The organism is Sphingobacterium cavernae (assembly GCF_008520265.1).
Lineage (GTDB): Bacteria > Bacteroidota > Bacteroidia > Sphingobacteriales > Sphingobacteriaceae > Sphingobacterium > Sphingobacterium cavernae.
Genome location: NZ_VIQM01000087.1, coordinates 57,672 through 148,284, shown reverse-complemented (window position 1 = coordinate 148,284; position 90,613 = coordinate 57,672). Strand labels below are relative to the sequence as shown.

The window sequence follows — 90,613 nt, the reverse complement described above, 5'->3', positions numbered from 1 at the left end:
TAAGAAGAAATGGACGATGCCACTGGCCAATTGGGGAACAACAGCACAGAAATTAGCAATTTGGTTTCCGGGAAGAATGGTGTTAGATTTGCAATAAGAAAAATGGTTGAATTACCGCCCCGCGGGGAGGTAATTCAACCATTGACACAGTTTATTTTACACTCCCTTTTAAGGTTTTAAAAAAAAAGAAGATAAGGAATAGCTATGCTATTCCTTATCTTCTTTTTTATCATCCTCTTGTTTCAGATTCTCATAAGGGTTGACTTCACTTTCGTTGATTTCTTTGTAGGTCACTTTCGTTTCAGGCACTTGTCCTTCATTTGTTTCCACATTTACATCAACTTCAATTTTCTTTTTGTTTTTAGGTAAACGAACTATTCCCCATTTCATCAAGAGTTCTTGTGTCGAGTTGCGTTTCAAATGTTCTTTTTCGGGTTCTCCGATTAAGAATCCAAAAGCTTCCATTGAAGGAATCGCGTCAAAAATAACTTTTAAGGTCGCAATAAAAGGTAAAGCCAATATCAAACCGGCTAAACCGAACAACATACCACCGATTAAAATGCCGACGATAGCCATCAAAGGATTTATACTGACTTTGCTACCTACAATATTTGGTGTAATGATATTTCCTTCTAAAAATTGTACAACTTGAAACCAAGCTATTACACCTACAGCATACCACGCATTGTCTTTAACAGCTAAAGCAAATAAGGCAGGCAAGATCGAGCCAATAGCAATACCAATATAAGGTAGCAACATTAAAAGAGATGCTAAAGAACCAAAGAACCAAGCGTACTCTATTCCCATCAGCATCAAACCGCCTGTATTTAGGATAGCTACTATACCCATTACAGTGATTAATCCTACTAAATAGCTTTGAACTACTTCGTAAATTTTATTTAATACCTCATTGACTTTGCGTTGAGGCGTAGAAGCGAAAGCCTTGAAGAAAAACTCACGGAAAAAGTCGCGGTAATACAACATGAAAAAACAGTATAATGGAACCAATATCGCATTGGCCAATGTATTTCCTAATGAACCGAATGTGGAGGTAATCATACCACCAGCATTTTCTAATGATTTATTGCCCTGTTCGCGGAGTTTATCCATTACTTGATTACGTTCTACACCAAACTTTTCCTGCAACCAAGTTTGACCCTGATCCAATACAGACAATACTTTCCCTGTAATAGAAGAAGCATCCTTACCAATAATGATACTTTGGTGAACAATAAACCAAATAATACCAGAAATAATGGCAATAGCTACTAAAACAGCGAGTAGGGCAGCAAAAGCTTTACCCAATCTCAATTTCTCAAACAGTCGGGCTAATGGAAAAAGTGAAATAGAAATTAAAGTAGCGAAAAGCAAAGGAATCAATAAACTTTGCGAAACATACATTAATCCAAGGATTAATACCAATGCAAAAAGGCTCGAAGCCAAATTGATGGAATACGGTTTTTTAGATGGTTGTACATCCATATTTATTTGGTTAATAGTGCTGTGTGTTTTTAGTTTTTTCCCAATAATAAATATACAATAAAGCTAAGAATACTACAATCGCATTTCCATAAAGAATTTGCGGTATTCGAATTATTATATCATGATAAATGTAGCCTGCAAATAATGCGCCAAACCCAATTCCTATTTCTAATGCGATATACATTGTAGCCATTGCTCGACCACGGTGATTGGGGTCAGAAAGGTCAATGGTCCAAGCATTAAGGGCAGGAGATAAGATTCCACTACCTATTCCAAATACAGCAGCCCCCAATATTAAGTAATTGGTGCTTTCCCCAAAACCTAAAATAACTAAAGAAATCGTCATAATAATCACGCCAATGCGCATCACAATCGTCCGTCCGTGTTGATCGGCAGCTTTGCGAGATAGCAATCGTATTGCCACGGAGGCAATCGTATATACAGTGAAGAATAGACCTTTGTTTGCGATTCCCAAGTTTTCACTCCAATCGGGAATCAGAGTCAAAATAACACCAGAGGAGCTATAACACAGCAACATCACAATCGCAGCAGGTAACACTTTGATTTCGAAAATATCCTTTTTGGTAATGGCCAACATCGATACATGAAATTTGCTTTTGGTTTTTAACGTTTCTTTCATGTTGAAGACAATAATAATCGAAAGAAAAGCAAATGCCGACGAACTGTGAAACATAGCATCTAAACCATAAGCTTGTGCGACATAACCACCCAAAGCTGGACCAATGGCACTCCCCAAACTATAACATAGTCCGTGCATACCCAAAGCTTCACCCCAACGATTGGACGGTATGATATCGGCAATATAAGCCGATGTAGCTGTAGGCTTGAATCCTGTCGAAAAGCCGTGAATTAAGCGTAGCAGAAAAAAACCCGATAAACTGCTCAATATTGGATACAAAAATCCGCAAATGACACAGACTATAGAGCCTATAGCCATCACAGGAACACGTCCCCATTTGTCCGTTAATTTGCCACTAAATGGACGAGAAATTCCCGCCGTAAGTGTAAATAATGCAATGATTAAGCCTTTATGTTCTGCGCCACCAAGAGAAGTTAAATAATTGGGTAGCTCAGGTATAATCATGTTAAAACTTGCGGAGAACAATAATGTGCTCAAGCAAAGTAGAAAAAATGAAGTGGTGTAAATCGATCCGTTTTGCTCGGAATCCATAGTTTTGTGTGTTTCTTATTTGAGTTGTTGTCTGCTGATTTCAGAACAAAATATTGTGGTCGCTACTGCTACATTTAATGATTCCGCCTCTCCAATACGTGGAATCGTAACCGCCGTATCTATCTTCGAAATTAAATTTGGACTGATGCCATTTCCTTCATTTCCCATGATAATCAATCCTTCTTCACCAAATTCAGTTTTATAAATGGATTGTCCATTGAGCAAAGCTCCAAAAGTCGGTAAAGTATTTTCTTCAATAAATTTTTCTAAATCCAAATAATACATTTGCACGCGTGATAGGGATCCCATTGTTGCTTGTACAACTTTAGGGTTGTAGGCATCAACAGTTCCGATGGAACAAATAATATGTTTAATTCCAAACCATTCCGCCGTGCGAATGATCGTACCCAAATTCCCTGGATCTTGTACATCATCCAAGACCAAGCTGTGTTTGCCTTTCAGTTCGGCTTTGTCCAATTCATTGTTTTGTGGTAATTCAACTAAAGCCAGTGCGCCCTGAGGATTTTTGAGACTAGAAATCTTTTGAAATTCAGCTTCGCTAACATCCTCCAATTTTATATTATGCGGGATTTTCTCCAACTTTGTCTGCGCTTGTGGGGTAGCATATATTTTTTGTACCTTGTAGGTTGAATAGACAAACTCTAATACAGATTTAATTCCCTCAACTACAAAAACTTGATGTTGTAAACGGAATTTCTTGTTTTGTAACGAAGTAATTAAACTTATTTGAGCTTTTGATAACATTGATTGAATGAATAAAAAGAGTAGACTATTTATTATTGCAAGTATAACATTTTTACTTTTATTTTTTGAATCTTGCCGCTCTGCCAAATACTTGGAGGAGGATCAAGCTCTAGTTACAAAAGTTGATTTAGAAGGTTTTCCTACACATTTAAAAGAATCCGCTTACCAATATATATCGAATGAAATTCGTCCAAACTCGGCGTTGAATTTGACGATTTATAATATTTTTAATACCAAATCTGGTAAATACAAAACCGAGAATATCCGTTCCGTTGGCGAAGCTCCACGCGTTTTAGATTCTTCTTTAGTTGAACTTTCTGCTATCCAGATCCAACGTTTCTTGCAAACTAGAGGATATTTCCGAGCAAAGGTTACGCCTGATATTTCTGTAAATAACAAAAAATCAAAGATTAATTTTCTAGCGACTCCCGATTCATTGTTCCGTATAGGTACGATTACAACAAATTTTGATGCTGATTATGTATCACAAGTGTACCAAAATAGCGTAAAAAATAAGTCTAATTTGCAATCTGGTAAACCTTACAATGTCAATGATTTTGGTGAATTGCGTGAATCTTTGTACGATGCCATGCGCAACGAAGGATATTACGACTATTTGAGACAATATATGCGTATTGCGGTAGACACGAATCGTAATGCCGAAACCGCAGATATTGAGATTCAAGTTTCTGTGCCAAACTCTACAATCCTAAAGCCTTATCGGATTAATGATGTATCTGTGCGAATAAATAATTACGATGGTAATAATTCCAATGCAGGGGTAATTGCTGACACGACTTCAGGGATAGAATTTTTGGATTACAGTTCGCGGTATAAATTAAAACCACTTTCTCGGTATATGTATCTGCGCGAAGGCGAGCGTTACAGTTTAGAGAATGAAAATTTATCGTATGATAGATTGTACGAGATGAATGGATTCCGAAGTGTCAAGATTAAATACGAAAAGGAGGGAGATAGTCTGTTGAATGTGAATTATGAATTGACACCACGCTCGTTGATGTCTAATCAGGTCGAAGGCGAATATACATTCAGTTCGGGAATGAGTGGATTTAATGTGGGAAATACTTTTTCGCACAGAAATATTTTTGGCGGTTCTGAATTGCTGGAATTGAAATTGAAATATGGTGTACTCTTTGACCCTAGGTTGTCTGGGAAATTGTCCGAAAAGATATTCAACAATGATTTTCAAGCGGGCGTAAGTTTGGTTATACCACGTATGCTTTTACCTTTTGGCTGGGGGAATACGGGTAGATTTGGTTTACCGCGGACGACACTTTCCTCGAATATTCAGTTTTTTGATCAGGATCGTACGTATACCAATAGTTATTTCATCAATACATTGAATTATTCCTGGTGGCAGACGCCAAATTTGCAACACAGCTATACGCCTATTGTTGTAGAATACCGTGACGGTCAGTTTGATGCCGCTTTTCGTGCAGAATTGGAGCAAGAGGGCTATCAATTGTATATTGCTTCTAATGATAGACAATATTTTGGGCTTGGAGCACAATATGCATCGACATATAACTCAAAAAAATTACAAACACTCGATAACTTTCAATTTTTTCGTGGGTCAATAGATTTGAGTGGTACTACGTTGGGACTTCTGAGTAATGTCTTTAATTTTCAACGCAGCGCAGATGGATCAAAAACGCTTTTTGGCGTGACATATCTTCAATACATCAAAGGTGAAATAGATTACCGATTGTACAAACACTTGGGTGGCAATCAGCAGTTTATTTTTAGATTTAATGGCGGAGCTATTGTGCCTTATGGCAATAATTCGCGTTTATTGATTTTCGAGAAAAGCTTTTATGCTGGCGGTATGAACGGAATACGTGCGTGGCAAGCGCGTACATTGGGGCCTGGAAATTACAATCGAAGCACTATTCGCGAAGATTTGCGTGTTAATTTGCGTAATTTGGATCAGTTGGGTGAAATGAAACTCGAAGCCAACTTAGAATACAGGTTCCGTATCTTAAATCGGTTTTTTGGGGCGAAGCTAAATGGCGCAACATTTTTGGACATGGGGAATGTATGGTTACTTCGTGAGAATGAGTTGAATGAAGGTGGTGTGTTTAAGTTTGATAAATTTTTGTCGCAAGTAGCGGTAGGTACGGGATTTGGTTTGCGATTTGATATGGATTATTTCACTATACGTCTGGATGCAGGTTTGAAAATTAAAGACCCTCAATTTACAGGCAAAAATCAATGGGTAATCCAGCATTTATTCAATTCCAAAGAGTTCAAAGCAGATTATTATGAAAGCCATAGACCGGATCGTTATGGCTTATTTCAATACAATTTTGGGGTTGGGTTGCCTTTCTAAATCAAGTTTTTCAAAACCTGAAATGCACTTTCTAGGACTTGTGAAATAGATAAGCCTTTGCTGTATGAGAAATATGCATAAATGATTCCTAAAATAACAAAAGTCATTAGCAGTCGTTTCGCTGCATAGGCAATAAAAAGAATTACTGCAGGAATAATCAATAAAAGTAAACCATTTATTTTTACGGGCGTTATTTTGTTGTCTTTCTTGTACAAGAAATATAGTTTTCCTGATGTTTTATCTTGATTTTTGTGTTTGAAATAAACAAATGTCGAGCTTTCGATAGGATGCGATGGGACAGCAACACCATCGTGAAAAGCGAGTGACTGCTCGAAACCATTTATTGTAAATTTAAACGTCCCATTGATATAATCTAGAGCAGAATCAGCAGAATCAACGGCGATGATGGCTACTTTACCATTTGCGGTAAGATTTTCTTTGATAACAAAATTGTCGATGCGTTGAAATGTTGACTGCGAATACACAATCGCAGAGGATAAAATCAGGAATAGGGTTAAAAAATAATTTCTCATATCAATAATTCAAAGCAATATTACTAAATTATTCAAGTAAATGTGTCAATATAGGATGTTTTTAATGGTCAAAATATTTTTGAAATGTAGATATACTTTGTACATTTGCATTAGTTAAAACAGAGCATATTATTATGGAAAATACTACAGCACAAAGACAACCGAAAACAACTGATAACAATGCTAATCAAACGCATTACTATGTAACGTTGACTATTGCTATTATTCTTGGTTTATTTGGTGTGTTTGTACGATTCGTGCCAGATGAAGTGAACGCGTTGAATCAATACACATTTTTATTTTCTCTGATAGCTAATATTGCAATTGTGATTGCATCTTTCATCGCATTCAAAGTTGTATTTAAGATCTTAGGTTTCGGCGTAAAATAAAATAGATAATTATTCGAAATATCTTTTCAAGATACTATATGTGAGAGCAGCGAATTATCTTCGCTGCTTTTATTTTTACAGAAATATTATTTTTATTGATTTTATTAGTCCTAAATTTAAGATTAACATTTTGTTTACAATAACTTCACAATACAGGTGTATTTTGTTAACGTAAACACATTTCTTAACTTAATTAAAATAAACTCTTGAGATTCGCAGCTATAGACATAGGTTCCAATGCAGTTCGTTTACTAATTGCAGATATCTTACGAAAAGATAACAAAATATCTTATACAAAAAATACACTATTACGCGTTCCATTGCGATTAGGTGATGATGCATTCGTCGACAAAAAGATTTCGCCAGCCAAATTTGAGGATATGGTGAAGACTATGCGTGCATTTAAGGATTTACTCGATGTCTATAAAGTAACCGATTATATTGCTTGCGCGACTTCGGCTATGCGTGATTCAGAAAATGGTGCTCAAGTGGTAGCTGCATGTAAAGAAGTCGGTATTGATATTAAAATAATTGATGGCGGATTAGAAGCAAAAATTATTTACAATGCTTATTTGAGTGGCATCATGGATAAGGATAAGGTTTACCTTTACATTGATGTAGGTGGTGGTAGTACTGAGATTTCATTATTCGCTAATGGTGAATTGAAAGGATCTCGCTCTTTTAATTTGGGTACAATACGTATTTTGGATAATCAAGATACCCCAGAGACATGGCAAGATATGCGTGTATGGGTCAAAGAAATTACAAAAGGATACAAAGATATCTATGGTATAGGTACAGGCGGAAACATCAATAAACTTTCTCGAATAGCAAATAAAGGTGAAGATAAGCCTTTTAGTTATGCGAAATTGAAAGCTATTTATGATCATTTGAACTCGTATTCTTTAAAAGATCGTATTCACGATTTGGGATTGCGCTCTGACCGTGCTGATGTTATCATACCAGCAGCAGAAATATTTTTGACAATAATGAAGTCAGGTCATTTAAAAAATATTGTAGCTCCCCGTGTCGGTTTAGTGGATGGCATCATTCAACAATTAGTACAAAAAAATTATGCTAAAATATTATCGGCATAGGGCTTGCAAGTATTAAAAAAAGCTATATTTTTGTGCTTACGAACACCTAGGTGGCGAAATTGGTAGACGCACCATCTTGAGGGGGTGGCGCTCGCAAGGGCTTGGCAGTTCGAATCTGCTCCTAGGTACAAAGAACAGAAAGAGGAAAGTCAAAATTTCCTCTTTCTGTTTTTTTACAACTTATTAGCTCGAACGGTAATTTCCGCAATATCCAAAACTTGTATTTCCTGTTCTTTTTCTTTAACCTTGACGCCGTCACGTAGCATCGTCATACAGAATGGACAGGCTGCAGCCACAATAGATGCTTTGCTTTCGATTACATCCTCAATACGTTCTACATTGATATCTTTGTTTCCTGGCTCCGGCTCTTTAAACATTTGTGCACCTCCCGCACCACAGCATAGTCCATTAATTTTGCAACGTTTTAATTCAACTAAATCAGCATCTAACGTTTCTAATACTTTACGGGGAGCCTCGTAAACTTCATTAGCCCGTCCCAGATAACATGGATCGTGGTAAGTTATCTTTTTACCTTTGAATTCATTTCCATCGCTTGGTTTCAATTTCCCATCGTCGATTAACGACTGAATCAATTGCGTATGATGTATTACTTCGTAGTGTCCACCCAGTGAAGGGTATTCATTCTTTAAGGTGTTAAAGCAATGCGGACAAGCTGTAACAATTTTTTTTATTTCATATCCATCAAGAACCTGAATATTCATCATGGCTTGCATTTGGAAGACAAACTCATTCCCAGCGCGTTTGGCAGGATCACCCGAACAACTTTCTTCTGTTCCTAATATTGCATATTTTATGCCTACATGATGCAGGATTTTACATATGTCGCGTGTGATACGCTGCGCGCGTTCGTCAAATGAACCTGCACAGCCCACCCAAAATAATAAATCTGGAGTTTCACCTTCTGCTAACAGCTCGGCTACAGTAGGGATATGTATATTATTTTCCATTTTTCAGCTATTTTAATTTTGAGTCCAATTTGCACGATCCGCTTGTGCGTATTTCCACGGTGCGCCATTGTTTTCGAGATTCCCCAACATATTGTTTATACTTGATGGCGCATGGGATTCTTCCATGATTGCGTATTGACGTAGACCCATGATGATTTCCAAAGGATTAATATTGACCGGACATTGTTCTACGCAAGCATTACAGGTCGTACACGCCCAAATCTCTTCTCTGTTGATATACGTATCAAGTAATGATTTTCCATCTTCTACGAATGATTTATTTTGATCTATATTTTTTCCTACTTCTTCAGATCGATCACGTGTGTCCATCATGATTTTACGAGGTGATAATAATTTACCAGTCATATTTGCAGGACAGGCTGCAGTACATCGTCCACATTCTGTACAAGTGTATGCGTCCAACAGATTCTTCCAAGTTAAGTCTTGTACATCTTTCACTCCGAAACGACTAACTTCTCCAGAAGGCGGGGGTAGGGAAGGATCCAGCATCGCTTTTACTTCAGCCGTTACAGATTCCATATTATTGAATTTACCTTTTAAATCTAAATTCGAAAAGTAAGTATTTGGAAAAGCCAAAATGATATGTAAATGTTTTGATAGTGGCAGATAATTTAAAAATGCTAAGACACCTACGATATGAAACCACCAGCTGAATCTTTCGACAAATATCAAGCTAGAAACATTTTCAGGCAAGAGTCCAACTAAATATTGGCTGATAGGAAAGGAGCCAGCCGCTGTATAATTTTCAGGTTTTAGAAGTTGTAATTTCTGATCTGCCGCATTCATAAAAAGAAAAGCAGTCATCAAAAGTATTTCCGCTATTAAGATGTAGTTCGCATCAGTTTTTGGCCAATTGTTTAATTCTGCTTGATTTAGACGTTTTACTTTTAATACATTTCTTCGGATAAAAAATATGACGCATGAAAGCAATACGGCGAAAGCAAGTATTTCAAAGGAAGCAATTAGGAAATCATAAAATCCACCCAAGAAGGATAAGACGCGGTGCGACCCAAATAGTCCATCAATTACGATTTCTATCATCTCAATATTGATGATACAAAAACCTATGTAAACGAATAAGTGCAATATCGCGGGAATAGGTTTTTTGAACATTTTTTTTTGTCCAAAAGCTACCAATAACATTGTCTTTATTCGTTCCGATGGATTATCAACTCTATTGACTGATTTCCCCAGTCTAATATTTCGATATATCTTACATGCATTTCTATAAAAAAGTAAGAGGGCGGCGATAAATACGATAGCAAATAATAGTTGGCTTATCATAATGTTTATACAGGTTTATAAACAAATATAATAATCTAATTTATATTATGCATGCATAATATAACATTTCGAAGAATTATTAAATGACCATAAAAAAAGGATGACTTAATTCAAGTCATCCTTACTGTTTATTTCAGATTAAATAAATCCTATTTAATACCTAATTTTGTTTTTACATCAGCTGATACATCATCGCCGCCTGCGTAATATACAGCTGCACCAGAACCAATATCAAAGATATAAGCATATCCTTTTTCTTTAGCAACTGCAGTAATTGCATTCATTACTTTTGTTTGAATAGGAGCCATTAATTCTTGCTGTTTTTTACCAACTTCTTCTTGCGCTACTTTTTGTACTTCTTGAATACGAGTTTGCATTTGCTGATATTCTTGACCAATAGTTTGCAATTTTGTTTGAGTTTCCGCTTTATTTGCTTCACTTTGATTCAACATCAAATCATTCGCTTCCTTTTCTTTTGCTTGTAGCAAAGTAACCATATCTTGGATTTCTTTCTGCTTAGCATCACTCAAAACTTTTAATTGATCTGTAGCTGTTTTAAAATCTGCTGTTTGTTGAAATATTTCGTCAGCATTGATATGTCCAATTTTTTGTTGTGCATTTGCAACAGAAGTAGCTGCAAATAAACCCACTAATAATACCGCTCCTTTTAATAAATTTTTCATTCTTTCCATTTTAATCTCAATACTTACAAAAGTAATTTTTCTATACTATTTTTTTATGTTAATAAATCAGTTTTATTTTATTTTTGATTTGCCTGTAGCAATGATGGATTAGGTTTGTAGCCTAATTTTGTGATTACATCATTACTTTTATCTAATGCTGGATTAGAATACAAGAATGTCAATTCACTTCCTTTGTCTACGATAAAATCAAATCCTTGAGCTTTTGCAAAATCTTCTATGGCCTTGGAAATACGAGTTTGAATAGGTTGGAATAATCGCGTTCTTTCTTTTTCCAAATCACCGCCATAGCTGAATTTTTGACGTTGCAAATCTTTGACTTGTTTTTCTTTGTTAACAATCTCATCTTCTCTTCGCTTGCGCATATCTTCACTCAATAGAGAGTGATCATTTTGATAAGCTTTATACAGTTTTTCAATCTCTGTATATTGATTATCGATTTGATCTTGCCACTGTTTTGCTAGATCATCAATTTGTTTTTGTGCTGAAGTGTATTCAGGTACATGTCTTAGGATATATTCAGAGTCTACATAAGCGAAACGTTGCGCAAAAGTAGCGCTGATGCTTACTGTTAGAAATGCTAAAATTGCGAAAATCTTTTTCATATACTAGAAATTATTGTTTTTTATAGGACAGCAATTATACTAAAAAGTTTAATTTATTAAAAACCTCCCATATTTTGAATAATACTGAATGTAAAGTTTTGTCTCCACGCATCAGTACGCATGCCAGGAATAGGATCGAATGCATGTCCATAGTCAATACCAAGCATACCAAAGATAGGTAAGAAGATACGTGCACCTACACCCGCAGAACGACGCATTTTAAATGGATTTACCTCAGAGAATTTATTCCACGTGTTACCTGCTTCTGCAAAAGCTAATGCAAATACGGTTGCTTGATCATTTAACAAGATTGGGTGACGCAATTCTAATTGATACTTCGCATAAATTGGACTACCTGAGTTAATTGCAATATTTTGGTAACCATTACCCGTAGAAGCAGGGATGATTGTACCATTCGCATAACCTCTCATTGCTATGATCTCAGAACCTTGTAAGAAGTCAAAGCCTTGCATACCGTCACCACCTAATTTGAAACGCTCGAATGTTGATGTTTTAGTTCTATCTGTATAATTTCCTAAATATCCGAATTGTGCTTGCGATTTCAAGATTAACTTACCAGCAATTTTCGTGTACCATTGCGAATCAAATTTCCATTTGTGGTATTCTGTCCATTTGTAACGAATTGGATCAGGATCTGTATCGTAATTAATGCTATTCCATGACGAATATGGCGGAGTCAAGGATACTGAAAACTTAATATTTGAACCTGAGGTAGGGTAGATCGGTGCATCTATTGAGTTACGGCTAATTTCTTGCGTAAAATTAATATTGAATGCAGTACCATCCGAAAACAAGAAATAGTTACCATAGTTCTGTAATTTATAACGTTGGAACGATAATGAACTATTAATTTGGAAGTAGTTGTCAGGCCATTGTAGACGCTTACCTAATGAAGCCGTCACACCTGACATCCAAATACGCTGCAAATCTCTATCAGCTACCATCTGCTCTCCTGTGTAATAATTAAAACCACCGTAAGATGAGTTGGATGTGTAGGCACTCAACCCAAAGTAAATTGGTTTTTTACCACCTAACCATGGTTCTGAAAATGAGAAACTATATGATTGGTAACGTTTTCCTGAAGTTTGGCCTCTAATACTTAACTTTTGTCCGTCACCACGAGGAAGTGGTTTCCAAGCTTCTTTTTTGAAGAAATTACTTGTTGAGAAGTTATTAAATGTTAAACCTAATGTACCTATAATCTGTCCAGCACCATAACCACCGGATAACTCCACCTGATCAGAAGGTTTTTCTACTACGTTGAAAACCACATCTGTCGTACCTTCATCGTGATTCATTGTAGAAGAAGGAATATCTGGTGTAATTTTTTGCTCGTCAAACATACCCAATTGCGAAATCTCACGAATACTACGCATGATTAGCTCTCTCGAATATTTCTGTCCTGGCTTGGTGTAAATTGAACGTAATACTACACGGTCATTTGTTACATCATTACCTTTTACGATTACATTATTAATCGTGTATTGTTTGCCTTCAGAAATTTGAATTTCTAGGTCAATTGTATCGTTGTAGATTCTTTTTATTATAGGATTTACATTAAATGTCAGGTAGCCATCATTCTGATATATTGCACTAATATCATCGCTATTACGGGTTGGACCCATCAATTTACTTGTCAATTTCTCTTCAGAATAAACGTTTCCTTTTTCAATTCCTAAAATTATATTCAATACAGAATCCGTGAATTTAGTATTTCCAGACCAATCGATATTTCCAACAAAATATTTAGGTCCTTCATAGATTTCAATATCTATTGCCACTTCATTATTGTCAAATCTGTACACAGAGTCACGAAGAATCTGTGCATCACGAAACCCCTTATCTTGAAGTTTGGCAACTAATTTCTCTTTCGCTTCTGTATATTTATCATCTTTGAATTTACCAGGGCCGAATATTCTAAACCATTTACGTGGTTTTACACCTTTTAAATATTTTGTAAGCTCCTTATTTGTAAAAGTTTCATTTCCTGAGAAGTGTACACTATTAACTTTGATTTTTTTGTTTCTATCTACATCTACAACTACAATTTCGTTGTTAGTCTGGGATGAATCTTTAACAGTTTGGATGTTTATATCTGGATATAAAAATGATTTTTCGCGTAAGAACTTCGCTATAGTATTTCTTGTAGATTGAAGCAAATTGTCGTTTACAATACGCCCTGCGTTTGCATTTAATCTCTTATTGATTTCATCAGTTTGTGATTTACTCAAGCCGCTAATGTCTATGCGTGTCAGACGTGGTCTTTCTTGTACACGAATTTCTAAGAAAATATTTTCTCCCTCAATCCGTGTAGCCCACAATTGTACATCTTCAAAAAGATTTTGAGCCATCAAATCTTTGATTACATTCGATGTAGCCTCGCTAGGAACTTCAATGTATTGACCAATAGATAATTTTGATATTGTAATTAATACATCCGTATCTAGATACTGCGCTCCCTTGACAGTCACTCCAGCAATGACATAATCTTTTGGTTGTAAATAACTAAACTCATCAGGATCCGAAAGATTAATCGGATTTTGTACTTGAGCAAAAGTATTGGACCAAGTGAATATTATAAATGTTAATGTCAGAATGTATAGTTGCTTCATTTAATTCTAATTATGGATGCTAAAGTACATCAATCTGTTGTTAATTTTTGTTAAAAGATAAATTATCGAAAACCCACTTTAAATTACTGTTAAAGTTGTTCGCTGGTCTTTCCAAACCTTCTTTCTCTGTTTTGAAAATCCAAAATTGCACCAAATAAATCTTCTCTTGTGAAATCGGGCCATAGTTTTGGGGAGAACCAAAGTTCTGTATAGGCTAATTGCCAAAGTAAAAAATTACTGATTCGTTGTTCGCCACTTGTGCGAATCATCAAATCCGGATCAGGCGTTCCATCTGTTTGTAAATTTGAACTAAATAAATCATCATTTATATCCTCAACATTAATATCACCAGCAACGACTTTCTTAGCTATTTTCTTAGTAGCTTCGATTATTTCGTTTCTTGAACCATAACTCAAAGCTAGTGTGAGGACACAAGTGGTATTGTTTTTAGTTAGTTCAATAGTATTGGTTAAAGTATTTTGGCAATTGTTAGGCAGACTGTCTAATGAACCGATAGCTTTGACACGTACGCCATTAGTTTGAAATGTAGGCAATTCTTTATTAAGAGAATTAATTAATAATTCCATTAACGCTTGTACTTCTAATTTGGGGCGGTTCCAGTTTTCGGACGAAAAAGCATAGAGTGTAAGATGTTTGACTCCCACTTCAATAGCTCCTTCCAAAACTTCTCGTACAGCAGTTACCCCGTTTTTGTGTCCAAATACTCTCAACTTACCCAATCCTTTTGCCCATCTACCATTACCATCCATGATGATAGCAATATGTTGAGGTAATCTTGACCTATCTATCTTATTCTTCAAGCTCATTCTCTTATCTTTTTATCCAGCTGTAGCAATTAGGGTCAAATATAGTATATGTCAACGTTATGCCTGCTGTCATATATCCATCTTTATTTTTACCGTCACCTCTTGCTAAACCTGCATTACCAGTTAAATTACTTGATGGATCAGCTAAATATATCCAATCATTAGTATCAAACGGGCGTTTTTCATTTTGTGGACCAACCATAATATTCGGAAATGCAATGTCTTGCGGTACAGATGTCGCATAGTACTTGCTTACATTATCCAAATTATCGGTAAATGCAAGTCTATAGCTTATTTCTCCTCCTATAGACCACATGCTATTCAATTTGTATTTAATTCCTAAGCTTAATGGAATAGCAAGATTCCAATTCGTATATAATTGTGAATTGGTTGTTTCATCGTATTCTAATTTCAAAGGTCTTAATTTAACCTTATGCTCATCATAATATATATACGGATCGTGTTTCAATATTGCAATACCTGTAGAAATATAAGGTGTAAACTTCGATTTATTTTTGCTTCTAAAATATGTCCAAAAATTGAAGTTTAGTGCTAATGCTAATTCTGTAATTTGATTTCTGAATTTTAAGTTACGTATTTGTTGTTGACTGTTTTGAAAATCTTGATCACTACCAGATATTAACAGGTGATTTCCACTTAATTTTATCCCCCATGTAGGATCCAAATTATAATTTATAAAAAGCCCTCCTCCAAAATTTTTAATATAAAAATTATTTGAAGTATTAAGGTCTCCCAAATATCCCGTCGCAGCACCATTGATTCCGATTTCATATCGTTGGGCATGCAATTTTAATGAAAAAAAAGACACAAGGGTTAATATGGCTAATTTTAAAAACAAAGTCTTTTAATTTGGTTGTAAAGATAAAATTTTTGGAATAATTGTTATTATATAATGTGTAAAACTCGTCTAATAGTTTCGCACATCAATACCCCAAAGTAATTTTTCACGCAATGTGCCAAAGTAACTGTCATTCTGCAGTCTGATAAGATTTATTTCAAAAGGTGCCTTACGAATCGTTATTTCTATGTCTGTGGATAATGTTTCACTCTTAGAGTCACAACTTAAAATATATTTATCTGTACGGCTTTCAATTTTTAGTTTGAGTGTCATATCTGCTGAAACGACAATCGGACGTACATTCAAATTGTGGGGTGAAATAGGAGTAATCACGAAATTGCCACTTCCGGGCATTATTATCGGGCCACCACAACTCAACGAATAGGCTGTAGAACCTGTTGGTGTCGCTATAATCAATCCATCTGCCCAATAGGAATTCAATAACTCATCATTGATCATCGCATTCACCGTAATCATGGCAGAGGAATCGTATCGGAAAACCGTAATGTCATTTAGTGCGAAGCTATCTTCGCCAAATAATTTCTTTTGGTCACTTTCAACACTCAAAAGTGTTCTCTTTTGGATGGTAAATTGATTATTTAAGATTTTGCTAAGTGCCGATTCGATATTTTCTTTGGGAATATTCGCTAAAAAGCCAAGTCGTCCCAAATTGATCCCTGCAATAGGAATGCCTGAATCGCGAATAACGGAAACTGCTGCTAACATGGTACCATCACCACCAAGGCTTAATAAGAAATCAATATCTTTTGGCAAGTCATGATGTGCTTCAAAAGTTTGCAGGTTTTTAGGACATTTACTTGTGTTCAGTAAGAAATCATAGAATTCTCCGTAAATAACAACCTCTATTTTTTCACTCTCCAAGTAATTGAACAGTGTCTCAATGAATGGCGTAATAGATGTATTAAATACTCTTCCAAATATGGCAATCTTTTGATGTTGCATTCTAGCAAGTTTGATATTCCCTACAAAGGTGCGAAGAATTGCTTATAAATCTAAATAATTCATCAAAAGGTCGTAGCGATCTTGTATATCCGATTGTGCACCACCATCTCTGAAAGTCGCTTTGACTACATAATCGTTGCGCCATAAGGATGCTACTACGGAAGAAATATTTGTTTTATTGACTTTAATAGTCATTTCTAGTTTGGAGCTATCAGGTATCTGATGCACAGTAGTACTTAGAATTGATGTGTTTTCAGCTTCAATAATTCGTGCAACATGAGATAACGCATTGTCTCGAATTCCCAATTCTAAAACGATAATAGCACCTTCATCATTGCCTAATGTAGCATTTAGTGCTACCAACAAACATTGTTTGGTCAACACACCTTGGTACTCGTGATTTTTGTTTAGTATTGGAATGAAGCAATAGTCGAAAGCGACCATACTTTGTAAGGCGTCATAAATGTGTTGATAATCGAATAAATAAACCGAATTGAAAAGTATTTTAATAGATTCCAGCGATGCGAGGGGATTAATTTGGTCCAATAACACATCTTCGGTAATGATCCCATAAAATAAATTGTCCTCTACGACGGCTAATTGTTTGAGGTGATTATCCGTCATTTTATTGAGTGCAAAGTCAATGCTGTCGGATAGTAAAACCTCGTGGTAATCAGTAGATATGTATTGTCCTATAAACATGACTATGCTTTATTAAGTTAGACTTTAATTATTGCAAATCGTTTACTAAATATTCAAAAAAAAAGGATGAAAAGCAAAATTAACGGAATAAATATTGTAAATTATATCCATATTAAAGCATTATTTTTTATTTTTACGCGTCAAGATTTGCAGGAAAAAACCGTGACAAATCGTATCATATGGCTGAAGACAAGAAGAAGTTTATACAGGTAAGAGAGGTAATACGGAAAAAAAGTCCTGGATTAGCGAAGTGGATTCCAAGTCCTTTAGTCAGTTACTTGGAGCGTACTATACATGAAGATGATATCAATGATATTATGTATAGATTTCGCGATTTAAAAGGCTTAGATTTTGTTGATGCGCTGATTAACGATTTGGGTGTAGAAGTCGTGTTGGAAGGGGCAGAAAATATACCTCAAGACGATAGTGTTATTTTTGCATCAAATCATCCTTTGGGAGGTCTAGATGGAATCGCCTTTATGCAGGCTATTGGACGTGTCCGAAGAGATGTGAAATTTTTGGTGAACGATATTCTGATGAATGTAGTTAACTTAGAACCTTTATTTGTAGGGGTCAATAAGATTGGGGGACAAAATAAAAGTGCTGTATCTGCTATAGAAGAAGCTTATGCTGCAGACCACGCTTTATTGGTTTTTCCGGCAGGACTTGTTTCGCGCAAAATAAATGGCCAAATTGTAGATTTGGAATGGAAAAAAAGTTTTATTTCAAAGTCCAAAAAATATAAAAAAGATATAATTCCGGTGTATATAGAAGGAAGAAATTCCAATTTCTTTTACAACCTTTCTAATTGGCGAAATCGATTAGGTATAAAATTTAATTTAGAGATGTTGTATTTGGTTGATGAGTTTTTTGGTCAACGTAATCAGCGGGTCACTATTCGTGTAGGGGAACGTATTCCTTATACGACATTTGATAATTCTAGAAATGAGAAACAGTGGGCTGCAGAAGTAAAGCAGCAGGTATACGAGTTGAAGACGCAGAAATAATTATATGGAAGAAATTATAGCTCCAGTTGAGAGAGATTTGATTAAGGCAGAGTTGACGAGAGAAGCTTTTTTACGTTATACCAATAATGGTAATAATGAAGTATATCTCGTTAATTACCATACAGCGCCTAATATTATGCGTGAAATAGGTCGTTTGCGAGAGGTTACTTTTAGAGCTGCTGGTGGTGGTACGGGGCAACCGTTGGATATAGATGAGAACGACACGTGTACACACAACTATGATCAATTGATCGCTTGGAATCCTGATGATGAAGAAATAATAGCTGGGTATAGGACAATTCGTTGTGATCAATCGGTGGATGAGGAAGGGAATATTCATTTATCTACGTCTCATTATTTTGAGTTTTCGGACGAGTTTAATAAAGATTATTTGCCCTATACGATAGAATTAGGCCGTTCGTGGGTACAACCGCGCTACCAACCTTCTATTGATAACCGTAAAGGTTTGTTTTCATTGGATAATCTTTGGGATGGTCTTGGTGCATTAGTCGTTATCAATCCTGATATAAAATACTTATTTGGAAAAGTAACCATGTATCCACAATTCAACGAAGAAGCACGTGACTTGCTGATGTACTTCATGGAAACTTATTTCCCCGACCGTAAAAATTTAGTAAAGCCATACGAAGAATTGAATATAGGTTATAAAACAGATATTTCTAAATACATTGGTGTGTTTGATGGTCTAAATTACAAAGACGGGTATAAAGTGCTAAACAAACATATCCGTGAATTGGGAGAAAATATTCCGCCTTTGATTAATACGTATATGAATCTTTCGCCGACAATGTTGACTTTTGGAACAGCATTGAACGATGAATTTGGTGAAGTCGAAGAAACAGGGATTTTGATTACTTTGGATGATATTTACCTTCCGAAAAAAGAACGCCACATCAGTACATTTGAACGTGATAGGTTCTTCGTAGAAAAGTAAGATTTAAACTTAAATATATAAATAGCAACAGCCTTTTATCGATGAGATAAAAGGCTGCTTATTTATTATTTTAAAGCTCAACTTTTTTAAAAAGGAGAATCATCAGGCATATCATTCATGCGGGAAGGCATGGTGATGCCACCGCCACCCATGAAATCATCAAATGATGCAGAAGGGGACATGGCAGATCCGCCAAACGGAGAGTCATTACTACTGAATGAATCACCACCACCCATACCACCAAAGTCTTCCTCTAAATCGACGAATTTTACATATTTACCAACGAATTTTAGAGGAACGATGCCTGTTTCACCGTTACGGTGTTTTGCGATAATTACCTCACCAACACCAGCGGTAGAGCGACCTTCTTCATCTTCTGTCAAACCATAATATTCTGGTCGGTATAAGAATAACACCATATCGGCATCCTGCTCAATAGATCCAGATTCACGTAAGTCGGACAGCATTGGACGTTTACTGTTACCTGGACGTGATTCTACAGCACGGCTCAATTGTGATAAGGCTAATACCGGAACATTCAATTCTTTAGCTACAGATTTCAACGCACGTGAAATACTACCAATTTCTTGCTCACGGTTACCACCGCCTTTACCTTCAGATTTACCATGCATTAATTGCAAGTAATCGACGATAACCATTTGTATATCATGTTGCGCTTTGAGGCGACGACATTTTGCACGAAATTCAAAAACGTTTAGTGCAGGGGTATCATCAATAATTAACGGTGCTTCCGTCAACCGGCCAATTCGCGAATGTAATTGTTGCCATTCGTGATCCGCCAAGTTTCCTTTCTTTAATTTTTCTTGTTCAATTTCAGTTTCACCAGCTATTAGACGATTTACCAATTGAACAGAAGACATCTCTAATGAGAAAACAACAACAGGTCGCTGGTGATCAACAGCAGCATTACGAGCTACAGAAAGTACGAATGCTGTTTTACCCATCGCAGGACGAGCAGCGATAATAACCAAATCAGAAGGTTGCCATCCCGAAGTCATTCTATCTAGCGCCGTCAATCCTGACGGAATACCTGTTAGTCCATCTGTACGGTCGCGCAATAATTCAAGATTATTGATAGCCTCACGCATAATATCATCCATTTTGCGTGAATCTCTTCTTAGGTTATTTTGTGCAATGTCAAACAGACTTTTTTCAGCGTGGTCTAATAAATCGAAGATGTCCGAAGTCTCATCATACGAAGAATTAATAATTTCTGTAGAAACTTTGATTAACTCACGTTGAATATATTTTTGTGAAATAATACGTGCGTGGTATTCAATATTAGCTGCAGAAACAACTCTATCTGTTAGCTGCGTAATATAATACGCTCCGCCTACCATTTCGAGTGAACCTAATTTACGAAGTTCTGCTGTAACAGTTAAGATGTCAATCGGAGAAGTCTTTTGAAATAAGGAGAAAATAGCTTCAAATATTTTTTGATGCGCTTCTTTGTAAAAAGAATCTGGCTTCAAAATATCGATAACTTCACTCAATGCATTTTTCTCCAACATCAATGCGCCTAGTACTGCTTCTTCCAAATCCACAGCTTGTGGAGGTAGCTTACCAAGACCACTAATCATATTATTTAGACTCGTGCGTTTTTTGTTAAAATTTGCCTTGTTAAAGTTTGTATTTTGACCCGAATATTCTTGTTCCATTATCCCTTAATTTTTTATGTTTTTCAATACTTTTACCCATGTTATTGGACATGTAAAACATCGTTATAACAAAAGTACTAAAAATTGTAAAGCTGAAATTTTATAGTTCTTCACATCTCCATGTTAAGTAAATTTTAGCAATGCTTTAGGCGCTATTAAATAACGAGTTATTATTAACATATATTGTGGATATTGTGTTGATAACAACTGAACACATCTAGTGTTCAAATACTTAATGTTGTGTGGAAAATTCTTCTGCATGTTAATAAGTCAAAAATGGTTGTTGTGTGAATTGCTTGATGATGAACTATGAAGTTAAGTTTTCATAATCAATACTTTAAGAAAAGTTCCTGTCGCGAAGAGTAATTTTTCTTTTTTATACTACATAAAATATATACTATCTTTGCTGTATGTCAAATGAAGCTTCAACACTAAAACCATATAAGTCAAAGGACGGCGGTAAAAAAGAACAAGTCGCAGATATGTTTAACAATATTTCGAAGAAATACGATCTTTTGAATCGTCTGATGACAATGCGTATTGACGTGATATGGCGAAAGAAGGCAATCAAACTTTTACAAGAAATTCATCCGCAACATATATTGGATGTTGCGACGGGTACTGGTGATTTTGCTATTGAATCTATCAAAATCTTAAAACCCAAAAAAATTATTGGTGTCGATATTTCGCAAGGAATGTTAGAAGTTGCTAAAGAGAAAATTGTAAAAAAAGGATTGCAAAATGTATTTGAAGTTCAGTTGGGTGATTCAGAAAGCCTTCAGTTTGAAGATAATTCTTTTGATGCGGTGACTGTAGCATTTGGGGTTCGTAATTTTGAAGATTTGGAAAAGGGATTGTCTGAAATTCACCGCGTATTAAAGCCAGGTGGGAAAGCGATTATTTTAGAATTATCTAACCCTACAGCATTTCCTATTAAGCAGTTTTATAATTTTTACTTTCATAAAATTGTACCTGCATATGGTCGATTGATTTCTAAAGATTCAAGTGCGTATTCTTATTTGCCTGAATCTGTAGCTAAATTTCCTGATGGTGGACGTTTTGCTAAAATAACAGATAAAGTTGGTTTTAGTTCCACGAACGTTCTGCCTCAAACTTTTGGTTTCTGTACAATCTACGAAGCATCAAAATGATCAAATATGGGTACACCATAATTTTATCATTACTGTTATCGATCCATGCATTGATGGCACAAAATCTTATTTCATTTCCATTTAGTGGGTACGATGAAGACGCAACTATTCAAATTGGGTTTCAATACAATTATATAAATCAGAATTATCAATTGAAGTTAAAGGATAATTGGAAACAGTTATTTGAAAACTTAGATTCTGATTCGGAGAGCTTAACATATTTAGGAGAATTAAAATCAATTCAAAGTAGAAGCTCGGCTGGATTTTCAATAGGCTTACCGATGGATTTTCGTTGGAGTGAGAAGCTCTCTATCAATTTTAATCCCTCCTTCAATATTTTAAATTCTAATCAAATTGTCTTTTCTCCAATTGATACAGACAGAAACCCTATTGTACGCAAGTCAAAGCATGTGTTACAAGATCTTCGAGGCGATAATTTCAACTCCTTTGAATTTCCTGTAGCGCTTAAATTTCGTTCAGAAGAAAAAGCGTTTTTTGATTCTGATGCAAAATATAGAGCTTATGTTTTGGGAGGCGTCAGATTGACTCGATGGGTAGGACTTATAAAGCAATATAATGATTTAAGATTGGAGTCTAAAAATAATAGGCAAGTACCTGAAGGAATTATTTTACGTCCAGAATATATGTCATGGGAGGCTGGAGTTGGGTTTGATATCTTTTTATCTTTCTTTAAAGTTTCTCCCGAGATTAGATTTAGTCAAAGCATAAATAATATATTGAGTAATAATCATCTTTTATCTGCTGAAAACAAATTTATGGCGCCAATAGATCGCGGTCTTGTTCGCAATATCTATTTTAGCCTCATATTTCAATAAAAAATGAGAACAGTTTTAATTACTGGCGCAAGTTCAGGTATCGGTGCTTCCTGTGCGCATGTATTAGCGAAAGAGGGAAATTATAGATTGATTCTTTGTGCACGCCGTGAAGATAGGTTGGTACAATTAAAAAACGAGTTACAAGAATCTATTTCAGGTTTGGAAGTGTATACTTTTGTGTTGGATGTACGAAACAGAGAAGATGTCCTAAATTCTATACATAATCTTCCTGCCGAATGGAAAAATATTGATATATTAATCAATAATGCGGGATTAAGTCAAGGATTGGATGCTTTGCAAGATGGAGATTTGGACGATTGGGATCGCATGATCGATACAAATGTAAAGGGACTTCTTTACGTCACAAAAGCAGTTACTCCTTTTTTGAAACTTAGTAACAGTGCACATATTGTAAATATTGGTTCAATTGCTGGTAAGGAAGTCTATCCGAATGGAAATGTGTATTGTGCTACGAAGCATGCGGTGGATGCGTTGAATAAAGCGATGCGTATTGATTTGTTACCTTTCGGAATAAAAGTTACGGCAATTAACCCTGGTATGGTTGAGACTGAATTTTCGGAAGTTAGATTTCATGGGGATAAAGAACGGGCAAAAAATGTGTATACTGGCTTAACACCATTGCGTGGAGAGGATATAGCAGAAACAATTGCTTTTGTTTTATCTCGTCCAGCACATGTGAATATAAACGATTTGCTTATCATGCCTACAGCGCAAGCAAATGGAACTATTGTAAACAGAAAATAATTGTATTATGTCATTAGAACAAAAAATAAATCAGGATATCAAAGCAGCGATGATCGCTAAAGATGCCGTGCGTTTGAGAGGATTGCGTGCTGTGAAGGCGGCTATTTTATTAGCAAAAACTGAAAAAGCAGGTGTTGAAGAATTGACAGAAGATGCTGAAATCAAAGTTTTGCAGAAATTAGTAAAACAACGCAAGGAGTCTGGAGAGATTTACAAAACTCAAGGTCGTGAGGATTTGTTTCAAACAGAGTTTGAAGAGCAACAAGTGATTGAAGAATATCTTCCGAAACAATTATCTCGTGAAGAAATTGAAGCGGTTATTAAAAATATTATCACTGAAACTGGCGCTGCCGGCATGAAAGACATGGGTAAAGTAATGGGTGTTGCAAATGCACAATTGGCTGGTAAAGCTGACGGCAAAACTATTTCTGAAATCGTAAAATCTAGTTTAGCTTAATTTCAAATGAGTGTTACTTGGGTAGTTCGTCCTTTTTCAGAATTGTCAAGTTTGGAGTTGTATAAGATATTACAACTTCGTATTAATGTATTCATGTTGGAACAAGAATGTTTGTACCCGGAATGTGATAACAAAGATTTGAAAGGAAAGCATTTGATGGGAATTTTGGATGGAGAAGTCGTAGCTTATGCACGCTTACTTCCGCCTAATGTATCCTACGCAGATGCGTCGATTGGTCGTGTAGTAGTGAATCCAGCTGCACGTCATTTGAAATTGGGGACAGAGCTTATGTTGCAAGCCATTTCAGCCATACGAAAAGATTTTCCAACAGAAGCCATCCGCATTAGCGCGCAAGCACATTTACAGGGGTTTTATGAAAACGTAGGTTTTGTACGTGTGAGCGAAGAGCCTTATCTCGAAGATAATATTCCTCATGTAGAAATGGTGTTAACATAGAAAATGAAGGCTTTACAATTTGTAAAGCCTTTATATTTTATCCCTCCAGTTCCATTATCTCTTCTGCTAATGCTTCCCAGTTTTGTTGTAACTGATCAAATTCAGCTTTGGCAGAATTGTAATTTCTTGTTGCTTCTTGTAATTTGACTGCATCTGAATAAACTTCTTCGGAAGACAAATGTGCTTCTAATTTTTTGACCTCTTCATCTTTGATCGCAATTTGCTCTTCCAGTTGGGCTAGTTCTTTATTCTTCTTTAGTAATATTCTTTTGGTGTCGTCAGAAGGTGCTTGTTTTTGTTTTTTAGGCTCTTCTTTGACTATTTTTTTCTCTTCTTTAACTTCCGGTTTTATGACACGTTTAGCATTCCATTCTTCATACTCTTGGTATGTTCCAGGATATTCTTTGATTTCTTTATTTTCGATAAACCAAATTTTGTTAGCTACATTGTCTAAGAAATAACGGTCGTGAGAAACAACAATAAAAGTACCCTCATATTGTTGTAGCGCCTGAATCAAAATGTTTACGGAAGCCATATCCAAGTGGTTAGTAGGCTCATCGAGTACCAAGAAATTTGCGTCTGCTGTTAAAGCTTTCGCTAAAGCAACACGTGATTTTTCACCTCCTGATAGCACTTTAATCTTTTTGAAAGCATCATCTCCTGTAAATAGGAAGCAACCCAAAATCGAACGTAATTCTGTTTCGGTATGTTTTGGGGCAAAGGCTTGCATTTCGGCAATGATAGAGTTTTCTAAATGCAAAGCCTCCAATTGATGCTGTGCAAAGAAAGTTTGGGAAACATTGTGTCCTTTGATAGCCGTGCCTTCGAAGTTTTTGTCATTATCAGCAACAATTCGTAATAAGGTAGATTTACCCTTACCGTTGGCGCCGATTAAAGCAATTTTATCGCCTTTTTCGATGAGTGCATTGGTATTGCGCAAGATCTCCAAATTTGGGTAAGACTTGGAAATATTTTCTAAAGTGACCACATGGCGACCCGAAGGTTTAGAAAATTTAAAGCTGAAATTTACTTCCGGATTATCGTCATCCACATCGTCTACACGATCCATGCGCTCCAAAGCTTTGATGCGCGATTGCGCCATTTTTGCTTTCGATGCTTTTGCACGGAACCGCTCAATTAATCGTTCTTCTTGCTTAATTTTAGCTTGCTGATTTTTGAATTGCCCTGCTTGTATTTCATTACGCATCGCTTTTTCTTCCAAATAGAAGCTGTAATTACCAGCATACAAAGTCAATTTTCCTTTGCGAGACTCTACTGTTTTTTTGATAATTCTATCCAAGAAATACCTATCGTGTGATACAATTACAATTGCACCTTCAAAAGCTTGTAAGTAATTTTCCAACCATTTGATAGAAGGTAAATCCATGTGGTTTGTCGGCTCATCCAATAATAAAATATCAGGTGCTTGCAAAAGAATTCGCGCCAACATCACACGCATACGCCATCCTCCAGAGAAAGTAGCCAATGGTCTTCTTTGTTCATCTTCCGAAAAACCAAGACCTGCTAATATCTCATGCGCACGAAATTCAATATTGTAACCATCTAATGCTTCAAACTCTGATTGTTTATCACTAAGCTTGTTCAGAATATCATCCGAATAGTCTGTTTCTAATTTCTTAAGTAGATTTTCTATCTCTGTGTGCAGTTGATTTTGGCGCTCAAAAGCCTCCATAGCCACATGTAAAATGCTTTTTTCCGAATGGTAAGACAATAAATCTTGGTTTAGGTAACCAATTTTTAAATCTTTAGCCATTGAAATGGTACCTGAGGTAGGTTTGTATTGTCCGACGATGAGACGTAGTAATGTGGATTTCCCTGTGCCATTAGCACCGATTAATCCTACTTTATCTCCTGGTTTGATGTGCCAGCTTGCTTCGTCGTACAAGGCTCTTGAGCCTATTTCAAATGTTAAATTATTTATTGATATCATTTCGAATGCAAAAGTAGTGATTATTTCTGCTTCTTTTCTACCTTTGTAGCTAAGCAAAAGGAATATATCCTTCGTTTTTTGATTAAAGATTCATATTTGATAATGTACAAACTAATAAAGCCAATTTTCTTTTCGATGGCGCCCGAAAAAGCGCATCATACGGTTACGAATGGATTGAAAACTTTCACTAAAATCTGGGGTTCTAAATCTATTTTGAAATCTTTGTATTCGGTCGAAGATCCGCGATTAGAAAGAGAAGTTTTTGGTTTAAAGTTCAAAAATCCTGTAGGTTTGGCTGCTGGTTTTGACAAAAATGCAGAGTATATCGAAGATATGTCGAATTTTGGTTTTGGTTTTATCGAAATTGGAACAGTCACACCAAAGCCTCAGCCGGGAAATGATAAGCCCCGTATGTTTCGTTTGGTAAATGACGAAGCATTGATTAATCGTATGGGATTCAATAATCAAGGCGCAGATGTTGCTGCAGGACGATTATCTCATCTAAAAAATACGCAAGGTGTCATCATTGGTGGAAATATTGGTAAAAATAAAGTGACGCCAAACGAAGAAGCTGTTAACGATTATATCTATTGTTTCCATGCATTGTATGATTACGTTGATTACTTTGTCGTGAATGTGAGTTCGCCAAATACACCAGGTTTACGTGATTTACAAGAAAAAGGTCCATTGATGCATATCTTGAATACCTTACAAGATTTGAATGCACAGAAGCCTACTGCAAAACCAATATTATTAAAAATTGCACCTGATTTGACTGATTCGCAATTGGATGATATTGTTGATATCGTAACTGAAACTAAAATTGCTGGTTTAATAGCGACAAATACAACAATTTCGAGAGAAGGTTTGCAGTCTGATCCTAATTTGGTGAAGGAAATGGGCGGAGTAAGTGGTAAGCCATTAACAAAACGCTCGACAGAAGTAATTAAATACATTCACCAAAAATCAAATGGAGCTTTTCCAATAATTGGGGTAGGCGGTATTCATACAGCAGAAGATGCGATAGAGAAATTGAATGCTGGTGCTGCTTTAGTACAAGTCTATACAGGTTTTGTTTATGAAGGCCCAGCTTTGATTAGTAATATCTGTAAGGGTATTTTGAAAAATAAATAGACGTTTTAGCAATAAATTGTTAAAATATGTTAATATAAAACTGACATAATTAAGATTGGCATAAGTATTGATTAGTGTTTAGTAATTCATAATTTAGGTTAATAATTGGTTAGTTATAAAATCCTTCAATCTCCCCGGTTGAAGGATTTTTTAGTATTATTTAACAATAAAACCTTGTATTTCGGTATTATAATTGTTAATTTATGAAAGATTAAAATAAAAGAATATGGCAATACAAAGAATTCTTCCTGTTACCATTTTGCTTGGCGGCTTGTTATTAACAGGTTGTGTGAGCAATAAAAAATACACTGCATTAGATGCACAATACAGAGATCTCGGTCAATTGTATCAAAAGACACAATTGGAATTGACTGAAAGTCGTGCAAAAGTAAAAAGCTTAGAGGATCAATTAGAATACGAGCGTAAGAATAACGCGGCCTTGAAAGAAGCTTATGCAAAGTTACAAGGAACTTTAGATCAAAGTATCGCACAAAATTCTCAGGGAAATGTGAATATTTCCAAGCTAGTGGATGAGATTAATGCTTCAAACAAGTACATTCAACACTTGGTAAACACGAAAAATAAGTCGGATTCATTGAATATGGTGTTGACCAACAATTTGACACGTTCGCTTAGTCGTGAGGAGTTGAAGGATGTGGATGTTCAGGTATTGAAAGGTGTTGTTTATATATCCTTGTCGGATAATATGTTGTACAAATCTGGAAGTTATGAAGTGTCTGAGCAAGCTGGAGAAACTTTAAGCAAGATTGCAAAAATCATTCAAGACTATAAAGATTATGATGTACTAATTGAAGGTAACACAGATTCAGATCCGATCTCGAAACCAAATATTCGTAACAATTGGGATCTGTCCACTCTTCGTGCCTCATCAGTTGTACAAGCATTACAAAATAATTATGGGGTAGATCCTAAGCGCTTGACAGCAGGTGGTCGTGGTGAGTATAATCCTATTGCGGATAACAGCACACCAGCGGGTAAAGCTAGAAATAGACGTACGCAAATCATAATTACACCGAAATTAGATCAATTTATGGAGTTAATCGATAAAGCTCCTGATACAGAACAAGAACCAAGTATCTAAAATTTACGTTAAATAATATAAAATTAAGTCCTTGATGCTTGATCAAGGACTTTTTATATTAAATTGGCATGATTGTTCGTAACCATGTGTATGTCAAAAATCATCAAAAATCATTCATTACTTTTACTGTTTTCAACAGTATTTTTGGCCAGTTGTAGCTCTATCTATATGCCTAATGTTCCATCGACACCAATGTTCAAAAATTCTGGTGAAGTCTATGTAGGAGGACATTTTAATTCCAAAGGAAATATTTCTGGAAATTTGGGAGTAGCGATAAGTGATAATATAGCTATCATTGCTAATGGATCAACTGTCAACACTGGTGCTAATAATAATAATTACTTTCGTCAGTGGTTAACAGAAGGAGGAATCGGTTATTTCACGACTAAGGGAAAGGATAAAAGGCAAGTATTTGAAATGTACGCTGGCTATGGTGTTGGAAATACAAAAGATTTCAAGCAAAGAGCGTCGATCTATGGTTATGAATTGGTGGAATCGCGCGAAATGAATTTTGATAAAATATTTTTACAGGTAAACTACTCATCTACACGTAAAAAGAAGATAAATATCTTTGGAGACAAAAAAGAATTAAACTATGGTACTGCAATTCGTCTAAGTAGAATAGGGATGAAGGATTTTTTATTGAATGATGTTATAGCTCCTAAGGAGGAAAATTATTTTATTGAACCACTTTTTTTTACGCGTATGCAATTGGTTAATGGCTTGCAAGTGCAGTATACTAATGGTTTTAATATTGGATTGAATAGCAACGAATATTTAAAAGCCGGAAACTCAGTTTTTACGTTGGGGTTAGTTTATACATTTGGAAAATAATAATTTGAATATGAAAAAGATAGGTTTTTTAGTAATTGCTGTCACCGTTTTTTTATTAAGTGGATGTGCGGTGAATCAGAAAGCACAGATTGCAGCATTAGGAAAGTTTAATTATGATGTTACTTCTGTTCAGAATATGCGCATAGCGGGAAGAGATGTGAATTCTTACCAAACAGATGGCGGTGTGTCACTAAGTAGTCTACCTGGGATAGCTATGGCTTTATTGACCAAAGATTTGCCTTTAGAGGCTACGGTAAATTTGCAAATGACAAATCCTACAACCACTGTAACCAAAATCAATGAATTTAAATATCTGATTGAAATGGGAGGGAAACCCTTGTTTGAAGGTTCAGTAAACGAAAATATTAATCTCGCGCAAGGACAAAGCACGGTAATACCACTTAGTTTTAGAGCGAATTTGTTTAGTGCTGCAAAAGAACAGGGAATTGAAAAGGTTTTGAGCGATATTTTTACGCGCAAAAGTGATGCATTTCTTGCTTTAAAGATTAAGCCTTCGGTAAAAATTGGCGGTAAAAATTTCTTTTATCCGGGTTATATTACAGTTGACAAAGATTTTGGGAAATCAGTCTCAAAGGCGCTAAACAAGGTAGTTAAATAGATTCAAAGGATGCATTGCATCCTTTTTTGTTAATAACAAATTATTAACAATGAACAATTATTAATCAGAACAATTTTTATAATTATTTAGATATTTTAATCTAGTTTTATTTTACGTATTTAAGGCTTACTTTTGGTCAATGTTAGCATCTCAGTATAAATATTGAGATTATATTATCCTTAATTACTCGATGTCAAATTTTATCGTTATTTTTTTATGTTTACTGTTTGGATATCTTTTTAGATATTTAAAGCTTGTAAAAAAGGGTGGACATCTAGCTATTAATACATGGGTTATATATGTTGGACTCCCGTCCATCGCTCTCAAATATATTCCACAGATTGAATGGAATATGGATTACATATATACCGCTTTACTACCATTTCTTGCTTTCGGAACATCCTATGTTTTTTTTAAGGCACTTAATATTTGGTTTAAATTTTCTAATCGAACGTTGTACACATTAATAATTGTAGCTGGTTTATCAAATACTTCATTTATTGGTTTTCCACTAGTAAGTACGTATTATGGAGAGGAATTTTTGAAAGTTGCAATAGTAAGTGATCAAGTGACATTTTTTACTTTGTCGCTATTTGGTGTATTATTAGCAGCTGGTTCGAGAGATATATTTGAGGATGATAAAGAAAAGTATCTGTATATATTAAAGAGACTTTTGACCTTTCCACCATTTATAGCGTGCATTATAGCGTTGATTTTCCATGACTACTTGAAATATGAAGCGCTAAATAATTTGTTCTCTTCTTTTGCGGCGACGGTTAGTCCCATGGCATTATTCTCTATAGGACTTCAATTAAATTTCAAGCGTATATCTCATGAATTGAATGGGCTTTATGCAGGTTTACTTGTTAAATTGTTTATTATACCATTCGTTGCTCTTTTATTAATCTACCTATTGGGGCTAAATGGTGACTTTTTCCGTGTTTCTGTTTTTGAGATGACTATGCCGTGTTTAGTAGCCTCCAGTATAGTAGTTGAAAAATTTGGCTTAAATGTTAAATTTGCTAATACGCTTATAGGAATTAGTATTCTGATTGGCATATTATTATCCTTTGTATGGTATAGTGTAATTAATACACTGTTGTAATCTAATTGTTACTTACATTATTAGTTTATTAATTAGTATTTCACTTATCTTAGAATTTGATAACTGATATAACATTTAAATAAAAAATTAATAATTGATGCACAAAGTCATTTGTTCATTTCTACTTTTAGGAAGTATATATGCTGCCGAAGCGCAAAATAAAAAGTCAGAAGCGAAAAATCTAATCAAAAGCCCTCACACAAAGTATGTTCAGGAGATAGAAGGGACAACATTGTCATTCTCAATGGAAGCTATTCCGGCAGGAGTTTTTTCTATGGGGGATAATAATTCGTTCAAGGCTGATGAAAAGCCTGCACATGAGGTAGAAATTGATGCCTTTTGGATGGGAACATATGAGGTCACATGGGATTTATTTCAGTCATTCTTGTATAAAGACTACGAGCAATCGAAACAGAACACAGGAACAGTTCCATCAGAAGTAGATGCTGTAACAAGACCCACTAAGCCTTATTTAGATATGACTTTTGGGTTTGGAAAGGAAGGATTTCCAGCTTTGGCTATGACGCATTACAATGCTATTCAATTTTGTAAATGGTTATACGTGCGTACTGGCGTTTTCTATAGGTTACCAACAGAAGCAGAATGGGAATATGCCTGTCGTGCGGGGTCGAAAGATAACTATTTCTTTGGTAATGATGTCTCTAAATTGAAAGATTACGCATGGTATGAAGATAACAGTGACCAAAAAACCAATGTTGTAGGGCAAAAGAAACCTAATCCGTTTGGATTGTATGATATAATAGGTAATGTAGCTGAATGGACTTATGACCAATATCATGCTGATTTCTATAAACAGTTTGCTGGCAAAAAAACAAAAAATCCCGTAGCTATACCAACTGAATTGTATCCACATTCGGTGCGCGGAGGATCATTTGCTAGCTCTGCAAATGAATTGCGTTCAGCAGCGAGAGGAGCTTCAGATCCGATATGGAAACAATTAGATCCACAAATGCCTAAATCTAACTGGTGGTTTCCAGAGGCTCCATTTATTGGACTAAGATTAGTTCGTCCACTAAATGCACCTTCTAAAGATGAGATATTAGCTTACTATGATCAAGCTCCAATAGAGGACTTTTAAAAAATAAGAATATACACTACATAACCAATCATAGACATTATGGAAAATATTAAAAGAAGAGATTTTATAAAAAATTCTGCTCTAGTAACTGGGGGAGTTGCTATGACTGCATCAAATATATCCTCTGTATTTGCTGCTGGAAATGATGAAATTAAAGTAGCATTAATAGGCTGTGGAGGAAGAGGTACAGGAGCTGCTGCTGACGCGTTGAATTCTGGTCAGAATGTGAAATTAGTTGCTTTAGCTGATGCTTTTAAGGATAATTTAGATTCAGCTTACAACAATTTGTCGAAACGCTATTCTGCAAAGATGGACATCCCTGAATCACGTAAGTACGTGGGATTTGATGCATACAAACATGCAATAAAAGATGCGGATGTCGTATTACTTGTTGCGCCTCCAGGATTCAGACCTCAGCATTTTGAAGAAGCTGTAAAACAAGGAAAGCATGTTTTCATGGAAAAATCTGTTGCTGTGGATGCGCCAGGTGTAAGAAGAATTTTAGCGGCTTCAAAAATTGCTGAACAGAAAAAATTAAATGTTGTCGTTGGTTTACAACGTCGTTTCCAACATAATTACCGCGAAGGTATCAAACGTGTTTTAGATGGTGCAATTGGTGATGTTGTATCAGGTCAGGTATATTGGAATAGTGGTGGTGTGTGGGTGAGACCACGTAAACCTGGACAGACTGAAATGGACTATCAAATGCGTAACTGGTATTACTTTAACTGGTTATGTGGTGATCATATCGTAGAGCAACACGTACATAATATTGATGTTGCGAATTGGATTAAAGGCAAGTATCCAGTGTCAATTCAAGGGGTTGGATCTCGTGCACATCGTACAGGAAAAGAGTATGGAGAGATTTATGATAATTTCTCTATTGAGATGACTTACGATGATGGTTCTGTTGTCTTCAGTCAATGTTGTCACTTTGAAGGATCACATAATCGTGTAGACGAAACATTCCAAGGAACTAAAGGAAGAATCTATTTATCAGCTGGTGGTAGAGCTATTCTATGGGATTCAAAAGGTAACGAGATTTATCGTCATGATCCTAAAGGAAATCCAAATCCTTATCAGCAAGAGCACGTTGAACTATTTGCTGCTGTAGCTAAAGGAGAATACAAGTTTAATAATGCAGAATATGGTGCATATAGTTCATTAGCTGGTATTATTGGACGTATTGCGTGTTATACAGGAAAAGTAATCAAATGGGATGATGCATTAAAATCTGAAATTGACTTAATGCCAGAAACATTAGCTTGGGATGCAAAACCAAAAATTTTGCCTGATGCCAATGGTATATACCCAGTAGCAGTACCTGGTATAAACACGAATTTATTCATATAAATACTTGAAACTTTTTATTCTTATATCTTATATTCTGATAGGATATGTTGCTTATGCGGCATATCCTATTTCATATTCATTATATACCATTTCGGGGCAGGCACAAGGAACTACGTATTCTATTAAATATTATGCTGCAGATAAGGTCGTTTCAAAAGATGAAGTAGATAGTATTTTTAATGTTATTGATGAATCAATGTCTTTGTATAAAAATAATTCATTAATCAATCAATTTAACTCCTCATCTAATAAACGCGTGAAACTTGATTCGCATATGTATAATGTCGTAAAAGCTAGTTTCGATTATCACAAGAAAACTAAAGGCTATTTTGATATAACGGTATTTCCCTTGATGAAATTGTGGGGATTCGGACCAGAAGGATTTCGGAATAATCCTACACAAAATCAAGTGGATAGTGTTCGTCAATTTGTTGGTCTTAATAAGCTCAGATTAAAAGGTAAATACTTAGAGAAAAGAAATAAAAATACAGCCATTGATTTGAATGGAATAGCGCAAGGATATACGGTGGATGTGCTATCTGATTTTCTTAATAATAAAGGTGTTCAATCATCTATGGTCGAAGTGGGGGGCGAAATTTATTGTTTCGGTGTGAAGCCAAATGGCGAAACATACAAGATTGAGATACAGCGACCAAATAATGATTCTGCTGCATCTTACAAGGTTTCAATAAAAGATAAGGCTATCACCACTTCTGGAAGTTACGAGAAATATCGCATTGTAAATGGCAAAAGATTATCGCACCATATCGATCCACATACAGGAAGTCCATTAACTAATAATATACTTTCAGTTACCGTTATCGCTAATACTGCTATGCAGGCAGACGCTTTGGATAATTATTTAATGTATTTGAAACCTGAAGACGCAATCTCGTATATCGAGAGAGTTCCTCAGGCTGAGGCATATATAATATATTCTGAAAATTATACATTAAAAGAATTGCAAAGCTCAGGATTTAATAATTATATTTATAACCAATAATCAACCATTATAAACGACATGAAGAGAAACGATTTTATCAAAAATTCCGGCTTGCTATTAACAGGGGCTTTCTTGTCAAGTAATAAAACATCAGATTTTATAAAACCTAATAAAGAAATGATTAAATCAACCACTTTTAAATTAGATTATGCACCACATCAAGGAATGTTTTCTGCTTCAGCAGGTAAAAGTTTTTTAGATGAAATCAAATACATGCACGATTTAGGTTTCCGCAGTATTGAGGACAACGGTATGCCTGGACGTTCTATTGAGGAACAAACTAAGATCGGCGAGCTGTTAGCTAAATTGGGAATGCGCATGGGTGTATTTGTTGTGCCTAAAGGAGGTAACGGACAAAATACTTTAGCGGCGAACAAACAAGAACATATTGATATCTTCCTTAAAGGTTGTCGTGACTCTGTAGAAGTTGCCAAACGCGTAAATGCAAAATGGGTTACTGTTGTTCCTGGTGATTATCAACGCAATTTGCCTATTGGTGTACAAACCGCAAACGTTATAGAAGCATTAAAAAGAGGTTCAGAAATTTTAGAACCACATGGCATTACTATGGTTTTAGAGCCATTGAGTGATACACCTAATTTATTTTTACGCTATACGGATCAGACGTACGAAATTTGTAAAGCTGTAAATAGTCCTTCCTGTAAAATATTATACGATGCGTACCATCAACAAAAAAATGAAGGAAACTTGATCAATCTGATGGATATGTGTTGGTCTGAGATTGCTTATATACAAGTAGGTGATAACCCAGGAAGAAGAGAGCCATATACAGGTGAAATCAATTATAAAAATGTATTCAAGTGGTTACACAATAAGGGATATAAAGGAATCGTGGGAATGGAACATGGAATGTCTAAATCTGGTAAAGAGGGCGAAGATATTTTAGTAGCAGCCTATAGAGAGGCAGATAACTTTTAATTTGATTAATCATATATAAACATGAATTCAGTTATAAAAACTAAATTATCATTTATGATGTTCCTTGAATTTTTTATTTGGGGAGCATGGTTTGTTACATTGGGAACGTTCTTGAAACAAAATTTGAAAGCCAGTGATTTTGAAATGGCGAATGTATTTTCTACGCAATGTTTAGGTGCTATTATAGCTCCCTTTATTGTTGGGATGATCGCGGACAGATTTTTTAATGCAGAACGTGTATTAGGTATTCTTCATTTGGTAGGTGCCTTTTTATTGTATCAAATGTACCAGTCAACGGAGTACGGTTCTTTCTATCCGTATGTATTGAGTTATATGATATTATATATGCCAACGTTAGCATTGGCTAGTTCTATATCATTTAGACAACTACAAAATCCGGAAAAAGAATTCTCTGCAATTCGTATATGGGGAACTATAGGTTGGATCGTAGCTGGTTTGTCTATTAGTTATTTATTCAAATGGGATGCAGCGGCAGGTGAAGGCGCATTGAAAAACACATTTTTGATGGCTGCAATAGCTTCAGCTGTTTTGGGTTTGTTCTCATTTATTTTGCCAAGTACGCCGCCAATCAAAGCTGCAGAAGGCGAAAAACCATCATTCTCATCAATTGTCGGACTTGATGCCATCAAACTATTGAAAGATAGAAATTTCTTTATTTTCTTTATTTCATCTGTATTGATTTGTATTCCTTTAGCTTTCTATTATCAAAATGCCAATCTGTTTTTAGCAGAAATAGGATTAGAAAATCCAACAGGAAAAATGACCATCGGTCAGATCTCAGAAGTGTTATTCTTATTATTACTTCCTGTTTTCTTCTCCAAATTTGGTTTCAAAAAAACAATTTTAGTGGGGATGTTAGCTTGGGCAGTTCGCTATTTATTATTTGCTTATGGTGATGCTGGCGAGCTTACTTTTATGTTGATATTAGGAATTGCATTACACGGTATCTGTTATGATTTCTTCTTTGTATCTGGACAAATTTATACAGACAGCAAGGCTGGGGAAAAATATAAATCGGCAGCGCAAGGTTTAATTACTTTAGCGACATATGGTATAGGACAGTTGATCGGATTTTGGGTAGCAAGTTTCATTGGTGACAAATACAAAGAGTTAAAAGGTGTTGACTTACCTGGATTCTGGGAAAAAACTTGGTTTGTTCCAGCTGTCATAGCTCTTGTAGTTATGGTAATATTTATGATTTTCTTCAAAGACGAGAAAGTCAAAACAATCGAAAAGTAAATTTTATTACAATATAAACTTAATTAAAATGGTAGAGAATAATATTTATGATGCAATTGTCATCGGATCTGGAATCAGTGGGGGATGGGCTGCGAAGGAGCTGACTGAGAAAGGTCTTAAAACAATTATGTTGGAAAGAGGTAGAAATATAGAACATATTAAGGATTATACTTCTCCGACAAAATCACCATGGGAATTTCCACATGCAGGTGGAAGAACTCAACAAATGATTCAAGATTATCCAGTATTGAAACGTGATTATCCATTGAATGAAAAAAATCTTGGGTACTGGGTAAATGAAAAAGAAAGCCCTTATACAGAAATCAAAAGATTTGACTGGTATCGTGGGTATCATGTAGGTGGTAGATCATTGATGTGGGGACGTCAATCTTACCGTCTTAGCGATTTGGATTTTGAAGCAAACGCTAAAGATGGTCACGGGGTTGATTGGCCTATTCGCTATAAAGATATTGCGCCTTGGTATAGTTATGTAGAGAAGTTTGCAGGTATTTCTGGTAATAGAGATGGTCTAGGAGATATCTTGCCAGATGGAGAATTCATGCCTCCTATGCCGATGAACGTAGTAGAGAAAGATTATGCAGAGCGATTGAAGAAATCACAGTATGGTGGTAAACGCCACTTTATCATGGGGAGAACAGCTAATATCACTGTTCCGCATAATGGTCGTGTCAATTGTCAATATCAAAACAGATGTTGGGAAGGTTGTAATTTTGGAGCTTATTTTAGTACACAATCGGCTACTTTGCCAGCGGCTGTAAAGACTGGTAACCTTACTGTAAGACCTTTTTCTATTGTGACTCGTATTATTTATGATAAAGACACAAAGCGAGCAAAAGGAGTAGAAATCATTGATGCGGAAACAAACCAAACGTATGAATTCCATGCAAAAGTTGTATTTGTATGTGCTTCTGCGTTAAATTCTTCGTGGGTATTGATGAATTCTGCTACTGATTTATGGGAAGGTGGATTAGGAAGTAGTAGTGGTGAATTGGGACATAATTTAATGGATCATCACTTGGGAGTTGGTGCATCTGGTCGTGTTGAAGGGTATTTAGACAAAACAATTTTCGGACGTCGTGCAAATGGTATATATGTTCCTCGATTCGTGAATGTTGATTTTGATGACAAAAAACGTGACTACGTACGTGGATTCGGTTATCAAGGCGGAGCTGGTCGTGGAAGAGCATGGCGATCAGAAGAAGAAAAGTATGTTGGCGGTAACTTCAAAGATGCGATATGTGAACCAGGAGATTGGTCGCTTGGATTTGGTGGATTCGGCGAAATTTTACCTTACCATGAAAACCATATTAAGTTAGATAAAGATAAAAAGGATAAATGGGGCTTACCTGTTCTAGCATTTGACGCTGAAATCAGAGAAAATGAGTTAAAAATGCGTAACGATATGCAAAACGAGATGAAAGAAATGCTCGAAAGCATAGGTGTGAAGGATGTGAGTAGCTGGAATAACGTATACGGTCTTGGCCAGGGTATTCACGAAATGGGTACAGCGCGCATGGGTCGTGATCCAAAAACTTCAGTTCTTAACGGAAATAATCAAGTTTGGGACGCATTAAATGTATTCGTCACTGATGGGGCAGCGATGACTTCTGGAGGATGTGTGAATCCTTCATTAACTTACATGGCATTGACAGCAAGAGCTGTTGATTTCGCAGTAAGCGAACTTAAAAAAGGCAATCTTTAATCTTTATCTATCTCAAAATGGAAAACAATAGCAGAAGAAACTTTATAAAAACTGCAGCAGTAGCAGCTGCAGGCATTACAATTGTTCCAAGACATGTATTAGGTGGTACGGGATACCGAGCACCGAGTGATATGTTGCAAGTTGCATCAATTGGTGTAGGTGGTATGGGTGGATCGGACGTTAATAATATTTTTGGAAGTGGTAAAGCAAATATTGCTTTCTTGTGTGATGTTGATAAAGCACGCGCTAAAGGCTCTGTAGAAAAGTTTCCTAAAGCCAAGTTTTATACAGACTTTAGAGAAATGCTTGATAAAGAGCATAAAAACATAGATGGCGTCTCTGTATCTACACCAGATCACAATCACGCTATACAAGCTTTGGCAGCTATGCAATTGGGTAAGCACGTATACGTGCAAAAACCATTGGCACACGATGTTTGGGAAGCTCGTGCATTGACTCATGCTGCAAAGAAGTATAAAGTCGTGACGCAAATGGGTAACCAAGGAGCGTCGGGTGATGGGGTACGTCAAATGCGTGAATGGGTAGATGCAGGATTGATTGGCGATTTGGTAGAAATCTATGCATGGACAGATCGTCCGGTATGGCCTCAAGGTATTCAATGGCCTAGTCAGAAAGCTAAAGTTCCTTCCACATTAGATTGGGACAAATGGTTAGGTACTGCGCCATATACTGAATATTTTGACAAATTAGTGCCTTTCAACTGGCGTGGCTGGTGGCCTTATGGCACTGGTGCTTTAGGAGATATGGGTTGTCATAATTTGGAAGCTCCATTCAGTATCTATGGCTTACAGTATGTAAAAGATGTACAGGCTAGTGTTGGATCTATCTATGTAGATGAATTTAAGCGTGGATATTTTCCTGAATCTTGTCCTCCGTCTAGTTCCGTAACAATGACTTTTCCGAAAACTTCTAAAACTAAAGGAGATGTAAAAGTGCATTGGATGGATGGCGGTATCCAACCACCAAGACCAGAAGAGTTAGGACCAGACGAAATATTTGGAGATGGCGGCAATGGAATTTTGTTGATTGGTAAAAAAGGTAAGATTTTGGCAGATACATATGCTGGTAATCCACGCCTTTTGCCAACGAACAAAACTTACAAAACCGTAAAAGAAAAATATGCGCGTGTACCAAAGGGTGCGAATGGTCATTGGGCACAATGGGTGGAAGGTTGTATTGCTGGATATGGTAATATGGAAATGTCATCACCATTTGAGATAGCAGGACCATTGACTGAAGCCTTGCTAATGGCAAATTTGGCTATACGTGGTGTAGATTTAAAAGTAGGAGATAAATACCCTGGAAGAAGTAAAAAATTGGTTTGGGATAATGACAATATGCGTGTTACAAACTTTGATGAGGTAAATCAGTTTGTAAAACGGACATACCGCCCAGGCTGGGAAGTTAACTATACATTTTAATACATAAAAAGATGAATAGAAGAGAAGCATTACAACGCGTAGCTATGATCCTTGGTGGATCTATCGTAGGTGCTAATTTATTTTTAGAAGGTTGTACACAACCAGCTTCAAAGTCCGTAGAAGGACTGTTCGATGCAAAAATGATTGACAGAATAGGTGATTTGGCTGATGCTATTTTGCCACCGACTTCAACACCAGGAGCTAAGGAAGCTGGTGTTGGTAATTTTATACCTGTTTTCGTTAGAGATTGTTACACAGAAAAGCAACAAAAGGCTATTGTTGATGGACTGGCAACGTTAGATAAAACAAGTAAAGATTTAAAAGGTAAAGATTTTGCAAGCCTAACATTGGATGAGAAAACTGAAGTGGCAGAAAAACTTTATAAAGAATCTGAAGAGTACAACGGTCAGCGTTGGGAGAGAATCAAGGATGAAGTCGAGAAAAATAAGACTAAACAAAACGAACTTGTTAAACCAGATGTGGATTATGAACCAGAACATTGGTTTCATTTATTCAGACAAATGACTTTAACAGGATATTTCAATTCTGAACTTGGATTAACAAAAGCTTTGCGCTATGTGAAAATACCGGGTAAATATGATGGTAATTATCCATACAAAAAAGGAGATAAAGCATTTGCTTAAACTCCAAAAAAGGTGAGAACATAAAAGTCTCACCTTTTTTAGTTATTTGAATTAGATCTACTATTTGACGCCGAATTATAATAGTCAATTTCTTATGTTTGTATACATAAACATAACTTATCAAAAATACAATGTCATCTATACTCATCAAAAATGCACAAGTCGTAAATGAAGGAACTACTCAAGTTTTGGATGTTTTTATAAAAAATGGACGAATAGAAAAGTTAGCTCCTCAGATTGATTTAAAAGCAGATCAAGAAATAAATGCCGAAGGGTTACATCTTCTTCCGGGTTTAATTGATGATCAAGTGCATTTTAGAGAGCCAGGACTTACGTACAAAGCCAATATCTTCACTGAAAGTCGTGCTGCGGTAGCTGGTGGGACAACTTCTTTTATGGAGATGCCGAATACAGTTCCCAATACACTGACGCAAAAATTACTTCAAGATAAATACGATATCGGTCAAGATTCTTCGTTAGCTAATTACTCTTTTTTCATGGGGGCAGCGAATGATAATATTGACGAAGTTTTGAAAACTAATCCACGTGATGTTTGTGGTGTTAAAGTTTTCATGGGATCATCAACGGGAAATATGTTAGTAGATAATGAAACAGCCTTAGAAAATATTTTCAGAAATTCTCCCACTTTGATCGCTACACACTGTGAAGACGAGGCTACTATTAAAGCAAATCTTGCCGCATACAAAGAAAGATATGGTGATAACATAACCATTGATATGCACCCTTTGATTCGTTCGGAGGAAGCTTGTTATTTGTCATCATCAAAAGCTGTAGAATTAGCGAAAAAGAACAATACACGTTTACATATTCTGCATATTTCGACGGGCAAGGAAACAGCATTATTTGATAATACGATTTCATTGGAGAAAAAGCGCATTACGGCTGAAGCTTGTGTGCATCATCTTTGGTTTTCGGATGAAGATTACAAAACAAAAGGTAATTATATCAAATGGAATCCAGCTGTAAAAACTGCTTCCGACAGAGATCAAATTTTGAAAGCTGTTTTGGATGGACATATTGATGTAATTGCTACAGATCACGCGCCGCATACTATCGAAGAGAAAGAACAAGGTTATCTACAAGCTCCGTCTGGAGGTCCATTGGTACAACATGCATTGTTAGCATTATTGGATATAGTTAGCCAAGGCAAATTAACTTTAGAGCAATTGGTTCAAAAAACAGCACACAATACAGCAATTTGTTTCCAAATAGAACAACGTGGATTTATCCGTGAAGGCTATTGGGCAGATTTAGTATTAGTGAATTTAAATAAACAGTACGAGGTTACACGTCAAAATATTCTTTCAAAATGCGGTTGGTCGCCATTTGAAAATCATACATTTACATCCACCATTGAACATACCATTGTGTCAGGAAATCTAGCTTATTCGAATGGACAAATAATTGAAGTAGGCTCAGGACATAGACTGTTATTTAACCGATAAAATGAATAAAAGAACGTTTTTAAAATCGATTGGACTGGGTTTGGGGGCCTTAGCCATTTCTGATCAAACGGTAAAAGCTGTTTCAGAGGCGACAGGTACTGTCAAATCATTATTAAAAGCGAAGGTTTTGAAAGAAGGCGATACGATAGGAATTATCACGCCCGCAGGAGCATTATCCGAAGAAGAAACCATCACGATGACCAAAGAAGTGCTAGCACATTTTGGTTTTAAAGTAAAAGAAGGAAAGTATATTCGTTCGCGCTACGGTAATTTGGCAGGCACGGATGATGAACGTTTAAGCGATTTGCATAAAATGTTCGCCGATAAAGAGGTTGATGGCATATTGTGTATTCGCGGTGGAAATGGAGCATCACGACTTTTGCCTCGCATTGACTATGAATTGCTTCGAAAAAATCCTAAAGTTTTACTAGGCTATAGCGATATTACGGCTTTGATATTGGCATTTTATGCTAAAGTGGGCTTAGTGTCGTTTCATGGTGTCGTAGGGAGCAGTACATGGAGCAATTATGTAGCTAAATTGTTTAAAGAACAATTTATGGAAAATAAATTAGCCAACTATTCCAATCCTACAAAATCTGAGAGCCAAATTATCCAGTACAAAGATCGTATTCAAACTATTAACCCAGGCATTGCCGAAGGAATAATAATAGGAGGGAATTTGACGTTATTAACGGGTTTGTGTGGAACGCCTTATTTGCCTGATTTTAAAGATGCCATTCTTTTCTTAGAAGAAATAGATGAAAAATCAGACCGTATGGATCGCATGTTTTGTCAATTGATGAATGCCGGTATTTTATCACAAATTAAGGGGTTTGTATTCGGTAAATGTACGAATTGTGGGCCTTCAGGTGGATATGGATCGTTGACGATTGAACAAATGTTGAATGATTATATAAAGTCATTAGGGATTCCTGCGTACAGTGGTGCAATGATTGGTCATATTTCTGATCAATTTCTGATGCCTGTGGGGGTGCGTGCGCGCATGGATGCTTCAAAAGGAACGATTCAATACTTAGAAAAATCGCTATTATGAAAAGATTTGTTTTTCTCCTCTTAGTTTTTGCTGGATTTGTGTCGTGTGATGGCGCAAAATCATCTTCCAATACCACAATTAATGCTATGAAAATCGATACTTCAACTTATAATACCATATATTCAACCTATAAAGAATCAGCTTTAAAACATAGACGTTTTAAACATTCAGATATCGACTCCTTAATTCACTTACACAAAGGAAAATCAGTACTTGCTGTTGAAGAAATAGGTAAATCATTCGAAGGTAGAGCCATTTATGAATTGTCTTTTGGGGCAGGAGAAAAGAAGGTGATGTTGTGGTCGCAAATGCATGGTGATGAGCCTACAGCGACGATGGCTCTTTTTGATTTGTTTAATTTTCTAGAAGGTTCTGATGACGGTCAGGATGAAATAAGAACGTTGTTAAAAGATAAATTGAACATTCATTTCATCCCCATGTTGAATCCCGATGGTGCGGAACGTTATCAACGCCGTACAGCTCAAGGGATAGATATGAATCGTGATGCACGTGCTGGACATACGGTGGAAGGTGCATTATTACGTGCAAGAGCACAAGCTATAAAACCACAATATGGCTTCAATTTGCACGACCAAAATATTTATTACAATGTGCCTGGAACTAAAAATCCAGTTTCCATATCGCTACTCGCTCCAGCATTTAACGAGCCTCGTGAAATTAATCCTGTTCGTGAAAATGCGATGAAAATTGCGGCTGGTATGAATGATATTCTTCAAAAGTATATTCCCGATGCTGTAGCAAAATACGATGATACCTACACACCAAGAGGTTTTGGTGATAATTTCCAATCTTGGGATGCAAGTACCGTGTTAATTGAATCGGGAGGTATGAAAGGTGATCCAGAGAAACAACAAATTCGTAAATTAAACTTTATCATCATATTGAATGCCTTGGTTCAGATTGCAGAAGGCAGTTATGCACAATTCGATAAACAGCAATATGAGGATATTCCGTTTAATGCTTCGCAATTGCATGATGTGGTTATTCGTAATATTGTGATTGGTCCAGATTCGGCATCATTTAAAACGGATTTGGCTATTCGACGCAATGAAACAACAATAGGAAGAGACTTTTTTGTACGTGGCAAAATCGAAGATATCGGTGATTTGAAAGAATCGTATGGCTACGATGAGATAGATGCGGATGGGCTTTATTTTATTCCTGCAAAGGTTGCGGTTAAGACTGTGACGGATGTTGCACAATTAACAGTACAAGAATCTTTTGACTTACTTAAAAATGGTTTTATGGCTGTACAAGTAAAAGAGGTAGGTGCTACAAAAGAAAAAGCTTTACACAATCTACCAGTTCACCTATATACCCAAACAAACTTTTATTTACCTGTGACGGCAGATTTTGGAGGTATGGCAAATTTCTTTATTGGTGATAAAAGCGGTAATTTGAAATACGCTGTGATGAATGGGTATTTGATTGACTTGACAAAAGGTTTGGATCAATCGACAGTATTAAAAAATCGAGTAAATTAACTCAAGACCGCATGGAAATTAATCTAGAAAAGCTTAGATATCCAATTGGAAAATTTGTGTGTCCTACAGAAATAACGACTTCAGATATTAAGAATTGGATTAAAATCATAGAAGAGTTTCCATCAAAACTAAAAAATCAAGTTGAAAAGTTAAGTAACACAGATTTACAGAGGTCATATAGACCTAACGGATGGACTATAGCTCAGGTTGTAAACCATTGTGCTGACTCGCATATGAATAGTTTTATTCGGTTCAAATTAGCTCTGACAGAAGATTCTCCTATAATAAAACCGTATTTTGAAGATCGCTGGGCCGAACTGCCCGATTCTAATAATTATCTTACCGAAGATGCATTAAAAATATTAGAAGGTCTGCACACAAAATGGGTATTCTTACTTCGAAGTTTATCAGAGGAAGAATGGGATAAGGAATTTATTCATCCCGAAAGTGGTAAAACGATAAGCTTAAAAACCAATCTCGGTATCTACGCTTGGCATTGTGAACATCATTTAGCGCATATTGTTATTGCAAAGAAAAATTAAGAAATATAAGGAGACTGTGTTAAACACGTACTTGTTATGATTCTAATTTCTTAATACATTCTTCCCTAATTTTCCAAAGCTGCTCAAAGCTCAAGGAAATACCTTCTCTCTTAAGCCAATCTTTCAAATATTGTTGATGGTAGATAATTTTTCCAAATCCTTACTAATTGAAGATAAATTATTTTTAATTTACTTCACCTCAAAATTAAAGTATTTATCCTTAAAAGGTTCGTCATTATAAGTATAGTGCCACCATTCTTTGCTATACGCTCTAAAACCATATTTTTCCATGATTTTCTTTAGTTTTATTCTGTTTTGCTTTTGTGTGTTGGAAAGTTTGGTATAATCATGACCTGATTCTTCACCAAAAAAATCAAAAGCTACACCCATATCCAGTTCTTTTTTTGTTTTCAGATCAATGATAGTCAAGTCAATAGTGCTTCCACGGCTATGACCAGATTTGGAAGCGATAAATCCTTTTTTGAAAAGATCGCGTTTGTCTACACGTGGGTAGAACTCTTGGCGCATCAAGGTGTCTTTAATATCTTTTGCCCAACGTTTGAAATGGTTGACAGCAATTTGCGGTCGGTATGCGTCAAAGACGTTCAATCCCAATCCTTCCTTATTTAGTTCCTTCTCTATTTTTTGAATAGCCAATGTAGCGCGTTCTGTAAGAATGATTTTATTGCTTTTATAACCATCAATTGGTCTACCCACGAAATTGTGATTTGTGAAATATTTCATATCCACCGCGATATGTGGAATAAAATCAGTGAGATACACAAATCCCTTGGGAAGATTGTTTTTTTGTTGTGCGTAGCTAGCAATGCTTAAAAGCAAAAAAATAAGGATGAAAAGCTTTCTCATAGTTGTAAGGTTAAGGTCATAAAGGTAATGAAATGTACTAATAATTGTAGTAAACTTGTGTGAGATTGAATCAAAATACCTAACTTTACACTCTATTTCTAACGGAAAAAACGTATTATATTTTGGATTATTTAGCAGGATTAAACCCCTCTCAACGTGCTGCTGTAGAACAAACCGAAGGACCGGTTATGATTGTAGCTGGAGCGGGTTCAGGAAAGACACGTGTAATCACATATAGAGTTGCTCACCTCATACATAAAAGAGTAGATCCATTTAATATTCTTGTCCTAACGTTTACGAATAAGGCAGCTAAAGAAATGCGTGAGCGTATCATGAAAGTTATAGGTTCAGAAGCTAAAAATATTTGGATGGGAACATTTCACTCAATTTTTGCTCGTATTCTACGTGTAGAGGCAGAGTTGATTGGCTATCCGAAGAATTTTACAATTTACGATACAGACGATACAAAAAGTTTGTTAAGAGCCATTCTGAAAGAGATGAATCTTGACGACAAATTGTATAATGTCAACCATGTATATGGTCGTATCTCATCGGCGAAAAATAATTTGATTTCTCCGCAGGAGTATAACAAAAATGAAGCTTTGATGGCTGAAGACCGTGAAAATGGTCGTCCGCAGATGGGACAAATTTACCTCACCTATGCACAACGTTGTTACCGTGCGGGAGCAATGGACTTTGATGATTTGTTGTTTAAGACCAATGTCTTGTTAAATAAACATCCAGAAACTTTACACAAGTATCAACACCAATTCAAATATTTGATGGTGGATGAGTATCAGGATACCAACTTTTCGCAATACCTGATTGTCAAAAGATTGGCAGCGGTGAGTGAAAATATATGTGTAGTAGGGGATGATGCGCAGAGTATTTATGCTTTCCGTGGTGCGAATATCCAAAATATCTTGAATTTCCAGAAGGATTATCCGGATGTGCAAGTATTCAAGCTTGAACAAAATTACCGTTCTACACAGACAATTGTAAATGCTGCAAATAGCATTATCGCTAACAATAAAAATCAGCTCGAGAAAAATGTATTTTCAGATAATGAAGTAGGCGATAAAATCAAGGTTGCAAGAGCTTTTTCGGATAATGAAGAAGGGAAGATCGTAGCGGAAGCAATTATCCAAGAGAAAACATTGAAATCTTTGCCTTACAAAGGTTTCGCGATATTGTACCGCACCAATGCACAGTCGCGTGCAATGGAGGAAGCTTTGCGCAAGTTAAATATTCCGTATAAATTGTATGGTGGAACATCTTTTTACCAACGTAAGGAAATTAAGGATTTAATTTCGTACTTTCGATTGACTTACAATCCAAATGACGAAGAAGCACTGAAGCGTGTGATCAATTATCCACGTCGTGGAATTGGTGATACGACAGTAGAAAAGATCATTGTAGCAGCAGACAAAAATCAATATCGATTGTGGGATGTGGTAGCTAATGCACAGATGTTTTTGGATGGGCGTAGTGCAACTTCAGTAGGTAATTTTGCGACGATGATCCAAAGTTTCCAAGCTGTAGGAAATAATTCAAACGCTTTTGATACGGCAATGCATATCGCGCAGCATTCTGGAATATTGAAGGATTTGTACGAAGATAAGTCTGTAGAAGGACTAGCGCGTTATGAGAATATCCAAGAGTTGTTGAATGGTATCAAAGAATTTTCGGAGCGTGAGGATTTAGAGCAAAAAACACTGGATATTTTCTTGCAGGATGTGGCATTATTGACCAATGACGATAATGACAAAGATCCAAATGCAGATACAGTATCGTTGATGACGATTCACGCATCCAAAGGGTTAGAATTTCCAGTCGTATTTATTGTAGGTTTAGAAGAAAATTTATTTCCTTCACAATTATCCTTAAATTCGCGCAGTGAACTGGAAGAGGAGCGTCGATTATTTTATGTAGCTGTTACACGAGCAGAGAAAAAATTGCATATTTCGTATGCTACTTCTCGATACCGTTGGGGTACGTTGAATAATTGTGAACCAAGTCGTTTTATCGATGAACTAAATCCAAGTTATTTGGATTTGGATTTTAATCCACGTAATTCAGGCCCATCAGAAGGTGCTTTTAAATCAGAGCGCATAGCTTGGCAAACAAAAGAAAAGGATACTTTTGCGAAACCAAAGCCGAAAGTGGTAAAGACAACTTCAATTTTGCCAAAGGCACATGTGCCGACAGCAGGATTTGCACCATCGGATACCAGCAACTTGCAAGTAGGCATGGAAGTCGAGCACGAACGTTTCGGATTTGGAAAAGTTGTGAACTTGGAGGGAAATAAGCCAGACATAAAAGCAACTATTTTCTTCAAAGAGTTGGGACAGAAACAATTGTTGCTTAAATTTGCAAAACTTAGAATAGTTCAGTAAGAACTTTTATATTTACTAGAATAAAATAATAACGTATTATACGTTTAATTTCACAATATGAATTTTGATTATAACAGTACTCGTCCCAAGTTAATATTGGCCGAATATGGTAGAAATGTGCAAAATATGGTTGACTATATTTGCACTGTACCAGATATAGATGAGCGCAATAGATTAGCTCAGGTGGTAATAGATATGATGGGGGTGCTGAATCCACATTTGCGAGATGTCTCAGATTTCAAACACAAGCTTTGGGATCACTTATATATAATTTCTGATTTCAAGATTGATGTAGAATCGCCATATCCAGTGCCTACACGTGAGGATATTAAGCATAAGCCAGAGCGATTAGCTTATCCGCAACATAAAATTCGTTTCAAACATTATGGTCATATCGTAGAAGAAATGATTCAAAAAGCCGTTTCTGTTACAAACGAGGATACACGCGCGAAACTAACTTTAGGTGTTGCCAATTTTATGAAAATGGCGTATACGACATGGAATAAAGATTCTGTGAATGATTTACAAATTATTCAGGATTTGAAAGAATTGTCCAAAGGTGAATTGACATTACCTGAAGATACGGTATTGACTAAATTGGACTTCCGTTCTCCGCCTCCAGGCAACCGTGTGAAAACACAACAAACTTCTTCGAATAATAACAACAATAATCAGCGTAGTGCGCAGTCTCACAACAACAATAATAAGAGACCGAGCAACAACAATAATTACAGAAGTAATAACAACAATAATAACGATAAGAGAAAATCTTATAGCAACAATAATAACAACAGCAATAATGCTGGCGGTGGCTATAAAAAGAATTATTCTAACAGTAACAATAACTACAAGAAATAATTTTTCTGAGATTGATTTGTATTTTAATAAGTAACTAATACAGCAATTAGTTACTTATTTTATTTAAAGAAATATCCTTAATAGTATATATGAACGCATTTGAAATACATGGTGGTAAGCCTTTAAAAGGAGAGATTGTTCCTCAAGGTGCAAAAAACGAAGCTTTACAAATTTTGTCAGCAGTATTGTTGACAGAAGAAAAAATTACAATTAGTAACATCCCAGATATTAAAGATGTCAATAAATTAATCGATTTATTGGGTTCTTTGGGCGTGGTTGTGAATAAATTAAATAAGGATACTTACGAGTTCGAAGCGAAAGACATCAATATAGATTATTTTACATCAGAAGAATTCAAACAAAAGGGTGGAGGTTTACGTGGATCTATTATGATCGTAGGACCGTTATTGGCACGTTTTGGTAAAGCGGCTATTCCAAAACCAGGAGGTGACAAAATTGGTCGTCGTCGTTTGGATACACACTTTTTAGGTTTCGAAAAATTAGGTGCTAAATTCGTTTACGATACAGAAAATGAATTCTTTAACGTAGATGCTTCGCAGCTACAAGGGACATATATTCTATTGGATGAGGCATCTGTGACGGGTACAGCAAATATCGTCATGGCTGCAGTATTAGCAAAAGGCACCACAACTATTTATAATGCGGCTTGCGAACCATATTTACAGCAACTGTGTAAGATGTTAAATCGCATGGGCGCAAATATCTCTGGTATTGGTTCTAATTTATTGACAATTGAAGGAGTAGAGCGTCTTGGTGGTACAGAACATAGAATGTTACCAGATATGATTGAGATTGGTTCATTCATTGGATTGGCTGCCATGACAGGTTCTGAAATTACCATCAAAGATGTTTGTTTTAAAGAGTTAGGTATTATCCCTACCGTATTCCAACGATTAGGAATCAAGATGGAATTGCGTGGCGACGATATTTTTATTCCTGCTCAAGAATCATACGAAATTGATACATTCATCGATGGATCAATCTTAACGATTTCCGATTCACCTTGGCCAGGTTTTACACCAGATTTGTTGAGTATCGTATTGGTTACAGCTATTCAAGCCAAAGGTAACGTATTGATACACCAAAAGATGTTTGAAAGTAGATTGTTCTTCGTGGACAAATTAATAGATATGGGTGCGCAGATTATCTTATGTGATCCACATCGCGCTACAGTGATTGGTAACAATAAACAAACTAAATTACGTGGTATTCAGATGTCCTCTCCAGATATACGTGCAGGTGTATCTTTATTAATCGCGGCATTATCTGCAAACGGAAAATCTACTATTTTCAATATTGAGCAGATCGAGCGTGGTTACCAAAATATAGAAGAAAGATTAAAGGCTTTGGGTGCGGATATCAAGCGTGTAGAAGCGCAACCAATGGGTCATTAAAGGAATTGTCTTTTGAATGTTAATTAAATACAAATAACTTTCGCAATGCATGGAGAATTGTATTTTTGTACATTAACTATTTAAAATTTCTTTTAACAAACATGAAAAAATTAGTTTTATTTGCAGCTGTAGCTTCATTGGTATTGGCTTCATGTGCTGGTAATCCAGAAGGTAAAAAAGCAGAAACAACAGATTCAGCAGCTGTAGCGGATTCAGTAGTAGGTACTGCATATACAGTGGATGCTGCTCAATCTCAAGTATTTTGGACAGGTACAAAAGTAAGTGGTAAACACGAAGGTACTGTTACAATCAAATCGGGTTCTGTTTCAGTAGACAATGGTGCGATCACTGGTGGTAGCTTTGTATTAGACATGAATACAATCAACAGTACTGACTTAGAAGGCGAATACAAAGATAAATTAGATGGTCACTTAAAAGCTGATGATTTCTTCGCAGTAGCTACTTTCCCAGAAGCTTCTTTTGAAATCACTGAAGTGAAAGCTGGTGCGACTGCTACAGATGCAGTTATCTCAGGAAACTTAACTATCAAAGGTATTTCTAAAAATATTACTTTCGACGCTAAAGTTGACGAAGTATCTGATACAACTGTAAAAACATCTGCAGACTTCAATATTTTACGTGAAGATTGGGGTGTAACTTATGAAGGTAAAAAAGATGATTTAATTTCTAAAGAAATCAACTTCAAAGTAACTATCGTTGCTACTAAATAAGTAAAACTACTTAAACAAGTATAATCTAAGCGGTCTTTATGCTAATAAGGACCGCTCATTTTTGTCAAATAGTGCAGCACGATGCTCTTGTCCCCAATGCACAAGCATAGCGATGATTTGCTGTATTTTAGTACCGTAAGTGGTGATATCGTATCTGACCGTGACAGGTTTGGTATGTAATTCTTCTCTGGTAATGATTTTATTTATCTCTAATATCTTTAATTCAGTAGACAAGACTTTGGCAGACAGTCCGGATATATCATTTTGAATTTTACTAAAAGTGTTTACTTCATTTTGTCGTGAGATGAGATAATGAATGATTAGCAAAGTCCATTTGCCACCAATAATCTCCAAAGTATCTTGAAGAGCCAGTATGTCTGCGGTGCAGCCAGGAGGATCAGAGTGTGGTTTCGTTAGCATAGTAGTAATTGTACAAAATCACTTTGAATGCTATGCCCTGTAATAGCAAAATGTGGTCGGGGTAGGACCACATTTGCTTAACTAATACTTATGATATAAATTGAGAATAGTATTTGCGTAATTTTTGCCAAGTTGTCTATAACCAGCAGCACTGAAATGTAATCCATCAGGGACGCCTTCGCAATCTTTTGAAGTTACTACATGTGCATTAGGAATCGTCTGCGGTAAAGTTTGAATAATAGCATTCATACTTGCGCATTTTCCGCCTTGCTCGGCAGAAAGCATTTCGCCAGCAAGTATAGGCGTGTTTTCAGCTTTAAGATTCAGGTCGTTTAGCAAATTGGTATACACTCTATTCACTTTGTTTGGCCAATCTTTGTCGCCTGTATTTGACTCACCTTGATGCAGCAGGATGCCTTTAATTACACCAGACTTTTGTGCTATTTTTGCCATTTGCACCAATCGTGCATACGGATTATTATCATACGCCGCTAACATACCTTTCATCCAATTTGGAGCTTTTTCAACATACGTTGCTGTGCTATCCTTGTCAAATAGTTGGATATGGCAACCACCTACAGAAACATTGATAATACCAATCCGTATATTTTTGTCAGTGTTTTCAGCTAATGTTTTAGCGAAATAATCAGCTGGTGTCAAACCCGTATGACAGCGTGTAAGTGGTGCCTGAGCTGTATACCATTCACCCTTTTTTCGGTTGAGATCTGGACAATCTACACTTTGCAGTAACATAACCCTTTTGTTTGTAATTGTATCTTGAGGCTCAAATTTACCATGCCCTTCCATATTGGATTGCCCAAAACATAGGTAAATATGGAAATCTTTGTCTTGACCAAAAGTAATACTACAATTTAGTACCAAAACAGCCAGAAAGCATATGTTCCTTATATTCATTAGGATAAGATTTTATAGTTTAAAATTTAAAAAAAAGGGAGGAGATTTAACTTACCTCCCTTTCCATGACTGGATAGGTCATTATATTTATCACAATTTATTTCTACTTCTGTTTTTCCAGAGCTTCTGAAATAGCTTTGTAAGCTGGTTTTCTCACGAATCCTTCCGTCCAGACACCAATAGGTTCGCCTCTTCTCCAGAATGAATACTCATTGTCAGGACTATCTAAAGGACTCCAAACTGTAATACCATATTGTTGTGCTTTAGGAATAATTTCGAAATACTTCTCAAATACGAACTTATACATGTCTGCTTGTCTTGCATACATTTCTGCCGTTGCTTGAGGTGTTTTAATGCCACTACCCATACCAATATCTAGCTCTGACACTTTAATTAATTTGCCAGTAGCAGCCAAAAGTTGGAACATATTTACAATGTTATCTTTATTGGTATTGATGTCAATGTGCATTTGCGTTCCAATTCCATCAACTTTTGCACCTTTGCTCTCCACATATTCGACATAGGTAATCAGACCTTTACACTTATCGCCACCGCCTTCTAAACCGTAATCGTTTATAAAGAGAATATCATTTGGATTACCATGCTTGCGCGCAAATTCTATTGCTTTCACTGCATAATCTTTACCCATATAATCTTGCCAATAGAATTCATCGACCGCCATTTCGGCTTTGCCAATTCCTGTTTTTAGCGCATATTGATCTGGCCAATCCGACATCGGTTCATTAACGACATCCCAAGCTTTTACATAATCTTTAGTGGCTGTCATCATGCCTTCGATAAATTCTTCAAGAGCATTGGTTATGATTTCTTTTTTCTCTTCAGGTGTTTTTTCAATAACATTACCACCTAAACCGCCAAAGCCTTCACCATCAGCGGAAAGGGCACGTGATGAATTGTTACCCCATCCAATCCATCCATCAATTCCTGCTTCAAAATCAGAGTTTCCAATAAGATTAGTATTGCTTCCCGCTTTTACCAATTTGACGTTGTCAATAAACACTGTACCATCGTATTGTCCAAAATTCAAAATAAAGCGGTTGCGATTATCTGTAGTGGTAAGCTTTAATTCGTATTCCTTGTATTCTGTAGTCAATGCAATAGATCCAAAAGAATTACCCGAATAGTTTGCTGTTTTTTGTAAATCTGCACCAATCGAACCTGCTTTAGTTCCTTTGGCAGCCAATGTCAAGATATACTCAGTATTATTTTCTGTTTCAGCTATATCATAAGCGGATTGAGCCTCCCAAGTGTTTACTGCTGATGGATTAGTCATTTTTAAAGCAAATCCTCTTTCAATTGGTGCACTACCTCCGCCACCATCTTCATTATATTTTTCGATTTTAAAATTGTCAAAATAAAATGTTGTAGCTGTTTTACCCAAATTAAAAGCTATTGTAGTACAATTTTCTGTTTGATCGGAAATGATAACTTCTTTCTCGAATTTTACCCATTCATTGGTCGTTTTGAATGTACCAAAGAAATCATAATGTTTATAAGCGTATGGAACAGTATGTGCTTGAGAACCAAATTCTGCTGGAGCATCGGATTTGGCGTACATCGTGAATTTGTATTTCTCACCCACTTTAGTGGCTGCAGGAAATTTTATAAACAATTGTACATCCCAATCGTTCGTTCTGACTTCAGCATTTACTAGTTTTAAAGCACGACCTTCACCATCCACACCCTGCCCATCAGCAGTGAATGAAACAACCGCATTTGTATTAAACTCATAATTGCTATTGTCCGCTGTTTCAAAATTATTAGATGTAATTGCATCCCAAGTTGGACCTCCCGTTCCTGGAACTTTAATTGGCGCTATCAATTTGTTTAAATAGGTTGCATTTTGTCCAGAGTGCCAAGTCAAAGTATGACCAAATAAAGCCATATTATTTTCTTTGGCTAATGCTACTAATTGCTCGACACGAGCCAAATCCATTGATCCATCTTCTTTCACAATGGAGGCGTGCTTCATCTCATAGCCCATTACAATCTCATTGAAGTTGCGATTTACTAATCTGTACATCACCCCTTTATTGAGGTAATCACTAATATTTAACGCTGCTCCAAGTTTGAAATTCGGATGTATATTTTGATCTATATAAGATAATAAAGGCTCATAAGAATTAATATCTTCTTGGGCGATCACACTTTCAGGTTTTTCTGCAAAATAATCGAGAAACTCGGGTTTTGCACAAGAGGAGAGTAAGAGACCCACCATTAATCCATAACCTATTTTTTTATGTAAACGTTTCATAATTCTAATTGATTAATAATGTTAGAATATAGTTTTAAGGTTTTAGTGCAACATTGAATGTTTCCATCTTTACACCTCTATCACGCATCACTAATGTATCTTTAGTAGATACACTCATTTGTGCCATATCGATTTGGTACTCTAGATATAAACCATCTCTATCGGTGTTACCCCAACTGTTTTTCTCTCCTTTTTTGACAAAAGCTCCTCGACCTGATGCTGTGACACCATTTGTTGCCGAGCTGATTGTGCAATTGTTGTTATTATCAAATGCTAACAACAATTCGATGTTGATATTTGTACCATCTGTATCTTTGAAAGTCAACGGCAACTTTGCATTTTGACGAGATGCTGTCACGATGTTCTTGACTTCATCTTTCTCTACAGTTGCATTTCTTCTGTTTAAAGTTTGGTTTAATGAAGTGTTTCCATTTTTACCAACGATAACGTCTTGTCCTCTTCTAAGGTAGTTTCCATGCCACATATTAATATACTTGACAGCATAAAATGTATAGTCTTTTGGCAAAACATCCCAATCATCAGCCACAGCTCTACGTTGAAGGCTTCCAACTTTAGGAGTACCTGACAAAATCGAATCTGCATTAATGACGTTAGTTATTCTTAAGGGCAATACATAAGTTGTATTAATGGATTTAGGATCAGCGAAAAACGCATCCGTAAATTGTACTTCAACACCTCCTGAAGGTTTTCCTTGTGGAATAATCATCTGATTAGAAGCTAAAGTATAATAGTTAGCCGGTAAAGGCAGTACATTACCTCCTTCAGGACTATATATCATATTTTGCGTCAACGCATTATCTACTACGAAATCTACTTTGACGTCTTCTTTTGTACTATAAACACCACCTGTAGTTGCCATTACATTAATTTTACCTTGATTGTCAAGTGATGTATCAAAGACATCTTCACCGAATGTAATTGTACGTATTGGATATTGGTAAGCAAAGTACACTGTTTGGTATTCGTAATCAGGAAATTCCCAATCTTGATTTTTGCAAGAACTGAATGCCATCAGTAGCAAAGGGAAAAATATATGTATTCTTTTCATAAAATCTAATTTGTATGTTACCATCCGTTATTTTGTTGCAGATTACTGAACTTTAATATTTCGTTGTATGGAATTGGTCCGTATTGCATATAAGGTTCAAATACTCTATTTTCTACAGTAATAATATCGTATGTGTTATTTGAAATACTCATACCACGTGCAGGGATTGTTAAATTTTCATTCCATCTGCGCAAATCCCAAAATCTAAAACCTTCAAAGCATAGCTCCAATCTTCGCTCATTACGAATTAATTGACGCATCTGATCTTTGTTATTTTTAACTTGTTCTAAATAAGGATCACCATTATTAGTGCCGACTCCTGCGCGAATACGAATAGCTTTGATAATATCATAAGCAGAGAACGTAAAAGTGCCAGTTCCAGTTGGTCCCCAAGCTTCATTTGCGGCCTCTGCATAAGCTAAATAAATTTCAGTCATGCGCAATCTTGGTGTCACATGGTATTGACCTGACACGTTTGAAGGATTAAGATTGACATCCTGGCGCAAAAGTTTACGCATGTAATATCCAGTACGAGTAGAGGTCTCTACTTTATTCAGACCATCATTTGTAGGACTATTTAATGTAGTATTAATCGCTGTATTATTTACCCCCGCAATACCACCATTTATTAGAATGTAATTTGTTAGTCTAGGATCACGGTTTTCGTAGGGATTATTTGCGTTATACCCACTAGCACCCTCGCTAATTGGATAACCATTAGCCATAGGAAAAGCATCTACTAAATTTTGTGTTGGATTGACACGCCCACGACCAAATAGAGTAGGAGGGAAATGGTCTGCTTCTAATGATGAAGAAGGATCACCTCTATCCACACGCCAAAGAATTTCTGGAATATTTCTACCAGATTCCATCTTATTTACATTTGCAGATGTGTAAAATAAAGCTCCTTGAGGATCCACACCAGAAATGCCACCTTTTTGCTGTATAACATTTCCAGCATGATTTGCTGCTTGTTCCCATTTAGCTGTATTACCATCATTAAAAGCAGGACTAGCTGCTAAAAGAGCTGCTTTAGCGCGAATAGCTTGGCTAATTCTTTTGGTCATACGAAGTCTGAATTTTTCGCCAAAAACATGGTTATAGTCAGTTAAGTTTACACCTAAGGACTGGTATTTAGCGGGTATTTGGCTTGCATTTGAAATATCTTCGAAGTCTAATGGTAAAAGTTCGTCTGCTTTGTCTAAATCTTCATAAATCTGTTGCATACATTCATCAAATGTTGCTCTAGGTTTATTGAAGTCAGATTCTATTGTTTCATAATCCAAAACGATTGGTACGCCCAATACTTCGCCACTGCTTGTTTTTCCTCCGTGTGTCTGCAATAAGTGATATAAGAATAATGCGCGCAGACCTAATGCTTCACCTCTCATTCTATCATTGAACATTGTATTGATAGATTCAGATGACGACCAACTTACGTTATCTTGGATGGATAAGAAGTTATTAATGTATTGAATCGCAGATCTACTATTACGCCATTGTTCAAGTGGATTGTTCATCGCTGTCCATTGACCAGTTGCAATCTTGAGGTAATTACTTGCTCTATCATTGGTAACAGCATCATCCGTTGCCACATCATTGAATGACCAACTGTTGGTAGGAACTCTGTTGTAACCGTTAAGTAATATTCCTTGTGCGTATAAAGGTCTATCGTATGCTGTTTCAATCTCTAAAAAATTTTCGATTGTTGGTGTAAACATATCTTCACATGACGTGAATGCTATAGTCGATGTAACACCTAATATGAATAGTAATTTTTTCATGTCTTATCTATTAGTCTGTCTTAGAATAAAGCTTTAACGCCAAAGTTGAAAAATCTAGTCTGTGGTGCTGAACCAACCGATAACTGCATGGTCTCTCGTTCTTTAGCAAACGTCATAAGGTTAAAGCCGTTTACATATGTACCTAATTCTCTAAGAATTCCATTTCCTAATATAGATTTAGGAAAATCATATGATAGTTGAATCTTACTCAAATCAAATCGATTTGTACTGTACATCCAGAAGTCAGAACCTCTAAAGTTATTATCACTATTCGTTGTTGTTAACCTTGGGTATGAGGCTGTTGCGCTTGTTTCTGGCGTCCAGCGATTACGTACCATTTCAGAGTATTTGTCTTCACCATCTACCCAGAAATAAGAATTATTACGTAACGCATTTGCGCCATAGCGACCCGTTGCTACTGCAAATAGGGTTAAGTTCTTCCATTTCGCTGTAATATTGAATCCCAATGAGAAAGGAGCACCAGCCCATCCACCTTTTCCAAGATAAATTTCATCGCGATTATCAATTATTCCGTCTCCATTTTGATCAATATATTTTATGTCACCAGGCTTGACCTCACCAAAAGATGATGAAGGAGAATTATCTATATCAGATTGATCACCATAAAATCCATTGTGTTGAAGTCCCCAAATAGCATCCAATGGTTTGCCTGTACGATTTTGATAAGCAAATTCATACAATTCGTCTCTCTTGCCAGCTTGTGTGCTGTAGTACATTCCATTAACTCCTAATGACAAACTACTTATATCATTAAATTTCTTATTGATATTCAACCCAAAATCAATACCTCTGCGTTCGTCTATATTGTAATTAACATATGGTAAATCAGAGTACACTGGCCAATAAGACATAAAGTACATTGGATAAATAGTGCTTGCTTGTACTAATAAACCATTCATTTGATTATAAAAGTATGTCGCATTGTAGCTGATTAAATTGTTAAACATACTAGCTTCAAATCCCAAACTAAATTCTCTTCGTTGCGGATAGCGCATGTTTTTATTGTCTCCGCGAATCCTGTCGAATGAGTGTACCAGCTGACCATCAGCCCAACTGTACCATGCACCTTCTTGATAGGTGTAATAGCCTTGGTACATATAATATTGTTCGATGTCCAAGTCTGTATTCACAATACCAGCGGCAGCTTTTAGTCTAAGGTCATTAAAAACACCACCTTTCATAAATTCTTCTTCACTTAATCGCCACGCTAAGGAGAGTGTAGGAGAAAAGGCTTTACGTTTTCCTTCTGGTAGCTTCGCTGAATGCGGTAATGCTGCACTAAAATCTGCATAATACTTGTTAGCAAAATTATAACCTAGGTGCAAGCCTAAATTTGCATTACTTTGCTTATGATATTCTGCAGATCGTGTTATTTGGAATGCATTTGCAAGTAGTATAGCGGAAACATGGTGATTCTCATTGTATGTACGGAAATAATTCAGCCTAGCATTCATGCCGATTGTTTGACGATAAATACTACCTCCAATATTCTGAACACCGTTTCTACGATCTTCGCCATATTTTGTCAAACTACTGATTAGATCTTCTCCATTATAATTGTTCCATGCGGCTTGGTAGACGGCATAGGAATTATTGTAGGATTGATTGTATTGATTTTGATAATCAATAGCTAAAGCTGTTTGAAAAGTTAAACCTTCTGCAATACTTTTCAAATCAAAATCTAATCCCGTATTAAATTGGAATTGCCTATTCATGTGACGACTGCTACCACCAGAATAAATAGTAGCAAAAGCATTGGATTGATCCAGTTGACTTCCTCCCAATAAATATTGTCCATTTACTAAGAAATTAGTCGTGTTAACATACGTCCATGAGTTTTCATCTGCTTCCTCTAGCATGCTGATAGGGATAAGAGGAGAGAAACGATGCGGTCTACCTGTTGACGCTGCGGACCAATAATCTGTATTTACACCTTTTTGTGTATAGAAACTTGCTGAAGCATCTACATTAAGTGACATGATGCTATTAAGTTTTGCATCAATGTTACCACGCATATTGAATCTATTAGATGTATTTCCAACTGCTTCACCAAAATTTAAAAGTGATCCGGCTGACCAAAATCCAAAATTGGTGTAATACTTCGTTTTTTCGCCACCACCAGAAACTTCGGCTGTAGCATCGTATCTGTTGTAACTATTTTTGATATAATCAGACGAGTAGTAATCTACATTTGGATAACGGTATGGATTTAAACCAGCAGAATGATGATATATGGTCTCATCCGAATAGAGATTAGGTAGTCCGTCATTTCTACGTGCTTCATTATACAACGTCATATATTCCGCAGAACCTAGATATTTAGGGTAGCTGATCGGCGTATTGATTCCTGCATTGCTGCGTATATTAATCATTTGCCCATCCTCTTGTCCGCGTTTAGTCGTAATGTAAATAACTCCTTTTGAGGCTCTACTACCATATAAGGCTACCGCATTAATTCCTTTCATTACAGAAATTTCTTCGATCTCTGTAGGCATTACATTATTAGCGTCTCTTGGAAAACCATCTACCAATAATAGATATCCCCCAGTTCCCCAAATATTACCATTGTATCCTGGAATAAAGGCATCCAAATTGTCTAAGCTGTAAGTGGTATAATTTTTATTTAATAGGTTATTAATATTGATGGCGCTTACTTCGCCCATTACATCTTTTTTCTTTACTTTACGAAAAGCTACTTGAACCAATTCGGTACTATCTGTATACAAACTATCTTGCAGGGCAATAGAAAAAGATATATTATTTGGGTGTGCGAATAGGTATATTCCTGGAGAAGCTAAGATTCCCATGGATGCAATACTTAAGCACACCGCTTTCTTTATGTTTTTATACTTCATTGTCTTCATAATTTAATGAATGGATCATTCTCCGGATTACCAGCCTGGATTTTGATAAAACTCAGGATATAAATTCACATCCGATACTTTAAGTGGTAACCAATAATGTTTGGAAGAAAAATTTCTTTCCAGTATCACATTCTCTCGAATATTTACAATACGGTTATTTGTTGGATCTTCTGGGTCAAATGATGCTCTGTCGAATTCTACCGACGTCTTTAAGGTATATGGTCTTTCGATTAATAATAGCCATCTTCTCAAATCATTAAAACGGTGTCCTTCATATGCTAATTCCACAGCGCGTTCGCGTCTTAACTCATCCAAGAATGTAGTTACCGAACTCTGAAACTTTTGATGCACAGGTGCTACACCAGCGCGCTCACGAATAACATTTACAGCATCCAACGCTGTTTTACTAAAGTTTGATGATTTACCACTAATACTATTGTTTCCCATCAATGCAGCCTCTGCATACATAAGGTATACATCAGCTAGACGTAAATAAGGTACGTAAATATTCATAGCATAAGGGTAATCGAAATGCCTGTCGTAGTTATTGGCAGTCAACGTCGTAAACTTTCGTAAAGAATAACCTGTCCGAGACCCGTTTTGAATACTTCTATATGATCCTCCTGTGTATAATTGAGCGAAGCGTCTAAGATTAGGATCCATATCTGTTTCCGTAATATTTCCAGTGACCACTTTCACGCCGTCAAATAGTATATCTGTATAGAATCTAGGATCTCTATTTTTCCAAGGATAATTAGGATCATATCCAGATTCTGGATCAGCTTTAGTAATGTCCTTTATTGGTAAGCCATTAGCCATTCCATAATTAGCATGTACATAGTTTGCTGTAGGATTGAATTTTATTGCGTCACCTTCAGAAATTAAACCAGGAAGGTATTGTTTACTGGTATTATAGTGGGTGTCGTTACCATTATTATAAGGTCCTCTAAAAATAGACTCCGTACTTCCCGGTAATGCCCAGTTTTGATTTATAGTACGAAATACGGTATGGATGTTTGCGAAATCGACCAATTGATACTTTGTCTGACCGCCTTCAACCAATCCCAATAATTCGCCAAATGCTTCTGCTGCTTTTTTGCAATATTCGGCATGATAATTTCTATCACCTGTTACAGTTTGGTTCATCAGTGGACTACCTGCCCATAGGTAATTCTTACCTAGGTAGGCAAGCGCCATTATTTTATTGATTCGAAGCTCATTCTTACCTAATGTTCTTCTTCCTGTCACGGTATTGTCCCAATCGAGCGGCAAAAGATTTGCTGCTTCACGAAAATCTGCAGCTGCAAGGTCTGCACATTCATGATAGCTAAGCCTAGGTAATGTCAATTTCTCATCACTTGGCAATACATAATTGATATATGGCATGCCACCAAAGTATTCCATTAGACGGTGATGAAACCAGCCTCTGAAAAATAATAATTGACCTTTTATTAAGTTTCGTTCTTCTGCCGTAGCATCAGTCATTTTATCAAAATTTTCCAGAGCAATACTAATTTTACGTAGGCCAAACCAGGCTGCATTCCATACGTCTTGAGTACCTCTATTACCCCAAGTGGTAGTAAAGTCAGCTTGTTCCATAAAGCCAGCACCCCAACCATCATGTATAGCTTGCCATCCCCAAAAATTGCCATTATCAATTTTATGAATGAAGTGATAGTCACCAGCTGTAGTTGTAATTTCATCTTCCCCCCAGTTCCACGAATTTGTCCAATAATTGTTTGTGAAATTCACAATACAGTGGTATAATTCTTCGGTATAACCTTGAAAATTGACGAAGTTTTTGAATGCATCATCAGGAGAGACAATGGATTCCTCTTCTTTATCTAAATATTTCTCACAAGAAGTTAAGGATGTAACACCTAAGACTCCACAAGAAATAAGAACTTTTATATATTTAGAATATTTCATAATAAATCCAATTAGAATGTAATGTTAGCACCTAAATTAAAACGCTTTACAGTAGGGTAAGCTCCTTGCGACGCCCAACCTGTACCCGCGTAATTAGATTCCCTGTCATCTGGCATTTTAGACCATAACAATAGGTTGTGCCCATTTAAAAAGATACGTATATGCTGTAACCCCATTCTGCGTATGAAGTTATGCTCAGTGGTCAGGTTATAAGATATTTCTGCTGTTTTTAGTCGAACATAGGATCCATCGTACATAAATCTGTCGGCATTATTGTAACTACTCGCTAAAGCTAGCCATCTAGGCATAGGCACATCAGCGTCAATATTGTCTTTCGACCAATATGTACCTTCATGATAAGCCAAATTGCGTTGGCGTCCAAAACTATCAAAAACCACTTGTCTTGTTACGTTATTAACACCATACCATTGTGTCATCAGACTGAAATTTTTATAATCAAATCCTAATGTCAGGTTATAGGTATTCTGAGGGACAGAAGGGTAGGCATATGGAATATTATCTCTTGAATCGATAATTCCATCTCCATTAAAATCCACTATATGATAACTTCCTGGTAACTTATTATGATCATTATTATCATGCGCTGTAGATGAATATAGTTCGTCCCAAGTATTATAGCGACCGGCATTTACATGTGTATAAGTCTGACTAATTTGCTTGTTTTCTAGCTTTTGATAATCGGGCAGGAGGGCAGGACTATCACCTTCAATGACTTTATCCTTAGCATGTGTAAAATTCATGTCCCCCCAAATTCTCCAATCTTGATTCAGAGATTTATTTGCCTTGATCTCTATTTCATACCCTTGATTTTCTACAATACCCAAATTGGCAACAGGAGCTGCAACCCCTAAATAATCAGGAATAGCACGGCTATTACCAGGGATTAAAACATCTGTTCTTTTGTCTTTGAATATGTTAACTTGTCCAGTTATTAAATTATTAAATAATCCAAAATCAGCTCCAAAGTTTGTTTTTCTAACTTTCTCCCAGCGAACGTTTGGATTTCCAAGAACATTTTCTTTGAACCACATGTAACTACTTGTCTCTGGATTCACACCTACTACCCCCATTTTAGCATTTCCACCCATAGCCCATTGCGTAAGATATAACCATCTTCCTGCGACATTGTCATCCCCAATATCACCTACTGAAGCCCTAAGCTTCAACATATTCAATACCGAATTCCCTTTGAGGAAATTTTCCTCTGAAACTAACCAACCTAAACCTCCAGAATTGAAAAATCCAAATCTATAATCAGGCGCAAATTTTTCTGAACCCGTATATGCACCATTATATTCGATCATATACTTGTTTTTGAAATTATAAGTGGCACGAAATACCCAATCTTCACGGAAATAGGGTTGTTGACTTCCAGTAGCATATTGGTTACGGTTAAATAAGCCCATTGCTGTAAGATTGTGGTTTTCAGCAATCGTTGTTCTGTAATCCAACTGTAATTGATAGAAAAGTCTACGATAGGTAGATCCGTTGTTTACGTTTCCTTCTTGTTGAGTCCAGTCAATTCCCTCTACGAAATCAAATCCACTGTTATTTTGATTAAATCTGTATCTGGCTAAGCCAGTTTCAGGATCAATCCATTTTTCTTGAGGGTCATTAAATACATCGTTAATACCTCTTCCTGTTTCTACAAATGTATTATCTAGCGAGAAAGTTCCTCTTGCTGTAAGACCGTTCACAAACATGTCTAATTTTTGCTCAAGCGTAAAATCAGATGTTATTCTATTAGTCGTTATGAATTGGTATCCTGCCAAAGCTAATGACCTTGCCGAATTGATACCAGCTTGCGAGTCATTTGGGTAATAACCCCATGAGCCATCCGAATATCGTGGATAGATTACATCAGGGGCTAGAGTATATGCAGCAATCCAAAAATCATATTCATTCACACCAATCCGCGGACTTTTACGCGTACCTGTAGAACCTGCAAGATTAGTAGAGAATTTAGTGGTAGGTGTCAATTGAAAATCCAAATTAGATCTTACGTTAAGTCTGTTGAAATTATACCCCGATTCGTAACCGCGGCTATTGTCTCGATGACGAAACATATCTCCCTCGAATAAATAATCCGCACTCGCAAAATATTTCACTTTTGAGGTTCCACCGGCTATATTAACATTACTGTTTTGGGATAGTGCATATCCTTTGAATAGCTCATCTGCCCAATCAACATTCACATAACGCTCTCTTTCATCTTGATTTGCTGGATAGCGATATTTGTCGATAATATTTTGAGACTGATAGTATGACCAGCTTTCTGGAGAAAGTGCCAATTCATTTTCGATAGCCAGATTACGAAGCATCATAGCTTCATAGGAATCCATTTTTCCAGGCAATTGGGATACTGTTTTCACAATATTGTTTACAGTTCCGCGCACTGATGCTCTTCCTTCACGACCTCTTTTGGTTGTAATTAGGATTACACCATTTGCACCACGTACACCGTAGATAGCAGTCGCAGAAGCATCTTTCAGAACTGATACGGTTTCAATGGATCCGATGTCAACACTACTCATAGGACGTTCAACACCGTCAACCATTATCAATGGTTCGGTATTATTCCATGTACTACGGCCACGGATTACAATACGTGGATCTTCTTCACCAGGCATACCCGTACTTGCTGTAGTTACAACACCCGGTACATTTCCAGTTAATGCAGCGCCGACGCTTGATACACCTCCCGCACGTTCTAAAACTTTTCCGGCGGTTTGTGCTACAGCTCCGACAACAGTTTCCTTTTTCTGCGTACCGTATCCTACAACAATTGTTTCTTCAATTTCAATTTCAGTAGAATTTAGAATAATCTCTATCTGAGTTTGGTTTTGCACATTCACTTCAACTGTTTCATGCCCTACTTTTCTAACAACTAGTGTATTATTGTTTTGAGGCACTTGAATAGAGAATTTACCTTCTAGGTCAGTGGATACCTGGGTGCTTGTGCCTTTTACAGTTACAGAAGCCCCACTTACAGGTTCACTGTTTTGGTCTTGGACTATCCCTTGCACTCTTTTTGTCGTCTGTGCCATACTCGTTGTTGGTAGACTAAGAGTTAGGAATAGGAAAAATGCAAAGGATAAAATAATTCCCCAAAGATTCTTCCAATGCCTAATGAGTGTGATGGTAGATTTTAGCATCATAGCATTTCTTAAGTTTAAAATTAATTGGTTATAATTCTTAGGTAGCTTATTTATAAAACTTATGCTTTATAAATAAAATGTATACTAGTATTAATACTTGATTTTTGCTTAATAGGATGTGTGTGTGTTTTCATAAATGATGTTTTACAATGGTTATATATTACATAGCTGAGAAAGCATGATATACCTGTACTCAGTTGCAATAAAATTCAAATGTTAATTTTGGTATTATGTGTTTATAATTGTAGTATCAAAGCTACATGATGTTGCATTTTATAAGTAGCAAGAATGTCAAAATGAATGATAAGAATGTCTAAATTGCTTATTCTTTATTTTAAACGATCTATTTTAAAATCCAGCTTTATTGTAAAGGAAGGTCTTTTTATGGTATGATTTATATATTTTATCCTGGTAATAGATTACTTTTTTTAGAGTTTTTTCTTTCAATTTTATTTATATAAAAGATTTCATAGTGGGTGAAATGTGGTAAAGCTTAAATTGAATATAGAATGAATTTATGTCGCAATGACTTGATAATAAGTTGTTGCTTTGTATTCGTTTGTAAAGAAAAAGGGAGGATGAACTTAATTCATACCTCCCTTTGATAATTTAGGATTAATCAATATTTATCATTTACCTTGAAATGCTTCAATGATGCCTACATAAGCAGGTTTGCGTTGGTATCCAGATTTGTTGGTAAAGATTCCAACAGGCTCATTTGGACGCCATGATGAGGTTGCAGTTTGATCAATTGGGCTTCTGAAGGTTATTCCAGCGCGCAGTGCTGCAGGAATTTTACTATTGTAAGCTTTAATAAACCAATTGTACATCTTTGATTGCTCTAAATATAAGGATGGTGTAGCATTAGAAATAGGACCGCCAATACCAATATCGAGGGCTGATATCTTTACTAATTTTCCAGTAGCCGCTAATTTCTGTAGGACATTTTCTATTTTAGCTTTATCAGCATCTAAATTCAATGCAAATTCAGTAGCAATACCATCAACTTTTGCACCTTTTTGTTCTGTGTAAGTGATCAAATCTTTTAGTCCTTCTATTTTTTCTGGTATTTGATCCAGATCTGTTTCTGTGATGTAAATTTTATCAGTGCTATTTGCATACTGTTTTATCAAATTTATTGCTACAGCAGCGTAATCTTTACCGAGATAATCTTGCCAATAAAATGTATTTGCAGGTAATGTAGATCCAGATGCATTTCCTCTTAAATTACTTGGGTTTTCATTATCAATAGGTTGGTGAACAACACTCCAAGATTTGATCTTGTCTTTTCCAGCTTCGCCCATTGCTTTGATGAACTTATCTAATTCGGCTGTGATGATTTCTCTTTTCTCTTCCGGTGTTTTTACTATTGTTTGACCTGGGATTTCCCAATTCATTTTGATGTTGTCTATTAAATAATTCGGCGCACCTGTTTGTGAACCAATAGTCAATACAAAAGTATTTAACTCTTTTTGAGCAGCTGTAAGATTGAGATTTGCAATTGGAAGTACGATCATTCCTCTTCCCCAAGCATTAATCGGAACGCCAAAACTGGATGGACCTCCATATCCTATCAATTCTGGATTACCATATTCCGAAGTAATAGCCATACGCATACCTGCACCATAGAATCCACAACATCCATCGCCTCTGAAATCTACCGTCACATTTTTGTAGTATGCTAATTTTCTACCTTCGGGTAAAGTAATTTTGAATTGTGGAAATGCGGTTGATGGATTCTGCAAAATTTGCAATACTTTACCACTATTGCCGGTAGCTACAGGGTCTAGGGTAACTTTAGCAGTGGCATTGGTAGACGTAGTCGGATAGGATTTTCCCACTTCATCACCTTCAAAATCAACAACATTGTCAATTCCTGAAACGCCCGGCAGAATAACATTTGCTATCAGGCGATATAGATATGTAGCCTGTTGATTTTGATGCCATACCAGATGTCCGCCATGAATGTTAGGAGGATTGTCAGTATTTCCGACCGTGTTAAGTGCTGTGATAATATTATCAGTTAATATTGACCCGTCAGCTTGCACAATAGTATTGTGATTGAATGCTCCCGAAGTAATATTTAACTCATCAAAATGTTGGGTTAATAATCTGTAGAGTAGACTATTGGTACTCAAGTCGCCTAAACTCACTTCAGCACCAATTTTAAAATTGGATTGACCACTTTTGTCTACATAAGTTTTTAATATATCATATCCATCTCTAATTTCTTGATCGATTATACTTTGGGGTTTGTCCACAAAAGTTTCTCTATTTTCGAATTTAGTACATGCGCTAAACAGTGTAGTAGTAAATAGCAGCAATGTAATTTTCTTAATTGTTCTCATAGATTTCAATAATTTAATTAATTCTGAACTGGTGTGAAATACTCAGGAGATACTCCACGATCACGAGCAACTAGAGTGTCTTGTGTAACAATTTTTCCAGTGATTTGTCTTGCATTAGTACCGCTTCCTACAGTGACATTGGAATAATTTACTTCATAGTTCAGATACAGCACACTTCTATCTCTATTTCCCCAACTGTTTTTTTCTCCATTAGTAACATAGCGTCCTGTTCCAGAAGCCGTATAGCCATTTGAATTTGTCGTAATGGTACATTCACCATTTTGATTAAATGTGAGTAATAAAGTACATGTGAAGATGTTACCATTATCAGCATCCCTGAATTGAGCAGGGAACTCAATTTGATTTAAGCTCTTGGACTTTAAATTATTTACTTCATCATTTTCTACGTACTGTTTGTGACGTACTACATTTCTAGCTACGCTACCAGTCATCTGATCACTACCTCTTCTTAGATAATTTCCATGCCATGGATTGATGAATTTTAAAGCGTAGAACACAAAATTCTTATCCGCTAATATTGTATCCGCATTTCGTACATTAGTCATCCTAAGTGGCAATACATAATTGTTTGAAATAGCTAAAGGATCTGCAAAAAATGCATCCGTGAGCTCAACTACGACGCCACCCAATATCTCACCTTTTTTAATAACGATTTGATTAGAATTGATAGAAAAATAGTTTGAAGGGAGCGGTAATATAGGTGCTGCGCCAGCACCAAAACGCATATTAGTCAATAAGCTATTATCTACCGTGTAATCAATGGCTACATCATGTTGATTGTATCGCGTACCGCCCAACGTTGCTTTAATCTCTACTTTATGCTCGTTGTCTAATGTATTATCAAAATTCAAATCTTCGCCAAGTACTATTGTTCTAATAGGGTATTGATTGGCAAAATACACAGCCTGATAATCAAAATCTGGATGTACGATCTCCGTATTTTTACAACCGTATACTATACTTAATAGAAAAATAAGCATAAGGTTGGTTATCGTTTTATTATTGTTTTTCATATTATTAGATTGAATAAGTAACCAAAAAATATTATTCCCAACCATTGTTTTGATACAGGTTATTATATTTAATTGTTTCTGTCTGTGGAATTGGTCCATAAATCATATAGTCTTGATACGTGCGTGTTTCAACACTTAATGGGCTATAATTTCCACCTACTATATCAATTCCATATGCCGTAGTATTTAAATCTTCTTTCCATCTTCTGAGATCCCAAAAGCGAAAACTTTCAAAACTTAATTCCAGTCTGCGTTCATTGCGGATTAACTGTCTCATTTTGTCTTTATCTGCCTTGCATTCTTCTAGGTATGCATCGTTGTTTGTCGTACCGATACCCGCTCTTCTACGGATTGCTTTTATCACATCATATGCTGAGAATGCGTGATTGCCTGTTCCGGTAGGTCCCCAAGCTTCATTAGCTGCTTCCGCATAAGTCAAGTACATCTCAGTATACCTGATTCTTGGTGTATACTTGTTTTTGTTACTGGTATTTTGTGGGTGTCTATTGACATCCATTCTCAACCTTTTCTTCATGTAATAACCTGTACGCGTAGATGTGGCTACACTATTGATTTTATCAACTGTTAAGGATTGACTTGTAGTGCTTATTACTGAATTATTTGTTCCTGCGGTAGCGCCATTGTAGATAATGTAATGTGTCAGACGAGGATCGCGTCCTGCGTAAGGATTTGTGGCACTATATCCACTATTTGCATGGCTAATAGGGTATCCGTTGGCCATTGGAAATGCATCTACGAGGTTTTGTGTTGGATTCACTAAACCATTTCCATACAAACTAGGAGGGAAGTTTTGTGCTTCTTGATCTCCGTTATTTGTTTGAATGTTTTCCCTCCAAATTATTTCAGGAGGGTTCGAACCTTGAGAAAGTCCATCAATTTCACCTTGATTGTTGTAGAATGTATGACCATTGGCAGGAAGAGCATTTGCACCACCTTTGTAGCTTATTATTTCCGCGGCTACATTTGCTGCATTTTCCCAAGAATAAGTATTTGAAGCATGTTGGAATGCTGGACTAGCAGCTAATAATGCTGTTCTTGCACGCATAGATTTCGCGATCAAAGCATTGAACAATTGGCGACTGTGTGTGCCCATTACTCTGGTATATGTTCCTACATTTGTGGTTACACTTCTAAACTTTTCTGGAATCTGACTTTCATTACTGATATCATTGTATTCCATAGGTAAATAGTACTCCGCACTATCTAAATCTGTCATTATTTGTTCAATACAATCTTTGAAACTTGCTCTTGGTAAATTAAATTCGCTTGTAGACGTTTGGTATTCCAAGATAAGTGGTACACCTAATAATTCACCATTTGCAGCGATACCTGCGTGGTTGCGCAATAAATAGTATAAATACAACGCACGTAAACCAAATGCTTCGCCTCTTAGGCGCATGTTGAACAGTCTAGCTACTTCTGGGTCATTTGCCCAATGTACTTTCTCAGAATTAGCTAAAAATAGGTTGAGATAAAGTAATGAACCATAACCTGTATTCCAAAAGTTTAATGGGTTATAACTTGCTGTCCACGATCCTGTAGCGATTTGTAAATAATCGTTAGTACGAACATTAGTTACTGCGTCATCGGTAGCTACATCACTATTGTTGTAATATCCAGGAATAGTTCTGTAGGTTGTATTTAAGAACCCTTGCGCAAACCTTGAGTCATCATACATTTGATCCTCAGATTTTAAATTTTCAGGATCGGGTTCAAACCATTTCTTACAGCTGATAAAAGAGATGGCAATTAATCCTAATATAAATATTTTGATTTTCATATTTCTTTATTTAAATAATCCCTAAAATGATGCTGTAAAACCCAAATTATAAAAGCGATTTTGAGGTGCTGAACCGAAGTTTGTTTCCATCATTTTGCGCTCTTTGGATATAACTAATAGATTATCCCCATTTACATAAACTCCCATTTTTTTGATTAATGATGAGTTTTTGAAAATTTGTTCGCGAAGGTCATAAGTGAACTGCACGCGAGTCAAATTAAAACGGTTGTTGTTGTATTGCCAGAACGTTGAATTTTGGAAATTGTTAGCACTACTTGTACTAGTAAGTCGTGGGTAAGTAGCTGTTTGCGCAGTGCTTTCAGTCCACCTGTCTAATACGACATCCGAGTATTTATTCAAGCCACGAACCCAGTAATAAGAGTTATTTTTGAAACCAATAGCTCCATGAATACCCGATCCCATTGCAAAGAATGTCAAGTTTTTATATTTCAAGGTTAAATTAACACCATAAGTTATTGGATTAGCAGCCCAGCCATTGCGACCTAATTCAACTTGATCACGACCATCTATGAGTCCATCTTGATTAACATCCGTATACTTAATGTCTCCTGGTTTCAATGTTCCACCAATTGTCTGTCTTGCATGGTTATCAATTTCCTCTTGACTTTGGAATAAGCCTTCTGCTTTGTAGCCAAAATATGCATCCAAAGGCCTACCTACACGATTTTGGTAAGCGTATTCGTAGTTTTCTTCTCTTTTGATTACTTCAGAGTCATAAATCATTCCTACAATACCAACATTATAATAGAAATTATTAATTTTATTATTCAGATTTAATGAGAAATCTACGCCTGTACGCATCTCTTCACCAAAATTGAAGTTCGGAAGGAAATCCCCTTGCCCCGTGAAATAGGATGGAAATATTGTTGAACCTCTAGAAAGTAAGCCTTTGATATTTTGTTTAAAATAATTGGCATTCAGATGAAGTTTATTCCCAAAAAGAGACGACTCAAATCCGACTCTCACTTCGTTACGATTCACAAATGTTAAATTGGGATTCGCACCTCTTCCAGACATTGTGGTATAACCACCACTAGCTCCGTCTCTCCAAGTAAACCAACCACCAAGTCCTTCTTGGTTACCAAAATTTCCTGCATATAAGTAATGCGCATTAATATCAAGATCTTGCTTTAGGGATGCATATGTTCCGGTTAACTTTAGGTCATCGATAAACGTTAGATTATCCTTGATAAAATTTTCCTCGCTCAATCTCCAACCTAAAGTACCTGTAGGAGAGAAGCCTCTTCTATTGTTTTCTGGTAACTTAGATGAATGCACCACATTGCCGTTGAAATTCACATAGTATTTTTGCTTGAAATTATATCCCGCATGAATTCCAAGATTGGTATTTCTAAATGGATGATATTCACTTCCTCCATCAGTATCCGGATCACTTGAATACTGAGAAATATATCCAAAACCTACAAGCTTAGCACTTACATTATGATGTTGATTGAATGTACGTTGATAATCTAATTGAGAGATTGACGTTAAAGTTTGGTCATACAATGAAGTACCTATGAATTCATTTGTACTATTACCATCATTACCAAATTTTTGCAAACTTTTAATGATATCTTTTCCATCAATATTTACCCATTCTGGTTGGTATGTAGCGTATGGTACAGAATATCCTTCTGTATAGCGAGTCGTGTAATCCATACTAAACTGGGTCTTAAAAGATAATCCTGGAGTAATACCACTAAGATCAGCTTGTGCGCCTACATTAAACATGAATGTTCTATGTTTATTTTTGATGTAGCCAGAAGCCATCATTTGCGACAATTGGTTTGTTTGAATAGTTGAAAGACCACCTAACAGATATTTTCCATCAATAATATTGTTGGAGTTTTTTACAATGATTTGTAAATCTTCGTTATCTGGATCCAACATATCAATAGGAACATAATGATGGAACCAATCATTATTCGGTCTGAAACTACTTGCCATTCCCCAAAAATCACCTCTCGCGTAATATTGATCCGTCATGATTGCTACTGCGTCTGTCGATGCACTTAACCAGTCAGTAAGTTTCATATCCACATTTGAACGTACATTAAGCGAGAAATCATTGTTCTTGTCCGCTACACCATATTTTAAAATGTTGTTGTTGTAAGCTAATCCAACATTTGTGTAGTATTTTGTACGATCAGTACCACCACTTATTTCCGTCGTAAGATCAGATTTGTAGCTAAATTTTCTTAAGAAATCACTTGAATAATAGTTTACATCTGGATAGCGATATGGATTTGTCCCTAGTGCTGTATTGTATATTTCTTCTTCGGTGTACCGTTCTTGAAGATCATCATTACGTAGCGCCTCGTTATATAAGCCCATATATTCTGTAGCATTCAGGTATGTTGGATAGGATTTAGGAACAAATACCCCAGTGTTTAATCTAAAATCAACACCTAGAGGTTTTTTCTTTCCTCTTTTTGTTGTGATCAATACTACACCTCTAGATCCAGCAGAGCCATATAATGCGATACTACCTGCATCTTTTAATATTGAGATAGATTGAATTTCATTTAATTTAACATCGGAAGCTCTGCGTTCTGTACCATCTACAAGGATTAGTGGAGCTTGTCCCCATATATTCCCCGAATAGCCGCTTATGAAACTTTGTAAATTATCAAGACTATATGTTCCGAAGCTTTTTTCAAGGATTTCGCTCACATTAATAGATGATACAGCACCTAGTATATCTTTTTTATTGATGCTTCCAAAGGCAACATTTACAAGACTATCATTAGATTCTTGTGCTATGTTTAATTGATTGTTTTGTCCATTGGAAGTAGAGACTTTAAAAGCTAATGCCGCAAGAATCCAATAAACTTTTATGTTATTTTTAATCATTTTATCAACAGTTTAAATTTTACCAACCAGGATTCTGTGAAAAACCTTCGTAAATATTTACGTCAGATACTATGAATGGAAACCAATAATGTCTTTTTTCATATTTCCTTTCGAAGATTGTGAATTGTCTATAGTTCAGTACCCTAGCGTTTCTAGGATCTGCATAAACCTGATCATTTGGCATACCTCGATCAAACTCAATTCCTTTTTTGTAGACATAAGGTTTCTCTGATAATAATAACCAGCGTCTTAAATCATTAAATCGATGACCTTCAAAAGCTAATTCTACTGCTCTTTCTCTTCTGTATTCCGAACGGAATTCATCTTGTGAAGAACGGAATTTAGGAGCGACATGTCCTACATTTAATCCTGGTCTATCGCGTACAAAATTTACTGCATCTACTGCAGTTTTATTATAGTTGGTGGATTTACCTGTTGGTGAATTATATCCTTCAGAGGCAGCTTCAGCATACATTAAATACACATCAGACAGACGCATCAAGCTTAGATACATCACATTGTTTTCCATGTATCCTTCCCAATCATTTGATAGACGTGATATATATTTTGCCAACATATATCCTGTAATAGGTGCTCTATGGGAGTTATCCGTACGGAAAAATCCACCTGAATGAAGACTTGCATATTGTTTTCTATGGTCATTTTGTACGTAACTTCCATTATTTACTACCTTCTCGCCATCTATCATGATGTCATGGTAAAACCTAGGATCTCTTCCCTTCCAAGGAAAATTAGGATCGTATCCAGATTCTGCATCAGGTTGCGAAGGATTTTCCATATTTATCGGAAGACCATTAGCCATACCATAGTTGTCTACATAGTTAGCAGTAGGATAGGCTTTAATACCTCTTGCGATGATAGCATACGGTCTGTAATCGGTTGCTTGATTCCATCTGAAACGTCCATTGGACTCGGCATGATTTTCTAGCATGATAGCTTCTCTGTACCTTCTTTCAGTGCTGCCTTCTTGTACACTTATAGCGCCTGGGATTGCTCCATTTTGCCCGAACGTATAGAAAATTTTTGAGTAATGTTCGAATGGGATTAATTGATAAACATTTGTGGATTCGCATATTTGCAATGCTTCACCAAAAGCTTCTGCTGCTCTTTTACAAAAATCAGCGTTGTATGTGCGACTTCCTGTTGATTCCTCATTCATCAAAGGACTACCAGCATATAGGAGGTTCTTACCCAAGAAAGTTAATGCCATAATTTTGTTGGCTCTACGGTCATTATTCCCTTTCGTAACCGATCCTGCAGCCGTCTGATCCCAGTCAACTGGTAACAAGTCTGCTGCTTTGCGTAAATCAGCTGCTACTTTTTCAGCAGTTTCTTGGTAATTCAATCTCGGAACTCGTGGTGGTTCAGCCGGTGATAAAGCCACATCGATATACGGTAATCCACCCCAATATTGCATTAACATAAAATGAAACCATCCTCTGAAAAAATATAGTTGACCTTCAATCAGCTTTCTTTCCTCAGGTGTAGCTTCGATTAATAGGTCTAAGTTCGCCAAACCAATATTTGCTTTACGAATTCCATACCAAGATAATCCCCACAGGTTACCTTTGTCACCTCTGTTATTACTTGTCGGATTTCCACCAGTTTTGAACCATGAACCAAATATGGCATTGTTCCAAGCCCAATAATCGCCATGATCAACATTATAGGCAAATAAACGATTGTCGCCCATTTCCCATAGCTCATCTTCGCCAAAGTTCCAATTGTTGTGTGAACCAATCGCAGTTATTAAAGGCACACAGTTGTAAAGCTCCTCCACAAAGCCCTGATAATTTCTAAAACTTTCAAACGCTTGAGTTTCGTCAATATCAGCCAAAGGGGATTTATCTAAATATTTTTTACAGGAAGTAATTCCCAATATCATCGAAACAATAAGCAATGGAAACACTAACTTTTTTATATTATTCTTCATAATTAACATGTTTTAAAAGGTAATATCCAGACCCATATTATAGCGTCTTACGGTAGGATAAGCTCCGCCCGAAGAACCAGCTGCAAAGTTTGATTCTCTATCATCAGGCATTTTGGTCCATAATAATAAGTTGTTGCCATTCAGGTAAATACGGCAAGAACTTAAACCTAATTTTTTGATGACTTGACCCTTTAATGTGTAAGCTAATTCCGCATTTTTCAGACGTACATAAGAACCATCATATAGGTATCGCGTACCCTCACCGCCAAAAGGATTAGCTGACGAATATCTTGGAAGGGGAACTTCACCACCGCCGTTTTCTTTCGTCCAATATGTGCCCTCCACATAGGCTACATTTGATCCTGAATACGTGTTGAATGTTGGGAATGTTACTTCTCTGGTTACATTATTTACGCCATAAAACTGTAAGAAGAAGGATAAGTTTTTCCACTCTGCTCCAATAGTAGCGTTGTATGTATTTCTAGGTGAGCCAGAATATTCATAAGGCGTAGAGTCAAAACGATCAATCACACCATCTGCGTTGAAATCTATAATGTTATAATCTCCAGCAAGCTTCATGTTATCATTTGATGTACGTACAGTACTTCCGTAAATGTCATCCCATGTTTGTAAGAAGCCGTGGTCTAGAAATGCTCTATATTGACCTAATTGAGTACCTTGTTGTTTTTGATAATCTGGAAGTAAAGCAGGATCATCTCTAAATAAAATCGTGTTTTTAGCATAAGTCATACTGGTATTCGCCCATAATCTCAAATCTGAAGATAAGCGATGACTTAGGTTCAATGTAAATTCATATCCTTTACCTTCTACACTGCCAAGATTGGCAATAGGAGCTGATTGACCAAAGTAGGATGGAACTGCACGTGATCCGCCTGAAATTAGAATGTCTGTTCTCAGATCTTTGAAGAAGTCAATGTCACCCGATACGAGTCCATTGAATAAGGAGTACTCAATACCAATATTCTGTTTTTCAACTTTCTCCCAAGCGATATAAGGGTTTCCTAATGTACTAATTCTATAGAAAGTATATGGTGTATTTTGTAGTGGACTACCCATTTGTGTATTTCCACCAAAAGACCATTGATCATTATATAACCAACGTCCGCCACCACTGTCGTCACCAATTTTACCCCAAGAAGCACGTACTTTTAAATTTCTTACGAATTTTACATTTTCCATAAATTTCTCGTTAGAAATAATCCATCCAGCAGCTAATGAAGGGAAGAAGTCAAATCTATTATCCGGACCGAATTTTTCTGAACCGTTGTATGCACCATTCGCTTCGAATAGGTATCTTCTGTCATAATCGTATACCGTACGAAATACCCAGTCTTCACGATAACGAGCAAATTCACTTCCGCGAGCAAATTTTTCACGAAGAAAAACGCCAGTCGCGCTGATATCATGCTTACCAATGCTCGTTGCATAATTGATTTGTCCAGAATAATTGACACGACGGTAGGTAGCGCCTTTATCCACTGAACCACTTTGATTACTCCAACGGATCATATCCATCTGATCCATATTGGTAGACAAGTCAATAGGATCAAAAATCATGTTACCTGAATCTGGGTCAATCCATTTTTTAACGGGTTGATTCGGATCAGACACTCCACGACCATTCTCTCTGAAAGAATTATCAATGGAATAATTTGCACGCAATGTCAAGCCAGGAAGGATAGCCTTCAAATCTTGATTTAATGTAAAATCTGTGGTTAATTGAGTTTGTGTACTTTTTTCTGCTCCCGAGAACGCCAAAATGTACATAGAGTTTGGTACATCGTAATCTCGCTGTGGATAATATCCCCAGGTGCCGTCAGAATAGATTGGACGCATGGCATCTGGTGCGGTACGGTAAACGGAAGTCCAAAAGCGACCATCGTTTCCACCTACACCAAATGGATATTGTCTTACACCGTTTGAACCAAATAATTTGGTTGAAAGTTTTGTCGTACTGGATAATGTGAAATCTAGATTACTACGTACATTCAATCTATCGTATCTAAAATTAGATTTGTAACCCCGGTTATTTTCAAATGTCTTGAATAAGTCACCTTCGCCTACGTAATCTACAGATGCGAAATATTTTACAATTTCACTACCACCCTGTACATTCACATTTGCGCCATATGCAGTTGCGTAATCGCGAAATAGCTCTTTTTCCCAGTCTGTATTAGGGTATCTGTCCCATTCTTCATCATTAGCAGGGAAGCGATATTTCAATAGTATTTCTTCGGGTCTAATGTGTGCCCAAGTAGTTGGTAATACCATCAATTCATTTTCTACGACTCTATTTCTAAGTGAAAGACCATCGTACGAATCATATTTGCTTGGCAATTTGGAAGGAACTTTCGCTGTTGAATTAACTCGTCCGCGTATTGTTGCTTTGCCCAAAGAACCTTCTTTTGTTTTGATTAATATAACCCCATTTGCACCTTTGACACCAAATACAGCAGTAGCAGACGCATCTTTCAATACTGAAATGCTTTCTACAGACCCGATATCAATAGATCCAATTGGACGTTCGATCCCATCTACTAATATAAGGGGAGAGCTGTTGTTCCAAGATGTTTGCGCACGTATAAGGATTTGTGGGTCTTCACCTCCAGGCATACCTGTTGAGCTGGTGGTTACTAATCCTGGTAAATTTCCTGTTAGAGCCATACCTAAGTTGGTAACACCTCCTGTGCGTTCTAATACCTCACCTGTAGTTTGTGTTATTGCTCCTACAACACTTTCTTTCCTTTGCTTACCATAGCCCACGACAACTGTCTCTTCGATATCAATTGAAGATTCTTTTAAAAAGATTTCGATAGAATTTGGATTTTCAATTACATATTCAAGTTGATTAAAACCTACCATTGATATCAATAAGGTATTTCGACCTTGAGGCAGATTGATCGTAAATTTTCCTTCACTATTTGAAGTTGTTGTAAAGTTGACGCTTTTCACTCTAATGGAAGCTCCCTCAACAGGCTCATTGCTTTCAGTTTTTACAATTCCTTGCACATTTCGACTTGATTGTGCTTGTACTTCAGAAACATTATAGAATGCGAAAAGCAGAAAAAACACGCAGGATACTGACAATCCCTCTAATTTTTTCAAATGCCTATCTAGTGTGATAAATTTTATCATCATAGCATTGTATGTTTATATTAATTGGTTAATAATTATAGATTATGATAATTTGGGATTACCATGGTTGTTGTTTGTAAACTTTCAGTCGTACAAACAGATTACATAGGTTGGTGATTGCTTAAGTACTGTCTTGCATTTGGTCATAATTTTTTGTCATAATTCGGTTTAAGGTAAAGGCAATAAAAAGTTAATAGCGTTAGCGCTTACAACTCTTTAATTAATGAATACTAGTTTAGTTTGTTTTTGGTTTATAATTGATAGTCTCAAAGCTACAGGCTGTAACAGATTTGTGATAGTAGGAATGTCAAAATGAATGCAAAGAATGTTTAATATAGGGTTTCAGAAAGTATATTTTTTGATTATAGTTCATTAAAAGTATTATTTTAAATATATTAGAACATAAGTATTTTATACTACTGCTATTTACTATTTCTAGCGATACCTATTATAAAACATTACATGAAAGCCTATATATTTTTTTTGGTTGCTGTATTCTCTACAATTAATCTTGTTGGACAAGAATTGCCAGTATCATTTCAACGATATTATTCTAAAGATGGGTTGTCCTCTAATACCATTTACAGTATCTATCGGGATTCTTATGGATTTCTATGGTTAGGCACGGAGGATGGTTTGAATAGATATGACGGTAAAACCTACAAAGTATATCGTTATGATGCTAACCATTTGGGGCTCAAATCAAATCATATCACAGCACTATGTGAGGATCACCAAGGTCGAATTTGGATAGGAACTACTGGTGGAGGTCTAAGTTACTATGACCGTAAGTTGGACAAAATATTTGCCTACGAAAAAACTCCAGATGAACGTTGGTTGAGCTCTGCAATTACTTCATTAAAAAAAGACCACAAGGGAAATATTTGGGTAAGTTCTTATGGGAATATCACTATAATCAACGCAAAAGATATTCACAGAATGCCTGATGCATCCTACAACAAAGTCATAAGCTTTTTTCTGGAAAGATTTACTCGCTATATATTCAAAGACAAAGAAGGACAGATGTGGATATCTTCTATTGGGACGGTATATAAAATATCCAAAGACTTCAACGAAATTGCAGCGTACAAAATTCCTTCTAAAACGAACAGCACGATAGAAATAAGTTCTATAACGGAAGATGAAAACAAAAGAATTTGGGCTGGATCGTCGCACGGTCTTTATTTTTTAGATTATAAAGGCTCATCATTTAAAGCATTTGATTCTGTAGCTGATAGTCGATTGAGTAGTAATAAAGTGTATGCGCTTGGTAAAGACCGAAAAGGTGGGGTATGGGTAGGTACGGATAATGGACTGGATATCTTGAATACCAGCAATTTTTCTATTCAACGTTTTAGACCGGATATATCCAATATTCACAGTTTAAGCCATAAATCCATAAGAAGTATTTATGCAGATCAATTTGGTATTTATTGGGTAGGAACATATCAAGGTGGATTGAATAAATACGATACGAATCTAAGTCAATTTGGTCTCAAAGGAATTAATCTGTTGGAACGTAGAGGTGAAAGTACCAACATGATTACTTCTTTTCTGGAATACAATAAGAATGTCTTACTAGGAGTTGATGGAGGAGGAGTATACATGTACGACCGCGAATTAGATAAATTGACGCCATTAAATCTTACAGAAAATATCAAAGACTACACTGTATTAGCACTCGAAGGATCAGGCAACGAAGTGTGGATAGGTACTTACCAGCAAGGTATTATTCAATATGACTTGAATTCTAAATCTTCTAAAAAGATTCAAGCAGGTAATGGTTCTAATCAGTTGAATAACAGTGAAGTTTTTTGTCTAACCCGAGATTATAAGGGTGATTTGTGGATTGGTACGAATGGTGGCGGAATAAATATCCTTAATACTAAAGACGGGACAGTCAGCAAATATCTTGGACAAAATAGAAATGAAAATATTGATATAGAACCACCTAATAACTTTATTCGAGCTTTTAAGGAAGATTCGGAACACAATATGTGGGTTGGCTCATTTGGATCAGGTCTTTCTGTTTATAATCCAAAAACAAGAAAGACAACTTTTTACGATAGAGAGAATAGTGGATTGCCTAGTAATTATATATTAGCGATTCATATAGATAAGCGAGGTACTGCTTGGGTAGGAACGAACGGTAATGGAATTGGCGTTTTACGTAAGGGATCTAAAAAATTCGAAACAATTTCTGAGAATGAAGGATTGATAAATGGCGTAATTCAAAGTATTGTAGAAGATGACAACGGTAAAATATGGTTTAGTACCAATAGAGGTTTGAGCTGCTACGATCCAAATAATAAATCTTTCAAGAATTATACACAATCTGCTGGGCTACAACAGGGATCTTTTATGTTGGGGGCAGGGCTTAAAACTTCAGATGGAGAAATATTTTTCGGTGGACAGAATGGGTTTAACCACTTCTACCCAAAAGATTTGAAAACCAATGTTAATCCAGCACATGTCGTACTTACGGATTTAAAAATTGATAATCAGATTGTATTGCCTTCCCAAGATGGGCCTATTCAATCCACATTACAGACTTCTGAAAGCATAAAATTAAAATACAAACAGAATTTCTCGATTTCGTTCGCTGCTTTGAATTTCACAGTTCCTGAAGACAATAGCTATGAATATCGTTTGGTTGGCTTTGACAAAAATTGGATAAAAGTAGGTAATGAGTTGAGCGCTTACTATACAAATTTAGATCCAGGAGAATATACTTTTGAGGTGCGTGCTAGTAATAATGATGGTGTATGGAGTGAGGATGTGACGCGAATTCACGTTGTGGTAGATCCACCATTTTGGCTTACAATATATGCTTATATATTTTATTTGCTGGTTGCTTCTGGGACCTTACTCTATATTCGTCATCGAGGTATTCAAAATTTGAAGCAAAAATTCGCGTTAGAACAAGAACGTATTCAGGCTAAACAGCTTATTGAACAGCAAAAACGCGAAGCGGAAACTTTGCACAAACTTGATCAAATGAAAATTAAGTTTTTGACAAATTTAAGTCATGAGTTTCGCACACCTATATCTCTTATTGTCGGTCCTATCGAAACATTGATTAATCAAGTGCAAGATTTACAAGCTCGAAGTCAATTGGATTTGGTAAAGCGTAATGCGCGACGTCTACTCAATTTAGTGAATCAATTGTTGGATTTCAGAAAAATGGAAGAGCATGAATTGAAACTTCAAAACAGGGAAGGCGATCTAGTCGCTGCGGTAAAAGAAGTATTTCAATCTTTCAATGATATGGCTTTGCAAAAGGGTATCGATTATTCTTTCTATAGTTGCCAAGAAAAACTTTATTCATCATTCGATGAAGATAAAATTGAACGTATACTTTTCAATTTAATTTCTAATGCATTCAAATTCACCACAAAAGGTGGAGATATAGCGGTTAGTATTACTTCAGCAGAATATCAGGACAATAATAAAGTAAAAGTCTTGTTTGAAGTGCGCGATACTGGTATTGGAATACCTACCGAAGCACGAGAATCTATTTTTGAAAGCTTCTTTCAACACGATACAGCAGGTAAAGTTCTTAATCAAGGTTCGGGCATAGGGCTTTCTATAGCCGACTCTTTTGTTAAAATGTACAAAGGGAAAATTTGGGTTGAAAGTGAAGTAGGGAAGGGAAGTATTTTCTATTTTGATCTTATTTTGGATTATGCCGAAGAGCCAATGTTGGAAGAGGTGGATGAAATAGCAATTATCGAACAAAATCTAGATAGTGAAGCACGGAGTAAACCTTCCTTATTGATTGTAGAAGATGATGATGATTTTAGAGATTATCTCAGTGAAGTGTTGAGTGAGAATTATAAGGTACTGGAAGCGGTCAATGGCAAGGAAGGATGGCAAAAAGCATTATTCCATCATCCGGACATTGTAATCTGTGATGTACAAATGCCACAAATGAATGGTATGGAATTGGCACAAAAAATGGCGCAAGATAAGCGCACTAAGCATATTCCGATTGTACTAATGACAGCCTCAAAAGTTGAAAATGGACTGGTGTGTGGATTGGAATCAGGAGCAGTAGACTATATTACAAAACCTTTTGATATTAATGTGTTATTAGCTAAAGTAAATAGTTTGTTGATTCTCAATCAAGCATTTAAAGATGTGTATAGTAAACAAGTATCTATTGCTGTACCAGAGGTAGCGGTAGTGACAGAGAAAGATAAGTTCTTGAAAAATGTCTTGAATTATGTTTATGAAAACATGGATAATCCGCAACTTTCTGTTGAAGCACTTAGTGCACATCTATTCATAAGTCGAGCATCACTTTACAACAAGTTACTGGAGTATACAGGTATGTCGCCAGTGGATTTCATACGTTCGGTGAAATTAGAAAAAGCAGCTAGTCTCTTGGAACGTAGTGATAAAACGATTTCGGAGATTGCGTACGAAACAGGTTTTGCAAACCCAAATTATTTTACGAAAGTATTCAAAGTTAAATATCAAATGACTCCTTCGGAATATATCAATACGATGAAAAAGAATGAGGTGTAACTACTAACTTCGATTACAAAGGACTAACAAGGATTTTAAGGGTATAAATGCATATTTTAGACATTTTTACCCTTATTTTTTTTATATGTTTCAGTGTAAATGTACATATTGCTATACATTTGCTTTAACACAATTGAGAAACAATTATAAACCAAGATAAACTACTTATCTATTTAAAACATGAAATTTTTTATTGATACTGCGAATTTGCAGCAAATACAGGAAGCACAAGATTTAGGTGTATTGGATGGAGTTACTACAAATCCATCTTTAATGGCTAAAGAAGGAATAAGCGGTGAAGAAAATGTAATCAATCATTATAAAGCGATTTGCGAAATAGTAGATGGCGATGTCAGTGCCGAAGTGATCTCTACAACTTATGACGAAATGATCGTTGAAGGTGAGAAATTGGCGGAATTGCATCCTAGAATTGTGGTGAAAGTTCCAATGATCAAAGAAGGTATCAAGGCTATAAAATACTTTAGTAACAAAGGAATAAAAACAAATTGTACATTGGTTTTTTCAGCAGGTCAAGCATTATTAGCAGCCAAAGCTGGAGCTACTTACGTATCCCCATTTATTGGAAGATTGGATGACATTTCTGTCAATGGATTGGATTTGATTAGTGAGATCCGTGAGATTTATGATAATTATGGTTACAAAACACAAATTTTAGCAGCTTCTGTACGTCATAGTGCACACATCTTGGGATGTGCAAAGATTGGCGCAGATGTAATGACTGGGCCACTTTCAGCTATAGTAGCACTCCTTAAACATCCACTTACGGATTCGGGATTAGCACAATTTCTAGCAGATCACCAAAGTGTTTCACAATTAAACGCACAATAGAAATGGTGATGACTAAAAGTAGTGTATTCAATTTGGAAGCTATATGTACACAAGTAAGACGTGACATAGTACGAATGGTTCATGGTTGTCAATCAGGGCACCCTGGTGGTTCTTTAGGTTGTACAGAATTATTAGTAAGCCTCTATTTTGAAATTATGACGCGCAAAGAGGATTTTGATATAGATGGTGTAGATGAGGATTTGTTTTTCCTTTCCAATGGACATATATCACCTGTATTCTACAGTGTGTTAGCGAGAGCGGGATATTTTGATGTAGCTGAATTAGCAACATTTAGAAAACTTAATTCTCGATTGCAGGGACATCCTACTACACATGAAGGATTACCTGGAGTGCGTATCGCGTCTGGTTCATTGGGGCAAGGACTATCTGTTGCGATAGGGGCTGCTCAAGCCAAAAAATTGAACGGCGATACTAAGCATGTATTTGTATTGATGGGTGATGGCGAACTTCAAGAAGGACAAGTGTGGGAAGCTGCCTTGTATGCACCACATAATAAAATGGATAATTTAATTGCCATTGTAGATTACAATGGTGCGCAAATAGATGGAGCGACAGCAGATGTATTGTCTCTGGGTGATTTGAAATCCAAATGGGAAGCTTTTGGCTGGCAAGTTATTGAAGTTTTTAGAGGTAATCATATTCCTTCGGTTTTAGAAGGATTGCATTTAGCAAAGTCATTGTCCAATCAGGGAAAACCCACAATGATTTTATTACATACTGAAATGGGGCATGGTGTAGATTTCATGATGGGATCGCACAAATGGCATGGCGTATCACCTAATAATGATCAATTGGCTGAAGCACTTGCGCAAAATCCACAAACATTAGGGGATTATTAAGAATTAATTAAATGAAAAAATATACATATACAGAATCAAAAGATACGAGATCGGGATTTGGTGCGGGATTATTAGAGGCTGGCAAGCAGGATGAACAGGTGGTGGCATTATGTGCTGACCTTGTCGGGTCGCTTAAAATGCAAGATTTTATCAATGCTTTTCCAGATCGTTTTTTTCAGATTGGAATCGCTGAAGCGAATATGATGGGTATTGCGGCTGGTTTGACCATTGGAGGCAAAATACCTTTTACAGGTACATTTGCAAATTTTTCTACGGGAAGAGTGTATGATCAAATCCGACAATCAATAGCATATTCGGACAAAAATGTGAAAATCGCGGCTTCGCACGCGGGTCTAACATTGGGAGAAGATGGTGCTACGCATCAAATTCTGGAGGATATTGGTTTGATGAAAATGTTGCCGGGTATGACTGTAATTAATCCATGTGACTACAATCAAACGAAAGCGGCCACGATTGCGGTAGCAAAATACCACGGTCCTGTATATTTACGTTTTGGTCGTCCAGTTGTTCCAAATTTTACACCTGCAGATCAAACTTTTGAAATCGGAAAAGCCGTTCTTTTAAATGAAGGCACGGACGTAACTATTGTGGCTACTGGACATTTAGTATGGGAAGCAATTCAAGCAGGTGAGAAATTAGCGGAATTGGGTATTAATGCGGAGATCATTAATATTCATACGATAAAACCGCTTGACGAAGAAGCAATTTTGGCATCTGTAAAGAAAACTGGCTGCGTCGTTACTGCTGAAGAACACAATAGATTAGGTGGATTGGGAGATAGTGTTGCGCAAGTATTAATTAAGAATTATCCAGCGCCACAAGAATATGTTGCGGTTGATGATAGCTTTGGTGAATCGGGGACACCTGCAGAATTGATGCAAAAATATGGATTGGATGCTGCACATATCGTTTTAGCGGTGCAAAGAGTGATGAATAGAAAAAAATAGTGATTAAAATATAATCTTAACCAATTATAAACATATAAATCATGCTCAAGAACATTCTTTTAATAGCGCTTATTTGGATGATTGCATCCAATGGTTTTGCGCAGCCAGGCAAAGTAGCTCCTCCAGGATTTGATGTCAAGAAAGAACTAAAGTCTTATGGAAAAATAGATACGATTACCTATTCGTCCAAGACTGTTGGCGCAAATAGGAGAGCCTTAATTTATACACCTCCAGGTTATTCTAAATCGAAAAAATATCCTGTATTGTATCTATTGCATGGAATCGGCGGTGATGAAAAAGAATGGTTCAAAGGTGGTGTACCTGATATTATCTTGGATAATCTCTATGCAGAGGGAAAATTAGAGCCCATGATCGTTGTGATGCCAAATGGTCGAGCAATGAAAGATGATCGCGCCGTAGGTAATACGATGGCACCAGATAAGGTAGAAGCTTTCGCAACATTTGAAAAGGATTTGTTGAATGATTTAATTCCTTATGTAGAGAAGACATTTCCTGTAAAAAAGGAGCAAACCAGTAGAGCAATTTTTGGACTTTCGATGGGGGGTGGTCAAGCCTTGAATTTCGGACTAGGTAATATGGATTATTTTGCGTGGGTCGGTGGATTTTCTTCCGCGCCAAATACACGTCAAGGAAAACAATTACTACCCAATCCGGATGAAGCACGCAAAAAACTGAAATTACTTTGGATTTCTTGCGGTGACCAAGATTGGTTAATTTCCAACAGTAAACGCACGAGTGATTACTTAAAGCAAGAAAAAGTTCCTCATGTCTATTATTTAGAACCAGGAGGTCATGATTTCAATGTCTGGAAGAATGATTTATATATGGTGTCGCAATTATTATTCAAAGAGGTGGATTATAAAAAATTAAATGATCTAAGCCCTATTGGATATACGCCTGAAACGAATGTACGTAGGGCAAAATATCCACAGGTTTTCCCAAATAGCAAAGTTCATTTCCAAATTCATGCGCCACAAGTTCAGAAGCTTCAAGTCGATCTTGGGAAAAAATATGATATGACGAAGGATGCAAATGGTACGTGGAATGTGGTGACGGATTCAATTGGCGAAGGAATACATTATTATTCACTACTTGTGGATGGAATGGCAATTGCAGATCCTGCGAGTAAAACATACTACGGTATGGGACGTATGGCAAGTGGAATAGAAATTCCCTTTGCTGGTGGAGATTATTATGCATTGAAACAAGTACCGCATGGAGAGGTACGTATTAAGCGTTATTTTTCTTCGGTATTACGTGAATGGCGTCAATGCTACATTTATGTGCCCGCAGGCTATGAGCAATCAACAGAAGGATATCCTGTGTTATACCTGTTGCACGGAGGAGGAGAAGATGAGACGGGTTGGGTAAACCAAGGAAAAACTGACTTGATCATGGACAATCTTATTGCAGAAGGAAAAGCAAAACCTATGGTTATCGTGATGATGGATGGAAATATGAGTGTACCAGGCGGAGGTGGAGGTGCTTTTTCAGAGGTGCCACTGAAACTTTTTGATAGAGAACTTAAAGAGGTTTTAATGCCTTTTATTACTTCAAATTATAAGGTGAAAAAAGGTCCAGAAAACACAGCTTTAGCAGGATTATCAATGGGAGGTATTCAAACGTTATACGCTGGTGTAAAGGATTCACAATTATTTTCAGCATTAGGCGTTTTTAGTTCAGGATGGTTTGCTAATCAAAAAGAACTAACTGATCCGCAATACGCTTTTATGACAGCGAATAAAGATGCTATAAATAAAAATATCAAATCATTTTGGGTTTCTATGGGAGGTCAAGAAGACATTGCGTATAATAATTGTAAGATCATGCTAGCTAAATTTGATGAGATTGGTATAAAATATACTTATAGTGAATACCCAGGTGGTCATACATGGCCTGTTTGGCGTAATAATATTTATAAGTTTTCCCAGGAGTTATTTAAATAAATTATAAATTTATAATATTCTTTTTAAGATACCAATAAGCCAAATTTATGAGACAGCCGATCCTAATTTTTATAGTTTTTATTTTATTTTGTTGCACATCCAATTTGAGTGCACAGAAGGTTAATCATGGAAGTTTGTTGCTTCAATATGATAGCCCTGCTGATCCAAAAATTTGGGAACAAGCTTTGCCAATAGGCAATGGTCGTCTTGGCGCTATGATTTACGGTATTCCAGATAAAGAGGAATTGCAACTTAATGAAGAAACGATCTGGGGAGGTGGACCTTATAGAAATGATAATCCTAAAGCAGGGGCTAATCTAAAAAATATTCAACAATTAGTGTTTGAGGGAAAAACTCAAGAAGCGGATAAACTGATTAACGAAACTTTTTTCACAAAAACACATGGCATGCCGTATCAGACAGCTGGTAGCGTGCTTTTGAATTTTCCGAATCATACTGTATATCAAAATTACTATCGCGAACTGGATATTGAGCATGCAAAAGCTACCACGCGTTATGAAGTTAATGGAATTACCTATACGCGCGAAGTAATTTCTTCATTCCAAGATGATGTCATACTCATGAAGATTACTTCAAGTAAAAAAGGTGCTTTGAGTTTTGATTTGTCGTATAAAAATCCTACGCAGCATAAAGTTATAGCAAAGGATAACATGTTAGTATTAGAAGGAAGAGGAGGGGATCATGAAGGGATTAAAGGGGAGGTAATTTACAATACGCTGAGTTCAATCAAAAATATAGATGGAAATGTTGACGTTGAGGATTCAAAAATTACAGTTAAAGATGCGACATCTGTTGTGATTTATATTTCTATTGGTACCAATTTTGTAAATTATAAATCGGTTTCAGGGAATGCATTTCAACGTGCTTCAGAGAAGTTAAATAAAGCAAAAACAAATAAATTTGAAGATGCTGTAGCAAAGCATGCTAAGAAATACAATGCTCAATTCAGTCGGTTTAAATTAGATTTGGGTAGTAAGTCTACCAATTCTAAAATATCTACTATTGAGAGAATAAAGCAATTTCAACAGACACAAGACCCTGCATTAGTTACGCTTTTGACACAGTTCGGACGTTATCTTTTGATCTGTTCGTCACAGCCTAATGGTCAGCCATCCAATTTACAAGGGATTTGGAATAACTCCTTGTATCCAGCATGGGATAGTAAATATACAATCAACATCAATACAGAAATGAATTATTGGCCAGCGGAGGTTACGAATCTATCGCAGACTCATCTGCCTTTGATTCAAATGGTCAAAGACTTAGCTGAGTCGGGTAGAGAAACTGCAAAAACACTATATAATGCTGAAGGATGGGTAGCACACCACAATACGGATATTTGGCGTGTTACGAGTCCAATTGATTTTGCGGCAGCTGGTATGTGGCCAACTGGCGGCACATGGTTAGCGCAGCATTTGTGGGAACATTATCTTTTTAATGGCGATAAGAAATTTTTGAAAGAGGTATATCCAGTATTGAAATCGTCAAGCGACTTTTTATTGTCATCCTTAATTCCGCACCCGAAGCATGCCGACAAAAATTGGATGGTGCTATCGCCTTCGATCTCTCCAGAACATGGACCAATGGCGGCTGGGGTGACGATGGACAATCAATTAGTCTATGATATGTTGACAAGAACGGCTATTGCGAATGAAATATTAAATGAAGATGCGACTTATCGTGCGAAATTATTAGCAATGGTAAAGCGAATTCCACCTATGCAAATTGGTAAGCATACGCAACTTCAAGAATGGTTAGAAGATGTTGATGATCCAAAAAACGACCATCGTCATGTTTCACATTTGTATGGTATGTTTCCAAGTAATCAAATCTCTGCATACACAACACCGGAGCTTTTCGAGGCGACGCGCAATTCATTAGTTTACAGAGGTGATTTCGCTACGGGATGGTCTATTGGCTGGAAAGTAAATTTGTGGGCTCGATTATTAGACGGTGATCACGCTTACAAGATCATCAATAATATGTTGACACTAGCTGATAAAGACAACCGTAATGGGCGTACGTATCCGAATATGTTTACTGCTCATCCACCATTTCAAATTGATGGAAACT

The 90,613-nt window shown here is 36.3% G+C and carries 67 protein-coding genes and 1 tRNA gene (1 of these 68 running past the window's edge); 38 read left to right on the top strand and 30 right to left on the bottom strand.

Annotation, left to right across the window (positions count from 1 at the left end; all coding sequences use genetic code 11):
* Window positions 1–207: 207 nt before the first annotated feature.
* From FLS47_RS16000 to FLS47_RS15990, 3 genes are read right to left on the bottom strand one after another with little or no spacing between them, the layout of a single operon-like run.
* Window positions 208–1,482, bottom strand: a complete 1,275-nt coding sequence (locus tag FLS47_RS16000) for an AI-2E family transporter (protein WP_149915333.1) — start codon at window positions 1,480–1,482, stop codon at window positions 208–210.
* 10 nt (window positions 1,483–1,492) lie between these two features.
* Window positions 1,493–2,674, bottom strand: a complete 1,182-nt coding sequence (locus FLS47_RS15995; RefSeq protein ID WP_149915332.1) for an MFS transporter — start codon at window positions 2,672–2,674, stop codon at window positions 1,493–1,495.
* Window positions 2,675–2,689: 15 nt separating this feature from the next.
* Window positions 2,690–3,439: a TrmH family RNA methyltransferase gene (locus tag FLS47_RS15990; RefSeq protein WP_149915331.1), complete on the bottom strand. Its 750-nt coding sequence runs from the start codon at window positions 3,437–3,439 to the stop codon at window positions 2,690–2,692.
* Window positions 3,440–3,446: 7 nt separating this feature from the next.
* Here FLS47_RS15990 and tamL point away from each other — a divergent pair, with 7 nt between their 5' ends.
* Window positions 3,447–5,789, top strand: a complete 2,343-nt coding sequence (tamL, locus tag FLS47_RS15985) for a translocation and assembly module lipoprotein TamL (protein WP_149915330.1) — start codon at window positions 3,447–3,449, stop codon at window positions 5,787–5,789.
* On the opposite strand, the gene FLS47_RS15980 is transcribed toward tamL, so the two are convergent.
* A complete protein-coding gene (locus tag FLS47_RS15980; protein ID WP_149915329.1) occupies window positions 5,786–6,322 on the bottom strand; it encodes a hypothetical protein in 537 nt (178 codons plus the stop codon). The genes tamL and FLS47_RS15980 overlap by 4 nt on opposite strands.
* A gap of 134 nt (window positions 6,323–6,456) precedes the next feature.
* Between FLS47_RS15980 and FLS47_RS15975 the strand changes: the two genes are divergently transcribed.
* From FLS47_RS15975 to FLS47_RS15965, 3 genes are all read left to right on the top strand, one after another.
* The gene (locus FLS47_RS15975; protein WP_149915328.1) at window positions 6,457–6,711 is read left to right on the top strand and encodes a hypothetical protein; all 255 of its coding nucleotides are present in this window, start codon (window positions 6,457–6,459) and stop codon (window positions 6,709–6,711) included.
* Window positions 6,712–6,917: 206 nt separating this feature from the next.
* Window positions 6,918–7,808 (top strand): Ppx/GppA phosphatase family protein, encoded by an 891-nt coding sequence (locus FLS47_RS15970; RefSeq protein ID WP_149915327.1) that lies wholly within the window; start codon window positions 6,918–6,920, stop codon window positions 7,806–7,808.
* A 44-nt stretch (window positions 7,809–7,852) separates the two neighbouring features.
* A tRNA-Leu gene (locus tag FLS47_RS15965) sits at window positions 7,853–7,936 on the top strand.
* Window positions 7,937–7,981: 45 nt separating this feature from the next.
* Here the strand turns inward: FLS47_RS15965 and FLS47_RS15960 are convergent.
* The 9 genes from FLS47_RS15960 to FLS47_RS15920 form a co-directional block, all read right to left on the bottom strand.
* Complete coding sequence (locus FLS47_RS15960) at window positions 7,982–8,776, bottom strand: (Fe-S)-binding protein (protein ID WP_149915326.1); 795 nt, start codon at window positions 8,774–8,776, stop codon at window positions 7,982–7,984.
* Window positions 8,777–8,788: 12 nt separating this feature from the next.
* Entirely contained in the window at window positions 8,789–10,081 is a 1,293-nt protein-coding gene (locus FLS47_RS15955; RefSeq protein ID WP_149915325.1) for a 4Fe-4S dicluster domain-containing protein, read from the bottom strand.
* Between the two features lie 149 nt (window positions 10,082–10,230).
* A complete protein-coding gene (locus tag FLS47_RS15950; protein WP_149915324.1) occupies window positions 10,231–10,764 on the bottom strand; it encodes an OmpH family outer membrane protein in 534 nt (177 codons plus the stop codon).
* Between the two features lie 77 nt (window positions 10,765–10,841).
* Entirely contained in the window at window positions 10,842–11,387 is a 546-nt protein-coding gene (locus FLS47_RS15945; protein ID WP_149915323.1) for an OmpH family outer membrane protein, read from the bottom strand.
* A gap of 56 nt (window positions 11,388–11,443) precedes the next feature.
* The gene (bamA, locus tag FLS47_RS15940; RefSeq protein WP_149915322.1) at window positions 11,444–14,020 is read right to left on the bottom strand and encodes an outer membrane protein assembly factor BamA; all 2,577 of its coding nucleotides are present in this window, start codon (window positions 14,018–14,020) and stop codon (window positions 11,444–11,446) included.
* Between the two features lie 89 nt (window positions 14,021–14,109).
* Window positions 14,110–14,847, bottom strand: a complete 738-nt coding sequence (locus FLS47_RS15935) for an isoprenyl transferase (RefSeq protein ID WP_149915321.1) — start codon at window positions 14,845–14,847, stop codon at window positions 14,110–14,112.
* Between the two features lie 4 nt (window positions 14,848–14,851).
* Window positions 14,852–15,676 (bottom strand): type IX secretion system protein PorG, encoded by an 825-nt coding sequence (gene porG, locus FLS47_RS15930; RefSeq protein WP_188347459.1) that lies wholly within the window; start codon window positions 15,674–15,676, stop codon window positions 14,852–14,854.
* Window positions 15,677–15,775: 99 nt separating this feature from the next.
* Window positions 15,776–16,669 carry an NAD kinase gene (locus FLS47_RS15925; protein ID WP_149915319.1) on the bottom strand — a complete coding sequence of 298 codons (894 nt, stop codon included), beginning with the start codon at window positions 16,667–16,669 and terminating at the stop codon, window positions 15,776–15,778.
* Between the two features lie 42 nt (window positions 16,670–16,711).
* Window positions 16,712–17,371 carry a CBS domain-containing protein gene (locus tag FLS47_RS15920; protein WP_149915318.1) on the bottom strand — a complete coding sequence of 220 codons (660 nt, stop codon included), beginning with the start codon at window positions 17,369–17,371 and terminating at the stop codon, window positions 16,712–16,714.
* A gap of 179 nt (window positions 17,372–17,550) precedes the next feature.
* On the opposite strand from FLS47_RS15920, the gene FLS47_RS15915 reads away from it, so the two are divergent.
* Together FLS47_RS15915 and FLS47_RS15910 are read left to right on the top strand one after the other, a co-directional pair.
* Window positions 17,551–18,378 carry a 1-acyl-sn-glycerol-3-phosphate acyltransferase gene (locus FLS47_RS15915; protein ID WP_149915317.1) on the top strand — a complete coding sequence of 276 codons (828 nt, stop codon included), beginning with the start codon at window positions 17,551–17,553 and terminating at the stop codon, window positions 18,376–18,378.
* A gap of 4 nt (window positions 18,379–18,382) precedes the next feature.
* Window positions 18,383–19,333 (top strand): GNAT family N-acetyltransferase, encoded by a 951-nt coding sequence (locus FLS47_RS15910; protein ID WP_149915316.1) that lies wholly within the window; start codon window positions 18,383–18,385, stop codon window positions 19,331–19,333.
* An 86-nt stretch (window positions 19,334–19,419) separates the two neighbouring features.
* Here FLS47_RS15910 and dnaB read toward each other — a convergent pair whose 3' ends face one another.
* The gene (gene dnaB, locus FLS47_RS15905; RefSeq protein WP_149915315.1) at window positions 19,420–21,012 is read right to left on the bottom strand and encodes a replicative DNA helicase; all 1,593 of its coding nucleotides are present in this window, start codon (window positions 21,010–21,012) and stop codon (window positions 19,420–19,422) included.
* Between the two features lie 410 nt (window positions 21,013–21,422).
* Here dnaB and ubiE point away from each other — a divergent pair, with 410 nt between their 5' ends.
* From ubiE to FLS47_RS15880, 5 genes are read left to right on the top strand one after another with little or no spacing between them, the layout of a single operon-like run.
* Complete coding sequence (gene ubiE / locus FLS47_RS15900; RefSeq protein ID WP_149915314.1) at window positions 21,423–22,163, top strand: bifunctional demethylmenaquinone methyltransferase/2-methoxy-6-polyprenyl-1,4-benzoquinol methylase UbiE; 741 nt, start codon at window positions 21,423–21,425, stop codon at window positions 22,161–22,163.
* 53 nt (window positions 22,164–22,216) lie between these two features.
* A complete protein-coding gene (locus FLS47_RS15895; RefSeq protein WP_188347458.1) occupies window positions 22,217–22,999 on the top strand; it encodes a porin family protein in 783 nt (260 codons plus the stop codon).
* Between the two features lie 3 nt (window positions 23,000–23,002).
* Window positions 23,003–23,764 (top strand): SDR family NAD(P)-dependent oxidoreductase, encoded by a 762-nt coding sequence (locus FLS47_RS15890; RefSeq protein WP_149915312.1) that lies wholly within the window; start codon window positions 23,003–23,005, stop codon window positions 23,762–23,764.
* Between the two features lie 7 nt (window positions 23,765–23,771).
* On the top strand, window positions 23,772–24,221 hold the full coding sequence (locus tag FLS47_RS15885; protein WP_149915311.1) for a GatB/YqeY domain-containing protein: 450 nt from the start codon (window positions 23,772–23,774) through the stop codon (window positions 24,219–24,221).
* 6 nt (window positions 24,222–24,227) lie between these two features.
* Window positions 24,228–24,677, top strand: a complete 450-nt coding sequence (locus tag FLS47_RS15880; RefSeq protein WP_149915310.1) for a GNAT family N-acetyltransferase — start codon at window positions 24,228–24,230, stop codon at window positions 24,675–24,677.
* Between the two features lie 37 nt (window positions 24,678–24,714).
* Here FLS47_RS15880 and FLS47_RS15875 read toward each other — a convergent pair whose 3' ends face one another.
* The gene (locus FLS47_RS15875; RefSeq protein WP_149915309.1) at window positions 24,715–26,628 is read right to left on the bottom strand and encodes an ABC-F family ATP-binding cassette domain-containing protein; all 1,914 of its coding nucleotides are present in this window, start codon (window positions 26,626–26,628) and stop codon (window positions 24,715–24,717) included.
* Window positions 26,629–26,730: 102 nt separating this feature from the next.
* On the opposite strand from FLS47_RS15875, the gene FLS47_RS15870 reads away from it, so the two are divergent.
* The 17 genes from FLS47_RS15870 (at window position 26,731) to FLS47_RS15790 (ending at window position 45,452) form a co-directional block, all read left to right on the top strand.
* Window positions 26,731–27,762, top strand: coding sequence for a quinone-dependent dihydroorotate dehydrogenase (locus tag FLS47_RS15870; RefSeq protein WP_149915308.1), 1,032 nt, complete (start codon window positions 26,731–26,733; stop codon window positions 27,760–27,762).
* 226 nt (window positions 27,763–27,988) lie between these two features.
* A complete protein-coding gene (locus FLS47_RS15865) occupies window positions 27,989–28,864 on the top strand; it encodes an OmpA/MotB family protein (protein ID WP_149915307.1) in 876 nt (291 codons plus the stop codon).
* 90 nt (window positions 28,865–28,954) lie between these two features.
* Window positions 28,955–29,698, top strand: a complete 744-nt coding sequence (locus FLS47_RS15860; protein ID WP_223225367.1) for a hypothetical protein — start codon at window positions 28,955–28,957, stop codon at window positions 29,696–29,698.
* Window positions 29,699–29,708: 10 nt separating this feature from the next.
* A complete protein-coding gene (locus FLS47_RS15855) occupies window positions 29,709–30,317 on the top strand; it encodes a hypothetical protein (RefSeq protein ID WP_149915306.1) in 609 nt (202 codons plus the stop codon).
* A 190-nt stretch (window positions 30,318–30,507) separates the two neighbouring features.
* Entirely contained in the window at window positions 30,508–31,422 is a 915-nt protein-coding gene (locus FLS47_RS15850; RefSeq protein WP_149915305.1) for an AEC family transporter, read from the top strand.
* Window positions 31,423–31,519: 97 nt separating this feature from the next.
* Window positions 31,520–32,521: a formylglycine-generating enzyme family protein gene (locus FLS47_RS15845; RefSeq protein WP_149915304.1), complete on the top strand. Its 1,002-nt coding sequence runs from the start codon at window positions 31,520–31,522 to the stop codon at window positions 32,519–32,521.
* A 39-nt stretch (window positions 32,522–32,560) separates the two neighbouring features.
* Window positions 32,561–33,874, top strand: a complete 1,314-nt coding sequence (locus tag FLS47_RS15840; protein WP_149915303.1) for a Gfo/Idh/MocA family protein — start codon at window positions 32,561–32,563, stop codon at window positions 33,872–33,874.
* Window positions 33,875–33,878: 4 nt separating this feature from the next.
* A complete protein-coding gene (locus tag FLS47_RS15835; RefSeq protein ID WP_188347457.1) occupies window positions 33,879–34,877 on the top strand; it encodes an FAD:protein FMN transferase in 999 nt (332 codons plus the stop codon).
* Window positions 34,878–34,895: 18 nt separating this feature from the next.
* Window positions 34,896–35,816 (top strand): hydroxypyruvate isomerase family protein, encoded by a 921-nt coding sequence (locus FLS47_RS15830; RefSeq protein ID WP_149915301.1) that lies wholly within the window; start codon window positions 34,896–34,898, stop codon window positions 35,814–35,816.
* A 21-nt stretch (window positions 35,817–35,837) separates the two neighbouring features.
* Window positions 35,838–37,076, top strand: coding sequence for an MFS transporter (locus FLS47_RS15825; RefSeq protein ID WP_149915300.1), 1,239 nt, complete (start codon window positions 35,838–35,840; stop codon window positions 37,074–37,076).
* A gap of 28 nt (window positions 37,077–37,104) precedes the next feature.
* Window positions 37,105–38,799, top strand: a complete 1,695-nt coding sequence (locus tag FLS47_RS15820; RefSeq protein WP_149915299.1) for a GMC oxidoreductase — start codon at window positions 37,105–37,107, stop codon at window positions 38,797–38,799.
* A 17-nt stretch (window positions 38,800–38,816) separates the two neighbouring features.
* Entirely contained in the window at window positions 38,817–40,241 is a 1,425-nt protein-coding gene (locus FLS47_RS15815; RefSeq protein ID WP_149915298.1) for a Gfo/Idh/MocA family protein, read from the top strand.
* An 11-nt stretch (window positions 40,242–40,252) separates the two neighbouring features.
* Window positions 40,253–40,885: a gluconate 2-dehydrogenase subunit 3 family protein gene (locus FLS47_RS15810; RefSeq protein WP_149915297.1), complete on the top strand. Its 633-nt coding sequence runs from the start codon at window positions 40,253–40,255 to the stop codon at window positions 40,883–40,885.
* Window positions 40,886–41,016: 131 nt separating this feature from the next.
* Window positions 41,017–42,351 carry a dihydroorotase gene (locus tag FLS47_RS15805; protein WP_149915296.1) on the top strand — a complete coding sequence of 445 codons (1,335 nt, stop codon included), beginning with the start codon at window positions 41,017–41,019 and terminating at the stop codon, window positions 42,349–42,351.
* Between the two features lies 1 nt (window position 42,352).
* Window positions 42,353–43,405: a S66 peptidase family protein gene (locus tag FLS47_RS15800; RefSeq protein WP_149915295.1), complete on the top strand. Its 1,053-nt coding sequence runs from the start codon at window positions 42,353–42,355 to the stop codon at window positions 43,403–43,405.
* Window positions 43,402–44,910 carry a M14 family zinc carboxypeptidase gene (locus FLS47_RS15795; protein ID WP_223225365.1) on the top strand — a complete coding sequence of 503 codons (1,509 nt, stop codon included), beginning with the start codon at window positions 43,402–43,404 and terminating at the stop codon, window positions 44,908–44,910. Before FLS47_RS15800 ends, FLS47_RS15795 begins: the two co-directional genes overlap by 4 nt.
* Before the next feature lie 11 nt (window positions 44,911–44,921).
* Window positions 44,922–45,452, top strand: coding sequence for a YfiT family bacillithiol transferase (locus FLS47_RS15790; protein WP_149915294.1), 531 nt, complete (start codon window positions 44,922–44,924; stop codon window positions 45,450–45,452).
* Between the two features lie 189 nt (window positions 45,453–45,641).
* Here the strand turns inward: FLS47_RS15790 and FLS47_RS15785 are convergent, their stop codons facing one another.
* Entirely contained in the window at window positions 45,642–46,319 is a 678-nt protein-coding gene (locus FLS47_RS15785; RefSeq protein ID WP_149915293.1) for a M15 family metallopeptidase, read from the bottom strand.
* A 122-nt stretch (window positions 46,320–46,441) separates the two neighbouring features.
* Between FLS47_RS15785 and FLS47_RS15780 the strand changes: the two genes are divergently transcribed.
* The 4 genes from FLS47_RS15780 to FLS47_RS15765 all read left to right on the top strand — a co-directional run bounded on the left by FLS47_RS15780 (window position 46,442) and on the right by FLS47_RS15765 (window position 51,719).
* Window positions 46,442–48,715: an ATP-dependent helicase gene (locus tag FLS47_RS15780; protein WP_149915292.1), complete on the top strand. Its 2,274-nt coding sequence runs from the start codon at window positions 46,442–46,444 to the stop codon at window positions 48,713–48,715.
* 57 nt (window positions 48,716–48,772) lie between these two features.
* Entirely contained in the window at window positions 48,773–49,573 is an 801-nt protein-coding gene (locus FLS47_RS15775; RefSeq protein ID WP_149915291.1) for a DUF4290 domain-containing protein, read from the top strand.
* 89 nt (window positions 49,574–49,662) lie between these two features.
* Window positions 49,663–50,988 (top strand): UDP-N-acetylglucosamine 1-carboxyvinyltransferase, encoded by a 1,326-nt coding sequence (gene murA, locus FLS47_RS15770; protein WP_149915290.1) that lies wholly within the window; start codon window positions 49,663–49,665, stop codon window positions 50,986–50,988.
* Between the two features lie 101 nt (window positions 50,989–51,089).
* Entirely contained in the window at window positions 51,090–51,719 is a 630-nt protein-coding gene (locus tag FLS47_RS15765) for a YceI family protein (RefSeq protein WP_149915289.1), read from the top strand.
* Window positions 51,720–51,755: 36 nt separating this feature from the next.
* Here the strand turns inward: FLS47_RS15765 and FLS47_RS15760 are convergent, their stop codons facing one another.
* The 14 genes from FLS47_RS15760 to FLS47_RS15695 form a co-directional block, all read right to left on the bottom strand.
* Window positions 51,756–52,139: a winged helix-turn-helix transcriptional regulator gene (locus tag FLS47_RS15760; RefSeq protein ID WP_223225363.1), complete on the bottom strand. Its 384-nt coding sequence runs from the start codon at window positions 52,137–52,139 to the stop codon at window positions 51,756–51,758.
* Window positions 52,140–52,220: 81 nt separating this feature from the next.
* Entirely contained in the window at window positions 52,221–53,054 is an 834-nt protein-coding gene (locus FLS47_RS15755) for a sialate O-acetylesterase (RefSeq protein WP_149915287.1), read from the bottom strand.
* A gap of 103 nt (window positions 53,055–53,157) precedes the next feature.
* Complete coding sequence (locus FLS47_RS15750; protein ID WP_149915286.1) at window positions 53,158–55,329, bottom strand: endo-1,4-beta-xylanase; 2,172 nt, start codon at window positions 55,327–55,329, stop codon at window positions 53,158–53,160.
* Window positions 55,330–55,363: 34 nt separating this feature from the next.
* Window positions 55,364–56,398, bottom strand: a complete 1,035-nt coding sequence (locus tag FLS47_RS15745) for a DUF5627 domain-containing protein (protein WP_149915285.1) — start codon at window positions 56,396–56,398, stop codon at window positions 55,364–55,366.
* 17 nt (window positions 56,399–56,415) lie between these two features.
* On the bottom strand, window positions 56,416–58,182 hold the full coding sequence (locus FLS47_RS15740; protein ID WP_149915284.1) for a RagB/SusD family nutrient uptake outer membrane protein: 1,767 nt from the start codon (window positions 58,180–58,182) through the stop codon (window positions 56,416–56,418).
* Window positions 58,183–58,202: 20 nt separating this feature from the next.
* Window positions 58,203–61,067: a SusC/RagA family TonB-linked outer membrane protein gene (locus tag FLS47_RS15735; protein WP_223225361.1), complete on the bottom strand. Its 2,865-nt coding sequence runs from the start codon at window positions 61,065–61,067 to the stop codon at window positions 58,203–58,205.
* 27 nt (window positions 61,068–61,094) lie between these two features.
* Window positions 61,095–62,996 (bottom strand): RagB/SusD family nutrient uptake outer membrane protein, encoded by a 1,902-nt coding sequence (locus FLS47_RS15730; protein ID WP_149915282.1) that lies wholly within the window; start codon window positions 62,994–62,996, stop codon window positions 61,095–61,097.
* A gap of 11 nt (window positions 62,997–63,007) precedes the next feature.
* Window positions 63,008–66,064 carry a SusC/RagA family TonB-linked outer membrane protein gene (locus tag FLS47_RS15725; RefSeq protein ID WP_149915281.1) on the bottom strand — a complete coding sequence of 1,019 codons (3,057 nt, stop codon included), beginning with the start codon at window positions 66,062–66,064 and terminating at the stop codon, window positions 63,008–63,010.
* A gap of 740 nt (window positions 66,065–66,804) precedes the next feature.
* A complete protein-coding gene (locus tag FLS47_RS15720; protein ID WP_149915280.1) occupies window positions 66,805–68,523 on the bottom strand; it encodes an endo-1,4-beta-xylanase in 1,719 nt (572 codons plus the stop codon).
* Between the two features lie 17 nt (window positions 68,524–68,540).
* Window positions 68,541–69,557 (bottom strand): DUF5627 domain-containing protein, encoded by a 1,017-nt coding sequence (locus FLS47_RS15715; RefSeq protein ID WP_188347456.1) that lies wholly within the window; start codon window positions 69,555–69,557, stop codon window positions 68,541–68,543.
* A 31-nt stretch (window positions 69,558–69,588) separates the two neighbouring features.
* Complete coding sequence (locus FLS47_RS15710; RefSeq protein ID WP_149915279.1) at window positions 69,589–71,358, bottom strand: RagB/SusD family nutrient uptake outer membrane protein; 1,770 nt, start codon at window positions 71,356–71,358, stop codon at window positions 69,589–69,591.
* A 21-nt stretch (window positions 71,359–71,379) separates the two neighbouring features.
* Complete coding sequence (locus tag FLS47_RS15705; RefSeq protein WP_149915278.1) at window positions 71,380–74,235, bottom strand: SusC/RagA family TonB-linked outer membrane protein; 2,856 nt, start codon at window positions 74,233–74,235, stop codon at window positions 71,380–71,382.
* 19 nt (window positions 74,236–74,254) lie between these two features.
* Window positions 74,255–76,189, bottom strand: coding sequence for a RagB/SusD family nutrient uptake outer membrane protein (locus FLS47_RS15700; RefSeq protein WP_149915277.1), 1,935 nt, complete (start codon window positions 76,187–76,189; stop codon window positions 74,255–74,257).
* A 12-nt stretch (window positions 76,190–76,201) separates the two neighbouring features.
* Window positions 76,202–79,348: a SusC/RagA family TonB-linked outer membrane protein gene (locus FLS47_RS15695; RefSeq protein WP_149915276.1), complete on the bottom strand. Its 3,147-nt coding sequence runs from the start codon at window positions 79,346–79,348 to the stop codon at window positions 76,202–76,204.
* Window positions 79,349–79,807: 459 nt separating this feature from the next.
* Between FLS47_RS15695 and FLS47_RS15690 the strand changes: the two genes are divergently transcribed.
* From FLS47_RS15690 to FLS47_RS15665, 6 genes are all read left to right on the top strand, one after another.
* Complete coding sequence (locus FLS47_RS15690) at window positions 79,808–83,875, top strand: hybrid sensor histidine kinase/response regulator transcription factor (protein WP_149915275.1); 4,068 nt, start codon at window positions 79,808–79,810, stop codon at window positions 83,873–83,875.
* Between the two features lie 180 nt (window positions 83,876–84,055).
* Window positions 84,056–84,724, top strand: a complete 669-nt coding sequence (gene fsa, locus FLS47_RS15685) for a fructose-6-phosphate aldolase (protein ID WP_149915274.1) — start codon at window positions 84,056–84,058, stop codon at window positions 84,722–84,724.
* Window positions 84,725–84,732: 8 nt separating this feature from the next.
* On the top strand, window positions 84,733–85,584 hold the full coding sequence (locus FLS47_RS15680) for a transketolase (protein ID WP_149915273.1): 852 nt from the start codon (window positions 84,733–84,735) through the stop codon (window positions 85,582–85,584).
* An 11-nt stretch (window positions 85,585–85,595) separates the two neighbouring features.
* The gene (locus FLS47_RS15675; protein WP_149915272.1) at window positions 85,596–86,552 is read left to right on the top strand and encodes a transketolase family protein; all 957 of its coding nucleotides are present in this window, start codon (window positions 85,596–85,598) and stop codon (window positions 86,550–86,552) included.
* Window positions 86,553–86,593: 41 nt separating this feature from the next.
* Window positions 86,594–88,519, top strand: coding sequence for an alpha/beta hydrolase-fold protein (locus FLS47_RS15670; RefSeq protein ID WP_149915271.1), 1,926 nt, complete (start codon window positions 86,594–86,596; stop codon window positions 88,517–88,519).
* Window positions 88,520–88,623: 104 nt separating this feature from the next.
* Window positions 88,624–90,613: the 5' portion of a glycoside hydrolase family 95 protein gene (locus tag FLS47_RS15665; protein WP_223225359.1), read on the top strand. 407 nt of this gene lie beyond the right edge of the window; 1,990 of the gene's 2,397 nt are visible here — the first part of the coding sequence; its start codon is at window positions 88,624–88,626; its stop codon lies beyond the right edge, outside the window.

What these genes read in the sequence shown, in the direction of transcription:
- FLS47_RS15680 (WP_149915273.1), top strand. Translation starts at nt 84,733, where the DNA reads ATGACTAAAAGTAGTGTATTCAATTTGGAAGCTATATGTACACAAGTA.
- tamL (WP_149915330.1), top strand. Translation starts at nt 3,447, where the DNA reads ATGAATAAAAAGAGTAGACTATTTATTATTGCAAGTATAACATTTTTA.
- FLS47_RS15785 (WP_149915293.1), bottom strand. Translation starts at nt 46,319, where the DNA reads ATGAGAAAGCTTTTCATCCTTATTTTTTTGCTTTTAAGCATTGCTAGC.
- FLS47_RS15925 (WP_149915319.1), bottom strand. Translation starts at nt 16,669, where the DNA reads ATGCAACATCAAAAGATTGCCATATTTGGAAGAGTATTTAATACATCT.
- fsa (WP_149915274.1), top strand. Translation starts at nt 84,056, where the DNA reads ATGAAATTTTTTATTGATACTGCGAATTTGCAGCAAATACAGGAAGCA.
- FLS47_RS15675 (WP_149915272.1), top strand. Translation starts at nt 85,596, where the DNA reads ATGAAAAAATATACATATACAGAATCAAAAGATACGAGATCGGGATTT.
- dnaB (WP_149915315.1), bottom strand. Translation starts at nt 21,012, where the DNA reads ATGGAACAAGAATATTCGGGTCAAAATACAAACTTTAACAAGGCAAAT.
- FLS47_RS15740 (WP_149915284.1), bottom strand. Translation starts at nt 58,182, where the DNA reads ATGAAAAAATTACTATTCATATTAGGTGTTACATCGACTATAGCATTC.
- FLS47_RS15950 (WP_149915324.1), bottom strand. Translation starts at nt 10,764, where the DNA reads ATGAAAAATTTATTAAAAGGAGCGGTATTATTAGTGGGTTTATTTGCA.
- FLS47_RS15715 (WP_188347456.1), bottom strand. Translation starts at nt 69,557, where the DNA reads ATGAAAAACAATAATAAAACGATAACCAACCTTATGCTTATTTTTCTA.
- FLS47_RS15805 (WP_149915296.1), top strand. Translation starts at nt 41,017, where the DNA reads ATGTCATCTATACTCATCAAAAATGCACAAGTCGTAAATGAAGGAACT.
- FLS47_RS15790 (WP_149915294.1), top strand. Translation starts at nt 44,922, where the DNA reads ATGGAAATTAATCTAGAAAAGCTTAGATATCCAATTGGAAAATTTGTG.
- FLS47_RS15840 (WP_149915303.1), top strand. Translation starts at nt 32,561, where the DNA reads ATGGAAAATATTAAAAGAAGAGATTTTATAAAAAATTCTGCTCTAGTA.
- FLS47_RS15885 (WP_149915311.1), top strand. Translation starts at nt 23,772, where the DNA reads ATGTCATTAGAACAAAAAATAAATCAGGATATCAAAGCAGCGATGATC.
- FLS47_RS16000 (WP_149915333.1), bottom strand. Translation starts at nt 1,482, where the DNA reads ATGGATGTACAACCATCTAAAAAACCGTATTCCATCAATTTGGCTTCG.
- FLS47_RS15810 (WP_149915297.1), top strand. Translation starts at nt 40,253, where the DNA reads ATGAATAGAAGAGAAGCATTACAACGCGTAGCTATGATCCTTGGTGGA.
- FLS47_RS15775 (WP_149915291.1), top strand. Translation starts at nt 48,773, where the DNA reads ATGAATTTTGATTATAACAGTACTCGTCCCAAGTTAATATTGGCCGAA.
- FLS47_RS15735 (WP_223225361.1), bottom strand. Translation starts at nt 61,067, where the DNA reads ATGAAGACAATGAAGTATAAAAACATAAAGAAAGCGGTGTGCTTAAGT.
- murA (WP_149915290.1), top strand. Translation starts at nt 49,663, where the DNA reads ATGAACGCATTTGAAATACATGGTGGTAAGCCTTTAAAAGGAGAGATT.
- FLS47_RS15845 (WP_149915304.1), top strand. Translation starts at nt 31,520, where the DNA reads ATGCACAAAGTCATTTGTTCATTTCTACTTTTAGGAAGTATATATGCT.
- FLS47_RS15670 (WP_149915271.1), top strand. Translation starts at nt 86,594, where the DNA reads ATGCTCAAGAACATTCTTTTAATAGCGCTTATTTGGATGATTGCATCC.
- FLS47_RS15725 (WP_149915281.1), bottom strand. Translation starts at nt 66,064, where the DNA reads ATGGCACAGACGACAAAAAGAGTGCAAGGGATAGTCCAAGACCAAAAC.
- FLS47_RS15945 (WP_149915323.1), bottom strand. Translation starts at nt 11,387, where the DNA reads ATGAAAAAGATTTTCGCAATTTTAGCATTTCTAACAGTAAGCATCAGC.
- FLS47_RS15980 (WP_149915329.1), bottom strand. Translation starts at nt 6,322, where the DNA reads ATGAGAAATTATTTTTTAACCCTATTCCTGATTTTATCCTCTGCGATT.
- FLS47_RS15960 (WP_149915326.1), bottom strand. Translation starts at nt 8,776, where the DNA reads ATGGAAAATAATATACATATCCCTACTGTAGCCGAGCTGTTAGCAGAA.
- FLS47_RS15860 (WP_223225367.1), top strand. Translation starts at nt 28,955, where the DNA reads ATGTCAAAAATCATCAAAAATCATTCATTACTTTTACTGTTTTCAACA.
- FLS47_RS15815 (WP_149915298.1), top strand. Translation starts at nt 38,817, where the DNA reads ATGGAAAACAATAGCAGAAGAAACTTTATAAAAACTGCAGCAGTAGCA.
- FLS47_RS15995 (WP_149915332.1), bottom strand. Translation starts at nt 2,674, where the DNA reads ATGGATTCCGAGCAAAACGGATCGATTTACACCACTTCATTTTTTCTA.
- FLS47_RS15865 (WP_149915307.1), top strand. Translation starts at nt 27,989, where the DNA reads ATGGCAATACAAAGAATTCTTCCTGTTACCATTTTGCTTGGCGGCTTG.
- FLS47_RS15830 (WP_149915301.1), top strand. Translation starts at nt 34,896, where the DNA reads ATGAAGAGAAACGATTTTATCAAAAATTCCGGCTTGCTATTAACAGGG.
- FLS47_RS15910 (WP_149915316.1), top strand. Translation starts at nt 18,383, where the DNA reads ATGGAAGAAATTATAGCTCCAGTTGAGAGAGATTTGATTAAGGCAGAG.
- FLS47_RS15720 (WP_149915280.1), bottom strand. Translation starts at nt 68,523, where the DNA reads ATGAGAACAATTAAGAAAATTACATTGCTGCTATTTACTACTACACTG.
- FLS47_RS15795 (WP_223225365.1), top strand. Translation starts at nt 43,402, where the DNA reads ATGAAAAGATTTGTTTTTCTCCTCTTAGTTTTTGCTGGATTTGTGTCG.
- FLS47_RS15750 (WP_149915286.1), bottom strand. Translation starts at nt 55,329, where the DNA reads ATGAAACGTTTACATAAAAAAATAGGTTATGGATTAATGGTGGGTCTC.
- FLS47_RS15700 (WP_149915277.1), bottom strand. Translation starts at nt 76,189, where the DNA reads ATGAAGAATAATATAAAAAAGTTAGTGTTTCCATTGCTTATTGTTTCG.
- FLS47_RS15760 (WP_223225363.1), bottom strand. Translation starts at nt 52,139, where the DNA reads ATGCTAACGAAACCACACTCTGATCCTCCTGGCTGCACCGCAGACATA.
- FLS47_RS15955 (WP_149915325.1), bottom strand. Translation starts at nt 10,081, where the DNA reads ATGATAAGCCAACTATTATTTGCTATCGTATTTATCGCCGCCCTCTTA.
- FLS47_RS15890 (WP_149915312.1), top strand. Translation starts at nt 23,003, where the DNA reads ATGAGAACAGTTTTAATTACTGGCGCAAGTTCAGGTATCGGTGCTTCC.
- FLS47_RS15870 (WP_149915308.1), top strand. Translation starts at nt 26,731, where the DNA reads ATGTACAAACTAATAAAGCCAATTTTCTTTTCGATGGCGCCCGAAAAA.
- FLS47_RS15855 (WP_149915306.1), top strand. Translation starts at nt 29,709, where the DNA reads ATGAAAAAGATAGGTTTTTTAGTAATTGCTGTCACCGTTTTTTTATTA.
- FLS47_RS15695 (WP_149915276.1), bottom strand. Translation starts at nt 79,348, where the DNA reads ATGATGATAAAATTTATCACACTAGATAGGCATTTGAAAAAATTAGAG.
- FLS47_RS15920 (WP_149915318.1), bottom strand. Translation starts at nt 17,371, where the DNA reads ATGTTTATAGGACAATACATATCTACTGATTACCACGAGGTTTTACTA.
- FLS47_RS15755 (WP_149915287.1), bottom strand. Translation starts at nt 53,054, where the DNA reads ATGAATATAAGGAACATATGCTTTCTGGCTGTTTTGGTACTAAATTGT.
- FLS47_RS15690 (WP_149915275.1), top strand. Translation starts at nt 79,808, where the DNA reads ATGAAAGCCTATATATTTTTTTTGGTTGCTGTATTCTCTACAATTAAT.
- bamA (WP_149915322.1), bottom strand. Translation starts at nt 14,020, where the DNA reads ATGAAGCAACTATACATTCTGACATTAACATTTATAATATTCACTTGG.
- FLS47_RS15990 (WP_149915331.1), bottom strand. Translation starts at nt 3,439, where the DNA reads ATGTTATCAAAAGCTCAAATAAGTTTAATTACTTCGTTACAAAACAAG.
- FLS47_RS15730 (WP_149915282.1), bottom strand. Translation starts at nt 62,996, where the DNA reads ATGAAATATTCTAAATATATAAAAGTTCTTATTTCTTGTGGAGTCTTA.
- FLS47_RS15935 (WP_149915321.1), bottom strand. Translation starts at nt 14,847, where the DNA reads ATGAGCTTGAAGAATAAGATAGATAGGTCAAGATTACCTCAACATATT.
- FLS47_RS15895 (WP_188347458.1), top strand. Translation starts at nt 22,217, where the DNA reads ATGGCACAAAATCTTATTTCATTTCCATTTAGTGGGTACGATGAAGAC.
- FLS47_RS15820 (WP_149915299.1), top strand. Translation starts at nt 37,105, where the DNA reads ATGGTAGAGAATAATATTTATGATGCAATTGTCATCGGATCTGGAATC.
- FLS47_RS15710 (WP_149915279.1), bottom strand. Translation starts at nt 71,358, where the DNA reads ATGAAAATCAAAATATTTATATTAGGATTAATTGCCATCTCTTTTATC.
- FLS47_RS15705 (WP_149915278.1), bottom strand. Translation starts at nt 74,235, where the DNA reads ATGATTAAAAATAACATAAAAGTTTATTGGATTCTTGCGGCATTAGCT.
- FLS47_RS15915 (WP_149915317.1), top strand. Translation starts at nt 17,551, where the DNA reads ATGGCTGAAGACAAGAAGAAGTTTATACAGGTAAGAGAGGTAATACGG.
- FLS47_RS15745 (WP_149915285.1), bottom strand. Translation starts at nt 56,398, where the DNA reads ATGAAAAGAATACATATATTTTTCCCTTTGCTACTGATGGCATTCAGT.
- FLS47_RS15800 (WP_149915295.1), top strand. Translation starts at nt 42,353, where the DNA reads ATGAATAAAAGAACGTTTTTAAAATCGATTGGACTGGGTTTGGGGGCC.
- FLS47_RS15875 (WP_149915309.1), bottom strand. Translation starts at nt 26,628, where the DNA reads ATGATATCAATAAATAATTTAACATTTGAAATAGGCTCAAGAGCCTTG.
- FLS47_RS15765 (WP_149915289.1), top strand. Translation starts at nt 51,090, where the DNA reads ATGAAAAAATTAGTTTTATTTGCAGCTGTAGCTTCATTGGTATTGGCT.
- FLS47_RS15850 (WP_149915305.1), top strand. Translation starts at nt 30,508, where the DNA reads ATGTCAAATTTTATCGTTATTTTTTTATGTTTACTGTTTGGATATCTT.
- FLS47_RS15975 (WP_149915328.1), top strand. Translation starts at nt 6,457, where the DNA reads ATGGAAAATACTACAGCACAAAGACAACCGAAAACAACTGATAACAAT.
- FLS47_RS15880 (WP_149915310.1), top strand. Translation starts at nt 24,228, where the DNA reads ATGAGTGTTACTTGGGTAGTTCGTCCTTTTTCAGAATTGTCAAGTTTG.
- FLS47_RS15825 (WP_149915300.1), top strand. Translation starts at nt 35,838, where the DNA reads ATGAATTCAGTTATAAAAACTAAATTATCATTTATGATGTTCCTTGAA.
- ubiE (WP_149915314.1), top strand. Translation starts at nt 21,423, where the DNA reads ATGTCAAATGAAGCTTCAACACTAAAACCATATAAGTCAAAGGACGGC.